At 67.0% G+C, this 114415-nt stretch carries 96 protein-coding genes and 1 riboswitch (2 of these 97 running past the window's edge); of the genes, 55 read left to right on the forward strand and 41 right to left on the reverse strand.

Going from position 1 to position 114415, the window contains the following annotated elements; translation table 11 throughout:
- A protein-coding gene (locus tag KXV01_RS15670; RefSeq protein WP_111097205.1) for a homoserine dehydrogenase crosses the window boundary here: on the forward strand, positions 1–963 show its 3' portion. 105 nt of this gene lie to the left of the window's left edge; 963 of the gene's 1068 nt are visible here — the last part of the coding sequence; its start codon lies beyond the left edge, outside the window; its stop codon occupies positions 961–963.
- A gap of 107 nt (positions 964–1070) precedes the next feature.
- Here the strand turns inward: KXV01_RS15670 and KXV01_RS15675 are convergent, their stop codons facing one another.
- Entirely contained in the window at positions 1071–2066 is a 996-nt protein-coding gene (locus tag KXV01_RS15675) for an alpha/beta hydrolase (protein WP_049438721.1), read from the reverse strand.
- Positions 2067–2193: 127 nt separating this feature from the next.
- Complete coding sequence (locus tag KXV01_RS15680) at positions 2194–3576, reverse strand: L-serine ammonia-lyase (RefSeq protein ID WP_049415888.1); 1383 nt, start codon at positions 3574–3576, stop codon at positions 2194–2196.
- A 100-nt stretch (positions 3577–3676) separates the two neighbouring features.
- Here KXV01_RS15680 and KXV01_RS15685 point away from each other — a divergent pair, with 100 nt between their 5' ends.
- The gene (locus KXV01_RS15685) at positions 3677–3907 is read left to right on the forward strand and encodes a glutaredoxin family protein (protein ID WP_032954410.1); all 231 of its coding nucleotides are present in this window, start codon (positions 3677–3679) and stop codon (positions 3905–3907) included.
- A gap of 71 nt (positions 3908–3978) precedes the next feature.
- Here the strand turns inward: KXV01_RS15685 and KXV01_RS15690 are convergent, their stop codons facing one another.
- From KXV01_RS15690 to KXV01_RS15700, 3 genes are read right to left on the reverse strand one after another with little or no spacing between them, the layout of a single operon-like run.
- On the reverse strand, positions 3979–4551 hold the full coding sequence (locus KXV01_RS15690) for a YceI family protein (RefSeq protein WP_111097204.1): 573 nt from the start codon (positions 4549–4551) through the stop codon (positions 3979–3981).
- 3 nt (positions 4552–4554) lie between these two features.
- Entirely contained in the window at positions 4555–5127 is a 573-nt protein-coding gene (locus tag KXV01_RS15695) for a cytochrome b (RefSeq protein ID WP_005410672.1), read from the reverse strand.
- A 10-nt stretch (positions 5128–5137) separates the two neighbouring features.
- Positions 5138–5770 (reverse strand): YceI family protein, encoded by a 633-nt coding sequence (locus tag KXV01_RS15700; RefSeq protein ID WP_049415878.1) that lies wholly within the window; start codon positions 5768–5770, stop codon positions 5138–5140.
- A gap of 164 nt (positions 5771–5934) precedes the next feature.
- Here KXV01_RS15700 and KXV01_RS15705 point away from each other — a divergent pair, with 164 nt between their 5' ends.
- Positions 5935–9477: an ATP-binding protein gene (locus KXV01_RS15705; protein ID WP_099494735.1), complete on the forward strand. Its 3543-nt coding sequence runs from the start codon at positions 5935–5937 to the stop codon at positions 9475–9477.
- Between the two features lie 96 nt (positions 9478–9573).
- On the forward strand, positions 9574–13101 hold the full coding sequence (locus tag KXV01_RS15710; RefSeq protein WP_049415875.1) for a hybrid sensor histidine kinase/response regulator: 3528 nt from the start codon (positions 9574–9576) through the stop codon (positions 13099–13101).
- Between the two features lie 516 nt (positions 13102–13617).
- Here KXV01_RS15710 and mdtD read toward each other — a convergent pair.
- The 5 genes from mdtD to KXV01_RS15735 form a co-directional block, all read right to left on the reverse strand.
- Positions 13618–15027: a multidrug transporter subunit MdtD gene (gene mdtD, locus KXV01_RS15715; RefSeq protein WP_005418383.1), complete on the reverse strand. Its 1410-nt coding sequence runs from the start codon at positions 15025–15027 to the stop codon at positions 13618–13620.
- Between the two features lie 92 nt (positions 15028–15119).
- On the reverse strand, positions 15120–16202 hold the full coding sequence (gene hemE / locus KXV01_RS15720; protein WP_049440605.1) for a uroporphyrinogen decarboxylase: 1083 nt from the start codon (positions 16200–16202) through the stop codon (positions 15120–15122).
- A 25-nt stretch (positions 16203–16227) separates the two neighbouring features.
- On the reverse strand, positions 16228–16467 hold the full coding sequence (locus tag KXV01_RS15725; protein WP_049413420.1) for a WGR domain-containing protein: 240 nt from the start codon (positions 16465–16467) through the stop codon (positions 16228–16230).
- 102 nt (positions 16468–16569) lie between these two features.
- Positions 16570–17682 (reverse strand): 3-dehydroquinate synthase, encoded by a 1113-nt coding sequence (gene aroB, locus KXV01_RS15730; protein WP_049413422.1) that lies wholly within the window; start codon positions 17680–17682, stop codon positions 16570–16572.
- Positions 17679–18221: a shikimate kinase gene (locus tag KXV01_RS15735; RefSeq protein WP_049440609.1), complete on the reverse strand. Its 543-nt coding sequence runs from the start codon at positions 18219–18221 to the stop codon at positions 17679–17681. Before KXV01_RS15735 ends, aroB begins: the two co-directional genes overlap by 4 nt.
- 98 nt (positions 18222–18319) lie before the next feature.
- Between KXV01_RS15735 and KXV01_RS15740 the strand changes: the two genes are divergently transcribed.
- The gene (locus KXV01_RS15740) at positions 18320–18523 is read left to right on the forward strand and encodes a dodecin family protein (RefSeq protein WP_005410663.1); all 204 of its coding nucleotides are present in this window, start codon (positions 18320–18322) and stop codon (positions 18521–18523) included.
- A 6-nt stretch (positions 18524–18529) separates the two neighbouring features.
- Here KXV01_RS15740 and KXV01_RS15745 read toward each other — a convergent pair whose 3' ends face one another.
- Positions 18530–19357 carry a kinase gene (locus KXV01_RS15745; RefSeq protein ID WP_164283594.1) on the reverse strand — a complete coding sequence of 276 codons (828 nt, stop codon included), beginning with the start codon at positions 19355–19357 and terminating at the stop codon, positions 18530–18532.
- Positions 19358–19397: 40 nt separating this feature from the next.
- Between KXV01_RS15745 and pdxH the strand changes: the two genes are divergently transcribed.
- The 5 genes from pdxH (at position 19398) to KXV01_RS15770 (ending at position 21901) form a co-directional block, all read left to right on the forward strand.
- A complete protein-coding gene (pdxH, locus tag KXV01_RS15750; RefSeq protein ID WP_100478596.1) occupies positions 19398–19997 on the forward strand; it encodes a pyridoxamine 5'-phosphate oxidase in 600 nt (199 codons plus the stop codon).
- Positions 19994–20455 (forward strand): aminoglycoside N-acetyltransferase AAC(6')-Iz, encoded by a 462-nt coding sequence (aac(6')-Iz, locus tag KXV01_RS15755; protein ID WP_049440615.1) that lies wholly within the window; start codon positions 19994–19996, stop codon positions 20453–20455. Before pdxH ends, aac(6')-Iz begins: the two co-directional genes overlap by 4 nt.
- Positions 20452–20811, forward strand: a complete 360-nt coding sequence (locus KXV01_RS15760) for a hypothetical protein (protein WP_049440617.1) — start codon at positions 20452–20454, stop codon at positions 20809–20811. The genes aac(6')-Iz and KXV01_RS15760 overlap by 4 nt, the downstream gene beginning before the upstream one ends.
- Positions 20812–20969: 158 nt before the next feature.
- Entirely contained in the window at positions 20970–21431 is a 462-nt protein-coding gene (locus KXV01_RS15765; protein WP_049440620.1) for a DoxX family protein, read from the forward strand.
- Positions 21432–21463: 32 nt separating this feature from the next.
- Complete coding sequence (locus tag KXV01_RS15770; RefSeq protein ID WP_263467911.1) at positions 21464–21901, forward strand: SMI1/KNR4 family protein; 438 nt, start codon at positions 21464–21466, stop codon at positions 21899–21901.
- A 26-nt stretch (positions 21902–21927) separates the two neighbouring features.
- On the opposite strand, the gene prpR is transcribed toward KXV01_RS15770, so the two are convergent.
- The gene (prpR, locus tag KXV01_RS15775) at positions 21928–23511 is read right to left on the reverse strand and encodes a propionate catabolism operon regulatory protein PrpR (protein WP_164283596.1); all 1584 of its coding nucleotides are present in this window, start codon (positions 23509–23511) and stop codon (positions 21928–21930) included.
- Between the two features lie 154 nt (positions 23512–23665).
- On the opposite strand from prpR, the gene prpB reads away from it, so the two are divergent.
- The 7 genes from prpB (at position 23666) to pbpC (ending at position 38761) form a co-directional block, all read left to right on the forward strand.
- The gene (gene prpB, locus KXV01_RS15780; RefSeq protein ID WP_049413434.1) at positions 23666–24559 is read left to right on the forward strand and encodes a methylisocitrate lyase; all 894 of its coding nucleotides are present in this window, start codon (positions 23666–23668) and stop codon (positions 24557–24559) included.
- 35 nt (positions 24560–24594) lie between these two features.
- Positions 24595–25752 carry a 2-methylcitrate synthase gene (prpC, locus tag KXV01_RS15785; RefSeq protein ID WP_005418357.1) on the forward strand — a complete coding sequence of 386 codons (1158 nt, stop codon included), beginning with the start codon at positions 24595–24597 and terminating at the stop codon, positions 25750–25752.
- Positions 25753–25849: 97 nt separating this feature from the next.
- On the forward strand, positions 25850–28468 hold the full coding sequence (gene acnD / locus KXV01_RS15790; RefSeq protein WP_180880579.1) for a Fe/S-dependent 2-methylisocitrate dehydratase AcnD: 2619 nt from the start codon (positions 25850–25852) through the stop codon (positions 28466–28468).
- Between the two features lie 51 nt (positions 28469–28519).
- On the forward strand, positions 28520–29698 hold the full coding sequence (prpF, locus tag KXV01_RS15795; protein ID WP_049413439.1) for a 2-methylaconitate cis-trans isomerase PrpF: 1179 nt from the start codon (positions 28520–28522) through the stop codon (positions 29696–29698).
- Positions 29699–29800: 102 nt separating this feature from the next.
- Positions 29801–31261 (forward strand): bifunctional 2-methylcitrate dehydratase/aconitate hydratase, encoded by a 1461-nt coding sequence (locus KXV01_RS15800; protein WP_164283600.1) that lies wholly within the window; start codon positions 29801–29803, stop codon positions 31259–31261.
- 161 nt (positions 31262–31422) lie between these two features.
- Entirely contained in the window at positions 31423–36330 is a 4908-nt protein-coding gene (locus tag KXV01_RS15805) for an alpha-2-macroglobulin (RefSeq protein ID WP_134709676.1), read from the forward strand.
- A gap of 49 nt (positions 36331–36379) precedes the next feature.
- Positions 36380–38761 (forward strand): penicillin-binding protein 1C, encoded by a 2382-nt coding sequence (gene pbpC, locus KXV01_RS15810; protein WP_263467912.1) that lies wholly within the window; start codon positions 36380–36382, stop codon positions 38759–38761.
- A gap of 120 nt (positions 38762–38881) precedes the next feature.
- On the opposite strand, the gene KXV01_RS15815 is transcribed toward pbpC, so the two are convergent.
- Positions 38882–39457, reverse strand: coding sequence for a ferritin-like domain-containing protein (locus KXV01_RS15815; protein WP_099494750.1), 576 nt, complete (start codon positions 39455–39457; stop codon positions 38882–38884).
- 29 nt (positions 39458–39486) lie between these two features.
- Positions 39487–39969, reverse strand: coding sequence for a peroxiredoxin (locus tag KXV01_RS15820; RefSeq protein WP_049413449.1), 483 nt, complete (start codon positions 39967–39969; stop codon positions 39487–39489).
- A gap of 262 nt (positions 39970–40231) precedes the next feature.
- Between KXV01_RS15820 and KXV01_RS15825 the strand changes: the two genes are divergently transcribed.
- Positions 40232–41119, forward strand: coding sequence for a DnaJ C-terminal domain-containing protein (locus KXV01_RS15825; RefSeq protein ID WP_005418339.1), 888 nt, complete (start codon positions 40232–40234; stop codon positions 41117–41119).
- Between the two features lie 80 nt (positions 41120–41199).
- On the opposite strand, the gene pilH is transcribed toward KXV01_RS15825, so the two are convergent.
- Together pilH and KXV01_RS15835 are read right to left on the reverse strand one after the other, a co-directional pair.
- Entirely contained in the window at positions 41200–41571 is a 372-nt protein-coding gene (pilH, locus tag KXV01_RS15830; RefSeq protein ID WP_005410644.1) for a twitching motility response regulator PilH, read from the reverse strand.
- An 88-nt stretch (positions 41572–41659) separates the two neighbouring features.
- Positions 41660–42655: a YhdH/YhfP family quinone oxidoreductase gene (locus tag KXV01_RS15835; RefSeq protein ID WP_049413450.1), complete on the reverse strand. Its 996-nt coding sequence runs from the start codon at positions 42653–42655 to the stop codon at positions 41660–41662.
- A gap of 153 nt (positions 42656–42808) precedes the next feature.
- Between KXV01_RS15835 and hflK the strand changes: the two genes are divergently transcribed.
- From hflK to KXV01_RS15860, 5 genes are all read left to right on the forward strand, one after another.
- Complete coding sequence (gene hflK / locus KXV01_RS15840) at positions 42809–43942, forward strand: FtsH protease activity modulator HflK (RefSeq protein ID WP_049413452.1); 1134 nt, start codon at positions 42809–42811, stop codon at positions 43940–43942.
- Positions 43939–44802, forward strand: a complete 864-nt coding sequence (locus tag KXV01_RS15845; RefSeq protein ID WP_019660037.1) for a protease modulator HflC — start codon at positions 43939–43941, stop codon at positions 44800–44802. Before hflK ends, KXV01_RS15845 begins: the two co-directional genes overlap by 4 nt.
- A 67-nt stretch (positions 44803–44869) precedes the next feature.
- The gene (locus KXV01_RS15850) at positions 44870–45055 is read left to right on the forward strand and encodes a DUF2065 family protein (RefSeq protein ID WP_049435338.1); all 186 of its coding nucleotides are present in this window, start codon (positions 44870–44872) and stop codon (positions 45053–45055) included.
- A 321-nt stretch (positions 45056–45376) separates the two neighbouring features.
- Entirely contained in the window at positions 45377–46669 is a 1293-nt protein-coding gene (locus KXV01_RS15855) for an adenylosuccinate synthase (protein ID WP_014648029.1), read from the forward strand.
- A gap of 126 nt (positions 46670–46795) precedes the next feature.
- Positions 46796–47206, forward strand: coding sequence for a hypothetical protein (locus KXV01_RS15860; protein WP_263467913.1), 411 nt, complete (start codon positions 46796–46798; stop codon positions 47204–47206).
- Here the strand turns inward: KXV01_RS15860 and KXV01_RS15865 are convergent.
- The 3 genes from KXV01_RS15865 to KXV01_RS15875 all read right to left on the reverse strand — a co-directional run bounded on the left by KXV01_RS15865 (position 47136) and on the right by KXV01_RS15875 (position 50956).
- The gene (locus KXV01_RS15865; protein WP_134709677.1) at positions 47136–47816 is read right to left on the reverse strand and encodes a M23 family metallopeptidase; all 681 of its coding nucleotides are present in this window, start codon (positions 47814–47816) and stop codon (positions 47136–47138) included. The two genes, KXV01_RS15860 and KXV01_RS15865, sit on opposite strands and share 71 nt — an antisense overlap.
- A 4-nt stretch (positions 47817–47820) precedes the next feature.
- Positions 47821–48783, reverse strand: coding sequence for a L,D-transpeptidase (locus KXV01_RS15870; RefSeq protein ID WP_263467921.1), 963 nt, complete (start codon positions 48781–48783; stop codon positions 47821–47823).
- Between the two features lie 169 nt (positions 48784–48952).
- Entirely contained in the window at positions 48953–50956 is a 2004-nt protein-coding gene (locus tag KXV01_RS15875; protein ID WP_263467914.1) for a CARDB domain-containing protein, read from the reverse strand.
- Between the two features lie 231 nt (positions 50957–51187).
- On the opposite strand from KXV01_RS15875, the gene KXV01_RS15880 reads away from it, so the two are divergent.
- A complete protein-coding gene (locus KXV01_RS15880; protein ID WP_049411785.1) occupies positions 51188–53314 on the forward strand; it encodes a methyl-accepting chemotaxis protein in 2127 nt (708 codons plus the stop codon).
- Between the two features lie 47 nt (positions 53315–53361).
- Here KXV01_RS15880 and KXV01_RS15885 read toward each other — a convergent pair whose 3' ends face one another.
- Positions 53362–53985 carry a hypothetical protein gene (locus tag KXV01_RS15885; RefSeq protein ID WP_049411787.1) on the reverse strand — a complete coding sequence of 208 codons (624 nt, stop codon included), beginning with the start codon at positions 53983–53985 and terminating at the stop codon, positions 53362–53364.
- 347 nt (positions 53986–54332) lie between these two features.
- On the opposite strand from KXV01_RS15885, the gene KXV01_RS15890 reads away from it, so the two are divergent.
- Entirely contained in the window at positions 54333–54614 is a 282-nt protein-coding gene (locus tag KXV01_RS15890) for a hypothetical protein (RefSeq protein ID WP_053090838.1), read from the forward strand.
- A 107-nt stretch (positions 54615–54721) separates the two neighbouring features.
- Here the strand turns inward: KXV01_RS15890 and KXV01_RS15895 are convergent, their stop codons facing one another.
- Complete coding sequence (locus KXV01_RS15895) at positions 54722–55210, reverse strand: hypothetical protein (RefSeq protein ID WP_049441362.1); 489 nt, start codon at positions 55208–55210, stop codon at positions 54722–54724.
- Positions 55211–55232: 22 nt separating this feature from the next.
- Positions 55233–57314: a catalase gene (locus KXV01_RS15900; RefSeq protein ID WP_263467915.1), complete on the reverse strand. Its 2082-nt coding sequence runs from the start codon at positions 57312–57314 to the stop codon at positions 55233–55235.
- 110 nt (positions 57315–57424) lie between these two features.
- Here KXV01_RS15900 and KXV01_RS15905 point away from each other — a divergent pair, with 110 nt between their 5' ends.
- The 3 genes from KXV01_RS15905 (at position 57425) to KXV01_RS15915 (ending at position 60194) form a co-directional block, all read left to right on the forward strand.
- Positions 57425–58147, forward strand: a complete 723-nt coding sequence (locus KXV01_RS15905) for an AraC family transcriptional regulator (protein ID WP_049411796.1) — start codon at positions 57425–57427, stop codon at positions 58145–58147.
- Positions 58148–58229: 82 nt separating this feature from the next.
- Positions 58230–59597 (forward strand): amino acid permease, encoded by a 1368-nt coding sequence (locus KXV01_RS15910; RefSeq protein ID WP_049441357.1) that lies wholly within the window; start codon positions 58230–58232, stop codon positions 59595–59597.
- 186 nt (positions 59598–59783) lie between these two features.
- Positions 59784–60194, forward strand: coding sequence for a VOC family protein (locus tag KXV01_RS15915; protein WP_005418291.1), 411 nt, complete (start codon positions 59784–59786; stop codon positions 60192–60194).
- Between the two features lie 92 nt (positions 60195–60286).
- On the opposite strand, the gene gcvP is transcribed toward KXV01_RS15915, so the two are convergent.
- Positions 60287–63154 (reverse strand): aminomethyl-transferring glycine dehydrogenase, encoded by a 2868-nt coding sequence (gene gcvP, locus KXV01_RS15920; RefSeq protein ID WP_049411804.1) that lies wholly within the window; start codon positions 63152–63154, stop codon positions 60287–60289.
- Between the two features lie 62 nt (positions 63155–63216).
- Positions 63217–63320: riboswitch (glycine riboswitch) on the reverse strand.
- A 299-nt stretch (positions 63321–63619) separates the two neighbouring features.
- On the opposite strand from gcvP, the gene KXV01_RS15925 reads away from it, so the two are divergent.
- The 3 genes from KXV01_RS15925 (at position 63620) to KXV01_RS15935 (ending at position 66347) form a co-directional block, all read left to right on the forward strand.
- Positions 63620–64846 carry a multidrug effflux MFS transporter gene (locus KXV01_RS15925; protein WP_049411817.1) on the forward strand — a complete coding sequence of 409 codons (1227 nt, stop codon included), beginning with the start codon at positions 63620–63622 and terminating at the stop codon, positions 64844–64846.
- 143 nt (positions 64847–64989) lie between these two features.
- Entirely contained in the window at positions 64990–65886 is an 897-nt protein-coding gene (locus KXV01_RS15930) for a siderophore-interacting protein (RefSeq protein WP_049441355.1), read from the forward strand.
- A 68-nt stretch (positions 65887–65954) separates the two neighbouring features.
- Positions 65955–66347, forward strand: coding sequence for a hypothetical protein (locus KXV01_RS15935; protein WP_049411811.1), 393 nt, complete (start codon positions 65955–65957; stop codon positions 66345–66347).
- Positions 66348–66980: 633 nt separating this feature from the next.
- On the opposite strand, the gene KXV01_RS15940 is transcribed toward KXV01_RS15935, so the two are convergent.
- The 4 genes from KXV01_RS15940 to KXV01_RS15955 all read right to left on the reverse strand — a co-directional run bounded on the left by KXV01_RS15940 (position 66981) and on the right by KXV01_RS15955 (position 73779).
- Entirely contained in the window at positions 66981–68945 is a 1965-nt protein-coding gene (locus KXV01_RS15940; protein WP_005418284.1) for a M2 family metallopeptidase, read from the reverse strand.
- 603 nt (positions 68946–69548) lie between these two features.
- The gene (locus tag KXV01_RS15945; RefSeq protein ID WP_111097309.1) at positions 69549–71198 is read right to left on the reverse strand and encodes a phosphoethanolamine--lipid A transferase; all 1650 of its coding nucleotides are present in this window, start codon (positions 71196–71198) and stop codon (positions 69549–69551) included.
- The gene (locus tag KXV01_RS15950) at positions 71195–71962 is read right to left on the reverse strand and encodes a phosphatase PAP2 family protein (protein WP_049414679.1); all 768 of its coding nucleotides are present in this window, start codon (positions 71960–71962) and stop codon (positions 71195–71197) included. Before KXV01_RS15950 ends, KXV01_RS15945 begins: the two co-directional genes overlap by 4 nt.
- 113 nt (positions 71963–72075) lie before the next feature.
- Positions 72076–73779: a glycosyltransferase family 39 protein gene (locus KXV01_RS15955; protein ID WP_049414680.1), complete on the reverse strand. Its 1704-nt coding sequence runs from the start codon at positions 73777–73779 to the stop codon at positions 72076–72078.
- A gap of 130 nt (positions 73780–73909) precedes the next feature.
- Here KXV01_RS15955 and KXV01_RS15960 point away from each other — a divergent pair, with 130 nt between their 5' ends.
- The 3 genes from KXV01_RS15960 to KXV01_RS15970 all read left to right on the forward strand — a co-directional run bounded on the left by KXV01_RS15960 (position 73910) and on the right by KXV01_RS15970 (position 77267).
- Positions 73910–74623 (forward strand): response regulator transcription factor, encoded by a 714-nt coding sequence (locus tag KXV01_RS15960; protein ID WP_049414681.1) that lies wholly within the window; start codon positions 73910–73912, stop codon positions 74621–74623.
- Positions 74610–75896, forward strand: a complete 1287-nt coding sequence (locus tag KXV01_RS15965; protein ID WP_005418277.1) for a HAMP domain-containing sensor histidine kinase — start codon at positions 74610–74612, stop codon at positions 75894–75896. Before KXV01_RS15960 ends, KXV01_RS15965 begins: the two co-directional genes overlap by 14 nt.
- A 120-nt stretch (positions 75897–76016) precedes the next feature.
- On the forward strand, positions 76017–77267 hold the full coding sequence (locus tag KXV01_RS15970; RefSeq protein ID WP_099494614.1) for a DUF819 family protein: 1251 nt from the start codon (positions 76017–76019) through the stop codon (positions 77265–77267).
- 427 nt (positions 77268–77694) lie between these two features.
- On the opposite strand, the gene KXV01_RS15975 is transcribed toward KXV01_RS15970, so the two are convergent.
- Both KXV01_RS15975 and KXV01_RS15980 read right to left on the reverse strand, forming a co-directional pair.
- A complete protein-coding gene (locus KXV01_RS15975; RefSeq protein WP_005410613.1) occupies positions 77695–77919 on the reverse strand; it encodes a CstA-like transporter-associated (seleno)protein in 225 nt (74 codons plus the stop codon).
- Positions 77919–80000, reverse strand: coding sequence for a carbon starvation CstA family protein (locus KXV01_RS15980; RefSeq protein ID WP_049414685.1), 2082 nt, complete (start codon positions 79998–80000; stop codon positions 77919–77921). Before KXV01_RS15980 ends, KXV01_RS15975 begins: the two co-directional genes overlap by 1 nt.
- Positions 80001–80215: 215 nt before the next feature.
- Between KXV01_RS15980 and KXV01_RS15985 the strand changes: the two genes are divergently transcribed.
- Complete coding sequence (locus tag KXV01_RS15985; protein ID WP_049414686.1) at positions 80216–81067, forward strand: pirin family protein; 852 nt, start codon at positions 80216–80218, stop codon at positions 81065–81067.
- A 128-nt stretch (positions 81068–81195) separates the two neighbouring features.
- Here the strand turns inward: KXV01_RS15985 and KXV01_RS15990 are convergent, their stop codons facing one another.
- From KXV01_RS15990 to KXV01_RS16005, 4 genes are all read right to left on the reverse strand, one after another.
- Positions 81196–81654, reverse strand: a complete 459-nt coding sequence (locus tag KXV01_RS15990) for a hypothetical protein (RefSeq protein WP_049414687.1) — start codon at positions 81652–81654, stop codon at positions 81196–81198.
- A gap of 196 nt (positions 81655–81850) precedes the next feature.
- Positions 81851–82570 carry an aquaporin Z gene (aqpZ, locus tag KXV01_RS15995; RefSeq protein ID WP_032954396.1) on the reverse strand — a complete coding sequence of 240 codons (720 nt, stop codon included), beginning with the start codon at positions 82568–82570 and terminating at the stop codon, positions 81851–81853.
- Between the two features lie 121 nt (positions 82571–82691).
- Positions 82692–83555 carry a pirin family protein gene (locus KXV01_RS16000; protein WP_005418267.1) on the reverse strand — a complete coding sequence of 288 codons (864 nt, stop codon included), beginning with the start codon at positions 83553–83555 and terminating at the stop codon, positions 82692–82694.
- A 647-nt stretch (positions 83556–84202) separates the two neighbouring features.
- Positions 84203–86266 (reverse strand): 3-hydroxyacyl-CoA dehydrogenase NAD-binding domain-containing protein, encoded by a 2064-nt coding sequence (locus KXV01_RS16005; RefSeq protein ID WP_049416256.1) that lies wholly within the window; start codon positions 86264–86266, stop codon positions 84203–84205.
- A 235-nt stretch (positions 86267–86501) separates the two neighbouring features.
- On the opposite strand from KXV01_RS16005, the gene rpoE reads away from it, so the two are divergent.
- The 9 genes from rpoE (at position 86502) to recO (ending at position 95154) form a co-directional block, all read left to right on the forward strand.
- The gene (rpoE, locus tag KXV01_RS16010; RefSeq protein ID WP_049416254.1) at positions 86502–87122 is read left to right on the forward strand and encodes an RNA polymerase sigma factor RpoE; all 621 of its coding nucleotides are present in this window, start codon (positions 86502–86504) and stop codon (positions 87120–87122) included.
- Positions 87119–88000: a sigma-E factor negative regulatory protein gene (locus KXV01_RS16015; protein ID WP_099494612.1), complete on the forward strand. Its 882-nt coding sequence runs from the start codon at positions 87119–87121 to the stop codon at positions 87998–88000. Before rpoE ends, KXV01_RS16015 begins: the two co-directional genes overlap by 4 nt.
- 74 nt (positions 88001–88074) lie before the next feature.
- Positions 88075–89607: a DegQ family serine endoprotease gene (locus KXV01_RS16020; protein WP_099487554.1), complete on the forward strand. Its 1533-nt coding sequence runs from the start codon at positions 88075–88077 to the stop codon at positions 89605–89607.
- A gap of 182 nt (positions 89608–89789) precedes the next feature.
- Entirely contained in the window at positions 89790–91583 is a 1794-nt protein-coding gene (gene lepA, locus KXV01_RS16025) for a translation elongation factor 4 (protein WP_049416245.1), read from the forward strand.
- Between the two features lie 54 nt (positions 91584–91637).
- Positions 91638–92432 carry a signal peptidase I gene (lepB, locus tag KXV01_RS16030; RefSeq protein WP_014038087.1) on the forward strand — a complete coding sequence of 265 codons (795 nt, stop codon included), beginning with the start codon at positions 91638–91640 and terminating at the stop codon, positions 92430–92432.
- Between the two features lie 37 nt (positions 92433–92469).
- Positions 92470–92853 carry a DUF4845 domain-containing protein gene (locus KXV01_RS16035; protein ID WP_014038086.1) on the forward strand — a complete coding sequence of 128 codons (384 nt, stop codon included), beginning with the start codon at positions 92470–92472 and terminating at the stop codon, positions 92851–92853.
- Positions 92843–93523 carry a ribonuclease III gene (gene rnc, locus KXV01_RS16040; RefSeq protein ID WP_014038085.1) on the forward strand — a complete coding sequence of 227 codons (681 nt, stop codon included), beginning with the start codon at positions 92843–92845 and terminating at the stop codon, positions 93521–93523. The genes KXV01_RS16035 and rnc overlap by 11 nt, the downstream gene beginning before the upstream one ends.
- Positions 93520–94416: a GTPase Era gene (gene era / locus KXV01_RS16045; RefSeq protein ID WP_005410599.1), complete on the forward strand. Its 897-nt coding sequence runs from the start codon at positions 93520–93522 to the stop codon at positions 94414–94416. Before rnc ends, era begins: the two co-directional genes overlap by 4 nt.
- 18 nt (positions 94417–94434) lie before the next feature.
- On the forward strand, positions 94435–95154 hold the full coding sequence (gene recO / locus KXV01_RS16050) for a DNA repair protein RecO (protein WP_049445198.1): 720 nt from the start codon (positions 94435–94437) through the stop codon (positions 95152–95154).
- Positions 95155–95863: 709 nt separating this feature from the next.
- Here recO and KXV01_RS16055 read toward each other — a convergent pair.
- Complete coding sequence (locus KXV01_RS16055) at positions 95864–96592, reverse strand: response regulator (protein ID WP_049438913.1); 729 nt, start codon at positions 96590–96592, stop codon at positions 95864–95866.
- Positions 96593–96719: 127 nt separating this feature from the next.
- Here KXV01_RS16055 and rlmD point away from each other — a divergent pair, with 127 nt between their 5' ends.
- From rlmD to KXV01_RS16100, 9 genes are all read left to right on the forward strand, one after another.
- Positions 96720–98054: a 23S rRNA (uracil(1939)-C(5))-methyltransferase RlmD gene (rlmD, locus tag KXV01_RS16060; RefSeq protein ID WP_049413033.1), complete on the forward strand. Its 1335-nt coding sequence runs from the start codon at positions 96720–96722 to the stop codon at positions 98052–98054.
- 34 nt (positions 98055–98088) lie between these two features.
- Positions 98089–98574, forward strand: coding sequence for a CYTH domain-containing protein (locus tag KXV01_RS16065; RefSeq protein ID WP_031270571.1), 486 nt, complete (start codon positions 98089–98091; stop codon positions 98572–98574).
- Between the two features lie 116 nt (positions 98575–98690).
- On the forward strand, positions 98691–99383 hold the full coding sequence (locus KXV01_RS16070) for a DsbA family oxidoreductase (RefSeq protein WP_263467916.1): 693 nt from the start codon (positions 98691–98693) through the stop codon (positions 99381–99383).
- A gap of 163 nt (positions 99384–99546) precedes the next feature.
- Positions 99547–100554, forward strand: coding sequence for a beta-N-acetylhexosaminidase (gene nagZ, locus KXV01_RS16075; RefSeq protein ID WP_049413037.1), 1008 nt, complete (start codon positions 99547–99549; stop codon positions 100552–100554).
- Entirely contained in the window at positions 100554–101108 is a 555-nt protein-coding gene (locus KXV01_RS16080; RefSeq protein WP_005418223.1) for a hypoxanthine-guanine phosphoribosyltransferase, read from the forward strand. Before nagZ ends, KXV01_RS16080 begins: the two co-directional genes overlap by 1 nt.
- A gap of 81 nt (positions 101109–101189) precedes the next feature.
- Complete coding sequence (locus KXV01_RS16085; RefSeq protein ID WP_005418222.1) at positions 101190–101936, forward strand: S-methyl-5'-thioinosine phosphorylase; 747 nt, start codon at positions 101190–101192, stop codon at positions 101934–101936.
- Between the two features lie 88 nt (positions 101937–102024).
- The gene (locus KXV01_RS16090; protein WP_005410590.1) at positions 102025–102231 is read left to right on the forward strand and encodes a cold-shock protein; all 207 of its coding nucleotides are present in this window, start codon (positions 102025–102027) and stop codon (positions 102229–102231) included.
- A 125-nt stretch (positions 102232–102356) separates the two neighbouring features.
- Complete coding sequence (locus tag KXV01_RS16095) at positions 102357–103625, forward strand: NAD(P)/FAD-dependent oxidoreductase (protein ID WP_099495838.1); 1269 nt, start codon at positions 102357–102359, stop codon at positions 103623–103625.
- Between the two features lie 178 nt (positions 103626–103803).
- Complete coding sequence (locus tag KXV01_RS16100) at positions 103804–104073, forward strand: hypothetical protein (RefSeq protein ID WP_049413041.1); 270 nt, start codon at positions 103804–103806, stop codon at positions 104071–104073.
- A 1-nt stretch (position 104074) separates the two neighbouring features.
- On the opposite strand, the gene pdeM is transcribed toward KXV01_RS16100, so the two are convergent.
- From pdeM to KXV01_RS16120, 4 genes are read right to left on the reverse strand one after another with little or no spacing between them, the layout of a single operon-like run.
- Positions 104075–104716 carry a ligase-associated DNA damage response endonuclease PdeM gene (gene pdeM / locus KXV01_RS16105; protein WP_049413042.1) on the reverse strand — a complete coding sequence of 214 codons (642 nt, stop codon included), beginning with the start codon at positions 104714–104716 and terminating at the stop codon, positions 104075–104077.
- A complete protein-coding gene (locus KXV01_RS16110; RefSeq protein ID WP_263467917.1) occupies positions 104706–107165 on the reverse strand; it encodes a ligase-associated DNA damage response DEXH box helicase in 2460 nt (819 codons plus the stop codon). The genes pdeM and KXV01_RS16110 overlap by 11 nt, the downstream gene beginning before the upstream one ends.
- The gene (locus KXV01_RS16115) at positions 107162–108769 is read right to left on the reverse strand and encodes an ATP-dependent DNA ligase (protein WP_049437994.1); all 1608 of its coding nucleotides are present in this window, start codon (positions 108767–108769) and stop codon (positions 107162–107164) included. The genes KXV01_RS16110 and KXV01_RS16115 overlap by 4 nt, the downstream gene beginning before the upstream one ends.
- Positions 108766–109764: a ligase-associated DNA damage response exonuclease gene (locus KXV01_RS16120; protein ID WP_049413051.1), complete on the reverse strand. Its 999-nt coding sequence runs from the start codon at positions 109762–109764 to the stop codon at positions 108766–108768. The genes KXV01_RS16115 and KXV01_RS16120 overlap by 4 nt, the downstream gene beginning before the upstream one ends.
- Before the next feature lie 113 nt (positions 109765–109877).
- Here KXV01_RS16120 and KXV01_RS16125 point away from each other — a divergent pair, with 113 nt between their 5' ends.
- Positions 109878–111515, forward strand: a complete 1638-nt coding sequence (locus tag KXV01_RS16125) for an acyl-CoA dehydrogenase family protein (RefSeq protein ID WP_049437998.1) — start codon at positions 109878–109880, stop codon at positions 111513–111515.
- A 188-nt stretch (positions 111516–111703) separates the two neighbouring features.
- Here the strand turns inward: KXV01_RS16125 and KXV01_RS16130 are convergent, their stop codons facing one another.
- From KXV01_RS16130 to KXV01_RS16140, 3 genes are all read right to left on the reverse strand, one after another.
- Positions 111704–112114, reverse strand: a complete 411-nt coding sequence (locus KXV01_RS16130) for a hypothetical protein (protein ID WP_049413055.1) — start codon at positions 112112–112114, stop codon at positions 111704–111706.
- 156 nt (positions 112115–112270) lie between these two features.
- A complete protein-coding gene (locus KXV01_RS16135) occupies positions 112271–112612 on the reverse strand; it encodes a hypothetical protein (RefSeq protein WP_049413058.1) in 342 nt (113 codons plus the stop codon).
- 124 nt (positions 112613–112736) lie between these two features.
- The gene (locus KXV01_RS16140; RefSeq protein ID WP_049438000.1) at positions 112737–113912 is read right to left on the reverse strand and encodes a thiolase family protein; all 1176 of its coding nucleotides are present in this window, start codon (positions 113910–113912) and stop codon (positions 112737–112739) included.
- A gap of 182 nt (positions 113913–114094) precedes the next feature.
- Between KXV01_RS16140 and KXV01_RS16145 the strand changes: the two genes are divergently transcribed.
- Positions 114095–114415, forward strand: partial view of an autotransporter serine protease gene (locus tag KXV01_RS16145; RefSeq protein ID WP_263467918.1) — the 5' end (the start) only. Its footprint extends 2523 nt past the window's final position; 321 of the gene's 2844 nt are visible here — the first part of the coding sequence; it begins with the start codon at positions 114095–114097; the stop codon falls past the right edge of the window.

Genomic DNA, 114415 nt, shown 5'->3' on the forward strand with positions numbered 1-114415 from the left:
CAGGCTCGTGGGCTGGAACTGCCGAGCGTGCAATGGCTGGCCAACTCGCGCACTGCGCTGGAGATCGATCGTGACCTGGCGTTGCCGCTGGAACTGGCGCGACGTGCGCCACGCGATGGCCAGAGTTCGCCGGCGTGGGCCAGCACCGAAGGGCTGGAGCGTGGCGATGTGGTGGTCGATGCCACCGCCAGCGAAGACGTGGCCGCGTGCCACGTGCAGTGGCTGGCGAGGGGCGTGCATGTGGTGACCGCCAACAAGCTGGGCCGTGGTGCGCAGCTGGCACGCGCGCAGGCCATTGCGGAGAGCTGTGCCGACAGTGGTGCGCGCTATGGCGACAGCGCAACCGTCGGCGCCGGGCTGCCGCTGCTGAGCAGCCTGCGCGCACTGGTGGCCGGTGGTGATCACATCCATGCCATCGAGGGCGTGCTGTCCGGTTCGCTGGCGTGGCTGTTCCATCGCTATGACGGCAAGTCGCCGTTCTCGGCGGCGGTGCGCGAGGCGCTGGCGGCCGGCTACACCGAGCCGGATCCGCGGCTTGACCTGTCCGGCGAGGACGTGCGCCGCAAGCTGCTGATCCTGGCCCGCAGCAGCGGGCTGGCGCTGGATGCTTCGCAGGTGCAGGTGGATTCACTGGTACCTGACACGCTGGCCGCGTTGCCGCTGGAGGGCGCAGTGGCTGCGCTGGAGCAGCTGGATGCGCCGCTGCAGGCGCGTTGGCAGCAGGCACGCGAAAACGACCGCGTGTTGCGTTTCGTTGGCCGTGTTGACGGTGACGGTGCGCAGGTGGGCCTGCGCGAGCTTCCGGCCGACCATCCCTTGGCGCAGGGCGCGGGCACCGACAACCGCGTCGCCATCCACAGTGATCGCTACCGTCGCCAGCCGCTGTTGATCCAGGGCCCGGGTGCGGGCGCGGAAGTCACCGCCGCCGCGTTGCTGGATGACGTGCTGCGGATCGTCGGCTGATCGCACTGCTTCTGTAGAGCCGAGCCCATGCTCGGCTGCTGCTGGCAAAATCCCCTCCTGCTGGATAAGCCGAGCATGGGCTCGGCTCTACAGGGGAGGGCTGCCGTTCAATGCGCCTTCAATGCCTTCAGCAACGCGGCGTTGAACTGCTTCGGGTCCTGCACCTGCGGCGAATGGCCCAGTTCGGCGAACTCGACCAGCGTCGCGCTGGGAATCGCTGCGGCCGCCGCCTTGCCGAGCGCTGGATAGTTGCCCAGCGTCGCCTTCACCGCAGGCGGCGCCAGGTCGCGGCCGATCGCGGTGCGGTCCTTCTGGCCGATGAACAGCGTGGTCGGCACCTGCAGGTTCTTCAGTTCGTAGACCACCGGCTGGTTGAACACCATGTCCGAGGCCAGCGCCTGGCTCCATGCAACGGCCTGCTTGCCGGGCCCTTCGTACATGCCTGACTGCATCCGCGCCCAGGGTTCGTAGGCCGGCTTCCATTTGCCGTCGTAGTACACATCCAGCTGGTAGCGGCGGATGCTGTCGTAGCTGATGTTCATTTCACCGGCATACCACGCATCGACGCTGCGCCAGGGGACGCCCAGCGCCTTCCAGTCTTCCAGACCGATCGGGTTGACCAGCGACAGGCTGCGCAGGTCCTGCGGGTACATCAGCGCGTAGCGCACTGCCAGCATGCCACCCATCGAATGACCGACCAGGTGCACCGGCACGTCGCCCAGTTGCAGCTGCTGCAGCAGGGCATGGGTGTTGGCTGCCAGCTGTGCGAACGTGTACTGGTAGCGCTCGGGCTTGCTGGATTTGCAGAAGCCGACCTGGTCCGGAGCGATCACCCGATAGCCGGCGGCAACCAGCGGCTTGATCGATTCCTTCCAGGTGGCCGCGCAGAAATTCTTGCCGTGCAGCAGCACCACCACGCCGATGGGGGCCTTCTTCGGCGCGATGTCCAGGTAGGCCATCTCCAGCGGCTGCCGCTGCGATTCAAGCGCGAAGGTCTTCACCGGATAGCCGTAGTCGAAACCTTCCAGCCGCGGCCCGTAGGTGGGGGCGGCCAGCGCGGTCAGCGGAAGGCAGGCAAGCAGGGCGGCAGCGATCACGCGCATGGGGCAATCCGGAGTGGGGGAGCCCCGAGCCTAACCGGAACGCGGTGATGGTGTCGTCCGATGTAGAGCCGGGGCCACGCCCGGCTGCTCCTGCCCCATCAGCCGGGCAGGTGCCCGGCTCTAGATCTCAGCACTCGATGACGTTCACCGCCAGGCCACCGCGGCTGGTTTCCTTGTACTTGTCCTGCATGTCGCGGCCGGTATCGCGCATGGTCTTGATCACCTTGTCCAGCGATACCTTGTGCTTGCCGTCACCGCGCATCGCCATGCGCGAGGCATTGATCGCCTTCACCGCACCCATCGCGTTGCGTTCGATGCAGGGGATCTGCACCAGGCCACCGATCGGGTCGCAGGTCAGGCCCAGGTTGTGTTCCATGCCGATTTCCGCGGCGTTCTCGATCTGGCTGGGGTTGCCACCCAGTGCCGCGACCAGGCCACCGGCCGCCATCGAGCAGGCCACGCCAACCTCGCCCTGGCAGCCCACTTCGGCGCCGGAAATCGAGGCGTTTTCCTTGTAGAGGATGCCGATCGCCGCCGAGGTCAGAAGGAAGTCGAACACGCGCTGTTCGTTCGCGCCCGGGCAGAAGCGATCGAAGTAGTGCAGCACCGCCGGCAGCACACCGGCCGCACCGTTGGTCGGCGCGGTCACCACGCGACCACCGGCCGCGTTTTCTTCGTTCACTGCCAGTGCGTACAGATTGACCCAGTCCAGCGTCGTCAGCGGGTCGCGCATCGCCGCTTCCGGCTTCGACGACAGCTCGCGGTACAACGCCGGCGCACGACGGCCCACCTTCAGGCCGCCCGGCAGCACGCCTTCCTCGCGGATGCCGCGCGCCACGCACGACTGCATCGCACTCCAGATCTCGCGCAGCTGCGCGCGGATCTCGTCTTCGCTGCGCCAGCACTTCTCGTTCTCGAACATCAGCTGGGCAATGCTCAGGCCGCTGCGCGCGGTCTGCGCCAGCAGCTCATCGCCGCTCTTGAACGGGTAGGGCAGCGGGGTCTCGTCGGGCACGATGCGATCATCGGCCGCGTCGTCCTGGTTGACCACGAAGCCACCGCCGACCGAGTAGTAGTCGCGGGTGGCGATCACTTCGTCGTCGGCGTTGTAGGCAGTGAAGCGCATGCCGTTGGTGTGGTAGGGCAGCTTCTGGCGCTTGTTCATGCCGAGGTCGCGCTTCTCGTCGAAGGCGATCTCGTGCTGGCCCATCAGCTGGATGCGCTTGCTGCTGCGGATGCGCTCCAGCGTGGCCGGAATGATGTCCGGGTCGATCAGGTTCGGCCGCTGGCCTTCCAGGCCCAGCAGGATCGCCTTGTCGGTGCCGTGGCCGCGGCCGGTCAGTGCCAGCGAGCCATAGACATCGGCGCGGATGCGCGCGACCTCGTGCAGGCGGCCCGGGTCGAGCAGCCAGCGATGGATGAATCGCTCGGCGGCCTTCATCGGCCCGACGGTGTGCGAGGAACTCGGGCCAATGCCGATCTTGAAAACGTCGAACGTGCTGACAGCCATGGTTGCCGTACTGCGGGTACCGGAAGAGATCGCTATTCTAGCGGTTCACGCCGCACTTCCATGGCTGCGGCGCAGCATTTCCGCCACGGGAGCCCGGCCGGTGTTGACCCTTATCCAACGTGACGATTGCCACCTGTGCGACATGGCCCTGGCCGAGCTGGCCAGGGCACGGGCGCCGGAGTTCGAATCGGTGTTCCTGGATGACCAGCCGGCGCTGGAAGCGCGCTACGGCACGCGGGTGCCGGTGCTGCGTGACGAGCGCGGCGACCGCGAGCTGGACTGGCCGTTCGACGCAGCCACGGTGCAGGCGTGGTTGGCCGTCGATCGGTAGTGCCGGCCGCTGGCCGGCACCCCCTCTGTTCCCGGTGATGCCGGCCAGCGGCCGGCACTACCAGATGCGGTTCATTTCGCGTCGAACTTCACGATCGTGCTGATCGCGGTTTCGTCCGGGATGGTCTTGGTGTCGGCCCAGTCACCGCCGCCGACGCCGAAGTCCAGTCGCTTGACCGTGGCCTTGCCGGTCAGTACCGGCTGGGTGCCTGGCTTCCAGGTGAAGGTCAGCGTGACCGGCTTGCTGACGCCGCGCAGTTCCAGCGTGCCATCGGCGGCGAACTGGTCGTTGCCCACCGCGCGGAAACCCTTGGCGGTGTAACGCGCGGTGGCGAACTTGCCGACATTGAAGAAGTCGGCACCCTGCAGGGTCGAATCGCGGTCGCTGTTGCCGCTCTTGGCAGCGGCGAGCGGGATCACCACATCCAGCGAGCCGGCGGCCGGGTTGGCCGGGTCGAAGCTGGCCTTGGTGGCGAAGCCCGGGAAGCTGCCGGTGAACACTTCACCGTCGTACTTGGTGGCGAACACCAGGATCGAGCCGGCACCCGGGGCCTGTGCATAGTCCGCGGCGAGTGCCGGGGCGGTGGCCAGCATGCCGGCCAGGGCGGCGGCCACGGCGGCCGGAGTGGTCAGTTTCAGGTTCATCGGTCAGTCCTTCTGAGGGGAGGCAAGCCAGCCGCGCGGCAACATGCGGGACAGCGTTGCATCGCGCTGGAACAGGTGGTGGTAGAAGGCAGCGCCGGCATGGGCCAGCACCACCGCGATCAACAGCCAGAAGCCGTATTCGTGGATGGCATGCGATACCGCGACAACCTGCGGGTCGGGGCCGCTCAGCTTGGGCACGTCGACCAGGCCGAACCAGCGGAACGGGCGCAGGCCGCTGGCCGAGTCGTACAGCCAGCCCGACAGCGGGATGGCGAACATCAGCACGTACAGCAGCACGTGGGTGGCGCTGGCGATGCGCTCCTGCCAGCTGGGCACGCCCGGCACCGGCTTCGGTGCACCGGCGTACAGGCGCCAGCCCAGGCGGAACAGCACCAGCGCCAGCACGGTGATGCCGATCGACTTGTGCGCGGTGTAGACCCAGAAGTACTTCGGGGTCTTGGGCAGTTCACCCATGGTCAGGCCGACCACGCCCAGGGCGAGGATCAGCAGTGCGATCAACCAATGCAGGATCTGGCTGACACTCCCCCAGGCGGCGGGGGTGTTCTTGGCGGTCATGAGGGGTCCTCTAGGGGGCCGTCTTGGGGTCGGAGTGCGGAACGGGAGCGGGAGTTCCCGGGGCGTCGCTGCGGTCGAGGGTGGCTTCAGCCTCGATCCTCAGCTGTACTGCATCACCGATGACGCCCGGCCAGGCGGTGATGCCGAACGCGCGCCGGCTCAGCGTGGTGCTGGCGGAAAAACCGGCGGTGCGTCGGAACGGCGGAAGCGGGTAGCGCTTGATGGCGTTGAGGGTGACATCCAGCGTGATTTCCTGGCTGACCCCGCGCAGGGTCAGCGTGCCGGTCACGTGCGCGCGCCTGGCATCGATCGGCTCGACCTTGGTGGAGACGAATCGCGCGGTCGGGAAACGCTCGCCGTCGAGCAGGCTGCGGGCCAACGTGGCCTGGTTCCACTTGGCATCACCAAGGTCCAGTCGCGACACCGGAATATCCACTTCCACGGTGGCGTCGCGCCAGTTGTCGGGATCGAACCGCACGCGCCCCTCGCTGCCCGATACCGTGCCCATGGCCTGCGAGTAGCCTGCGTGGTCGATCGAGAACAGCACCCGCGTGTGCACCGGATCGAGGCGATAGGTGTCAGCGGCCGCCCAGGCGGGGGCGGTGGCGAGCAGCATCGGCAACAGGGCCAGGCAGGGACGCATCGATGGCGGGCTCCGGAAGGGGACGCTGCGATCATACGCACAGCCCCCTGCCAACGTTGCGTGCATGGGTGCAACAGTTCGTGGTGGTGCCGCCGCTGGAAACAGGCTGTTGCAGCCATGAACCCGGCCCTGTGTGACAATCGGCGCAGGACAGGGGGTTCAGGATGACGAGCGGCTGGCGCCTGTGGTGCCGTGGCATCGCAGGTATGGGACTGCTGCTGATGGCGATGGCCACGGCGGCTGCGACCCTGGACATGGCAGAAACACCACGCCTGCGCCGCTTCGGTGCCGCCGAAGGCTTGCCGTCTCGCATGGTGGTGGCGCTGGCCGAGGATCGCCAGGGCCACGTGTGGGCTGCCACCGATGGTGGACTCGCCCGCTATGACGGCAACAGCCTGCGGGTCTGGGAGCACGACCCGGAACAGCCGGGCTCGTTGCCTGGCAACGAGATCGAGACCCTGCTGATCGACCCGCTGGACCGGGTCTGGGTGGGCATCAACGGCAAGGGCGTGGCACGCCTGGATGCCGACCGCGAGCGCTTCCAGACCTTCGATACGGTCAATTCCACCTGCCAGGGGCAGTTCTGGGCACTGGCCTATGTCGACGACGCCTTGTGGATCGGGACCAACAACCATGGCGTCTGCCGTTTCGGCGAAGACGGTAGCGTGCGCCTCTACACCCGTGATCCCGCGCACCCGGGTGGCCTGCCCAGCAACAGCATCTTCACCAGCCTGGTCGACGCGCGGGGCCGCCTGTGGGTCGGCACCGAAGCCGGTGTGGCGCGTTGGAACGGCAGCGGCTTCGAGCCGGTGGCCGCGCGGGAACTGGGTAGGCTGAGCGTGCTCCGGTTGAGCCGTGATGCAGACGGTTCGATCTGGGTAGGCAGCCAGAACGATGGCCTCTATCGCATCGATGGGCAGGACCGGGTCAGTCGCCCGCGATGGGCCGACAGTGCCCAGCTGCGGTCGGCCCTGGTCCTGGCCGATCGCCAGGGGGGCTACTGGGCGGGTACCTCCGATGGCCTGTTGCGAGGGGATGCGGCGGCGTTGCGCCGGCTGGAAGGGGACCGCGGCAGCGGCTTCCTGACCGCGCACAGCGGTGTGCTTGACCTGCTGCAGGACCACGAGGGCGGACTGTGGGTGGCGTTGCTGACCCAGGGCCTGGCCTATCTGCCACCGGACTGGCGGCGCTTCTCGATCTGGAACCAGCTCGACGGCAAGCCGCTGGACAGCCAGTACCTGTTGAGCGCGGCCAGCGACGGGAAGAACTACTACGTCGGCTCGGCGCGAGGGGTGTACCAGCTCGATGCGCAGGGCACCCTGCGTCTGCTGGCCAGCGACCGGCAGCTCGGCAACGGCGTGGTGTGGTCGGTGCTGCCGCGCCCGGATGGTCGCCTGTGGCTGGGACGCGGCGGCCGCATCACCGTCTACGATCCGGCCACCGGCGCATTGCGTGATCTGCGGATCGATGGCAGTGCCGACCTGCGCCAGCGCATCGACCTGATGCGGCAGGCCCCTGATGGCACGGTGTGGGTGTCGGTGATGGGCCTGGACCTGCAGCAGCGCGATGCAGAGGGCCGGCTGCTGCACAGCCATCCGCTGGAACATTTCCGCGGGACGGCCGATGCGCCGATCGAGCAGATCCGCTTCGACGCCCACGGCCGGCCCTGGGTGATGGGCGACATGGGCATCTGGCGTGAGCAGGCCGGACGCTTCGAGGCAGTGCCCGGTGTTTCGCGCGGTCCGATCTACGATCTGGTATGGATCGATCCGCAGCAGTTGTGGCTGGCGCGCCAAGGCGCCTTCGAGCGCTACCAGTGGGATGGCATGAGCCTGCGCCTGATCCAGCGCATCGACGGCAGTGCGGGCGTGCCGCCGGTGACCATGGGGGGGCTGGCGCTGGCCGACAATGGCCAGCTGTGGGCCACGACGCCGCGCGGCCTGCTGCGGTGGGACCCGAAGACGCGGCGCCTGCAACAGTTCAATGAACGCGATGGGCTGTCCGATGCCGAGTTCACCGGTCGGCCACCTGCGGTCAATGCCGATGGCCGCGTGTTGGCGGTTACCCAGACCGGCCTGGTCGCCTTTGATGTGAATGCCGACGACACGGTGCTGCCGCCTTCATCGCTGGTGATCGCCGAAGTACGGGTGCGCCGCGACGACGCACGCGGCTGGCAACCGCTGCCGCTCACCGGCACCCTGCTGCTGGGACCGGACGACCGCGATCTGCAGATCGATGCGCGGCTGCTGTCCTATGCCAGCCCGCAGGGCAACCGGTACCGTTTCCGCGTGCAGGGTTACGACCAGGACTGGGTGGAGCAGGGGGGCGATGGCCAGCGCACCCTGTCGCGGCTGCCGACCGGCCGCTATGTCATCGAGGTGCAGGCCGCGACCGCCCGGGGCGCGTGGACACCTTCGCAGCAGTTGCAGGTGAAGGTGCTGCCGCCGTGGTGGCGCAGCGGCATGGCGATATTCGGCTACATCCTGCTGGGGTCGTTGCTGCTGGTGGTTCTGGTCTGGTCGATCCGCGCGCGGCTGCGCCGCCGCCAGCAATGGCAGCTGACGGTGCACAAGCAGCAGCTGGCCGAGCAGGCCTCGCAGGCCAAGAGCCGTTTCCTGGCCACGCTGGGCCACGAAGTCCGCACGCCGATGACCGGCGTGCTGGGCATGAGCGAACTGCTGCTGGCGACCCCGCTGGATCCGGTGCAGCGCGGCTACGCCGGGTCCATCCAGCAGGCCGGCAGCCATCTGCTGCGGCTGGTCAACGATGCCCTGGACCTGGCCCGGATCGAAGCCGGGCGGCTGGAGCTGGACCTGCGCCCGTTCGATCTGGGGGACCTGCTGGACCAGGTGCAGGGCCTGATGCAGCCGATGGCGCAGCAACGCCAGCTGGTGTTCCAGCGCGGCGATGACCCGCCCGGGCCGATCAGTGTCAGTGGCGACGAGATGCGCGTGCGCCAGATCCTGCTGAACCTGCTCGGCAACGCGATCAAATTCACCGAGCGCGGCCACGTCGGCCTGGCCGTACGCCTGGAAGAAAAGGGCGGCCTGTGCTTCGAAGTCCATGACAGCGGCCCGGGCATCAACGCCGAGCAGCAGCAGCGCCTGTTCCATCGTTTCGAACAGGCCGACGGCCCGCGTACCGCGTCGCGCTACGGCGGCAGTGGGCTGGGGCTGGCGATCTGCCAGGAACTGGCGGTGGCGATGGGGGGGCGCATCGAAGTGGACAGCCAGCCTGGCAAGGGCGCGCGGTTCCGCGTGCGCCTGCCCCTGCCCTGGACGCGCCAGGCCGCCAACAGTGCGGGCGACGTGGCGGCCCTGCCGGAACTGCCGCCGCTGCGCATCCTGCTGGTCGAGGACGATGCCACGGTGGCCGAGGTCATCGCCGGTCTGCTGCGCGTGCGCGGGCATGAGGTGGTCCACGTGCTGCATGGCCTGGGCGCGCTGTCGGAGATCGCCACCGATGGTTTCGACGTCGGCCTGCTCGATCTCGATCTGCCCGCGCTGGACGGTACGGCCATCGCCCGCCAGCTGCGTACCATGGGCTATGAACTGCCGCTGGTGGCGGTGACCGCGCGTTCCGATGCCTATGCCGAAACCCAGGTGCTGGCCGCGGGCTTCGATGGCTTCCTGCGCAAGCCGGTGACCGGCGACCTGCTGGTGACGGCCATCGTCCAGGCGCGCGCGAAACGACAGGCGACTGCGTGACGACGCCGACGCCGGGCGTGAACGGCGCGACTTTCGGTTTACCATGCCGACGCCCGCAGCGCGGGAATCATCAGGACCAGCGTGAGGAGGCAATCGGTGGTGTATCTGCGGGCGGCGATGCTGCTGCTGGTCCTCCTGTGCTGCGCGTTGCCCGCTGCGGCACAGCCGGTGCCTCCGAGCCCGCGGCAGGTGACGGTGTTCGATGGCCTGCCATCCAATACCGTCAACCGCATGGCCGAGGACCGTTACGGCTACCTGTGGATCGCCACCAACGATGGCCTGGCCCGCTATGACGGCCGCACCTACCGCGTGTGGCGTTCCGAGGATGGACTGCGTGACAACCGCATCTGGACGGTGCTGGTCGATGCCCGCAACCAGTTGTGGATAGGCACCGAGAACGCCGGCCTGGTGCGCATGTCGGCCGACCGCCGCCAGCTGCACTTCTACGACCGCAGCAGCCAGCCGTTGATGGGTACCAACACGGTCTGGAGCCTGGCCAGTACACCTGATGGCTCGATCTGGTTCGGTACCCACGAAGGCGGCCTGTACCGCCTGGACAGCCAGGATCGCCTGCAGCGCTTCCTGCCCGAGCCGAACAATCCGCGCAGCCTGCCTTCGTCGTCGGTGCCCTACCTGGCCACGCTGGCCGATGGCAGCCTGTGGATCGGCACCAAGCATGGCGTGGCGCGCTGGACCGGGACCGACTTCGAGCGTGTCGGCACGGACATCATCCCCAGCCTGCTGATCAACGGGCTGACCGCCGAACCGGATGGCAGCCTTTGGATCAGCACGATGGCCGGCGCCACCGTGCGCCGCCCGGATGGCCGCTTCGAAGCCCCCCCGTGGAAGCTGCCGCCGGGCGAGCAGGTGCTGGGCATGATGCTGCGCGACGAGCAGGGCGGGCACTGGCTGGATACGCGCACCGGGCTGGGGCGTGCGGTCGATGGCCAGTACCAGACCGTGCCGCTGTACAGCGCGATCGCGCGCGGTCCGGTACGGCCGAACTGGACCGGGGCCTACGAGGACCGCGAAGGTGGCATCTGGTTGGCCAGCACCAATGCCGGGCTGTGGCACCTGCTGCCACGCTGGTGGCAGTTCTCGGTGCTGTCGCGCCTGGAGGACGACCCCAGCTCGCTGCGCAATGCGCTCGTGCTGGGTACCAGCCCCTCCAGCAACGGCGGCGTCTGGACGGTGGGCAGCCATGGCGCGCTGGACCGCTTCGATCCGAAGACCGGCAGGATCGAGCAGCATCGCACCTGGGTCAATGGCATGCACTGGTTGACCTCGGTGCGTGAGGACCGGCGCGGCCAGGTCTGGATTGGATCGACCGATGCGCTGGTGCGCTACGACCCGCAACGGCGCGAACTGCGTCGTTGGGGCCGTGATGCCGGTGCAGATGCGGCGATGGAAGGGGTCGTCGAAGCGATGATGACCTGCGACGGCGACAGCCTCTGGTTGATGCTGCCCGCAGGCCTGCAGCAGCGCGACCTCGACGGCCACGTTCGGCGCCAGCTGGACAATGGCCAGCGCGGCCTGCAGCAGGGCCAGCTCAACCTCGATGTGGAATGCGGTCCGCAGGACCACATCTGGCTGGCCAGCAGCCGTGGCCTGCTGCAGTGGCTGCCGGAAAGCGAGCGCTTCCAGCCGGTGCCGGGTGCGCCGGCAACGGCGATCCATGCGTTGCATGTGGGCCGTGACGGCCAGGTCTGGTTGTCCGAGGATGGTCGCCTGTCCCGTTACCGCTGGAGCCAGGGGCGGCTGGAACGGCAGGCGGTGGTCGGTGCCGAACAGGGCTATCCGGCGATCTCCGCCTCCGGCCTGGTGGTGGATGCGCAGGGCGTGGCCTGGGCGACCAGCGCACGCGGCCTGGTACGCGTCAGTGCCGATGGGCAGAGCGTGCGCCTGTACGGCGTGCACGACGGCCTGCCAAGCCAGGAATTCCGCGAGCACACCTTGATCGCAGCGGCCGATGGCCACCTGGTGGCCGGAACGGCGGCGGGCGCGGTGGTGTTCGACCCGGAGCAGGTACGGCCTTCGGTCCGTCGCGCCCCGCTGGTGATCGAGCGGGTGGAAGTGCGCCGCAACGAGCAGGTGCTGGACATGACCCACGATGCGCCGTTGCAGATCGCCGATGGCGACCGCGACCTGCGCATCGTCGCGCGATTGCTGTCCTTCGCCGACTCCGCGTCCAATACGTACCGCTACCGCCTGGCCGGCTACGACCCCGATTGGGTCGAAGTCGGCCCGGCCGGCGAGCGCCTGTTCTCGCGCCTGGCGCCGGGCAGCTACCGGCTGGAAGTACAGGCCCGGTCGGCCGACCATGTGTGGTCGCGGGTGCAGAGCCTGGAATTCCGCGTGCAGCCGCCGTGGTGGCGCAGCCTGTCCGGCCTGCTGGTGCTGGCGTCGGTGGGGTTGCTGCTGACCAGCTGGTTTGCCTGGTTGTACCGACGCCGCCTGCAGCGGCGCCACGCCTACCAGCTGGCGCTGCACAAGCAGGAACTGGCCGAGCAGGCGTCGGCGGCCAAGACCCGCTTCCTGGCCAACCTTGGCCATGAGATCCGTACGCCGATGACCGGCGTGCTGGGCATGAGCGAGCTGCTGCTGGCCTCGCCACTGGACCCGCAGCAGCGTGGCTACACGCAGTCGATCCGGCATGCTGGCGAGCACCTGCTGCACCTGGTCAACGATGCGCTGGACCTGGCGCGGATCGAGTCGGGGCGCCTGGAACTGCAGTCGCAGTCGTTTGCGTTGAATGGCCTGTTGCAGGATCTGGCGGCGCTGATGGGCCCGCTGGCTGCACAGAAGGGCCTGCGCTTCGTCCTCGACAACCAGCTGCCGCCGGGCCTGCAGGCGACCGGTGATGCCATGCGCGTGCGGCAGATCCTGCTCAACCTGCTGTCGAACGCAGTGAAATTCACCAGCCGCGGCACTATCACCCTGCACGCACGTTGCGATGGCGAGCTGCGTGCGCTGCACTTCGAGGTGCGCGATACCGGCCCGGGCATCAGCCAGGAACAACAGCAGCGCCTGTTCCGTCGCTTCGAGCAGGCCGATGGTGCACGTACCGCGGCGCAGTACGGTGGCAGTGGCCTCGGTCTGGCGATCTGCCGCGAGCTGGCGCATGCGATGCAGGGGCGGATCCAGGTGGAGAGCCAGCTGGGCCGGGGCACCTGTTTCGGCGTGACCTTGCCATTGCCGCTGGTGGTGAACAGCGATGCCGAGGCATCGGCCGAGGGGCATCGCGACGAAACGGCGAACATGCCTCCGCTGCGGGTGCTGCTGGTCGAGGACGATGCCACCGTGGCCGACGTGGTGCGTGGCCTGTTGAGCGCACGCGGCCACGAGGTGGTGCATGCCGGCCATGCGCTGGCGGCGCTGCGCGAGATCAGTGCCGGCGATTTCGACGTCGGCCTGCTGGATCTGGACCTGCCGGGCCTGAGCGGTTTCGAACTGGCCCAGCACCTGCGTAACCAGGGCTACATGCTGCCGTTGCTGGCGGTGACCGCACGCACCGATCCGGACCTGCAGCAGCAGGTGGAAGCAGCCGGCATTGGCGGGTTCCTGCGCAAGCCAGTAACCGGTGAGCTGCTGGTGGAGGCGATCGCCAGGGCGATGGGCAGGTAGGGTTTATTGCAGGGCTTGCAGCCCTGCACCTGCAGAATCAACGTCAACGTCAAAAGCCTGCATTCCTTGGGATGGCGGGGTGGATCCGGTTGCGGGAGACGCCGTAAACCCATCCATGGGGGCTTGGCCGCGGCATCCATGCCGCGGACACTCCCGCAACCGGACCCACCCCGCCTTCGATAGTTTTCCGCGATCTGTCGGAACGACGCTCGGAGTCAGATCCGTTTTCCGAAGGAAAACGGATCTGACCCCAGATGTATTTCGATATCTGACAGATGTGTCGACCAAGGTCGACACCCACCAACAGCAGCGACCATCTGTCAGAGGTGGGGGGTGTCGCAGTGCGGGGTGTCAGCCGCATGGATGCGGCTGCCAAGCCTACAGGGACGTACTTGCGGCGTCCCCGCACTGCGACACCGCCCCGCCAACCCACGGAATGCCGCTTTGGCTGTTGCTGTTGCCGGCCAACGGCCGGCACTACCGCGGGTGCAGGGCCGCAGGCCCTGCCGGACCCGCTTACTCCGCGACGTGCTCGACCTGCCGCGGTTCGGGCTTGGTGTCAGGCAGCTGCCAGAAGATCATCGTTGAGGTCAGGGTGATCGCGCCCACGCACAGGAATGTGGCATGCAGCGCGGCGGTCGCGCTGTTGCTGTCCAGGTGATTGCCGAATGCGGCCAGCAGGCTGCCGGCCGCCGCGGCGCCGAAACCGGCGGCCAGCATCATCACCATCGACAGCAGGCTGTTGCCGGAACTGGCGAATTCGCGATCAAGGTCGCGCAGCGTCACGGTGTTCATCACGGTGAACTGCAATGAATTGACCGCGCCGAAGAACGCAAGCTGCACCAGGCGCCAGGCCAGGTGCTGGCCAGGTGTCATCAGGATGAAGCTGGCCATTGCCAGCCCCACCAGCACGGTGTTGGTCATCAGCACGCGGCGATAGCCGTACCGTTCGACCAGCTTCACTGCCAGTTTCTTTGAGACCATGCCGGCGGCCGCCACCGGTACCATCATCAGGCCGGCGTTCATCGGGCCCAGACCGAGGCCGACCTGCAGCAGCAGCGGGATCAGCATCGGCATGGCGCTGCTGCCGATGCGCGAGAACAGGTTGCCGAGGATTCCGATGCGGTAGCTGGGTACGCGGAACAGGGCCAGCGAGAACAAGGGCGCGGTGGAATTGGCGGCATGCAGCCAGTAGCCCACCAGCGCAGCCAGGCCCGCGACCGTCATCAACATCACCAGCGCGTGCGGGGTGCCGAGTCCGGAGATGCCGTCCAATGCCAGCGACAGCACCACCATCGCAAAGGCCAGCATGATGTAGCCGCGCAGGTCGAAACGGGTGCGATGGCTGGCGTAGTGGTCGGGCATGATCTTCATCGCGGCGATGAAACCGATCACGCCGATCGGCAGGTTGATCAGGAACACCCAGTGCCATGAGGCGATCTCGACCAGCCAGCCGCCCAGCGTCGGCCCGATCAGCGGGCCGACCAGCGCGGGGATGGCGATGAAGCTCATCGCACGCAGGAAATCCTCGCGCGGCACCGAGCGCATCACCGCCAGCCGACCGACCGGCAGCAGCATCGCACCGCCGATGCCCTGCAGCACGCGCGCGCCGACCAGCTGGTGCAGGTGCTGGGCCAACGCGCAGGCCAGCGAGCCGAGGGTGAACAGGATGATCGCTACAAGGAAGGTGCGCCGGGTGCCATAGCGGTCGGCGATCCAGCCCGAGGCGGGAATGAAGGTGGCGACCGCCAGCGCATAGCTGAACACCACCGACTGCATCTGCAGCGGGCTCTCGCCCAGGCTGGCCGCCATCGCCGGCAACGCCGTGTTGACGATGGTCGAGTCCAGCATCTGCATGAAGATCGCCAGGGACACCAGCCATAGCAGGGGGCGCTGGCGGTTGTAGGTCGATGGCGATGTGGACATGGGGTGTGGCCGGTGCAGCGTGGGGGCCGCCATGATCGCGCACTGCGGGTCACGGCGCGATCAACATCGCGCCGTGATGGCATGCGGAATGCTCAGCGTTGGCTGTGCGCGTGCACCGCGTCGACCAGGACCTGCACGTGCGCCGGGTCCATGTCCGGCGACATGCCGTGGCCGAGATTGAACACATGGCCTTCGCGCGAGCCGCCGTTGCCGGCGGCATAGGTGTCGAGCACGCGCGCTGCCGCCGTGGCGATCGCATCCGGCGAGGCGTACAGCGTGGTCGGGTCGAGGTTGCCCTGCAGGGCGACGCGACCACCGGTGCGGCGCATTGCCTCGTCCAGGTCCAGCGTCCAGTCCAGGCCAAGTGCATCGGCGCCGGTCTGCGACAGTGCTTCCAGGTGCAGGCCGGTGCCCTTGCCGAACAGGATCAGCGGCGTGCGCTCGCTGCCTTCGCCGCGATCCAGGCCCTGTGCAATCCGCTGCAGGTAACGCAGCGAGAACTCGCGGTACATCGCCGGGGACAGCACGCCACCCCAGGTGTCGAACACCTGCAGCGCCTGCGCACCGGCCGCGCGTTGCGCACCGAGGTAGGCGATCACCGCGTCGGTGGTGACTTCCAGCAGGCGGTGCAGCGCCTGCGGATGGTTCAGCGCCATCGCCTTGATGCGTGCGAAATCCTTGCTGCCGCCGCCTTCCACCATGTAGCAGGCCAGCGTCCAGGGGCTGCCGGAGAAGCCGATCAGCGGCACCTGGCCGTCCAGCTCGCGGCGGATCAGGCGTACCGCATCCATCACGTAGCCCAGGTCCTGCTCCATGTCCGGCACCGCCAGCTTGGCGATGGCCGCTTCATCACGCACCGGATGGCGGAACTTCGGGCCTTCGCCTTCGACGAAGTACAGCTCCAGGCCCATCGCATCGGGAATGGTGAGGATGTCCGAGAACAGGATGGCTGCGTCCAGCGGGAACCGGCGCAGCGGCTGCAGGGTGACTTCGCAGGCGATCTCCGGGGTCTTGGCCATGGCCAGGAAGCTGCCGGCCTTGGCCCGGGTCGCGCGGTATTCCGGCAGATAGCGGCCGGCCTGGCGCATCAGCCAGACGGGGGTGCAGTCCACCGGTTCGCGGCGCAGGGCGCGCAGCAGGCGATCGTTGCGGAGAGGGCTGGTCACGATGGGCATTCCTTGGACGGGAGGAGCAGCGGCGTCAGTCGCCGTGCGAAAGGATCTGGAAGCCGCGATGCAGTTCGGCATCGCGGGCCTTCTCAAAGGCGTGGCGGGCGTCGTCGGCCTGCAGGAACAGCTCGCGCCGCAGCTGCGAGCGGCCACCGACGCGACCGCTCTCGCGCAGCAGCTCCCAGCCGCCGAACAGGTCCGGCAGCAGGCTCAGGCGCAGGAAGCGCGGTGCCTGTGCACCGGCGTCGGGATGTTGCAGGTAGACGTGCATGGCGCCGATTGTAGCGGGGCAGGGGTGACCCCTGCCGCAACGTGGTAGTGCCGGCTGCTGGCCGGCTTCCCCGTTGCTGACGTTGCCGGCCAGCGGCCGGCACTACCGGACCGCCAGCACCTTCAGTACCGCCGCCTCATCGACGTCCGGCACCACTTCGGCACGGCCCATCCCGCGCCACAACACCAGGCGCAGGCGGCCGGCCACGTTCTTCTTGTCCAGGCGCATGCGGCCGAGCAGGGCCTGCGGGTCGAGGCCGGCCGGGATTGCCACCGGCAGGCCGAGGCGTTCCAGCAGCGCCTGCAGGCGCGCGCGGTCGGCATCGTCGGCCAGGCCCAGGTCGGTGGACAGCTTTGCCGCCAGCACCATGCCCACCGCCACCGCCTCGCCATGGTTCAGCGCATCGCGGCCCGGAGCCGAGTAGCCCTGTTCGGTCTCGATGGCATGGCCGAAGGTATGCCCGAGGTTGAGCAGGGCACGTTCGCCCTTCTCGAACGGATCGCGCTCGACGATGGCGGCCTTGTGCCGGCAGCTGCGCGCGATGGCTTCGGCCAGCGCGGCATCCTCGCCGGCCAGCAGCGCATCGGCATGCTGCTGCAGCCATTCGAAGAACACCGCATCGCCCAGCGCGCCGTACTTCACCACTTCGGCCAGGCCCGCGCGCAGTTCGCGCGGCGGCAGGGTGGCCAGCACGCGGGTATCAGCGATCACCGCACGCGGTGGATGGAACGCGCCGACCAGGTTCTTGCCGGCAGGGATGTCGACCGCGGTCTTGCCGCCCACCGACGAATCGACCATCGCCAACAGGGTGGTCGGCAGCTGCACGCAGTCCACGCCGCGCATCCAGCAGGCGGCGGCAAAACCGGCAAGGTCACCGACCACGCCGCCGCCGAGGGCGAACACACAGGCGTCGCGGGTGGCGCCGAGCGCGGCCAGTGCTTCGATCGCGCGGCCGAATTCGGCCAGCGTCTTGGAGGCTTCGCCCGCGGCCAGCACGTGCTCGCCGATGATCAGGTCAGGGCGAGCGGCGAGCAGCGTCTGCTTGACCGACGCCAGATAGCGCGGAGCCACTTCGCTATCGCTGAGCAGCAGCACATGGCGGCCGCGCACGTGTGAAACCAGTGCAGCGCCATCGGCCAGGGCACCGGCGCCGATGGTGATGGAGTAGGGGCGATCGCCGCCAACGGCGACCTGCAGTAGGGCGGGGGAAGTCATGCGGTCATGTCCTGGCGCTGCCATTGCGTGGCCAGCCTGACTACCAGTTGGGCAGTCGCGTCGGCAGCGGTATACGGGTCGGTATCGAGGGTGAGGTCGGCCAGTTCGCGGTACAGCGGGTCGCGCTGTGCGGCCAGATCCTGCAGCACCTGCTCGCGGTCCGGGCGCTGCAGCAGCGGCCTGCCCTTGTCGCGGGCCAGGCGTTCCAGCTGCGCGGCCACGCTGACCCGCAGGTAGACCACGAAGCCGCGCCGGGCAATCAGTGCACGGTTGCCGGGGTCCAGCACCGCGCCGCCGCCGGTGGAGACCAGCTGGCCGCGGCCTTCCAGCACGCGGGCCAGGGCCTCGCGTTCATGGTTGCGGAAACCGGTTTCGCCAGCGTGCTCGAAGATGGTCGGGATACTGGCACCGGCGGCATCGACGATGGCCTGGTCGACATCGACGAAGTCCAGCGTGAAGCGCTCGGCCAGGCGGCGGCCGATGCAGGTTTTGCCGGCGCCCATCGGGCCGATCAGGATCAGGTTCGGAGCAGGATTCATGCCCTCTGATGCTAACACCTCCGTGCCCTGGCCTTTACGTTCTTCACGTCAGGGTAGGCGTTCCAGCGGGGTCTCCCGCGCCAGCCGGAGTACAGGCCATGACGGTCGCCAAGGTCATCGAAATCACCGCCTCCTCGCCGAAAAGCGTGGAGGACGCCGTGCGCAGCGGGCTGAAGAAGGTCTCCGAGACGGTCAAGGGCATCCAGGGCGCCTGGGTGAACGAGACCAAGGTGGTCACCAACGGCAGCGGCGAGATCACCGAATGGCGGGTCAACCTGCGGGTGACCTTCCTGGTGGAATAGCCGCGCTCAGCGCACGGCCTGCACCTGCCGCTGGCCGTCCAGGACCACGACGTGGTCGGCGAGCGTGGGAAGCGTGCGCAGTGCCTGCCGGCTGACCCGCTCGTAGTACTGCACGAAACGCTCCAGCTGCGGTCGGCTCATGCCGTGCCGGCCCGGCTGCGCGGCCTGCAGGTTCTGCTCCTGCTGCCAGCGCCAGCGCGGTACCACCGCGAAATCCGGCGGTTGCAGGAACCACAGGCGGTCGCAGCGCTGCCACAACGCCGGGTAGTCACGGGCCAGCGCCTGGTTGCACCAGCGCCGCCAGCGGCCATCGGCGTCGGCCTCGCGTTCCAGTGCGTTCAACGGGCTGTCCAGCGCAGCGTCATCCTGCGCGGGCGTGCCCAGGAACCAGCCTTCGAACACCAGCAGGTCCAGCGGTTGTTGCAGACGCGGCCATTGCGCTTCGGGAAGGCGTTCGTCGGCCAGCTTGTCGAAACGCGGCATCGCGAAGGGCTGGCGCGCGGCCACCGCATCCAGCACTGCATGGGCCAGCGGCAGGTCATGGGTGCCGGGTGGGCCGCGGGTGATCAGCAGTGGGTGCACCTGGCGGGCCAGCCGTTGGCGCTGTGCGCGGGTCAGGTAGACGTCGTCGATCGACAGCGTGGCTGCGTTCAGGCCGCGTGCCTGGGCGCGGGCCACGACCTGTGCGGCCAGCGTCGATTTGCCGCTCCCCTGCAGGCCGCTGATCGCCAATACTGGAACCGCTGCGCCACTGCCCAGTGCATCGTCCAGCGCCTGTTCGGCCAATGTTTCGGGGAATCCTTTCACCTGGGGCATATACGCAGCAGCGGCCATGCAGCCACAATAGCCCAATCCGTGTGAGAAGAACGCAATCATGAGCGACCTGTACGCCGAAGCCCTGTCCACGTTTACCGGCCTGTTCGAAGAAGCCAAACAGAGCCGCGAGGTCGAGCCGAACGCGATGACCGTGGCCACTGCCGATACGCACGGCCGTCCCTCGGCACGTACCGTGCTGCTGAAGGCGTTCGACGAGCGTGGTTTCGTGTTCTACACCCACCTGGACAGCCATAAGGGCCGGGAGCTGCAGGCCAATCCGCAGGCCGCGCTGTTGTTCCTGTGGCGCAGCCTGCGCGAGGCCGGTATCCAGGTGCGCATCGAGGGTCGCGTCGAGCAGGTCGCCGATGCCGAAGCCGATGCCTATTTCGCCAGCCGCCCGCGCATGAGCCAGATCGGCGCGTGGGCCTCGCAGCAGTCGAAGACGCTGGCCACGCGCGAGGAATTCGATGCGCGCGTGGCCGAGGTCGAAGCCCGCTTCGAGGGCAAGGACGTGCCGCGCCCGGACGGCTGGAGCGGCCTGCGCGTGGTGCCCGACCGCATCGAGTTCTGGTACGGCGCGCAGTTCCGCCTGCACGAGCGCTGGTGCTATGAATCCGGTGCTGAAGGGCGCTGGAGCAAGCGCCTGCTGTATCCGTGATCGACAGCGCGCCCACGATCCGCCAGGCCACGCCGGCCGATGCGGCCGCGTGGGCGCAGTTGCGTCTCGGCCTGTGGCCTGATGCCGATGATCCGCTGGAGGAACTGACGCAGTCGCTGGCAGATGCCGAAGGTGCTGTGTTCTTGGCCTGTGAGGCGGATGGCGAGGCGGTTGGTTTCGCTGAAGTGCGCCTGCGCCATGACTACGTGAACGGCACCGAGTCTTCGCCGGTGGGGTTCCTGGAGGGCTGGTACGTGCAGCCGCAGTGGCAAGGCCGCGGCGTCGGCCGCGCCCTGCTGGCGGCGGTGCAGGCGTGGACGCGCGATGCGGGCTGCCGCGAACTGGCTTCGGACAGTCGCGTGGAAGACGTGCAGGCTCACGCCGCGCATCGGGCCTGCGGCTTCGAAGAGACCGAACGGGTCGTCTATTTTCGCATGCAGCTGGAACCATCGGCGTGAATCGCGTGGCGCTGTACCGCGTGGTGGTGTTCGTGCCGTCGGCAGCACTGGGCGCGGTGAAGCAGGGCATCCTGGCGGTGGACGCGCTGGCGGCCGGCGACTACGAGCACGGGATGTGGTGGTCGGCGCCGGGGTTCGAACAGTTCCGCCCGCGCGTGGGTGCGTCGCCCGTACAGGGTGAGGCGGGGCGCACCGAAGTGGTCGACAGCGTACGCCTGGAATTCTGCCTGCCGCGCGATCCGCAGCGGCTGCAGCGCATCTTCGAACAGGGCATCGCGCCGCATCACCCGTGGCAGGTGCCGGTGGTGCAGGTGGAGGAAATTGAGCTTCTGCTGGCCGACGCACGGCGGTTGTAGAGCCGTGCCATGCTCGGCTGCTGCCCCGACGCATGAGGCAGTCGAGCAGGGCTCGACTCTACAAGAGCAGGCTGTCGCAAATGGACCGGCTTGCTTCATCTGCGGGCAGGCAACGAACCGGCACACTCCGACGGATGATCTCGACTTCCGGAGTTGCCATGCCTTCCTGGCGATGCCTGTTCGCCGTACCTCCCCCGCGTCGCGGCGTGGAAGCGCTCCTGCTGTTGCTCGCCCGCATCGTGGCCGGGGTGATGTTCTGCGTCTCCGGCTGGAACAAGGTGTTCACTGACGCCGGGCGCGAGCGCATGGTGCATACGCTGGTCGATGCGGGTATCCCGTTCCCGGTATTCAGTGCGCCGGTGCTCGGTGCGATTGAATGGATCGCCGGTGGCCTGCTTGTGCTGGGACTGGTGAGCCGCCCTTCGGCCCTGCTGCTGGCGGCGATCTGCGCAGTGGCGGCGCTGACCGATGGTATCGCGCGCATTCCTGCGGGACTGAGCGTGCCGGATTGGCTGAGCTGGTTCTTCTACCTGAGCGAAGTGCCGCTGGGCGTACTGCTGCTATGGATTGCCGCAGTGGGGAGTGGACGGTTCGCGCTCGAAGCGCGCTGGGCGCGTTGAACATTGAGTGATGCGGAGGCAATTGAATGCGGATGAATGATCTGATCCAGCGCGTGGTTCGCGCGTACCCGGATCGTCGGAATCCTGATTGCGCTTCGGCGGCCGACGTCATGCGTCGCTTGAGCGTTGCTCCTCACTGCGATATGTGGATTTTTTACATGGCGGTCAATGGCGCGCTGCCTGCTGTGAGCGGTAGGCTTGAATTGTTGGGTATCGTTGGTCCTGGAATTCCGAAGATTCCAGACCAGGCTGAGTACGTTTGGGATCGTTACGAGCTCCCAGCGGATTTTCTTCCGTTGTCATCTGACGAAGGTGAGGGGATGTATTTATACGATGTGCGAAAGGAAGTTGTGCATGACTATTGCCTGGCTCGGCATGATCAGTTTCTTTCAGGTGAAACTCCTGCCCGTTGGAAGAATTTCGTAGATTTCATTGTCTGGTACATCAACGATGATGATCGGGCGGCTTAGATGAAGCAGTCGAGCAAGCTCGACTTCTACAACCCCTCCGCACGCAGCCAGCGCCACAGCGTGGTGCGGGATACCCCCAACGCCTGTGCCATGCCCTCACGGTCATTGCGGTGTTCCTGCAACAGCGTTTCCAACTGCGCACGCGGCGGCCGCTTGCCGTTGCTTTCCACTGGTAGCGCAGCGGCGCCCTCATTCACCAGCTCGGGTGCCAGCTGCAGCAGTCGCGCGGCATCAATCAGCCCTTCACCGGGCTGCCAGTGGATGCGCAGGCGATCGACCAGATTGCGCAGCTCGCGCACGTTTCCCGGCCACTCGGCCGCGCACAGTAGCGCCAGCGCCGCCTCATCCAGTGGCGCGTCGATGCCGCGCAGCTGGCGGAAGAAGTGCTGTGCCAGCAGCGGGATGTCAGTGCGCCGCGCACGCAGCGGGGGCAGGGCGATGCGTAGTGCGGCCAGCCGGTAATACAGGTCGCGACGGAAGCTGCCGGTCGCCGCGCGCTGCTCCAGCGACTGCAGGGTGGCGGCCACCACGCGCAGGTCGACTGCGGTCGGTTCCGTAGCGCCGACACGCAGCACCTCGCGTTCTTCCAGCACGCGCAGCAGGCGGGTCTGCAACGGCAGCGGCAGTTCGCCGATCTCATCCAGGAACAACGTACCGCCATCGGCGGCCTCGACCAGGCCGACGCGACCACCGCGCCGTGCACCCGTGAAGGCGCCGTCGCTGTAGCCGAACAGTTCCGCTTCCAGCAGTGATTCGCTGATGGCGCCGCAGTTCAGTGCCACGAAGCGGCCACGACGGCCGCTGGCGGCGTGCAGTTGGCGCGCTACCAGTTCCTTGCCGGTGCCGGTTTCGCCGGTGACCAGCACGGTGCTGTCGTGCGGTGCGTAGAGCGCGATTTGAGCCCGTACCTGCGCCATCGCGTCGCTGTCGCCGAGCAGTTCGTGCGTATCGGCACGCGTTGCAGGGCGCCGGCGCGGGGTGGATCGGTTGCCACTGGAGCGGGCCAGGGTCTGGGTCAGTTCGAGGGCGTGTTCGAACGCTTGCCGTACCGAATCTGCCGAGTACAGCAGCACGCCGGGCAGGCCGGCCTGTTCGGCGTGGTCGATGGCCATACCGGTGCCGACGATCACCTCGATGCCATTGGCGCGCAGGTCAGCAATGCAGTCGCGCGCGTCCTCGCGGGTGACGAAGCGGCGATGCTCGATATCGAGGCCGAAACTCTGCTGGAAGTTGCTGAACACGGGTACGTCGCTGGCGTGGGTGACCAGGCCGATGCGGCTGGCGATGCGGCGGGCACGGGCCAGCGCTTCCATCAGGTCGAAGCCGTTGGCCTGGATCGGCACCAGTGGCAACTCCAGCCTGCCGCGCAGCCAGGCCGCATTGGAGCCGCCGGCGATCACTACGTCGCAGTGCTCGCGGCGCAGACGCTGGCCGATCACGTCCACCGCTTCCTCGAAGCCGAGGTTGATCTGCTCGATGCGCGCACGGCGGTCGAACTCGGGAATGACGTCGCCGAGCAGGCCGGTCAGGCGCGAGACGCTGACGGTCCAGATCACCGGGCGGCCGGGGTCGGCATCGGCGTGGCGCAGCGGGGAGCGGGGCAGGTACATGAGGGCAGCGATTGGTAGCAGTGTTTCATGATACATCTGTTTCAATGTTTCATATGTTTCACTGTTGCGGAGTGGTCATGCCTGTGAAATCAACGGCTTGCAGCTTGGCATGGGGCTTGCGCCCTCTGTCCCGTACTTCAACCTGGATCGCCGCATGACCGCTTCCGCCCCTTTCTCCGCCGGTGCCCGCTTCCGTGAGGCGCTGGCTGCCGAATCGCCGCTGCAGGTGATCGGCGCCATCAACGCCAACCACGCCCTGCTGGCCAAGCGCGCCGGCTTCCGCGCCATCTATCTGTCCGGCGGTGGTGTTGCCGCAGGCTCGCTGGGCCTGCCGGACCTGGGCATCAACACCCTGGAAGACGTGCTGGTGGACGTGCGCCGCATCACCGATGTCTGCGACCTGCCGTTGATGGTGGACATCGATACCGGCTTCGGCCCGAGCGCGTTCAACATCGCGCGCACCGTGAAGTCGCTGATCAAGGCCGGCGCGGCTGCCTGCCACATCGAAGACCAGGTTGGCGCCAAGCGCTGCGGTCACCGCCCGGGCAAGGAGATCGTCTCGCAGGGTGAAATGGTCGACCGCGTGAAGGCTGCCGCCGATGCCAAGACCGATCCGGGCTTCTTCCTGATCGCGCGTACCGACGCCATCCAGGTGGACGGCGTGGACAAGGCCATCGAGCGCGCCATCGCCTGTGTCGAGGCCGGTGCCGACGGCATCTTCGCCGAGGCGGCCTACGACCTGGACACCTACCGTCGCTTCGTCGACGCGGTGAAGGTGCCGGTGCTGGCCAACATCACCGAATTCGGCGCCACCCCGCTGTTCAGTCGCGATGAACTGGCCTCGGCCGGCGTTGCCATCCAGCTGTTCCCGCTGTCGGCGTTCCGCGCGGCCAACAAGGCGGCCGAGAACGTCTACCAGGCGGTGCGCCGTGATGGCCATCAGCGCAATGTGGTGGAGACCATGCAGACCCGCGAGGAACTCTACGACCGCATCGGCTATCACGCCTTCGAGCAGCAGCTCGATGCGCTGTTCGCCGCCAAGAAATAAGCAGTACCCTGCACCATCAAGTTTCGGAGGGAAACATGAACGATACGACCGCAACCCCGACCTTCAAGCCGAAGAAGTCCGTCGCCCTGTCCGGCACCGCGGCCGGCAACACCGCGCTGTGCAGCGTGGGCCGCAGCGGCAACGACCTGCACTACCGCGGGTACGACATCCTGGACCTGGCCAACACCAGCGAGTTCGAGGAAATCGCCTACCTGCTGGTGCACGGCAAGCTGCCGACCCGCGCCGAGCTGGTTTCGTACAAGGCCAAGCTGAAGTCGCTGCGTGGCATCCCGGCTGCGGTGAAGGCCGCGCTGGAAGAACTGCCGCCGTCGGCGCACCCGATGGACGTGATGCGCACCGGTGTGTCCGTGCTCGGCTGCGTGGCGCCGGAGAAGGATGACCACAACCATCCAGGCGCGCGCGACATTGCCGACAAGCTGATGGCCTGCCTCGGTTCGATGCTGCTGTACTGGTACCACTGGAGCCACAACGGCCGCGCCATCGACGTGGAAACCGACGATGATTCGATCGGCGGCCACTTCCTGCACCTGCTGCATGGCGAAAAGCCGCAGGATTCGTGGGTGAAGGCGATGCACACCTCGCTGATCCTGTACGCCGAGCACGAGTTCAACGCCTCGACGTTCACCTGCCGTGTCATCGCCGGTACCGGCAGCGACATGTACAGCGCGATCTGCGGTGGCATCGGTGCGCTGCGTGGCCCGAAGCATGGCGGCGCCAACGAAGTGGCGTTCGAAGTGCAGAAGCGCTACGACAACCCGGATGAAGCCGAGGAAGACATCAAGGCGCGCGTCGAGCGCAAGGAAGTGGTGATCGGTTTCGGCCACCCGGTCTATACCGTCTCCGATCCGCGCAACAAGGTGATCAAGGACGTGGCCCGCGAGCTGTCCGAAGAACAGTCGAGCATGAAGATGTACGACATCGCCGAGCGCCTGGAATCGGTGATGTGGGACATCAAGAAGATGTTCCCGAACCTGGACTGGTTCAGCGCCGTCAGCTACCACATGATGGGCGTGCCGACCGCGATGTTCACTCCGCTGTTCGTGATCGCCCGCACCGCCGGCTGGAGCGCGCACATCATCGAGCAGCGCATCGACGGCAAGATCATCCGCCCGAGCGCCAATTACATCGGTCCGGAAGACCGCGACTTCGTCGCCATCGACAAGCGCGTCTGATCCACCTGCTGTACTCATCCGGCCGGCCGCGTGCCGGCCGGATGCTTTCGCCGCCGCACCGCCGGCACCCGGCCCGCCCCAAGCATTCCGCCAGCCCATGAATACCGATTACCGCAAGAACCTCCCCGGCAGCGCGCTGGACTATTTCGACGCGCGCGCCGCCGTCGATGCGATCCAGCCCGGCGCCTATGCCACCCTGCCGTACACCTCGCGCGTGCTGGCCGAGAACCTGGTGCGCCGCTGCGATCCGGCCACGCTCGGCGACTCGCTGAAGCAGCTGATCGAGCGCCGCCGCGACCTCGATTTCCCATGGTTCCCCGCGCGCGTGGTCTGCCACGACATCCTCGGCCAGACTGCACTGGTCGACCTGGCCGGCCTGCGCGATGCGATTGCCGACAAGGGTGGTGACCCGGCCAAGGTCAATCCGGTGGTGCCGGTGCAGCTGATCGTCGACCACTCGCTGGCGGTGGAGTGCGGTGGTTTCGACCCGCAGGCGTTCGAGAAGAACCGTGCGATCGAGGATCGCCGCAACGAAGACCGTTTCCACTTCATCGACTGGACCAAGCAGGCGTTCCAGAACGTGGACGTGATTCCGCCGGGCAACGGCATCATGCACCAGATCAACCTGGAGAAGATGTCGCCGGTGGTCTACGTGCAGGACGGGGTGGCGTTCCCCGACACCTGCGTGGGCACCGACAGCCACACCCCGCACGTGGATGCGCTGGGCGTGATCGCGATCGGTGTGGGCGGCCTGGAAGCCGAGAACGTGATGCTCGGTCGTGCCTCGTGGATGCGGCTGCCGGACATCATCGGCGTCGAGCTGACCGGCAGGCCGCAGCCGGGCATCACCGCCACCGACGTGGTGCTGGCGCTGACCGAATTCCTGCGCAAGGAGCGCGTGGTCGGTGCGTACCTTGAGTTCTTCGGCGAGGGGGCTGCGGCACTGACCATCGGTGACCGCGCCACCATTTCCAACATGTGCCCCGAATACGGCGCGACCGCCGCGATGTTCTACATCGACGGGCAGACCATCGATTACCTGCGCCTGACCGGACGCGAGGAATCGCAGGTGGCACTGGTGGAAAACTATGCGCGCACCACCGGCCTGTGGGCCGACGACCTGGCCACCGCACAGTACGAGCGCGTGCTGCGCTTCGACCTGTCCAGCGTGGTGCGCAACATGGCCGGTCCATCCAACCCGCACAAGCGCGTGGCCACCGCCGAGCTGGCCGAGCGCGGCATCGCCGACGAGGCCAAGCTGGCAGCGGGCAAGGCCGAGCAGGCGCAGGGGCTGATGCCGGATGGCGCGGTGATCATCGCCGCCATCACCAGCTGCACCAACACCTCCAACCCGCGCAACGTGATCGCCGCGGCACTGCTGGCGCGCAAGGCCAACGAACGTGGCCTGCTGCGCAAGCCGTGGGTAAAGTCGTCGCTGGCGCCGGGCTCGAAGGCGGTGCAGCTGTACCTGGAAGAATCCGGCCTGCTGCCGGACCTGGAGAAGCTCGGCTTCGGCATCGTCGCCTTCGCCTGCACCACCTGCAACGGCATGAGCGGCGCGCTGGATCCGGCTATCCAGCAGGAGATCATCGATCGCGACCTGTACGCCACGGCCGTGCTGTCGGGCAACCGCAACTTCGATGGCCGCATCCACCCGTATGCGAAGCAGGCTTTCCTGGCGTCGCCGCCGCTGGTGATCGCCTATGCCATCGCCGGCACCGTCCGCTTCGATATCGAGAAGGACGTGCTGGGCGTGGACGCCGACGGCAACGAAGTGCGCCTGAAGGACATCTGGCCCAGCGATGCCGAGATCGACGCCGTGGTCAAGGCCTCGGTGAAGCCGGAGCAGTTCCGCCGCGTCTACAACCCGATGTTCAACGTGCGCGTGGAGCATGGCGCGGCGGTCAGCCCGCTGTACGACTGGCGCCCGCAGAGCACCTACATCCGTCGTCCGCCGTACTGGGAGGGCGCACTGGCCGGCGAGCGCACGCTGTCGGGCATGCGCGCGCTGGCGGTGCTGCCGGACAACATCACCACCGACCACCTGTCGCCGTCCAACGCGATCCTGGCCTCCAGTGCCGCCGGTGAGTACCTGGCGAAGATGGGCCTGCCGGAAGAAGACTTCAATTCCTACGCCACCCACCGCGGTGACCACCTGACCGCGCAGCGCGCCACCTTCGCCAACCCGAAGCTGTTCAACGAAATGGTGCGCAACGACGATGGCAGCGTGAAGCAGGGTTCGCTGGCGCGCGTGGAGCCGGAAGGCAAGGTGATGCGCATGTGGGAAGCGATCGAGACCTACATGGAGCGCAAGCAGCCGCTGATCATCATTGCCGGTGCCGACTACGGCCAGGGCAGCTCGCGTGACTGGGCCGCCAAGGGCGTGCGCCTGGCCGGTGTGGAAGCGATCGTGGCCGAAGGCTTCGAACGCATCCACCGCACCAACCTGATCGGCATGGGCGTGCTGCCGCTGGAGTTCAAGCCGGGCACCACTCGCCTGACCCTGGGCATCGATGGCACCGAGACCTTCGACGTGGTGGGCGAGCGCACCCCGCGCGCCGACCTGACCCTGGTCATCCACCGCCGCGACGGCCAGGACCTGATCGTGCCGGTCACCTGCCGCCTGGACAGCGACGAGGAAGTGGCGATCTACGAGGCGGGTGGCGTGCTGCAGCGCTTTGCCCAGGATTTCCTGGAAGGCGCCAAGGTGGCGTAAGACATCCGACGGCCCGGCAACGGGCCGTCTTTCTTTGCAAGGAACACATCCATGACCTTCCTCCCGCAACTCCGTATTCCCGCCACCTACATGCGCGGTGGCACCAGCAAGGGCGTGTTCTTCCGCCTGCAGGACCTGCCCGAAGCCGCGCGGGTGCCGGGCGCCGCACGCGATGCGCTGCTGATGCGCGTGATCGGCTCGCCCGATCCGTATGGCAAGCAGACTGACGGCATGGGGGGCGCCACCTCCAGCACCAGCAAGTGCGTGATCATCTCCACTGCTTCTGTGCCGGACCACGATGTGGACTACCTGTACGGCCAGGTCTCGATCGACACCGCCTTCGTCGACTGGAGCGGCAACTGCGGCAATCTCAGCACCGCGGTGGGTCCGTTCGCGATCGCCAATGGGCTGATCGATCCGGCCCGCGTACCGCGCGATGGCCTGTGCACCGTGCGCATCTGGCAGGCCAACATCGGCAAGACCATCATCGCCCACGTGCCGATGCGCGATGGCGAAGTGCAGGAGACCGGTGATTTCGAGCTGGATGGCGTGACCTTCCCGGCCGCCGAGATCCAGCTGGAGTTCATCGATCCGTCCGATGACGGCGATGCGGGCGCGATGTTCCCGACCGGCAACCTGGTCGATACCCTGGACGTGCCGGGCGTTGGCAGTTTCGAGGTGACCATGATCACCGCCGGCATTCCGACCATCTTCCTCAATGCGGCCGACCTGGGCTACACCGGCACCGAACTGCAGCCGGCGATCAACGAAGACAAGGCCGCGCTGCAGAAGTTCGAGACCATCCGCGCCTACGGCGCCTTGCGCATGGGTCTGATCAAGAACCTGGAAGATGCGGCCACCCGCCAGCACACGCCGAAGGTGGCCTTCGTGGCACCGGCGCAGGACTACGTGTCGTCCAGTGGCAAGGCCATTCCGGCGTCGGCGATCGACCTGCATGCGCGTGCGTTGTCGATGGGCAAGCTGCACCACGCGATGATGGGGACTGCCGCCGTGGCGATCGGCACCGCAGCAGCGATTCCGGGCACGCTGGTCAATCGCGCTGCTGGAGGCGGCGAACGCGAAGCGGTGACCTTCGGCCATCCCTCCGGCACCTTGCGCGTGGGTGCGCAGGCCGGTCTCGTTGACGGCCAATGGACGGTGACCAAGGCCATCATGAGCCGCAGTGCCCGCGTGCTGATGGAAGGCAAGGTGCGGGTGCCGGCCGAGTAGTGCTCTGGTAGATGCCAACCTTGGTTGGCATGCAAGCGCCAACCAAGGTTGGCGGCTACCGGGACGCGCGACCTGACCTGCTTTCCGGCGAGGAGACCGATAATGTCCGACAGCCACACCCCATCCAACGAGCGTGCAGCGTGGGATGCGCTGCTGGTGGACATCGTCGATTACGTGCGCGAGGCGCGCATCGACTCACCCCTGGCGTTCCAGACCGCACACCACTGCCTGCTCGACACGCTGGGCTGCGGCCTGGAAGCGCTGTCCTTCCCGGCCTGCAGCAAACTGCTTGGTCCACTGGTGCCGGGCATCAGCGTGGTCAACGGCGCGCGCGTTCCGGGTACGCACTACGTGCTGGACCCGGTGCAGGCCGCCTTCAACATCGGCGCGATGGTGCGCTGGTTGGATTTCAACGATACCTGGCTGGCGGCCGAATGGGGGCACCCTTCGGACAACCTGGGTGGCATCCTTGCCGTCTGCGATTGGTTGGGCCGCAACGCGCAGGCCCTGCGGCGCCCCCCGCCGACCGTGCGCGACGTGCTGCTGGCGATGATCAAGGCGCACGAGATCCAGGGCGTGCTGGCGCTGGAGAATTCCTTCAACCGGGTCGGGCTGGACCACGTGGTGCTGGTCAAAGTGGCCACCACCGCCGTGGTTGCGCATCTGCTCGGCCTGGATCGCGAACGCATGCTCAATGCGTTGTCGCTGGCCTGGGTCGATGGCCAGTCCCTGCGCACCTACCGGCACGCACCCAACACCGGCTCGCGCAAGAGCTGGGCAGCCGGCGACGCGACCAGCCGTGGCGTGCGGCTGGCGCTGATGGCGGCCAGTGGCGAGATGGGCTACCCCAGCGTGCTCAGCGCGCCGACCTGGGGCTTTGAAGCGGTGTCGATGCATGGCAAGGCACTGACGCTGGGGCGACCGCTGGGCAGCTACGTGGTGGAGAACGTGCTCTTCAAGATCAGCTACCCGGCCGAGTTCCATGGCCAGACCGCGGTGGAGGCGGCCATCACGCTGCACCAGCAGTTGCGTGCGATGGGGCGGCGGGTCGAGGACATCGCGCACATCGCGATCCGGACCCAGGAAGCCTGCATCCGCATCATCGACAAGCAGGGCCCGCTGCATAATCCGGCCGACCGCGACCACTGCGTGCAGTACATGGTCGCCATCGCGCTGCTGCACGGGCGGCTGGTGGCCGAGGATTACGAGGACGACGTTGCCACTGATCCGCGCATCGATGCCCTGCGCGCGAAGATGGCCTGCCATGAGGATCCGCAGCTCAGCGCCGACTACCTGGACCCGGACAAGCGCAGCATCGCCAACGGCCTGAGCGTGCGCTTCAGCGACGGCACTGAGCTGCCCGAGGTACTGGTGGAATACCCGCTGGGCCACGCGCGCCGACGCGAGGAGGGCATTCCGTTGCTGATGGACAAGTTCCGCCGGCACCTGGCCCATCGCTTCCCGACCACCCAGCAGCAGCGCATCCTGGCCGCATCGCTGGATCCGGTGGCGCTGGCGGCAATGCCGGTGACCGACTACGTGGACCTGTACCTGCCGGGGTAGGGCGATCGGTAGTGCCGGCCGCTGGCCGGCAATTCCATCCAACCTGCCATGCCGGTTGCCGGCCAGCACCGGCACTACCCGCACCGGGGCGATTGCCGGATTTGCGTCAACACCTTGACGCGGCCTGCCTATAATGGCCACCTCGATCAAGGAGTGACGACATGAGCGGTCCGGCACGGCGGAAGCGGTGGGGATGGGCGGCGGCGGTACTGGCAGGAGGCCTGTTGCTGGGCCTGGCCGGCTGCCGCAACGACAGCGGGCAGCTGCCCAAGGCCAGTGGCGAGGCGATCACCACCAAGGCCGAGCAGGTGAAGGAATTCACCCTGCTGCGCGCCTACCCGGACCAGAAGAATGACGGCCTGTCGCTGGCGCTGGAGTTCTCGCGCCCGCTGGTCGGCACCCAGGATTTCGACACGCTGGTGCGCTTCGAGGAGAAGGTCGGCACCGAGGACAGCAGCTGGACGCTGTCCGATGACGGCCTGACCCTGCGCTACCCGTTCGTCGAGGCCGGCAAGGAGTTCAGCCTGGTGGTCTCGCCGGACCTGCTGGCCGCCGATGGCAGCCGCCTGGGCAAGGAACTGAAGCAGAAGGTGTTCAGCGGCGAGCTGAAGCCGGTGGTTGGCTTCGCCTCGCAGGGCAGCGTGCTGCCGGCCAAGGACAGCCGTGGCCTGCCGGTGGTCTCGGTGAACGTGCCCGAGGTCGACGTCGAATTCCTGCGCGTGCGCGAGAAGGACCTGCCGACCTTCTTCAGCCAGTACCAGCGCGGCGGCCGCCGTGGCAGCTGGGAGCTGAGCAGCGACTACGAGCGCAGCCCGATCAACAAGCTGGCCGAGCCGGTGTACGTCAACCGTTTCATCCTGGGGGGCAAGCAGAACGAGCGGGTGCTGACCTACCTGCCGACCCAGGACATCAAGGAACTGCAGGAGCCGGGCCTGTACTTCGCCCTGCTCAAGCGCACCGGTGACTACGAAGGCGAGTTCGATACCGCGTTCTTCTCGGTCAGCGACATCGGCCTGCATACCCGCGCCTACAAGGACAAGCTGTTCGTCCATACCGCCGGCCTCAAGGATGGCGCGCCACTGAAGGGCATCGACCTGCGCGTGCTCGACGCCAAGGGTGAGGTGGTGCTGAAGGGCAGCACCGACGGCAACGGCAACGCGCTGCTGAACTACACCCTGGATGCCACCCACGTGCTGGTCGCCAGCAGTGGCAAGGACACCAGCTTCCTGCCGTTCAACCAGCCGGCGCTGGACCTGAGCGAGTTCGCTGTGGCCGGCCGCGACAACGCGTGGTTCGATGTCTATGCCTGGTCCGGGCGCGACCTGTACCGCCCGGGCGAGACCGTGCGCCTGTCCGCGTTGCTGCGCGACAACGACGGCAAGCCGGTCAAGGCGCAACCGGTGTTCCTGCGCCTGAAGCAGCCCGACGGCAAGACCTTCCGCGAGACCCGCCTGCAGCCGGGCGACCAGGGCTACATCAATTTCGAGCAGGTGATCCCCGCCGAGGCGCCGACCGGCCGCTGGCAGGTCGAGTTCCGCACCGACCCGGCCAGCAAGGAAGCGATCCAGGGCATGACCCTGCGCATCGAGGAGTTCCTGCCCGAACGCATGAAGCTGGACCTGGACAGCGCGCAGAAGACGCTGAAGCCGGGTGAGGACCTGCGCCTGCAGGCCAATGGTGCCTACCTGTATGGCGCACCGGCCGATGGCAACCGCTTCACCGCACGCATGGCGGTTGCCGCCGAACAGAAGCCCGTGGAAGGCCTGCCGGGCTATTTCTTCGGTGACCCGACCCTGCAGCTGCCGCGCGAGGCCAAGGACGTGATCGATACCACGCTGCCGGCCAGTGGCCAGCTGCGTGAGGATGTGGCGCTGCCGGAAGAGGCGGCCAAGGCCAAGGCGCCGATCGCCGTGGTGCTGTCCGGCAGCCTGTATGAAACCGGTGGCCGCACGGTCACCCGCACCCTGAAGCGGGTGATGTGGCCGGCCAACGCGCTGGTCGGCGTGCGCCCGCTGTTCAACCCGGACGATGGTGCCGATGCCAACGGCAACGCACGCTTCGAGCTGATGCGCGTGGATGCCGCCGGTACGCCGCAGCCGGCCAAGGGCCTGAAGATAACCCTGGTGCGCGAGCTGCGCGACTACCACTGGACCTTCAACGACAACCGCTGGGATTACGATTTCACCCGCCGTTTCGAGAACAAGGAAACCCGCACCGTCGATGCCGGCAGCAGTGCGGTTGCCTTCGATTTCCCGGTGGAGTGGGGCGAGTACCGGGTGGACGTGTTCGATCCGTCCACCGGCCTGACCAGCCGCTACCCGTTCCGTGCCGGCTGGAGCTGGGGCGATGACAACCGTGGCCTGGATGCACGCCCGGACAAGGTCAAGCTGGGCCTGGACAAGACCGGCTACAAGGCCGGTGACACCCTGGAAGTGACGGTGACCCCGCCGCACGCCGGCAAGGGCATCCTGATGGTCGAGACCGACCGCATGCTGTACGTGCAGGACATCGACGCCAAGCCGGGTTCGACCTTCAAGATCCCGGTCACCGCCGACTGGGAACGCCACGATGTCTACATCACCGCGCTGGTGTTCCGCGGCGGCAGTGCGCCGAGCAAGATCACCCCGGCCCGTGCCGTGGGCGTGGTGCATGTGCCGATGGACCGCAAGGGCCGCACCGTGGCCGTCGGCCTGGTCGCGCCCAAGCAGATGCGGCCGGAACAGGACCTGCCGGTAACCGTCAGTGCGCCGCAGCTGGCCGGCAAGACCGCGCACGTCACCGTTTCGGCGGTGGACGTGGGCATCCTCAACATCACCCGTTTCCCGGTGCCCGACGCCGGTGCACACTTCTTCGCCCAGCGTCGCCTCGGTATCGATGCCTACGACATCTACAGCCGGGTGATCGAGAGCTTCGATGGCGGCAGCGGCAAGCTGAAGTTCGGCGGCGACATGGCGCTGCAGGCATTGCCGCAGGCCAAGCGCCCGACCGCGCGCGTGCAGACCGTGGACCTGTTCTCCGGCCCGGTGCAGCTCGATGCCAAGGGCAATGCCCGCATCCGCCTGAAAGTGCCGGACTTCAACGGCACCCTGCGCGTGTCGGCGCTGGTCTACAGCGATGACCAGTACGGCAAGCGCGACGTGGAAACCATCGTGCGCGCACCGATCCTGGCCGAAGCCAGCATGCCCCGCGTGCTGGCCCCGGGCGACCGCAGTACCGTGACCCTGGACGTGCAGAACTTCACCGGCAAGCCGGGCCAGTTCAACGTGAAGGTGGAAACCGAGGGCCCGTTGAACCTGGGCGAGGGCAGCCGCAGCGTGCAGTTGAATGCCGACGCCAAGACCACGCTGAGCTTCCCGTTGTCGGCACGCGAAGGCCACAGCGTGGCCAAGGTGAGGGTGCGGGTGGACGGCAACGGCTTCAAGGCCGATCGCCGCTACGACCTGCCGGTGCGTGCGGCGTGGCCGCAGGTGCTGCGTTCGCAGGTGCGTACGCTCGATCCACTGGCGGCGGTCAGCCTCGACAACAGCCTGACCGATGGCCTGATGGCCGAGTCGGTCAATGCCCGCCTGCTGGTCAGCCCGCTGCCGCCGATTCCGTTCGCCAGTGCACTGCAGGGCGCGCTGAACTATCCATATGGCTGTGCCGAGCAGACCACCAGCAAGGGTTACGCGGCGCTGATCCTGGACCAGGCGACGTCGTCGATGCTCGGTGCCGACGGCCTGGATGCCAAGACCCGTCGCGAGCGCATGGAAGGTGCGTTCGGTCGCCTGGCGTCGATGCAGGTGGCCAACGGCAACTTCTCGATGTGGGGTGACGACGGCTACGTGAACCCGTGGCTGACCCCGTACATCACCGAGTTCCTGCTCGACGCCAAGGATGCCGGTTTTGCGGTGCCCGACAATGTGCTGCAGAAGGCGCTCAACCGGCTCAGCGAGGATCTGCTGTCCGGCGGCAACCAGTTCTACGGCCAGGACGACCGCGAGAAGCTGAAGTTCGCCAACCAGGCCTATTCGGGCTACGTGCTGGCCCGGGTCAACCGTGCACCGCTCGGTACCCTGCGCACGCTGTACGACAACGAGCGCAGCAAGGCGGTGGGCGGCCTGTCGCTGGTCCACCTGGGCGTGGCGCTGTCACTGCAGGGCGATGCCAAGCGTGGCCAGGCCGCGCTGGCGGCGGCCTTCGCCAAGTCCAGCAGCGAGCGCCCGTCGTACTTCGGCGACTACGGCAGCGCGATCCGCGATGACGCGCTGATGATCGCGCTGACCCACGAGAACAAGCTGGCCAAGCCGGCCTGGGACGCCCGCGCGGTCGACCTCGGTCGTGGCCTGGATGCGCGCCGCAATGCCGGCTGGATGTGGCTGAGCACGCAGGAACAGGTGGCGATTGCCCGCCTCGGCAAGGCGCTCGCCGCCAACCAGAAGGCGCTGGTGGCCGGTGAACTGGTGATCGGTGGCAACACCGAAGCCATCGGCGAGCGCAAGCTGTTCGGACGCAACTTCAGCGCCAGTGAACTGGCCAGCGGCGTGCGCTTCACCCCGCAGGGCCAGCCGCCGATGTTCGCCAGCATCGACGTGGCCGGCATCCCGCGCAGTGCACCGGCGCCGGACAACAGCGTGCTGGGTATTGAACGGAGCTACTTCGGTACCGATGGCAAACCGTGGTCGCCGCGCCCGCTGAAGGAAGGCGAAGCACTGATCGTGCGCGTCACCGTCACCGCCGACACCACGATGCCCGATGCACTGCTGACCGACCTGCTGCCGGCGGGCCTGGAGATCGAGAACTTCAACCTGGGCGATGCCAAGCAGTGGGCCGACGTGGTGGTCGATGGCATCACCATCAGCGACCGGGGCGAGGCCGCCGATACCAAGCACGAGGAGTTCCGCGACGACCGCTACGTGGCCGCGCTGAAGCTCTCGCGTGGCAGCAAGGCCAACGTGTTCTACCTGGTGCGCGCGGTGACCCCGGGCACCTACTCGGTGCCGCCGCCGCTGGTGGAGGACATGTACCGGCCGCAGCTGCGCGGTGTCGGCCGCAGCAGCCCGACCACGATCACGGTGGTACAGCCGTGACCGCGCGGACGGGCCGCGACGGCGCGGCCCGTCCTGCTGGCAACCTGCGATGAAGAACACGATGACGACCCGGCTGGCGGCCCTGCGCCGCCGGTGGCGGCCGCTGTGGCCGTGGCTGCGCTGGGGCATGGCCGCTACGCTGGCGCTGCTGCTGGTGCTGGATCTCGCCTTCCCGCCGCCGCTGCCGAAGCAGCGTGATACCAGCACCCTGGTGGTGGCTGCCGACGGTACGCCGTTGCGTGCGTTCGCCGATGCCGAAGGCGTGTGGCGGTATCCGGCCTCGATCGACAGCGTCTCGCCGCTGTACCTGCAGGCGTTGCTGACGTTTGAAGACCGCTGGTTCTGGCGCCACCCGGGCATCAACCCGCTGGCGATCCTGCGTGCCAGCGGCCAGCTGCTGCGCGGCGGCCGCATCGTGTCCGGTGGCTCGACCCTGACCATGCAGGTCGCGCGCATTCTCGATCCGCACTCACGCACCCCGTGGGGCAAGCTGAAACAGATGCTGCGTGCGGTGCAGCTTGAGGTGCACCTGAGCAAGCAGCAGATCCTGGCCCTGTACCTGGAGCGTGCACCCTACGGCGGCACCATCGAAGGCGTGGAAGCGGCCAGCTGGGCCTATCTGGGCAAGCCGGCGGCGCAGCTGTCGCATGCCGAGGCTGCGCTGCTGGCGGTGCTGCCACAGGCACCGAGCCGGCTGCGCCCGGACCGCCATCCGGAAGCTGCGCAGAAGGCGCGCGACAAGGTGCTGTCACGCATGGCCGAGCTGGGCGCGTGGACACCGGAGGAAGTGGAGGATGCGCGCATCGAGAACGTGGTGGCGCGCTCGCTGCGGCCGCCCCTTCATGCCGCGCTGCTGGCGCAGCGCCTGCACGCGGCGCATCCGGGCCAGGCACGCATCCAGAGCAGCATCGACATCGGCCTGCAGCGCACGCTGGAAGAGCGCGTGGCCAGCTATTTCTCGACGCTGCCCGAGCGTACCTCGGCGGCCCTGCTGGTGGTCGACAACCGGACCCTGCAGGCACGCGCCTATGTCGGCACATTGTCCTTCGGCGACCGCCGGCGGCTGGGTCACGTGGACATGGTGCAGGCCTGGCGTTCGCCAGGATCCACGCTCAAGCCGTTCCTGTATGCGATGGCGCTGGACGATGGCCTGATCCATTCGGAAAGCCTGCTGGTCGATGCACCGCAGAGTTTCGGCAGCTACCGCCCCGGCAACTTCGACATGGCCTTCAATGGGCCCATCGGTGCCTCCAGCGCATTGCGGCTGTCGCTCAACGTACCGTCGGTGGACCTGCTGCAGCGGGTCGGCGCCGCGCGCTTCGCTGCCCGGCTGTCGCACGCGGGCATCCAGCTGCGCTTCCCGCCGGGCAGTACGCCCAACCTGTCGCTGATCCTGGGCGGCACCGGCGCGCGCCTGGAAGACCTGGTCGGCGCCTTCGCCGCGCTCAACCGGAGCGGTATCGCCGGCCGCGTGCGTTACACCGACGACGAGCCCATGATCGAGCGGCGCCTGGCCTCGCCGGGCGCCAGCTGGATCGTGCGCGAGATGCTCGAATCAAACCCGCGACCGGGATACAGCGCCGGGACGTTCGATGTCGGTGGCCGCCCGCGCGTGGCGTGGAAGACCGGCACCAGTTACGGGTACCGCGATGCGTGGGCGATCGGCAGTACCCGCCACTACACGGTGGGCGTGTGGGTGGGCCGGCCGGACGGTACGCCGTTGCCGGGCCAGTACGGCGCGGTCACCGCGCTGCCGCTGATGTTCGAAGTGGTGGACAGCCTGCCGCGCCAGCGTGGTGATTCGGCGGCCGCGCCGATGCCGGCCAGTGTCAGCCAGGAAGACATCTGCTGGCCCACTGGCGAACGTGCCGAGGGGCTGCCGGCGGCACTGTGCCAGCGCAGGATGCCAGCCTACCTGCTCGATGGCGCAACACCGCCGACCTTCCCGGAGCGCGAGGCGCGGCGCTGGCAGCCGGGGCGTCAACGTTACCTGGCCGATGCCCGCAGCGGACTGCGCGTGTCTGCCGACTGCCGCCTGCCGCATGAGGAAGTCGCCCGCGAGATCGCGCGCTGGCCGGCGTTGCTGTCACCGTGGCTGCCCAAGGCCACGCGCGAGGCCTCGCAGTTGCCGGGGCTGTCGCCGGACTGCCGCGACGACGGGCGCGAGGCCAGCGTCGCGCTGCATGTGGATGGGCTCAATGACGGCGCCACGCTGGCGCGCGCGCCGAATTCGGAACACGGCGTGCGCCTGCAGCTGCGCGCGCTGGGCAGCGAGCAGGCGGTGGACTGGTTGCTGGACGGCCGCTGGATCGCGCAGACCCACGGCGCGCAGTTGATGCAGCGCGAGTTCGCTGATCCCGGGGCGCATACCCTGACCGCCTTGGCCGCGGACGGCGCGTGGACGCAGGTACGGTTCACTGTCCTCCGGTAGGTACCGGGCCATGCGCGGCGGGATGACATCGCTCCGCTTCGGCGGGTGCCAACCTTGGTTGGCACAGGCAGGAAGGATTGCCCACCAAGGTGGGCATCTACCAAGGCTTATGCGGGGCCGCTATTCCCCGATCCATCCATCCAGCAGATCGGCGAACTCGTCGGCGTGTTCCTCTTCCTGCGCCAGGATCTCTTCGAGGATGCGCTTGGTGGTGGTATCGCGGTCGCCGATGAAGTTGATCATCTCGCGGTAGCTGTCGATGGCGATGCGTTCGGCCACCAGGTTCTCGCGGACCATGTCGCGCAGATCGCTGCCTTCCTTGTATTCGGCATGCGAGCGCGCGGTCAGCGTATCCGGGTTGAAGTCGGGCTCGCCGCCGAGCTGCACGATGCGCTCGGCCAGCTTGCCGGCATGCGCCTGTTCCTGCTGTGCATGTTCAAGGAATTCGGCTTTCACCGCGTCGGCCAGCATGCCCTTGGCCATGAAGTAGTGCCGGTAGTAGCGCAGCACGCACACGTACTCGGTGGCCAGTGCGTCGTTGAGCAGCTTGATCACCACCTTGCGGTCGGCGCTGTAGCTGTCGGTGATCGCACCATCCTCGATGTTGCGCCGGGCGCGCTCGCGCAGGGCCGTGCGCTCGCTGATGCCGGGAATCTGCGCGGCGGGCTTGGGGGCATTGGCTGGCTTGCTGGACATGGCTGGCCGTTTCCTCTTGCGGTGGGAGATCAGGTGGGCAGGTGCTCCAGCACGTAGTCGGCCGAAGACACTTCGAATTGACCGGGCTGCTCAACCCAGGCGGCGCGGACCACGCCGTCGACCACGTACAGGGCGAAACGGCGCGAGCGGATGCCCATGCCCGAGGCACTGGCGTCGAGCTCCAGGCCGAGCGCGCGGGTCAGTTCGGCATTGCCGTCGGACAGCATCAGCAGGCCGTCGGGCACGTGCTGGTCGGCGGCCCAGGCCTTCATCACGAACGGGTCGTTGACGGCCATGCAGTAGACATCGATGCCGCGCTGGCGGAAGGCCTCGAATTTCTCGACGTAGCCGGGCAGGTGGCGCGCCGAGCACGTCGGCGTGAACGCGCCGGGCACGGCGAACAGCACCACCTTGCGCGCGTCGAACAGCGAATGCGTATCGAGCGTTTCAATGCCCTCGCGGATGCGCTTGAGGGTCACTTCCGGAATGCGGTCGCCGACATGGATGGTCATGGGGGAACTCCTTGCTGGGGCAGCGTAGTGGGCCGGATGGGACAGGGACGTCAAGACATTGGAAAACCGGCGTGCAGGCCCCATCTTCAGGCTTTGCGGAGCGGGCTTCCAGCCATAGCCTGGGGCAGGGCGATGGCAACCGCATTGCGCAGGATCAGTCGGCCTCACCGGGGCCGCACGAGGGGCGGCGTAGCATCGCCGGCGCGTAGAATGAACCCAGGGCGGCGCCACCGGCGCGGCCGAAGCAGATCGAGGTAGCTGGATGGAATTCAAGGATTACTACGCCACCCTGGGGGTGGAACCGAGCGCGGGCGAGGCGGAGATCAAGACCGCCTACCGCCGGCTGGCACGCAAGTACCACCCGGACGTCAGCAAGGAGGCCGGGGCGGAAGACAAGTTCAAGGCGGTCAACGAGGCCTACGAGGCGCTGCGCGACCCGGAAAAGCGCGCGGCCTACGACCAGCTGCGCGCGCAGGGCTATCGCCCGGGCGAGGAATTCAACGTGCCGCCGAACTACGGCGGCGCCGGTGGTTTCAATTTCGAGGAAGTGTTCGGCGGTGGTGGCGCCAACGGCGGCTTCAGCGACTTCTTCGAAAGCCTGTTCGCGCGCCAGCGCGGCGGTGCCGGCCCTGGCCCGGGGTTCAGCAGCCAGGGCCATGCCCCCAACCGCGACACCCGCGCCAAGCTGTCGGTCCCGCTGGAAGCGGCCTACAGCGGCGACAGCCTGCGCATCACCGTCAACGGCAAGCAGCTGGACGTGCGCGTGCCCAAGGGCATCCGTCCGGGCCAGGTGATCCGCCTGGCGGGGCAGGGCAACCATGGCGGCAACCTGCTGCTGGAAGTGGAGTACGCCGCACACCCGCAGTTCGAGGTCGATGGCCGCAACATCCTCTACACCTTGCCGGTCACGCCGTGGCAGGCCGCGCTGGGTACCAGCATCAGCGTGCCGACCCTGGGCGGCGCGGTGGAACTGAAGATCCCGGCCGACTCCGATGCCGGGCGCAAGCTGCGCCTGCGCGGCCGTGGCCTGCCGGGCAATCCGGATGGCGACCAGATCGTCGAGATCGAGATCGTGGCCCCGGCCGCGACCGACGAGGCGCAGAAGAAGGCCTATCGGAACCTGGCCAAGGCGTTTGGCGAGACGATCTGAGCACGCCTTCCGGTAGTGCCGGCCGCTGGCCGGCAATCACACATCATTGCCGGCCAGCGGCCGGCACTACCGCGTGCGTCTCAGCCCTGTCCGGCGAACACCCGCTCCAGCACTTCGGACAGCTCGTCTTCCGAGAACGGCTTGGTGATGTAGGCCTTGGCGCCCTGGCGCATGCCCCACATGCGGTCGGTGTCCTGGTCCTTGGTGGTCACCAGGATCACTGGAATATGCCGGGTTGCCTCGTCGCGGGCGAGGGTGCGGGTGGCCTGGAAGCCGTTGAGATTGGGCATCACCACGTCCATCAGGACCAGGTCGGGCAGCTCGGCCTTGGCGGTTTCGACCCCGGCCGCGCCATCGGTGGCGGTCAGGATCTGGTGCCCGAGCTTCTCGACGATGCGCTGTATCCCCAACAGCTGCGACGGTGAGTCGTCGACGATCAGAATGCGTGCCATGTTGTTCCCCATGTAATGCCCGCAGTGTAGTGCGGGCTCATTACCGGCGGGAGGGGCGCATCTGCCGTCCGTCGCCTGCCTGCGACGTTCAGTCGATCCGCACCACGGTGCGACCCAGCGATCCGCCCTCCAGCATCCGCTCGAACACGGCCGGCAGGCCATCAAGGCCGACCTCGGCGGTACAGATGCGGTCCAGGTGCTGTGGTTTCCATTCGTTGCCCAGCCGCGCCCAGACTTCCTCGCGCAGCCCGCGTGGCGCATTGGCCGAGGACACGCCCAGCAGCGACACACCACGCAGGATGAACGGCATCACCGTCATGTCCAGCGTCGGGCTGGCCGCCAGGCCGGCACTGACCACGCTGCCGTAGGGCGCGGTCTGCGCCAGCAGGCTGGCGAGCATGGCGCCGCCGGCATTGTCCAGGCCCCCACCGAAACGCGCCGATTGCAGTGGGCCGGTGTCGGCCAGGGCCTCACGCGGCAGCACCTCGGTGGCGCCGATGGCGTGCAGGAAACCGGTCTGGTCGGGTTTGCCGCTGATCGCATGCACCGTATAGCCGGCGCGGCTGAAGATCGACAGTGCCAGCGCGCCGACGCCGCCACTGGCGCCGGTGACCGCCAGCGGTCCAAGCTCCGGGCTCTGCCGGTTGTCCTGCATGCGCAGCAGCGCCAACGCCGCGGTGAATCCGGCGGTGCCCAGCACCATCGCCTCGCGTGGGCTCAGCCCGGCCGGCTGGGCGATCACCGCACGCGATTCCAGCCGCACGTACTGGCTGTAGCCGCCGTCGCGGGTCTCGCTGAGGCCGCAGCCGGTGGCCAGCACCGCGTCGCCTTCACGCCATTCCGGATCGGTGCTGGCGACCACGGTGCCGGCCACGTCGATGCCGCCGACCAGCGGGAAGCGGCGCAGGATCTTTCCCTTGCCGGTGCCGGCCAGGGCGTCCTTGTAGTTGACCGAGGACCAGTTGGCGCGGATCAGAACCTGGCCGGGGCTGAGGTCTTCGACCTTGAGCTGGGCCAGGCCGCTGCGGTAACCGGCGTCGTCGTTTTCGATGCGGAAGGCGGTGAACGGGGTGGTGGGGGCCATCGGCATTGCCTGACTTCGAGGAAAACGCCACCTTACCCCGTTGCCCCCCTTTCGATCCTGCCGATCCGCCCCATCTTGTATGATCGGTAATGGTTTCACGGCTGGCGCCGCGGGAAGGGCCCGCGCCGCAGCCCACATCTTGATGGAGCGTGCATGGCCTGGAATACACCCGGCGGCAACAAGGGCGGACAAGGCCCCGAGGACAATCGACGCGGGCCGTTCGGGTCGCGCGGCGGTGGCAATGGTGGTGGCTGGGGCGGATTGCCCGGGCCGCTGAAGGACCTGTTCGACGGCGGCATCGTGCGTTGGGTGGTGGCGGCCGTGGTGCTGCTGGTGCTGTTCTCCAGCTTCCAGCTGATCGGTGAACAGCAGCGTGGCGTGGTCCTGCGCTTCGGCCAGTTCTCGCGCATCCTGCAGCCCGGTCCGAACTTCAAGCTGCCGTGGCCGATTGAATCGGTCACCAAGGTCAACGCCACCGAGATCAAGACGTTCTCGATCCAGGTGCCGGTGCTGACCCGCGACGAGAACATCGTCAACGTCTCGCTGAACGTCCAGTACCGCATCGACGACCCGCAGCAGTACCTGTTCGGCACTGTCGATGCGGACCAGGTGCTGGAGCAGTCGGCGCAGAGCGCGGTGCGCGAGGAAGTCGGCCGTGCCGACCTCAACGCTGTACTGAACAATCGTGGCCCGCTGGCCGTGGCGGCCGAGGAGCGCCTGCAGGCGCTGCTGAAGGCGTTCAAGACCGGCCTGACCGTGACCGGCCTGACCCTGCAGGACGCCCGTCCGCCGGAAGAAGTGAAGCCGGCCTTCGACGAGGTCAACGGTGCCCAGCAGGTCAAGGAGCGCCTGATCAACGAAGCCCAGGCCTACGCTGCCAAGGTCGTGCCGGAAGCCCGAGGCCAGGCCTCGCGCGCCCGTACCACCGCCGAAGGCTACAAGCAGGCCGCGGTGTCCAAGGCCGAGGGTGACGCGCAGCGCTTCAGCCTGTTGCAGGCCCAGTACAAGGACGCCCCGGAAGTGACCCGCAAGCGCCTGTGGCTGGAAACCGTGCAGCAGGTGCTGAGCGAGAACCGCAAGGTGATCGGCGGCGATGGCCGCCAGCTGATCTACGTGCCGATGACCGGCGATACCCGTCCCACCACCTCGGCCCCGGCCGCAGTGGCGAACCCGGACGTGGTGATGCCATCGCTGCCGGGTGCAGCGGTGGAAGCTTCCCGTGATCCGGGCCGGCCGGTGGGCCGCCCGACCGGGCGACCGAGCGGCCGTGAGGAGGGCAGCCGATGAAGAGTCCTATCTGGATCGCCGTGATCGTGGCGGTGGTGCTGGGCCTGCTCGGCTCGGTGTACGTGGTCCGTGAGGACCAGACCGCCATGGTGCTGAATCTGGGCAAGGTGGTGCGTTCGGACATCAAGCCGGGCCTGCACTTCAAGGTGCCGGTGGTGGAAACGGTGAAGGTCTTCGACCGCCGCTTCCAGGTGCTCGACACCGCGCCTGCGCGCTACTTCACCGCCGAGCAGAAGGACGTCAGCGTCGACTTCTTCGCCATCGGCTACATCTCCAACGTAGGTGACTACTTCCGCGCCACCGGCGGCGACCCGCGTGTGGCCAACGCCCGCCTGGCGCCGATCATCACCGACTCGCTGCGCAACCAGATCAACTCGCGCACCCTGCAGCAGCTGGTGTCCGGCGACCGCAGCGAGCTGATCGCCGAGCAGCTGAAGGGGATCAACGAGGCGGTGGCCGGCCTCGGAATGCAGATGATCGACCTGCGCATCAAGCAGGTGGACCTGCCGACCGACAGCCAGGTGATCAACGATGTGTACGAGCGCATGCGCGCCCAGCGCAAGCAGGAAGCGGCCAAGCTGCGTGCAGAGGGCGAGGAGCAGTCGCTGACCATCCGTGCCCAGGCCGACCGCGACAGCACCGTGCTGATCGCCGAGGCCGAGCGTGATGCACAGCGCCTGCGCGGTGAAGGCGATGCCGAGGCGGCCCGCATCTACGGCAAGGCCGGCTCGGCTGATCCGTCGTTCTACGCCTTCTACCGCAGCCTGGAGGCCTACCGTGGCTCCATGACCGACGGCAATGGCGTGATCGTGCTCGACAAGAACGACCCGTTCCTGCAGTACCTGAAGAACGACCGCTGAGGTCGCAGGGCACTACCCCACGGGGCCCGGCCAGACGCCGGGCCCCGTGCTTTTTCCGGAGTGCCCCATGAAAGATCTGTTCGCCGCCGTCTGCCTGGTTGCGGTGCTGGAAGGCCTGTTCCTGTTCGTGGCGCCGTTCGCCTGGAAGCGCATGGCCGAGCGCCTGCTGGACCTGCCCAGCCCGGTCCTGCGCAGCTTCGGCGGGCTGGTGCTGCTGGCCGGCCTGAGCCTGCTGTGGTGGGCCCGCCACTAGCAGGGTAGTGCCGGCCGCTGGCCGGCATCCTGGGATTGCCGGCCAGCGGCCGGCACTACCGGGCGGGGCCTGACCGGCCGGCACGACCGGGCGGGGCGGCTGACCGGCCGGTGAAGCCGCCGGTCGAAAAGGTGGCACCGGACCCCGGAAACCCGGATAATGCACAAAAGCCGGACGGGCCTCCCCGTTCGGCTTTTTCCGTGTCTGGGCCTTCCATCGCCGGCCGCTCCCCGTTTGGAGCCGCCCTCCAGGTGCTGGCCAGCCCCGCCACGGTTTACCCGTCCGCGGCCCCGATGGCCGCAACAAATCGAGGAGCCCGTCATGGGTCAGTCTGTCGTAGTGTTGGGTGCCCAGTGGGGCGATGAAGGCAAGGGCAAGATCGTCGATCTGCTCACTGAGGAAATCGGCGCTGTCGTGCGCTTCCAGGGCGGCCACAACGCCGGCCACACCCTGGTCATCAACGGCAAGAAGACCGTCCTGCACCTGATCCCGTCGGGCATCCTGCGTGACGACGCGCTGTGCCTGATCGGCAACGGCGTGGTGATCTCGCCGGCCGCGCTGCAGAAGGAAATCGCCGAGCTGGAAGCCTCCGGCGTGGAAGTGCGTTCGCGCCTGAAGATCTCCCCGGCCGCGCCGCTGATCATGCCGTACCACATCGCCCTGGACCAGGCGCGCGAGCGCGCTGCCGGTGGCAAGGCGATCGGCACCACCGGTCGTGGCATCGGCCCGGCGTACGAAGACAAGGTGGCGCGTCGCGGCATCCGCATCGCCGACCTGCATTACCCGAAACAGCTGGAAGAACTGCTGCGCACCGCGCTGGATTACCACAACTTCGTACTGACCAAGTATCTGAACACCGATGCGGTCGACTTCCAGAAGACCTTCGACGAAGCGCTGGCGTTCGGCGAATACGTCCAGCCGATGAAGTCCGACGTGGCCGGCATCCTGCACGACCTGCGCAAGCAGGGTAAGCGCGTGCTGTTTGAAGGCGCGCAGGGTGCGCTGCTGGACATCGACCACGGCACCTATCCGTACGTCACCAGCTCCAACACCACCGTCGGTGGTGCGCTGGCCGGTTCCGGCGTCGGCGCCGATTCGATCGACTACGTGCTGGGCATCGCCAAGGCCTACGCCACCCGCGTCGGCGGCGGCCCGTTCCCGACCGAACTGGACGACGAAGTCGGCCAGGGCATCCGTGACCGCGGCGCCGAGTACGGTGCGTCGACCGGCCGTCCGCGTCGTTGCGGCTGGATGGACATCGTCGCGCTGAAGCGCGCCGTGGCCATCAACGGCATCAGCGGCCTGTGCATCACCAAGCTGGACGTGCTCGACGGCATGGAAAAGCTGAAGGTCTGCATCGCCTACGAATACAACGGCAAGCGCACCGAGTACGCGCCGCTGGACGCGCAGGGCTGGGAAGAATGCACCCCGGTGTACCTGGAGTTCCCGGGCTGGAGCGAGAACACCCACGGCATCACCCAGTGGGACGACCTGCCGCCGGCCGCACGCGCCTACCTGCGTTCGCTGGAAGAGCTGGCCGGCTGCCCGATCAGCATCGTCTCCACCGGCCCGGACCGCGACCACACCATGGTGCTGCAGGATCCGTTTGCCTGAGCGAGAAACCGGTAGCGCTGGGCCATGCCTAGCACCGCTGGAAGAAAAGCCCCGCGAAAGCGGGGCTTTTTCGTTGCCGTGTGGGCAGGGCCAGCGGGGGAGCGACGCGATGACCAGGATGTCAGCGTGAAAGGTGAGACGGTAATGCGGGTCCCCCTGTGGATGTCGTGGAGCCTGTGGTGCATCGCCTGCCTGGTACTTGTGCTGGCCCTGGCTCGCGGACGCAGAATGGCGTCCTGCTTCGGCTATGGCCGCAGCGACGCATTGCCACGCGGCCGCTCATGGTTGCGGGTAACCGTGCTCAAGGTGGGCCCGGCGCTGGCGGGGCATCCGGCAGACATCGAGCTGCAGCCACCGCTGGATCTGCTGAAGCTGACCGACCTGGATTACCTCTGGCTGTGGCCGTTCTTCTTCTGGAAGATGGCGGCCCTGTTCCTGCTGATTCCAGGGGCTGCGTTGGCTGTCATTACTTTGGCGTTGCGGCGCTGGCAGCGCCGGGCATCGGTGCCGCCGACTTCAGCAAGGGATAGGGATTGATCGACTGTCCCTTCCACCACTGCTTTTCCGGCCCCAGCACATGCACCTCGAAGTGCAGGTGTGGGGCCTCGGCGCTGGCATTGCCGGTGCTGCCGACGTAGCCGATCACATCCCCGCGCCTGATCACCTGCTTCTCGGCCAGGCCATCGGCGTAGCGTTGCAGGTGCGCGTAGTAGTAGCACCAGCGCCCGCTGGGCTCGAACTGGTAGATCGTCAGCCCGCCGCGCTCACTGTCGAACAGTTTCTCCACCGTGCCATCGGCCGCCGCCAGCACCGGCGTACCGGCATCGGCCATGATGTCGATGGCATCGTGTACGCGGCCCTCGCTGCGTGCATCGGTGAAGGTATCGCGCAGCTGCGAGGGCAGGATGCCCTGCACCGGCAGCAGTAACCCGGGCGGTGCATCCGGAGCCTGCGCGGCCGGCGGCGCGTTGGAAGCGGGTGGGGCTGTTGCGCCCGGCGCTACCGGTTCCGTCACCGGCGCGGCGGCCACCGTCGATGGCGCTTCCGGCAGCGAGGCGGCTACCGGCTCGCCTGCATCGCGGTGCAGCCACCAGCCGGCCCCCAGTCCCAGCAGAACACCCAGCACGATCAGCTGCGAAAGACGCATCGGCTCACTCCTGCATCAGCACGGGTACCGAGGTGTCTACTGCGTCGGCCACGCGCAGTGCATCCCAGTTGGTCATGCGCACGCAGCCATGTGACTCGGTCTTGCCGACATGCCCGGGCTCGGGCGTGCCATGCAGGCCGTAGTGTGGCTTGGACAGGTCGATCCAGACCCGGCCGACCGGATTGTTCGGGCCCGGCGGCAGCGTCGCCTTCTTTTCGCCCTTGCGTGCATCCCAGAACAGCTTGGGGTTGTAGTGGAACGGCGGGTCGCGGTAAACGCCCAGGATCTTCCATTCGCCGATCGGCAGTGGATCATGCTGGCTGCCGGATGAGACAGGCACCTGCGCGGTCACCTTGCCCTGCGCATCCAGCAACTGCAGGGTGGAATCGGACTTGTCGACGACCACCTTGGCCGCCTTCGGCAGCGGCGATGGTGCGATATTTGGCACCTGGATGCGATTGCCCGCCTTGCTCAGATCCACGCCGGGATTGAGCCGCTTCAACAGCTCAGGGGATGCGTGGAAGCGCTCTCCCAGAGCTTCCTCCACACTGCCGTAGCCCAGCGATTTCAGCTTGGCCTGGGCGGCGGGCCCTTTCGGTGTGACCTGGAACGGACCGGCAACATCCTCGGCAGTCAGCGTGTAGCTGGCCAGCGGCGTGATCGTATCGGCCTGTAGAGCCTTCCAGGTCGCGTCGTCCAGTTCACCGGTGACGGTCAGGCCGTGCGCCGTCTGGAAACCCGACACCGCGCGCCGCTGGTTGCTGCCCACTTCGCCGTCGATCTGTCCGGGCGAGAAATTTGCTCGATCCAGCAGCACCTGGGCGTGCAGGGCGGAGCGTGCTGCGGTGTCCGGCCCGGCCTTCTCGGCAATGGGGGCGGGCAGCGCGGGCGCAGGGGACTGCGCGAAGGCGGGCGATATCAGTAGCGACAGGACGAACAGTACAAGATGGGGTACACGCATGGGCATCTCCGGCATTTACGGAACTACCATGCCTGTGCGCAATGCAGGACTGATGTGAAAAGAATCTGACGCCGGGATGAGTGGTGCCAACGTGACCATCCCTTGTGGGGCTGCGTCTGCACATGGAAGCAACGAGGGCAGGCGACCACGGTTCCGTCGTCGCCTGCCCTGATGTTCAATCCACAGTAACCATGATGTCGATGCTGTTATTGTCCTCCCGCGACTCGCTCACGGTGTTCTGATCGTCAACCAGCAGCTGGATGGAGTGCACCCCTCGGGTCGAGCGCCAGACGTCGTTGTAAGTCCTGACATTGACGCTGGCGCCGGGTGCCAGGGTGTAGTTCTGGAGCCCGCCCCATACGCAACCTTCAATGAAACACTGCCCGTTCTTCATGGCCATCAGCCCAATCCAGGGCGCGCTGGCGGCGACCGAGCCGACATTCTCGATGGTGGCGGTGAACGAGGTTGCATCGCCGGATTTCGGACGCAGCGGCTGCGAACGGGCGCTGGTGATCCGAAGGTCGGGCTTGTCCGAGACCTGGATGATTCGAGCCAGCTGGTTGTTGCCCTCATTCGATTCCTGGATCAGCCCTTGGTCGTCAACAATGGAGGTGATCTGTTGCTGACCACCCGCGGCTGGCCAAACGGGGCCTGCGGGACTCAACCATACGGATTCACCCGGCGCCAAGGCCGTTGTCAGGCCACTCCAGGGGCAGCCACTGGCTGGGCACGCGCCGTTTACCAGATAGACCGCTCCGAGCCAACCCGCAGATGCGGGCATTGATCCGCGGTTGGTTACCGCCGTGCGGAATGTCACTGCATCGCCTGGCTTGAAACTGGCTGGAATCGTCTCGATCAGGTATGGCTGCAGATCGGGCAGATCCCCCACCATGATTTCCCGGGTCAACTCGTTGTTGTGTTCGTCGAGTTCCTTGATGCGGTCCGCGTCATCAGCGAACACGGTCATCGCATGCAGCCCTGCCGAAGGTGTCCAGCTGGGTCCCTGGTTCAGATCTATGGTGGCCTGCTGACCCGGGGCCAGACTGGTGGTCAGAATTCCCCATTGGCATCCTCCGTCGAAACACCGCCCCTCCTCATGGACAAGGACACTGTGGTGATTCATGGGTGATGGAGCATTGCCGGCATTCCGAATGGTCGCGCGGAAACGGACCGGCTCCCCGGCCTTGAACTGGCTCGGAATCGTTTCGATCCGCGTGATCTGCAGGTCTGGCTGATGCGTGAGGTCATCAATCATGGAATTGAGGATCACAGGGCAGTTCTGCCCGTCGAACTGAAAATCAGGGCGTGCACCCGGCCAGAATGCAAAGTAGGCGCTGCCCAGATTGCGGGGGCGATCCGCTCCATATACGGTCTGCAATGCAGCTTCGAGTTTCGCTCGGAAGCTGGATCGCAGTCCGGGGTCATTGCAACTGGTGTAGTTGAAAGCAGGAAGGACGGGAACCATTCCGCCTCCCAGCAATCCGTGCCCCTTCCATTTCTGGTATTGAGCGACCTGTTCGCTGACGGTGTTCTGATACTGGTCAACGAAGACGACATCCTGCGCCTTTGGGCTCATCGCGTACTGGATCTGGGCATCGCTCAACGTGCCCATCAGATTGGCGACAATCACCGGGCGCGCGGATGCATCGGGATCCGCGCGCCGGAGTCTTTCGTAGACCAGTTCCTGAAAGCGCTTGCAGATGCCGAGGTTCTGCGGTGTCTGTGGAAGAGCTGGCTCATCAAAGGTGTAGTAACCGACTACGATATCTGTGTTCTGCATGGCAAGTGCAGCAAGAGCGTCAAGCTCCTGTTGAAGCCAGTCTGGTAGTCGCTCGTTGCCAGGAGAACAGGCACTGCCGGGATCTGCGTACCAAGCGTCGTGACTGGGCCCGTTGAACTGGAGTAGCACTTTGAATCTGGACAACAGCGGGTCCCGCCGCAGCGCTTGTAAACGGGAGCTGAGTTCACCCGTATTCCATCCAGCTACGGGAATCACGTTCGCGCCGGCCTTGTGTAGCTCGGTCAGCTGGGAGCGAATGGTAGGGTCATCATTGCCGATGATGTTGTAGGCATAGAGGAATTTGAAGTTGCTTCCGGTGTATGTGTCCTGGGCGTGCACGACATGTGGACTTGTCATACCCGCAAGCAGGAGCGGAAGTGCGCTGAGATAATGCCTCATGGTCGTCCTTGTACGATGGCAGGAGTGGCCGTGGTCTGGCATGGTGCAGATCAGCGGCGGCCTAGCATAACGACAACAACTGAGTGATCAGACCGCCAGCGGGAATGTTGCGCATTCGTCGGTGGCAATGACCATTCAAACGTGAACCAGGCCCGAAGCATTCAGAATTTGCGGATCAAGACCCATCACGGGCCGCCGATAAGGCCACATCCCCCCGTTTTGGATACCCCCATGAACTACTTGAGGAACGTCAGGGTTGCCTGGCGTCTTGGGCTGGGCTTTGGCCTGTTGCTGCTGCTGGTTGCCGCCGTGGTGGCCACCGGCGCCACCGCCAGTGTCGTGCAGAAGCGCGCGATGCAGCAGGTGGTCGACGTCAGCGTGGCCAAGGTGCGCCTGTTGTCGCAGATGCTCGACGCCAACAACCAGATGATGGTGGTACGGCGCGAGATGCTGATCCGCCAGGGCGAAGACCGCGGCAGCGATGAGAAGCGCATTGCCGATCTGGTCAAGCGCTATGAGGCCAGCTGGACCGCCTACCAGGCACTGCCAGGCGATGCGGAGGGCAAGGCCATCGCGGAAACCATCGCGGCCAAGCGTGCCATCGCGCGCCCGCTCAACAAGCAGACCAGCGAGCTGATGGAGCAGGGCGATTATCCGGGTGCCGTGGCGCTGACCCTGGGCCCGGTGCAGGACGCGGCCAACGGCTGGAACAAGGCGCTGTCGGACGGCGTGGACTTCGAGGAGAAGGAAAGCCGTGAGGCTGCCGCCGAGGCCATCCGCCTGGGCGAGCGCAGCCTGCTGCAGCTGCTGGTGCTGGGCGGCGTTGCACTGCTGGTCGGCATCGGTGCCTCGGTGATGATCGGCCGCAGCCTGACCGGTCCGCTGGCGCGCGCGGTGAACCTGGCCGAGCGCCTGTCCAAGGGACAGCTGGACCAGGAGTTCCGCCTCGGTGGCCGCGACGAGCTGACCCAGCTGGGTGAGGCGATGGCCAGTGTCCGCCAGAGTGTGCAGGCGGCGATCGGCGCGCAGCTGCAGATGGCCGAGCAGCACGAGGCCGGTGCGATCCGCTATCGCATGGACGCCAGCGCGTTCCCCGGTGATTTCGGTCGCATGGTGCAGGCCACCAACAGCCTGGTCGAATCGCACGTGCAGGTGGAACTGCTGATGGCCGAGGTGATGCAGCGCTACGCCATGGGTGACCTCAGCCGCGACCTGCCGGACTACCCGGGCGAGAAGGGCACGCTGACCCGCACCCTGGCGGCGGTGAAGCAGAGCCTGATGGCAATCAACGCGCAGATCGATGAACTGGCCCGCGCCGCACGCGCCGGCGATTTCAGCAAGCGTGGCGATGCCGCTGCGTTCCAGTACCAGTTCAAGACGATGGTCGAGCACCTCAACGGCATGATGGCCAGTTCGCAGGCCAGCATCGCCGATGTTTCCGACGTGCTGCGCGCGATCTCGCATGGCGACCTGACCGCACGCATGGATGGCGAGTACGAAGGCGTGTTTGCGCGCATGCGCGACGATGCCAACACCACCACCGCGCAGCTGACCGGCATTGTCCGCGGCATCCAGGTGGCTGCCGACAGCATCAACAACGCGGCCCAGGAACTGGCCGCCGGCAACAATGACCTGTCGCGCCGCACCGAGCAGCAGGCCGCGAATCTGGAAGAAGCGGCCGCGTCGATGGAGGAGCTGACCTCCACCGTACGCCAGAACGCCGAACTGGCGCGTCAGGCTGACAGCGAAGCGCATGCCGCCGGTGCCGCCGTACGCGAGACCGAGCAGGCGATGGCGCAGATGGCCTCGGTGATGGGCGAGATCGATCAGTCCTCGGCACGCATCTCGGAAATCTCCACGGTGATCGACGGCATCGCGTTCCAGACCAACATCCTGGCGCTGAATGCTGCAGTGGAAGCCGCGCGTGCAGGCGAACAGGGTCGTGGCTTCGCCGTGGTCGCCAGCGAAGTGCGCACGCTCGCGCAGCGTGCCGGTGTCGCCGCCAAGGAGATCAAGGAACTGATCGAAGACGCTGCTGCCAAGGTGAAGAGTGGCCTGGCGGTGACTGTTGAATCCGAAGCCGCGATCGCACGCGTGGCCCAGGCGAGTTCGCGTACCACCCAGCTGATGAGCGACATCGCAGCGGCCAGCAAGGAGCAGGCCGCCGGCATCGAGCAGGTCAACCAGGTGGTGGTGCAGATGGACCAGGTGACCCAGCAGAACGCCGCGCTTGTGGAAGAAGCCACTGCGGCGAGCCGCGCGCTGGAAGAACAGGCGCATGCGCTGACCACGTCGGTGGCGGTGTTCCAGATCGAGCAGGACGGTGCAGCCCGCGCCGTGGTGGCGCGCGCGGCCTGACCGTCACCGCGTCGGCACGGCAAAGTGCCGTGCCGACCGAGAAGCCCTCAGCGCTTGAACAAGCGCTCGTGCATCCAGCCGTCGTTGGTCAGCACGAGCGTCGCTTTGCCATCGATTTCGTCCTTGGCTTGATCCGCTAGGTTACGGTAGCTGGCCTGGACCTCTTTCGATCTGGCCCAGCTGTCCGCATCTTCGACCTTGTAGCGGAAGTTCACCTGAGACAATTTCACGCCCATCATCTCGCTGGGCTCGGTAAAGGTGTCCACCTCTGTCACCCTGAACTTGCCGGTGCAGAACGCTGCTTGACCTGCAATTGTTTCTGCGCCGCCTTCTACGAGGAACTTCTTTCCTTTGGAAGTAAGCGCGTACTCGCCAGCCGGTACGGTCGATGTGCCAAACATCGATTTCATTTCAGATGCTTGGCGGCTCAGCAACCCGGCCTCGACCAAGGCGTTGGCCTGCAGGCGCGCGCGCTCTCCCAAGCTGCCATCGTTGGCCAGTCTGAAGGGGAGTTCCCGCGCGGGCAAAGCAGCGCAGAGTCCGTTCTTGGTATCAAGATATTTCTGAATAGCCTTGCCGAAATTGCCCTTGTCGGCGGTCTGGGAACTGCTGCATGCCGCCAGTACAAGCATCAGCGCGCTGGCCGCCAGAACTCGGTTCACATTCTTCATCTCAACTATCCCTGTCAGTGGGTCAATCAACGTAGCCGCTACCACCGAGCGAAGCTACAGGGTGGTGGATGTCGATGATCTGTCCTTGAGGGAGCCCAGCGAGGAGGCCCTGACGGCGATCAGCAGTGCCAGGTGACTTCCGGATTGCTCTGCACGGGATATAGCCGTTTACGACAAACTGCGCGACATGCACTGCCTTCATCGGTGTGCCTGAGCCACGAGTGTCTCTGGATGGCAGAGCAGGTGAGTCGCGCTGTCACCGATGCCGTACGGCCGTTATCGCTCGGTCTTCACTCCTCCATATGAGAGGACGTAGGCCGGCGCCCGCTGATCACGATGACCCTGGCGTGGCCGCCTTCATGGCGCTGGGCGCGGCGAACTACGTGACGGTGCGCGGGGGGCAGATCCACAACGCTGGCAGCGGCGAAGTGATCCGCCTGCAGTTGAACGGCGACCGCGCGCCTTTGCCGGGCACTGCGCGCCTGCTCGGTTCCAGCAGCGCGTTCCTGTTCGTCTGGTGGCCGCAGCAGCGGCGTACCGAGGCCATTCCGATCGCGGCGTTGCGCACGCTGCAGGCGGCTGCCGTGCCGGTGCCCTCAGCCGCAGTGACGGCGGGGCCGTCCCGCTGAGGTAAGGTGCGCGGGTCGCTTGGGACCGACCCAGCGAGAGTAGGCGCTGCGCCACACATCCCGCGCCTGCGATGCGGGCGCGGGCTGTTCCCCGTTTTCGGGGATGATCAATCTCTGCTCCGCGTTCGGGCAGCCTTTTTCGCTGCGGTCTTGCGTGTCGCTGCCTTTCGGGCACGGGTAGCCGCCGCCTTCTTTGCGGCGGCGCTCCGCGAGGCGGCCGTACCCGCCTTCTTGGCCGCAGCCTTCTTCGCCGTCTTCTTTGTGGCGTTCTTTGTCGCGGTCTTGCGAGCCGGTGCCTTCTTCGCCACCGCCTTCTTCGCAGGTGCCTTCTTCGCGGTCGTCGCCTTGGTCGTGGCCTTCTTTGTGGCCGACTTCCTGGCAGGCGCCTTCCTGGCAGCCTTCTTGCTGGTCGCCTTCTTCGCGCCCTTGCGGGCACTGCCGGCGCGCTTGCCGCCGCCGTCCTGCTTGTTCACGGTGGCCCAGGCAATGCGCTCGGCGGTGCCTTCACTCGCGCCGCGATCACGTTCGCTTTCCTCGATGTGCTCGGCCTGGCGCTTCTGCTTCTCGGTATATGCGGATTTGTCACCACGGGGCATGACGGTTCTCCTGTCGTTGTGTTCAGGCCAGCAGGCGCAGCTTGGGCTCACGCGCCCACTGGCGGGTGGCGGCCGCCGCCAGGAATGCCTTGGCGTCTTCTGCTTCGACGATGCCGGGGTCGTTGCCGACCCGCGCCGCCTTCAGCAGCGCCTGGCCGCCCGCGTCGCTGGCAATGGCCTTCAGGTGTGCCCACGCCTGGCTGACGAACTCAAGGGCGGCGCTCTCTTTCGACAACGCCTTTGATGCCTCTACGCTCAGCACCACGGCCACCGCATCGAACACGGCCGATGGCGTGCCGGCCAGTTGCCCATCGGCGGCCTGTACGCTGCCGTCACTGAGCGTGGCGCCTCCCACTTTTGGTGCGACCAGCTTCACATCTGCACCTGCCTTCCGGGCGGCCTTGCTCAGGTTGGCAATCACGCGCGCGTCGGAGCCCTCATCAAACAGGATGCCGATGCTGCGTCCCTGCAGGGTGGGCTTGTTGCGCCCGATCACGCGCACCTCGGGAGCGGCAGGCATGTCCCGCACCGGCGTGGCGGTCGGCGCGGGGTCGGGCAGTGCCGGCAGCGCGAGCCCATCGGCTACGCGCTGCGCCAGTGACTCGTCGATATTGCGCAGGTGGCTGACCGTGCGCACCCGCACCTTCAGCGTTTCCACCTTGGACAACTCGAAGACCAGCGCCGATACCAGGTGCGCCTGCTCCGGCTTTTCCAGGCTGCGGAAGAACATGCGCGCCTGGCTGTAGTGATCGGCGAAGCTCTCGGCGCGGGTGCGGCCCTTGCGGCCATCGTCCGCGCTGGCGTGGCTGCGGAAACCCGCAGGCGTCTCGCGCGGGGAGTCCTCCTGCAGCGAGCTGGGATCATAGGCGACGCGACCCTTGGGCACCTGCATCTGCATGTGGCCGTCGCGGTGGTGATTGGCGAACGGGCACTTCGGCGCATTCACCGGGATCTGGTGGAAGTTCGGGCCGCCAAGCCGCAGCAGCTGGGTGTCCAGATAGGAGAACAGCCGGCCCTGCAGCAGCGGATCGTTGCTGAAGTCGATGCCCGGCGGCACGTTGGCCGGGCAGAACGCCACCTGCTCGGTCTCGGCGAAGAAGTTGTCGGGCCAGCGGTCCAGTACCATGCGCCCGATCACCTGCAGCGGTACCAGCGATTCAGGGATGATCTTGGTCGGATCCAGATGATCGAACGGAAATGCGTCCGCTTCTTCTTCGGTGAACAGCTGCACCGCCAGCTCCCATTCGGGAAAGTCGCCGCGCTGGATGGCCTCGAACAGGTCGCGGCGATGGAAGTCATTGTCAGCCGATTGCAGTTTCAACGCTTCGTCCCAGACCGTTGACTGGATGCCCAGCTTCGGTCGCCAGTGGAATTTGACGAAGGTCGACTCGCCCGCCTCGTTCAGCAGGCGGAAGCTGTGCACACCGAAGCCTTCGATCATCCGCAGCGACCGCGGGATGGCGCGGTCGCTCATCGCCCACATGATCATGTGCATCGACTCGGGCATCAGCGAAATGAAGTCCCAGAAGGTGTCATGGGCCGAAGCGGCCTGCGGGAAGGCGCGGTCCGGCTCCATCTTCACTGCGTGCACCAGGTCCGGGAACTTCATCGCGTCCTGGATGAAGAACACCGGGATGTTGTTGCCGACCAGATCCCAGTTGCCCTCCTTGGTATAGAACTTGACCGCAAAGCCGCGCACGTCGCGTGGGGTATCCACCGAGCCTGCGCCACCGGCCACGGTCGAGAAGCGGGTGAACACGGGCGTCTTCACGCCTACCTCGGTCAGGATGCGCGCCCGGGTATGGGCGGCCAGAGACCGGGTCAACTCGAAGTAGCCATGTGCCGCGCTGCCACGTGCGTGCACGATGCGCTCGGGAATGCGTTCGTGATCGAAGTGGGTGATCTTCTCGCGGAGGATGAAGTCTTCCAGCAGCGTGGGTCCTCGAGGTCCCTGCCGCAGGGAGTTCTGGTTGTCTGCCACCGGGATGCCCTGATCGGTGGTCATCGCCGGGTGGCTGCCGTCGGCGCGCTGGTGCAGTTCATCGCCATTGCCGCGGTGGTGGTTTTCGGTTGCGCGCTTGCCGGTCGGCTTGCTGGCGGCCATGAGGGGCTCCGGATCATCAAGGGAACCACGACACTGGAACCGAACCCGTTAAACCCAGGTCCGGCAAAGGTGAACGCACGGGCAAAAGCAGGCTCGGGTATGCTTGCCCCATGCGAGTCGAGCCCGCCGACATCGAAGCCCTGTTCGACGCCATCCCGGACGTGCTGTTCTTCATCAAGGACCGCCAGGGGCGGTACACCCACGTCAACCAGACCATGCTGCGACGGCTGGGCCTGCGCGCGCGCAAGGACGTGATCGGGCGCACGGCGGCCGAGATCTACCCGACCGGCCTCAGCGCGGACTATGTCGACCAGGACGCCCGCGTGCTGTCCGGCGAGGTGATCGAGAACCTGATGGAGCTGCACCTGTTCGCCAACCGCGAACCGGGCTGGTGCCTGACCTGCAAGCGCCCGCTGCTGGTCGATGGCGCCATCGAGGGCCTGATCGGCATTTCCCGCGACCTGGGCCAGAAGGACAGCCTGGGCGCCCAGTACGAGCAGCTGCGGCTGGCCCTGGCCCACCTCAACGCGCACTACGCCGAGAACGTGCGCATGCAGACCCTGCTGGACATCACCGGCTTTTCGCTGTCCAAGCTGGAGCGCAGTTTCCGCAAGGTGTTCCAGATGACCCCGCAGCAGGTGCTGACCCGGCTGCGGATCCAGATGGCCATGCACCTGTTGCATGGCGACGACAGCATTGCCTGCATCGGCCAGGCCTGCGGTTTCAGCGACCAGAGTGCCTTCACCCGCAAGTTCAAGGCTGAAACCGGTTTTTCGCCGCGCGCCTACCGTGCCCGCATTGGTGGCAGTGTCGGCGAGCCGGCGCTGGCCTGAGCCGCCTGCTGCGCTGTGCCTATCCCCGCGGGCATGGGACAGGGTAAGGTGTCGCCCCTGTAGCCCGCCGCCAGCCCCGCCGATGCCCAATTCGATTCCGACCGCTTCGCCGTCCCGCCTCGGACATTCGCTCAAGCCCCGCCAGCTGATCATGATGGGCCTGGGCAGTGCCATCGGCGCCGGCCTGTTCCTCGGTTCGGGCGTGGGCGTGCAGGCGGCCGGCCCGGCGGTTCTGGTCTCGTATCTGGTCGCTGGCGCGCTGGTGATCATCGTGATGAACGCACTGGGCGAGATGGCGGCGGCCAAACCGACCAGCGGCGCGTTCTCGGTGTACGCCGCCGATGCCATGGGCGCCACCGCTGGCGCCACGGTCGGCTGGTTGTGGTGGGTGCAGCTGGTGATCGTGATCGCCGCCGAAGCGGTGGGTGCGGCCGGGCTGCTGGCGACGGTCTGGCCGGCGGTGCCGGTGCCGATGGCTGCATTGGCCTTCATGCTGTTCTTCACTGCGATCAACCTGCTCGGGGTGAAGAACTTCGGCGAGTTCGAATTCTGGTTCGCCATCCTGAAAGTGGCGGCGATCCTGGCCTTCATTGCCATCGGCGTGGCACTGTTGATGGGATGGCTGCCGCAGGTGACCTCACCTGGCCTGAGCAACTTCACCGGACACGGTGGTTTCGCACCGAAGGGCCTGGCCGGGATCGGTGCGGCGCTGCTGGTTGTCGTTTTTGCCTTCGGTGGCACCGAAATCGTCGCCGTTGCGGCGGCCGAAACCGAAGATCCCGAACGCAGCATCGCCCGTGCCATCCGTACCGTGGCCTGGCGCATCCTGGTGTTCTACATCGGCTCGCTGAGCGTGATCATCGCCGTGGTGCCGTGGACCAGCGAAGCACTGAAGTCGCCGTTCGCCGCCGTGCTGGACATCGCGCGCATTCCGGGCGCCGGCACCGCCATCACCCTGATCGCGGTGATCGCGCTGCTGTCGGCGCTCAATGCCAACCTCTACGGCGCCTCGCGCATGATGTACTCGCTGGCGCAGCGCCGCGAAGCACCGGCCGTGCTGGGCTGGACCGATCCACGGCAGGTGCCGGTCATCGCCGTGCTGGCCAGCGTGCTGTTCGGCTTTGCGGCCACGGTGATGGAACTGCTGTTCCCGGACCAGGTGCTGCCGGTGCTGCTGAACATCGTCGGTTCCACCTGCCTGCTGGTGTGGACGCTGTCGCTGGTGTCGCAGCTGGTACTGCGCCGCCGCGCCGATCGCCTGGGTACCCGGCTGCCGTTCCGCATGGCCGGTTTCCCGTGGCTGACCTGCTGCGCACTGGCGATCCTCGCGTTGATCTTCGGCCTGCTGCTGAGTGAATCGCATACCCGCCTGCAGTTCCTGTCGATGGTGGCGCTGACCGCCACGATCGCCGCCGGCAGCGCCATCGCCCGGCGCATGCGCGAGGCCTGATTGCTGTTGTAGAGCCGACCCCACGGTCGGCTGTGGTCGCCGAATGTTCTGTAGAGCCGACCCGACGGTCGGCTGCTGTTCGCGTGGCCGCCAGCCGAGCGCGGGCTCGGCTCTACAGCAGGCATACATCCGCCGTGCCATCCTGATCGTGTGGGCCGCCAGCGGCCCGTCGACCAGGAGTACCGCATGCTGCGCAGCCGTCCCTTCCTGATGTTCACCGGCCAGGCCGAGGCCGCGCTGGCCCTGTACGCCGAAGCCTTCGCCGATTTCCGCCTGCTGGCCCTGCAACGCCACCCCGAGGGGGCCGGCGCCGGCGTGCCCGGCCAGGTCCGCCAGGCGATCTTCCTGCTCGGTGGCACCCATTACCTGTGCTTCGACAGCCTGGATGTGCACGACTTCACCTTCAGCCCGTCGATCTCGCTGTTCGTCGAGTGTTCCGGTGCCGAGCAGTTCGAGCGTGCGGCACGCGTGCTGGGCGAGGGGGGCCATTGGTTGATGCCGGTGGGCGACTACGACTTCAGCAACCGCTATGGCTGGGTGCAGGACCGCTTCGGGGTGTCGTGGCAGCTGAGCCTGGGGCAGATGCCGGACCCATGATCGGATTGTCGTGGGTGTGGACCCTGGTCCACGCGCCCTTGAAAAAACGGCCCGCTTGCGCGGGCCGTTCTCACTTTCGATGGATCGAAGGCTTACGCCTCGACTTCATCATCCTTGTAGGCATCGACCGGGATGCAGGCGCACATCACGTTCTTGTCGCCGTACACGTTGTCCACGCGCGCCACCGGCGGCCAGTACTTGCTCTGCTTCAGGCTGGCCAGCGGGAAGGCGGCCAGTTCACGCGGGTAGGCGTGGGTCCACTCGCTGGCGGTCACCGCGGTGGCGGTGTGCGGCGCGTTCTTCAGCGGGTTGTCCTCGCGGTCCAGGCGGCCGTCTTCGATCGCGCTGATTTCCTCGCGGATCTGGATCATCGCGTTGATGAAGCGGTCCAGCTCGTGCAGCGACTCGCTCTCGGTCGGCTCGACCATCAGCGTGCCGGCCACCGGGAAGCTCAGGGTCGGGGCGTGGAAGCCGAAGTCGATCAGGCGCTTGGCGACGTCCTCGGCGCCGATGCCGCTGGTCTTCTCCAGCGGGCGCACGTCGAGGATGCACTCGTGCGCCACCAGGCCGTTGCGGCCGGTGTACAGGGTCTTGAAGTGCGGGGCCAGGCGCTTGGCGATGTAGTTGGCGTTGAGCTGCGCGACCTGGGTGGCCTTGCGCAGGCCTTCGCGGCCCATCATCGCGATGTACATCCAGCTGATCGGCAGGATCGAGGCGCTGCCGAAGCTGGCCGCGCTGACCATGCCGACCGGGCCGTTGTCACCCAGCTTGCCCGGCAGGAACGGGGCCAGGTGCTCCTTGACCGCGCACGGGCCGACGCCCGGGCCGCCACCGCCGTGCGGGATGCAGAAGGTCTTGTGCAGGTTCAGGTGCGATACGTCCGAACCCCACTTGCCCGGCTTGGCCACGCCGACCAGCGCGTTCATGTTGGCGCCGTCGGTGTACACCTGGCCGCCGTGCTTGTGGATGATCTCGCAGATCTCGACCACCTCTTCCTCGAACACGCCGTGCGTGGACGGGTAGGTCATCATGATCGCGGCCAGGCGGTCGCTGTACTTCTCGGCGTTGAGGCGGATGTCCTCGACGTCGACGTTGCCGTTGGCATCGGTCTTGGTCACCACGACCTTCATGCCGCACATCTGCGCCGAGGCCGGGTTGGTGCCGTGCGCCGAATCCGGGATCAGGCAGATGTCGCGATGGCCCTCGCCGCGCGAGCGGTGGTAGGCACGGATCGCCAGCAGGCCGGCGTACTCGCCCTGCGCGCCGGAGTTCGGCTGCAGGCTGACCGCGTCGTAGCCGGTGCATTCGACCAGCATCGCTTCCAGCGTGTCGATCAGTTCCTTGTAGCCCAGCGCCTGGTCGGCCGGCACCAGCGGGTGGATCTGCGAGAACTCCGGCCAGGTCACCGGGATCATCTCGGCGGTGGCGTTGAGCTTCATGGTGCACGAGCCCAGCGGGATCATCGTGCGGTCCATCGCCAGATCCTTGTCGGCCAGCGAACGCAGGTAGCGCAGCAGTTCGTGCTCGCTGTGGTGGGTGTTGAACACCGGATGGGTCAGGAACGCGGACTGGCGCAGCAGGCCGGCCGGCAGTGCGTCGGCGGTGCTGGCATCCAGTGCGTCGACGTCGGCCTGCGCGCCGAACACGGCGGCCAGTGCGACCACGTCGGCGCGGGTGGCGGTCTCGTCCAGGCTGATGCCGACCGAGTCGCTGTCGATCGCGCGCAGGTTGTAACCGGCGGCGCGTGCCTTGGCGTGGATCTCATCGGCATGCACGCCGGTGATGTGCAGGGTGTCGAAGAAGTCGCCACCGACCTGCACGCCGGCGTTGCGCAGTGCCGCAGCCAGGATCGAGGCCAGACGGTGGGTGCGCCGGGCGATGCGGGTCAGGCCTTCCGGACCGTGGTAGACCGCATACATCGAGGCCATCACCGCCAGCAGCACCTGTGCGGTACAGATGTTCGAAGTCGCCTTCTCGCGGCGGATGTGCTGCTCGCGGGTCTGCAGGGTCAGGCGATAGGCCGGGTTGCCCTGGGCATCGATGGAGACACCGATCAGGCGGCCCGGCATCGAGCGCTTGTAGGCGTCACGGCAGGCCATGAACGCGGCGTGCGGGCCACCGAAACCGAACGGCACGCCGAAACGCTGGCTGTTGCCGACCACGATGTCCGCGCCCCATTCGCCCGGGGCGGCCAGCAGGGTCAGTGCCAGCAGGTCGGTGGCCACGGCCACCAGGCCGCCGCGCGCGTGCACGGCATCAACCAGCGCCTTGTAGTCGCCGACCTGGCCGAAGGTGTCCGGGTACTGCAGCAGCAGGCCGAAGGCTTCCGCTTCCAGTGCTTCGGCCGGGGTGCCGACGCGCAGCACGATGCCCATCGGTTCTGCGCGCGTGCGCAGCAGTTCCAGGGTCTGCGGGTGCACGGCGTCATGCACGAAGAAGGTGTCCGACTTCGACTTGGCCGAACGCTTGGCCAGCGTCATCGCTTCGGCGGCGGCAGTGGCTTCGTCCAGCAGCGAGGCGTTGGCGATTTCCATGCCGGTGAGGTCGGCGCACAGGGTCTGGAAGTTGATCAGCGCTTCCATGCGGCCCTGCGAGATCTCGGCCTGGTACGGGGTGTAGGCGGTGTACCAGGCCGGGTTTTCCAGGATGTTGCGCAGGATCACGTTCGGGGTATGGGTACCGTAGTAGCCCTGGCCGATGAAGCTGCGCAGCACGGTGTTCTTGTCGGCGATCGCGCGGATCTTCGCCAGTGCCTGCACTTCGGTCATCGACTCCGGCAGCGCCAGCGGTGCCGGCGACTTGATCTTGGCCGGCACGATGGCATCGGTCATCGCATCCAGCGACGCGTGGCCGACGACGTCGAGCATCTGCGCGATCTCGGCATCGTTGGGGCCGATGTGGCGCTCGACGAACGCATTGTGGTGCTCGAGCTCACGCAGGGAAGGGGTGTTCTGGGACATGGCGAAGGATCCGTCAGGAAAGGGCACACGCACGGGCACAAGCCGCCGGTCGGCGGTCTGCGGGGCGCCCCTCTGTCCTTTTGCCTGAGAGTTTGGAAGCGCGGAAAAACCGCGGCTTCGTGCCCCTTCGGCGCCGGATCGAACCGGTCTCTCCAGAGTTCTGTTACGGGTGGTATCGGGCCTGAGCGATTACGGGCGTTGCGCCTTCGGCAGCGGTGTTCCGCTTCTCCCACCGTGTTGCCCGCCGATTATAGCCCGTTGCGGGCCCGCCGGCCGCCCCCGGCGCCGGCCGCCGCGCCTGAATGGCCGATGGCCCGGCCATGCGTTTTGTGCACCGCTGCATGGCATCGGGCGCAATCCCCACCTATGATGGCCGGATACCCGAATTCATCTGGCGCCCTCCCTGCAGACGGGGACCGGCGCCCGCCGTGCGTGCCACGCATGGCCCTGCCGGACGCCTTTCCCATGACCGCCGCTGTTGCTCCCTCCACCCGCCGCATGGCCCTGCTGCTTGCCGGCCTGGCCATGTTCGGCCCGTTCTCGATCGACACCATCTTCCCGGCCTTCCCGCAGCTGGCCCGGCGCCTGGCGGTGGACGAGGTGGCGGTGCAGCAGACCATCAGCGTCTACCTGCTGTTCTACGGCCTGATGAGCCTGGCGCACGGTCCGCTGTCCGACGCCTGGGGCCGCAAGCGGGTGATCCTCGGTGGCCTGGTGGTGTTCGTCGGCGCCTCTGTGGGCTGCGCACTGTCCACCGACCTGACCACGCTGCTGGCGTTCCGTGCGCTGCAGGGCCTGTCGGCGGGTGTCGGCATGATCGTCGGCCGCGCGGTGATCCGCGACCTGTACCACGGCCATGACGCGCAGCGGCTGATGAGCCAGGTGTCGATGCTGTTCGGCATCGCCCCGGCCATCGCGCCGATCATCGGTGGCTGGATCCTGCTCAGTGGCGCGGGGTGGCCGCTGATCTTCTGGTTCCTGGTGGTGTTCGCGCTGGTCCTGCTGGCGGCCACTGCACGCTACCTGCCCGAGACCCATCCGGTTGAAGCGCGCGTGCCGTTGTCGCCGCGCGTGCTGATGCGTGATTACGTGCGCATCGGCTTCAACCCGCGCTTCCTGCGCCTGGCGCTGGCCGGCAGCATCGGCTTTGGTGGAATCTTCCTGTACATCTCCTCGGCGCCGGTGTTCGTGATGCAGCACCTGCACCTGGGCGAGGGCGGCTTTGCGTGGCTGTTCATCCCCACCATCGGCGGCATGACCACCGGCTCGTTCCTGTCCGGGCGCATGGCCGGGCACACCACGCCCACCCGCCAGGTCTCCATTGGTTTCGGCCTGTGCGCGCTGTCGGTGCTGCTGAACGTCGGCTACGTGGTGCTGTCGCCACAGTTCGTGCTGCCATGGGCGGTACTGCCGATCTTCCTGGGTGGCATGGGCATGGCACTGATCTTCCCGATCCTGGCGCTGGCGGTGCTGGACATGTACCCGCATCAGCGCGGCCTGGCCTCGTCGCTGCAGGCCTTCGTGCAGCTGATGATCAGCACCGTGGTGGCCGGCGTGGTGTCGCCGCTGCTGAGCGGCAGCCCGCTACACCTGGCGCTGGGCCAGGCCGCGTTCTTCGGCGCAGGCTTCGTGTTCTGGTACTGGGAACACCAGCGCGAGCGTGCGGCGCAGGCAGCCTGCACGGGTCACTGAGCAGCGCGCAGGGGTAGGGCGGGCCGCGATGCCCGCAATGCTTGCGACGGGGAACAACCGGACTAGGCTGGGCACTCCAGCCAGCCGGTGCGTGGATGCACGACAGCCAGCCGATCCGATGTCGTTGCATGAGGTTTCCCCCAATGGCTGCGCAGCAGACCTACCGCCTGTTCGAGGTGGCGCTGAAGGAGCGCCGCGTTCTTTCCCCCTCTCTTGACCGCATGGTGTTCACCGGTGCCGACGTGGCGCGGATGAAGACCGAGGGCCCAGACCAGCGCATCAAGGTGTTCTTCCCCTTGCCTGGCCAGGACCTGCCGCGGGTGCCCTGCGGCGAGGACTGGTATCCGCGCTACCGGGCGCTGCCGGACGATCAGCGCCCGCCGATGCGCACCTACACCATCCGCCAGCTGCGTGCAGAGCTGGGCGAGGTCGATGTTGATTTCGTGCTGCATGGCAAGACCGGGCCGGCCTCGCGCTGGGCCATCCATGCACGCCCCGGCGACCGCGTGGTGTTGCTGGCTCCCGATGCCGACTGTGCCGACAGCAGCGAAGGTTGGGAATGGAGGCCGCCGGCCGGCGTCGGCCAGGTGCTGCTGGTGGCCGATGAAACCGCGCTACCGGCGGTGGCTGGCATTCTTGAGGAACTGGCGGCCATGGTGGATCCGCCGCGTACGCTGGCCCTGCTGGAAGTGGCGCAGGTCGGCGACGCGGTGCCGCTGAAGGCACCGGCTACCGCCGAGCTGGTCTGGCTGCCGCGCGGGCGCGCGGCGTACGGGGCGCCTCTGTTGCAGGCGGTGCAGGCGCGGCTGGCAGCCGCCTCGGGCGTGGCTGCCGGCGATGCGCCGGAGGAGATCGACGTCGATACGCAGATCCTCTGGGAACAGGCCGATGCCAGCGTGGCCGGGCCGCTGTATGCCTGGGTGGCAGGCGAGGCGGGGGCGGTGATGGCGATCCGTCGCCATCTGGTCCGCGACTGCGGGCTGGACCGCCGCGCGATCACCTTCATGGGCTATTGGCGGCACGGCAAAGTGCTGGATTGAGCGGGTGTGAAGCGGCGTGGCGGGTGGGGTGCGTTATCCTTGCGCCCCCCTCGCAGCGGTATTGCACCATGTCCACCAGCTCCAAGACCCGCCGCGACCAGCGCCGTCGCCAGGAAAAGCAGGCCGCCAACAAGGCCGCTGCCCAGGCCTCGCCGGTGGAGCCGCATGCCGAACTGCGCGACGCGCAGCGCACCCTGCTGGCCGGTGTCGTGCGCCGCGACGGCGAATGGGTGCTGGGCATGGACGGCCGTATCGCCGGCCACAGTGACTCCGCCGCACAGGTACTGGCGCTGATCATGCAGGCCGGTGAACTGCACGAGCGCAACGGTACGCCGGTGCGCCTGATGTACTCCGATGCGCTGCGCGACGCCGCGCGCGCCGAAGCGAAAGAGAAGGGCCAGACCTTCGAGGAATTCAAGGCGGAACTGGCCGCGGCGATGGCGGCGAAAAAGGACAGCTGACAGGCATTCCGGTAGAGCCGGCCGTTGGCCGGCTGCGCGCTGGGTCTTCATCGCGTGGTTGCCGGCCAGCGGCCGGCACTACCAGGAAGGGGCGGATCCTTGCGGACCCGCCCCTTTTTTCATTTCGCCGCCGGGGCGGCGTTGGCCTGCCAGCCCCACATCTGGCCTGATTGCTGTTCCGGTAGAGCCGGCCGCTGGCCGGCTGCCTGCGGGGTCTTCATCGCGTAGTTGCCGGCCAGCGGCCGGCACTACCAGGAAGGGGCGGATCCTTGCGGACCCGCCCCTATTTTCATTTTGCCGCCGGGGCGGCGTTGGCCTGCCAGCCACACATCTGGCCTTTGCTTGATTGCTGTTCCGGTAGAGCCGGCCGCTGGCCGGCTGCCTGCGGGGTCTTCATCGCGTATTGCCGGCCAGCGGCCGGCACTACCAGGAAGGGGCGGATCCTTGCGGACCCGCCCCTTTTTTATTTCGCCGCCGGGGCGGCGTTGGCCTGCCAGCCCCACATCTGGCCTGATTGCTTTTCCGGTAGAGCCGGCCGCTGGCCGGCTGCCTGCGGGGTCTTCATCGCGTAGTTGCCGGCCAGCGGCCGGCACTACCAGGAAGGGGCGGATCCTTGCGGACCCGCCCCTTTTTTCATTTCGCTGCCGGGGCGGCGTTGGCCTGCCAGCCACACATCTGGCCTTCGTTCTGCTGCTTCAGCCACTCGTTGACCGGAGTGAAGTATTCGATCATCGGGCCGGCATCGAGCTTGTCGGTGCCGGTCAGCTCCTTCAGCGTGGCCTGCCACGGCTGGCTGGCACCCTTGCTCAGCATCGCCCAGTACTTCTGGCCGGCTTCCTTGTTGCCGTAGAAGGTGCACTCATGCAGCGGGCCCTTGTAGCCGGCCGCATCGCACAGGCCCTTGTAGAACTGGAACTGCAGGATGCGCGCCAGGAAGTAGCGGGTGTACGGGGTGTTGCCCGGCACGTGGTACTTCGCGCCCGGATCGAAGAACTCTTCGCCACGGGTGCTGGCCGGAGCCACGCCCTGGTACTTGGCCTTCAGGTCCCACCACGCCTTGTTGTAGTTGTCGGCGGTGATCGAACCGTCGAACACGCCCCAGCGCCAGCGGTCGATCATCAGACCGAACGGCAGGAACGACACGCCCGACAGCGCCATGCGCATCTGGTTGTTGATGACCGCTTCGCGGCTTTCGGTCGGTGCATCGACCAGGCCGATCGAACTGAGGTACTTGGGCGTCATCGCCAGCACGATGGTGTCGCCGATCGCTTCATGGAAGCCATCGTTGGCACCGCCCTGGAACAGCGGCGGCAGCGGGTTGTAGGCCAGGTCGTAATAGATGTGGCCCAGCTCGTGGTAGATGGTGGTGAAGTTCTCTTCGTTCGGCTTGATGCACATCTTGGTGCGCACATCGCCTTCCATGTTCATGTCCCAGGCGCTGGCGTGGCAGACCACATCGCGGTCGTCGGGCTTGATGAACTGGGTGCGTTCCCAGTAAGACTGCGGCAGCGACGGCATGCCCAGCGACACATAGAAGTCCTGCGCGCGTTCGGTCATCTGCTTGGCGGTACGCAGTTCGGCCTCGCGCTGCGCCTTGTACTGGGCCGCCACGTTGGCGTCCTTGCCGGCCTTGGCCAGCGCCGCGCTCAGGTTGGTCTGGTACTGTTTTTCCAGCGCAGCGGTGATGTCCAGGCTGCCGGCACCCGGGTACGGTTCCAGCTGATCCCACAGGTTCGACCAGTCCTGCTGCCACATGTTGCCCAGCAGGTGCGCGGCGATCAGGCCGTTGCCCACTTCGGCCTTGTCCTTGCCGTAGGTCTTGTCCAGCTTGCCGCGTGCGTAGCAGTGCAGCTGCTCGTACATCGGCTTGACCTGTTCCCAGAGGCGGTCGGTCTCCGGGCCGATCTGTTCGGGCGGCATGTCATAACCGCTGCGCCACATCTGGCCGGCATCGGTGAAGCCCATGCCCTTGGCACCTTCGTTCACCAGGCCGACGAACTTCTGGTAGTCGCCGCGCATGCTCTTGGTGGTGCTGTGCCAGCCCTGCCAGGCGTCGAGCTGCTTGTCGTAGTCACGGCTGCGCGCCAGCACCTGCTCCAGCTCGCCCAGCTGGCGGCAGGAGTTCGGATCGTTGGCGTCGGTGCAGTACTTGCCGGCACCGTAGCTGCCTTCCATGCGGGTGGCGATCTGGGTCAGCTCGGCCAGCTTGGCCGGGTCGCGCGGTGCAGGCATCGACGACATCAGCTTCAGCAGGTGGATCGCGCGCTTGCTGTCCTCGCTCATCGGCTTGCCGTCGAACTTGGCGGCCTGTTCGATCCAGCTGTTGAGCTGGGTCAGCGAACGCTCGTTGGCCTTGGCCGCGATGCGTTCCGAATCACCGTTGATGTAGGTGGAGGACAGCCACTGCGCCGAGGTCATCTCCGGGTAGGCGGCCTTGAATTCGGCATTGATGCGGGCCACGAACTGGTCGGCGGTTTCACCGGCCGGAGCGCTGCTGCTGGCGGTATCGGTGCCTGGGGCAGCTTCCTTCTTGCAGGCGGCCAGGGCCAGCGTGGCGGCGGCGATTGCCGAGGCCAGCAGGAGATGACGGTGTTTCACGGGCGGTCCTTGGGTGGTGAACGACGGCCGAAGGCTAGTGGGCAGTTGCCGCCACCGCAAGTGGCGGAAGTCGGCCGGGCGGCGCCCGGCACCCGCAGAGGCCTTCAAGCAAGGGCAAAGGCAGAAGCAACAGCAACAGCAACAGCGGACTATCCGTGGTTTGGCGGGGCGGTGTCGGAGTGCGGGGACGCCGCAAGTACGTCCGTGTAGGCTTGGCAGCCGCATCCATGCGGCTGACACCCCGCACTCCGACACCGCCCCACCTCTGACAGATTCCGTGTGCTGTCGGTAGGTGTCGACGTTGGTCGACACATCTGTCAGATATCGACAATCAAAATGGGGTCAGATCCGTTTTCCTCCGGAAAACGGATCTGACCCCAAGATCGTTCCAACAGATCGCGGAAAACTGTCGAAGGCGGGGTGGGTCCGGTTGCGGGGGCGTGAGCCGCATGGATGCGGCGACCGAGCTTACATGGACGTACTTGCAGCGTCCCCCGCAACCGGATCCACCCCGCCACCCCTCAGGAAACCCGCTTCTGCTGTTGCTTCGGCCGTTGCCGTTGCCCCTGCAGGTGCAGGGCTGCAAGCCCTGCCGAACAACCCTCAACTCTCGCAGTTGGCGAACACGTCGCGATCGCGCTCGTACAGCGAGGTCCTCACCTGCATCAGGCCCAGCACCGACGGGAACAGGTTGTCGTGGTCGGTATACGCCGCTGAACGCTTGCGCACGCACTGCAGGTCCAGCCCACGGCTGCCGGCAAAGCCGGGCGAGAACCACATCGTCATCGGCACCCGGGTCTGCTCGGCCGGTGCGATCGCATACGGCACGCCATGCAGGAACAGGCCCTTCTCGCCCAGCGATTCACCATGGTCGGACAGGTAGATCATCGCCGTGTCGTAGTCCTGCATGCCCTGCAGCGTGCCGATGGTCTTGGTCAGGAAGTGATCGGTGTACAGCACGGCGTTGTCGTAACTATTGGTGATCTCTTCGCGCGAGCAGCGGCCGATGTCACGGGTGTCGCAGGTCGGGGTGAAGCGGCGGAACGCGGGCGGATAGCGCTCGAAATAGGCCGGGCCGTGGTTGCCCAGCTGGTGCAGCACCACCACCCGGTCGCCGGGCCTGGCCCGCACCTGGGTGGCCAGGTCCTGCAGCAGGATCTCGTCCATGCAGCGGCCATCGGCGCACAGGCCCGGTGTAGTGGCGTCGGACAATGACTGGAAGTCCAGGCCCTCGCACACGCCCTTGCAGCCGGACTGGTTGTCACGCCACGACGGCGCGATGCCGGCGCGGTTCAATACGTGCAGCAGCGACTGGTGGGCGCGGATTCTCTTCTCGTCGTAGTCGTGGCGGCCCCATGGCGAGAACAGGCACGGCAGCGAAACCTCGGTGCTGGTGCCGCACGAATGCATGTCCGGGAAATTGATCACGCTGGCCTGCGCCAGTTCCGGGGTGGTGTTGCGGCCACCGTTGAGGCCCCAGTTCTGCGCACGCACGGTCTCGCCCATGACGATCACCAGCAGGCGCGGCTTGCTGGCCGGCGCTCGCGGAGTGGCCTTGGCGTCGGTGCCGATCGGCAGCTTCGGTGCGCGCTGCACCGGGTTGTCGCCACGCAGCGCACGCGGCATGCCCAGCAGCACGTTGGCCGGGGTGGCGAGGTAACGCACCTCGCGCTGGTTGCGCATCAGTGCTGAAACATCCTGGAACGAGATCAACGCGCCGCCGACGGCGGTCACTGCCGCCACCGCCAGGAAGCCCAGCCGCCACAGCAGGCTGCGGCCCCAGCTGCGGCGACGCAGCTGCACGCGCCACAACACCGCCATCGGCAACACGGCCAGCAACAGTACCGGCCACAGCAGCGACACGGTCATCAGCTCGCGGCTTTCCTTGGGGTCCGTCGCCAGCACGTTGCGCAGCATGTCCGCATCCAGGTAGATGTGGTAGCGGCTCATGTAGTGCGCGGCGAATGCGGTCACCAGCAGCAACAGGCTGATCACCACCTTGGCGTTCCAGCGCCAGACCAGGATGCCCAGCAGCACGCCGTGAGCACCCAGCAGCAACAGCAGCAGCGAAAGCGCGTAGCGCAGGCTGCCCGGATGGCTGGCCATCGCGCTGTGCCAGAACAGGCCATTGCCGGCTACCGCGAAGAACAGGCTGGTCAGTGCGATCAGCGCTTCGGTGGACAGCTGCGGCCGCCAGTTGCGGAGACCTGCGAGAGCGGGGAGGCGGGCGGTGCGATGGACCGATGCGCTCATGCGTTTGCCTCTTGGCGGTTGGCATGGTTCAGTTGACGGTGTGTCAGGACGCGCTTGACGATCAGATAGAGGCCGAGCGAAAGCAGCCAGCAGATCAATGCAGTGGCGACGTCATGCGAAAGGAAATGCGCACCGCGCAGCTGCTGGCTGATGCCGAACACCAAACCGGCGCCGAGGCCGATCCACAACCCGGCCCAGCGCCACGACGGGCGCCATAGCAGGGCGAAATAGTAAAGGCACAGCCAGGCGTAGCCGGCACTGGCGTGCCCGGCCGGGAAGCAGGCCTGCGCGGCCATGCCAGCGGGGCGTGCGGTGAAAAGCCCGATAAATGGCTGGTGGCCGCCGTAGCGCAGCAAGTCCCAGGGGCATTCCATCGGCACCAGTGACTTCAGCAGGGAGATCACGCCGGTGCCCAGCGCCAAGGCAATTACGACATAAAGCAGCGCCCACCGCAGGGTGTGATCGCGTCCTTTACGCCAGTGGTGGAAGCACAGCAGGATCGCGACCAAGGCCGCTGACGTGCTCAGCCATTTGCCGGCCTTGTGCACCACCGTGCGGGTGATCCAGGCGTCCTGTAGCACCCAGCGGCTGCCCTCAAGGCGGAACAGGTGATCGGCCACCCACTGGTCGCCGCCGAACCCCATCAGCAATGTAAACAGAGGCAGACCGATTGCGACAGGCAGCCAAAAGTGAGTTACGGCGAATCTTGACGCCAGTGGCGATGTCGCAAGCGGCGCGATCGAATCAAGGGGACGAACGGGCATGCTGAGGGAAGGCGGGTTCGGGAATCCGCAGTCATGCTCGTCACCTGCATGTCGGAGAAGGGTCGGACGCTCGTTCGCGCCGGGTTAATGATTTCCCCGGCACGAGTCAACGTTCAGTCTTCTTCGGCGGTCGAGCCGGCCCGTTCGGCGTGGCATTGCGGGTCCCAGGCCGTACCGGGAAGCAGTTGCCAACGATTCCTGTTGGCAACACCGATATCGATCACCTTGGCCGGATCCACGCAGGGACTCATCGCCTCGTCCAGCACCAGCAGCCAGCGCTTGTCCGGCGCCTCGCCCACCCATGGGCCGGCGTCGTGCCACTGCTCGGCCCAGGGGCGCTTGAAGCCGAACTCGCGTACCGGGCGGTCAGCCTGCAGCAGGTTCTGCTCGCGCCAGGCGACCAGCGCCAGTTCGGCGTCCGGACCGATCCGCGCGCCGACGCGGCGCATCAGCGCCGATGCCGATGCGTAGGGATCCAGTGCCGGGATCAGCACCAGGCCGTAGAGCATCCACAGCATGCCGTGCGTCAACAGCACCAGTGTCGTGGCGCGGCGCACCCGCAACCAGACGACCAACGTGGCCAGCGCGATGGCGAAGGTCAGCAGGCCATCACCCAGCACCGGCAGCAGCGTATCGGGCATGGCCCGGCGTTCCAGTTGCGCCAAGGCCCACGGGTGCTCGGTCAGCAGCATCACGCCGAGCACGCCGGTGGCCAGCATCAGCACCACGCTGTAGCCGAACAGATAGCGGCGCACGCACAGCCGGCGCAGCAGGCCCGGCAACAACGGCGCAACCGCCAGTGCCATCGCAGGCAGCATCGGCAGCACATAGACCTCGCGCTTGCCCGGGCTGGCACTGAAGAACACCAGCACCAGCAGCGCCCAGCCCAGCAGCAGCCACTGCCGGCGGTCGCCCCGGCGGATGCGGCGCCACCACGGCTTGAACAGCAGCGGCAGCAGCAGGCTGCCCGGCAGCCACAGGGTCAGGATCACCTGCAGGTAGTACCAGGCCGGTTGGCGATGGTGCCAGGCGTTGGCATAGCGGGTACCGGTCTGCTTGAACAACAGTTCATGCGCGTAGGCCTGCAGTTCGGCGCTGGGCGTGTGCAGCAGGGCCCAGCCCAGCGGGGCAAGCCACACCGACACGCCCAGCAGGAAGGCCGGGATCAGCCACAGCAGTGTTGCCGGGTGGGGGCCGTCCACGCTGCGCCCGCGGCGACGCTGGTACAGCCACCAGCCGAACCACGGCAGGACCATCAGCAGCGGTAGGAAACCCACGCCTTTGGTCACCGTGCCGAGGCCAGCGGCGAAACCCGCCAGCCACAAGGCAGCCAGGTTGCGGCGTTCGCACAGGTGGCGCATCAAGCCCCACAAGGCCACCGTGGTCATGCCGACCAGCACCATGTCGATCTGCGCGCGCTTGGCCATCAGGCCAAACTGAAGGGTGCAGAACAGCGCCGCCAGGGCGTACAGGGAATGCCGCGGTGACCACAGTCGGCGTGCCAGATCCGACACCAACCACAGGCTGAGCAGGGCGCCCAGCAGCGACGGCAGCAGGAACGACCACTGCCAGCTGCCGACGATCTCATAGGCCGCCGCCTGCAGCCACATGAAGACCGGCGGCTTCTCCGCATACAGCTCCACGCCCCGGTGCGGCAGCAGCCATTGCCCACTCTCGACCATGGTGCGGGCCGCCAGCACGAAGCGCGGCTCGTCCGGTGGCTGCGGCTGCCGAAGGCCGATCCCCGCTGCCAGCGCAGCAACGATCAACAGCCACAACAGGGGCAGGCGCCAACGGCGGGGCAGGGCTACGGGCACGGCAGGCTCCGGGAGCAAAACGGCCATTCTGAGGTGGCGGGGGTTGGAAAAGCGTCAGAGGAGGCCGCGACGACCGCATTCCGACATGGGCAGCGCTACCATGGTACGAACTTCCGTGGATGTTTCGTGCATGCGTCTGTTGGTGATCGAGGACAACCGCCAGCTGGTGGCCAACCTGTTCGACTACTTCGAGTCGCGCGGGCACGTGCTCGACGTGGCGCCGGACGGCATCACCGGCCTGCACCTGGCCGGCAGCCATCCCTACGACGCGGTGATCCTGGACTGGATGTTGCCGCGCATGGAGGGGCCGGAGGTGCTGCGTCGCCTGCGCGCCGAGCACGCTTCGGAAGTGCCGGTGATCATGCTGACCGCGCGCGACGAACTGCCGGACAAGATCACCGGATTCCGCGCGGGTGCCGACGATTACCTGACCAAGCCGTTCGCCCTGCCCGAGCTGGAAGTTCGGCTGGAGGCGCTGCTGCTGCGTGCGCAGGGCCGGAACCCGCGCAAGCGCCTGCAGGTGGGCGACCTGGTGCTGGACCTGGCGACCCTCGAAGCCCAGCGGGGTGGCCAGGTGCTCCACCTCTACCCGGCCTGCCGCAAGCTGCTGGAGGTGCTGATGCGCGCCAGCCCCGGTGCGGTCACCCGCCAACAGCTGGAGTTCGCCCTGTGGGGCGACGAGCCACCGGATGGTGACCTGCTGCGCTCGCATGTCTACGAGCTGCGCCGCAGCGTCGACGGTCCGTTTGCCGACAAGCTGATCCACACCCTGCCGCGGGTTGGTTACCGCCTTGCGGTGACCGCGGCCGCCGATGCAGGCAAGGATGATGATGAAGGCGCGTAGGCCGGGCCCGCTGTACCGGCGCGTGGTGTGGTGGTTGCTGGGCTACCTGGCCCTGCTGTCGATCGCTGTGTTCAGCGTCGGCAACTACGTGCACGAACACGCCGAACATGCCGCCTGGCGCGCGCTGCTCAACTCCGAACTGGACAGCATCGTCGAGCACGTCGAGCATGAACCGCACTATCGCTGGCAGGATTCGGACACGCTCAGCCTGTACCGCTTCGATGCAGTCAACCTGCCTGACAGCCTGCGTACGCTGCATCCCGGCCTTCACGACGGAGTGATGATCAAAGGCCGGGAGACGGCGGTGATGGTGCGCGAGACCCGGTCCATGGGGCGTGTCGCGCTGGCGCTGGACATTTCCGACTTCCATGACCTGGAGCAGTTCGCCACGCGCTGGGTGATGCTGGCCGGGGTGATCATGATCTTCGTCACCGTGCTGATGGCGTCCTTCGGTATGGAACGCATGGTGCGCCCGTTGAGCCTGCTGGCCCAGCACATCGGCGCATTGCGGCCGGGCGTTCAGGGCCAGCGCATCGAGGTCGACCCGCGCGGCAGTTCCGAGCTGCACACCATCGCCGATGCGCTGAACGACTACCTGGACCGCAACGAGCAGTTCGTCGAGCGTGAGCGGGTCTTCATCAGTACCGCCAGCCACGAACTGCGCACGCCGATCGCAGTGATGACCGGTGCAGCCGAGCTGGCGCTGGAGCAACCGGGCCTGCCCGAACGTGCCCGCCAGCAGATGCAGCGGGTCCTGCGCACGGCACAGAGCGTGGAGCAGCTGATCGAGCTGCTGCTGGTGCTGGCGCGTGATCCTGCGCGCCTGGCCGCGCGTGCCGAGCGCATCGCGCTGGACCAGCTGCTGCCGGAGATCGTCGACGACCATCGACACCTGCTCGGCGACAAGGACCTGAGCATCGGTATCCAGGCCGCGCCGGTGGATATCGTCGCGCCGCTGGCGGTGGTGCAGGCGGCGATCGGCAACCTGCTGCGCAATGCCATCGAAAACAGCGGCCGCGGCCATATCGAGCTGCAGCTGAGTTCGTCGGCGGTACTGACCCTGCAGGACCCCGGGCACGGGATGAGCCCGGAGGAGATCGCGGCGATCCACGCGCGCATGGCCCGCGGCGAGCGTGCCGATCGTGGCAGTGGCATCGGCCTGGACCTGATCGCGCGGCTGTGCGAGCACCTGGGCTGGACGCTGCAGCTGCAGCCCTGCCAACCGCGCGGGACGCGTGTCACCCTGGACTTCGGCGCTTCGCGCCCCGCCTGATCGGATGGCCGACCTGCTCCGCGCTGCGGCATGACCCGGCGTGAAGACAATGTTAATCTCGACCTGCGCCGCTTTATGCGGCGCTTTTTTTTCCCGCTCCTTCGATCGACAGAGGATCCCATGCCGACCGAACCCGCTACTGCCCTGATCAGCAACGATATCGTTGGACTGGGCCTGATTGCCGCCACCCTGGCCCTGATCTTCTGGGCCGCCAGTGGTCCGACCCCGCTGTTGAAGAAGATCTTCGCCTGGGTGCCGGCACTGCTGCTGTGCTACTTCATCCCCGCCATCTACAACACCGCCGGTGTCATCGATGGCCACAACACCTCGCTGTACAACCCGGTCGCGCGTGACGTGCTGCTGCCGGCCGCGCTGGTACTGCTGACCCTGTCGATCGACCTCAAGGGCGTCATCAAGCTGGGGCCGAAGCTGTTGCTCGTGTTCTGTGCCGGTACCGCCGGCATCATGCTCGGCGCCATCGTCTCGTTCCAGCTGATGAAGCTGATCCATCCGGAAACGGTGGCCGGTGATACCTGGGCCGGCATGGCCGCGCTGGCCGGCAGCTGGATCGGTGGCGGCGCCAACATGGTCGCCATGCGCGAAGTGTTCGGCACCGACGCCACCACCTTCGGCCAGTTCGCCGTGGTCGACGTGGCCTGCGCCAGCCTGTGGATGGCGATCCTGCTGTTCCTGGCCAACCGCGCGCAGCAGATCGATACCCGCAACGGGGCCGACACCCGCGCCATCGACGAGATGAAGGCACGCATCAGCGCCTACGAGGCACAGAACGCGCGCATTCCCAGCATGACCGACCTGATGGTGATCGTCGGCGTGGCACTGGGTGGCGTCGGCCTGGCCCACGCCATCGCCGCACCGCTGTCGGGCTGGTTCAAGACCAACGTCAGCTGGGCCAGCCAGTTCAGCCTGGACAGCCAGTTCGTGTGGGTGATCCTGCTGTCCACGGCGATGGGCCTGGGCCTCAGCTTCACCCGTGCGCGCCGGCTGGAAGCCGCAGGCGCTTCGCGGTTGGGCACCGTGTTCCTGTACTTCCTGATCGCCTGCATCGGCATGCAGATGAACCTGTTGTCGCTGCTGGATCGGCCGTGGCTGTTCCTGCTCGGCGCGATCTGGATGGCCACGCACGTGCTGGTGCTGTGGGGGGTGGCCAAGCTGCTGCGCGCGCCGCTGTTCTTCTTCGCGATCGGTTCGCAGGGCAACATCGGCGCAGCCGCTTCGGCCCCCGTGGTGGCTGCGGCGTTCCATCCGACGCTGGCTCCGGTGGGCGTGCTGCTGGGCACGGTGGGCTATGCCACCGGCACCGGGCTGGCCTATGTCACTGGCCTGATCCTGAAGTGGATGGCCGGCGCCTGAGTCCTGAGCTGACGATCATGTTGCGTGTTCACGGCAATTGCCGTGGACACGCTTTCCCCGTGCAGAGCCGAGCCCACGCTCGGCTTTCTTTTTGCCTGCCACCGGATAGATCCACGTCATGCGTGGATGCACTTCATGGGTATCCATGAACAAAGAAAGGACAGATCCGTTTCCCCGCGGAAGCGGATCTGCCCCCTGATGCTTCTTGCCGTCAACGGAAATCTGTCGAAGGTGGGGTGGTGTCGGATGGCGGGGTGTCCGCGGCATGGATGCCGCGGCCAAGCCCCCAAGGACGGGTTTACGGCGTCCCCGCCATCCGACACCACCCCGCCAAATTCACGGAAAACCAGAGCCGACGCTTTCGCCGTTGCAGTTGCAGTTGCCTCTGCGGGCGCCGGGCTGCAAGCCCGGCATCCACACTCAACCCTCAACAGCAGCGACCACCGTTGCGTCCGCCGTAGCGCGCTTCCTGGCGCTCGCGGAAGAACGTCTTGTAGTCCATCGGCTCCTGGTCCGGATGCTTTTCCAGCATATGCCGGACGTAGTTGTCGTAATCAGGAATGCCACAGCACAGGCGTGCGGTCTGCACCAGGCGCCGCCAGATGCGGCGGTGCGCCTGGTACTGGCCGGCGGGAACCAGTTGCGTACTCATCACAGATCCACCATTTCATGCGGCTTCAGCGCCACGTAGGGGGTCTCGCGGTCGCTGCGCTGCGGATTGCGGCGTGCCGCGAGAATGGTCTTGATCGAATACACCAGCACTGCGCCCACGACCAGCAGGAACAGCGCGGTCAGGCCGGTGTTGACGTAGGCATTGACCACGATCTGCTTCATCTGCGCCACCGACTTGGCCGGTGCGGTGATCGTGTCGCTGGCGAGCGCGGCCTGGAACTTGTGTGCCTGTGCCAAGAAACCCTGCGCCGGGTTGCTGTCGAAGATCTTGATGAAGCCGGCATAGGTGGTGCAGATCAGCAGCCACACCGCCGGTACCGCAGTGACCCACGCATAGCGGTCGCGCTTCATCTTGAACAGCACCACCGTGCCCAGCATCAGCGCGATACCGGCCAGCATCTGGTTGGAGATGCCGAACAGCGGCCACAGGGTCTGGATGCCGCCGAACGGATCGACCACACCGGTGTAGAGCAGGTAGCCCCACAGCGCCACGCAGCCGGCGGTACCGATGATGTTGGCGGTCCACGACTCGGTCTTCTTCAGCGCCGGGACGAAGTTGCCCAGCAGGTCCTGCAGCATGAAGCGTCCGGCACGGGTTCCGGCGTCCACTGCGGTCAGGATGAACAATGCTTCGAACAGGATCGCGAAGTGGTACCAGAACGCCATCATCGCGTCGCTGCCACTGGGGATCGCTTCGTGCAGGATCTGAGCGATGCCGACCGCCAGGGTCGGTGCACCGCCTGCACGATGCAGGATGGTCGGCTCGCCGATTGCCGCCGCGGTCGCGGTCAGCTGTTCGGGCGTGATGGTGAAGCCCCAGGTGTTGGTGATGTAGTGCGCCGCCGACGCAGCATCGGCGCCGATCACCGCCGCCGGGCTGTTCATCGCGAAGTAGATGCCCGGATCGATGATCGAGGCCGCGACCAGCGCCATCACCGCCACGAACGATTCCATCAGCATGCCGCCGTAGCCGATGTAGCGCATGTGCGCCTCATTGGCCAGCAGCTTCGGCGTGGTGCCGGAGGAAATCAGCGCATGGAAACCAGAGACCGCACCGCAGGCGATGGTGATGAACAGGAACGGGAACATGCCGCCCTTCCACACCGGGCCGTCGCCACTGGCGGCGAACTGGGTCAGCGCCGGCATCTTCAGTTCCGGCATCACGATCAGGATGCCGACGGCCAGCGCGATGATCGTGCCGATCTTGAGGAAGGTCGACAGGTAGTCGCGCGGGGCCAGCAACAGCCACACCGGCAGCACCGATGCGACGAAGCCGTAGCCGATCAGCATCCAAGTGATCTGGGTGCCGGTGAAAGTGAACGCCGGGCCCCACACCGGGTCGGCGGCGACCTTGCCGCCGTACCAGATCGCGGCCAGCAGCAGGATCAGGCCGACCACCGAGATCTCGCCGATCTTGCCGGGGCGGATATAGCGCATGTACACGCCCATCAGGATGGCGATAGGCATCGTCGCGATCACCGTGAACATGCCCCACGGGCTTTCGGCCAGCGCCTTGACCACCACCATCGCCAGCACCGCCAGGATGATGATCATGATCAGGAACGCACCGAACAGCGCGATGGTGCCCGGTACCTGGCCCATCTCTTCTCTTACCAGGTCGCCCAGCGAACGGCCGTTGCGACGGCTGGACAGGAACAGCACCATGAAGTCCTGCACCGCACCGGCCAGCACTACGCCCACCACCAGCCACAGCAGCCCAGGCAGGTAGCCCATCTGCGCGGCCAGGACCGGGCCGACCAGCGGGCCGGCGCCGGCGATGGCGGCGAAGTGGTGGCCGAACAATACGTGCTTGTTGGTCGGCACGTAGTCCAGGCCATCGTTGTTGATCACCGCCGGCGTGGCCCGGGTCGGATCCAGCTGCATCACCTTGTTGGCGATGAACAGGCTGTAGAAGCGGTAGGCCACCAGGTACAGCGAAACCGCGGCGACGACGATCCACAGCGCATTGATGTGTTCGCCGCGGCGCAGGGCCACGGTGCCCAGACAGAAGGCGCCGAGCAGGGCGAGGGCCGCCCAGCCTATTTTGGAAAACCCTTTCATGAGGTGCTCTCTCCCGGAAAGACAGTCAAAGAGTCCCGCGTGCCCTCGACAGGGTCAATTGGCACAGGACGAATCGGCGGTAGTACTTTGGTCGTACGCTTGTTGTGCTGACGTGCAGCGAACATCAGGGATGGAACAATCGGTTGCGGCGCCGTCCATTGGCGTGTGGCCGTGCGGCGTCCATCTTCAGTGGCATCCATCCAACAGGAGTCGCCATGAGCTTTCCCGAACCGGTCCGCGTGCTGCGGACCATCCGCGGCATGCCCACCTCCGACGGTGCCGGCGTGCGCCTGACCCGCGTCATCGGTGGCCCGACGCTGCCCGACCTCGATCCGTTCCTGCTGCTCGATGAATTCGGCACCGACCGCGCCGAGGACTACATCGCCGGTTTCCCGGAGCATCCGCACCGCGGTTTCGAGACCGTCACCTACATGCTCGACGGACGCATGCGGCATCGCGACAACCATGGCAACGAAGGCCTGCTGACCCCGGGCAGCGTGCAGTGGATGACCGCTGGCCGCGGCCTGGTGCACTCGGAGATGCCCGAGCAGGAAAGCGGGCAGATGCGTGGCTTCCAACTGTGGGTGAACCTGCCGGCGAAGGAGAAGATGACCGAGCCGAAGTACCAGGAGTTCGCGCCTGAGCGGATTCCCGTGGTGCACCCGGAAGCGGGCGTGGAGGTGAAGGTGATTGCCGGCAGCGTGGACGGTACCGATGGCCCGATCGTGCAACCGGCCACCGACCCGCTCTACCTTGACATCACGCTGGCGCCCGACCGTGCCTGGACCTATGCGCTGCCGGAAGGGCACAACGCCTTTGCGTACGTGTTCGAAGGTGGCGTGACCGTGGGTGAGCAGGACGCCGCGCGCGACGTCGCTCGCCAGGAACTGGCGGTGCTGGGCGGCGGCGAGCAGTTGCACGTCTCGGCCGGCAATGAAGGCGCGCGCCTGATCCTGGTGGCCGGCCGTCCGCTGCGCGAACCGGTGATGCGCCACGGGCCGTTCGTGATGAACACGCGACAGGAACTGATGCAGGCCTTCGTCGATTTCCAGGAAGGCAGGTTCTGACGTAATGCCGGCCGCTGGCCGGCAACTGCCTCGCGTAGAGGCGGATCGGGGTGCCGGCCAGCGGCCGGCACTACCGTCGGATCGGGTCGCGCTGCGGGGATGCTGCCAGGCAGTCATCCCCGCCATCCTCAGCGGCCGGCGGCCACGGCCGACGGGGTCAGGCTCATGCCCTGCGCCAGCTGTTGCAGTGACCCCAGCTCCTGCGCGCTGTCCGGATACAGCGAAATCTGCGCGTATCGCCCTTTGTCGAGCTTGACCACGCTGATGCGCCGTTCGGCATACCCCGGCGGTTGCTGGCCGCCCAGGTCGGGCTGGTACCAGTACAGCGATTCGCCGCCGAAGCTGCCTTTTTCCTGGCGCAGCGAGCGGTTCAGCGGAATGGACGGATCACGCGCGCTGAGCATCAGGCTCAGCACTTCGCGGCCATCAGGGGTGCTGGCGCGGCAGACCAGGAAATCGGCCTGCACCTGCTGCTGCCACTGCAGACCGCTGCTGGCCGGCAGCGAAGGACATTCGGACGGCGCCTGCGCGGCGGCCTGGGCCGCAGCGAAAAGCAGGCTCGACAACATGACAGGCACGAACTTCATGCATCCCCCAAGGTGATGAATTGGTTGGCTTCGCCAGCAGAGCCGGCGACCATGGCATCCCATCCCCGGACGCCACCCCGCCCGCATGTGCACGGACGGTCAACTCAACCTTAACGGAACGTGAGCAATCGCACAATTCGCGGTTGCAAGCGCAACCATTGCGGCCGAGGGTCGGCCGCAATGGTTGCTGCGGGGATCAGCGGTCGTTGCCGATCCACTTGTAGATCAGGCCGCCGATCGCGCCGCCCAGCAACGGGGCGACCCAGAACAGCCACAACTGGCTGACCGCACCGCTGCCGGCGAAAAAGGCCACGGCCGTGGAGCGGGCCGGGTTCACCGAGGTGTTGGTGACCGGGATGCTGATCAGGTGGATCAGGGTCAGCGACAGGCCGATCGCCAGCGGGGCGAACCCGGCCGGTGCCTTGCCGTGGGTGGAACCCATGATCACGATCAGGAACACCGCCGTCAGCACCACTTCGCACAGGAAGGCCGCCGCCACGCTGTAGCCGCCGGGCGACAGCGCGCCATAGCCATTGCTGGCGAACGCTCCGGCCTGGCTGCCGTCGATGGCGAAGCCACTGGCGCCGGAGGCGATCTGCAGCAGGATGAAGCCGGCCAGCAGGCCGCCCGCAACCTGGGCGATGATGTACGGCACCAGGTCCTTGGTCGGGAAGCGGCCGCCAGCCCACAGACCGACGCTGACCGCCGGATTGAAGTGCGCACCGGAGATATGGCCGAACGCATAGGCGCCGGTCACCACGGTCAGGCCGAAGGCGAGCGCCACGCCGAGGAAGCCGATACCCAGCGGATTGCCGTCACCACCGAACTTGGCGGCCAGCACTGCACTGCCACAGCCCCCCAGAACCAGCCAGAACGTGCCGAGGAACTCGGCGGACAAGCGTTTACCCATGCTCATGTGTTGCACTCCTTTGACGGTCGAAAGTGTGATTTATGTCACATTTCAATGATCAGCGGGTGACTGTAGCGTCAACGCCGGGTGCAGGAATACACCCTCGGATGTGTGCAGCACGCGATGCTCAGTACTGCGGCAGCGGGATGAACTCCTTGTCGTCGCCGGGAATGGTGCCGAAGCGGCCGGCCTCCCAGTCGTGCTTGGCCTGCTCGATGCGCTCCTTCGAACTGGACACGAAGTTCCACCAGAGGTGGCGCGGGCCATCCAGCGGCTCGCCACCGAACAGCATCGCCTTCACCGGTGTCTTCGCGCGCAGGCGGCCGCGTGCGCCGGCTTCGGGGATGACCAGGTGCTGCGCGGGGATGTCCACGCCATCCAACTGCGCGTCGCCTTCAAGGATGTACAACGCGCGCTCGCGGTGGCCGTCGTCGATGTCGATTTCCGCGTCCGGGTCCAGATCGATCGCCACATTGAGCGTATCGGCGAACACTTTCACCGGCGATTCCTCGCCATAGGCGCGGCCAGCGATCACCCGCAGCCAGGCACCCTTGCGGCGCTGCTCGGGCAGGGTGGCAGCGGCATGGTGATAGAACGCCGGCTCGATTTCCTCGTGCGACTTCGGCAACGCGACCCAGGTCTGCATGCCGTGGATCGGGTTGTCATGGTCGCGGTCCGATTGTGGCGTGCGTTCGGAATGGGCAATGCCGCGGCCGGCGGTCATCCAGTTGACGTCACCGGGGCGAATCACCTGATCGGAGCCCAGCGTGTCGCGGTGGCCGATGGCGCCCGACCACAGATAGGTGACCGTGGCCAGGCCGATATGCGGATGCGGGCGCACGTCGATGGCGGTACCGGGGTGCATCAGTGCCGGGCCCATCTGGTCGACGAACACGAATGAGCCGATGCTGCGGGCCTGCAGGGTGGGGACGGCGCGGCGGACTTCGAGGCCGCCGATGTCGTGCACGCGCGGGGCGATGATGGTGGTCATGCGGGCGTTCTCGCTGGCAGGGATCAGGCGGTCAGCATCGCATGCAGCTGTGACGGGGGCATTCCCCGTATGGGTAACAGGTTGTTCCAGCCAACGGCGCAGCCCCTCGTGGCTGTGGGGGTGGTCGCTGAAGGCGGAAGCAAGATCAAAAGCCGCGCTTGGCCGGGCGGGTGGGTTGCGCAGGACACGCCGTAAACCCGTCCATGGGGGCTCGATGGCGCCATCCATGGCGCCAACGGTCCTGCGCAACCCACCCGCCCGACCTCTGACAGTTTCCGTGTGCGTCCAGCCACGGAGAAGAAAAAAGAAAATCAAAATCAAACGCGGGTCGCTTCGCTCCTGGTGTCGACCAAGGTCGACACCCACCAGTTCGTAATGATCCGTGCCGAACAAGGTCGACACCTACAGCCATCGCAGTTCACCCACCGTCACCGGGAAACTGTCAGGGGTGGGGCGGTGTCGGGTTGCGGGGTGTCCGCGGCATGGATGCCGCGGCCAAGCCCCCAAGGACGGGTTTACGGCGTCCCCGCAACCCGACACCGCCCCGCCCAACAAACAGAAAAGCCAGAGCCGCTTTGGCTCTGGCTTCTGCTGTGGAACTTGACGTTGCCTCTGCGGGTGCCGGGCCGCAGGCCCGGCCGATGAACTCAGACCACCGGTTCGCGCAGGACGGGGTTGTCCCAGCCCGGGCGCGGGGCGAAACGGTCGCCGTGGCGCTGCTGCAGCGCCTTCAGTCGCTCGACGATCGCATCGGCACCGACTGCACGGATGTGCTGGATCGGACCGCCGCGGAACGGGGCGAAACCGGTGCCGAAGATCACGCCGGCATCCAGCAGGTCCGCATCGGCCACCACGCCTTCGTGCAGGCACGCCACTGCCTCGTTCAACAGCGGCAGGATCAGGCGGTCTTCCAGGTCGGCAGGGGCCTGGTAGTCGCTGACCACGTCCGGCTTCTTCGGCTTGCCGTTTTCCCAGGTGTAGATGCCTTGGCCATCCTTCTTGCCACGCTTGTCCGGTTCCACCGTCTGCAGCGCGGCCGGAATCTGCAGGCCCAGGAAGGGCGCCAGTTCGCGGCCGACACCGGCGGCCACGTCCAGGCCGACGGTATCGATCAGTTCGATCGGGCCCATCGGCATGCCGAACTTCACTGCGGCCTTGTCGATCACCGGGCCCGGGATGCCTTCGGCGTAGGCGGTGGCGGCTTCCAGCATGTACGGGAACAGCACGCGGTTGACCAGGAAACCCGGGCTGCCGGCCACCGGCACCGGGAACTTGCCCAGCGCCTTGCAGAACGCGGCCAGGCGGCGCTCGGTCTCCGGCGCCATGCCATCGTGGTGGATGATTTCCACCAGCGGCATCTGCGCTACCGGATTGAAGTAGTGCAGGCCGGCGAACTGCGCCGGGCGCTGGATGTGATCGCGCAGTTCCACCAGTGGGATCGACGAGGTATTGGTGGTCAGCAGAGCATCCTGCTTCATCTTCGGTTCCAGCGTCTGGTACAGCGCACGCTTGGCTTCCGGGTTCTCGATGATCGCCTCGATCACCAGATCCGCTTCGGCAACCCCATTGCCTTCCAGGTCGGCACGCAGGCGTGCGGCCACGGCGGGGCGCTTGCTCTCGTCGCGCACCTTCTTGGCGAACAGCGCCTGCGCGCGTTCCATGGCCGGGTCGATGAAGCGCTCCTCGCGGTCCTGCAGGGTCACCTCGAAGCCCTTGTAAGCGGCCCACGCGGCGATGTCGCCGCCCATCACGCCTGCGCCGACCACGTGCACGTGACGGATGCCGGAATCACCACCGCCCAGGCCCTTCAGTCGCTCGGTGAGGAAGAAGATACGGATCAGGTTGCGCGCGGTCGGTGTACTGGCCAGCTTCACCACGGCGCGCCGCTCGGCGTCCAGACGCGCCTGGATCGGCTTGCCGCCACTGCGTTGCCAGGTGCTGATCAGCGCGTACGGCGCCGGGTACTGGTCCTTCTTCGCCTTGCGTGCGACCTGCTTGACCATCTGCGGCGCCAGCAGCCGGCGTGCCAGCCAGGTGTTGGTGGCCCATGCCGTCGCGCGCTGCTTGAACGGGCGGGTGGTGCCGGACAGGGCCAGCGCCACGGCGGTGTCGAGCACCACCGCCGGCGCCACCACCTTGTCGACCAGGCCGATGCCACGCGCGGCCGAGGCCGACAGGGTACGGCCGGTCAACATCATGTCCATCGCTGCGGGAGCGCCCACCAACTGCGGCAGGCGGGCGCTGCCGCCCCAGCCCGGGAAGATGCCCAGCTGGGTTTCCGGCAGGCCGATGCGGGTGCTGCTGTCGTTGGAGGCCACGCGGTAGCGGCAGGCCAGCGCCAGTTCGGTGCCGCCTCCCAGGCAGTGGCCGTGGATCGCCGCCACGGTGGGGCAGGGCAGCTCGGCCAGCTTCTGATAGGTGGCCTGGCCACGACGGATCGCGTCGTTGACGGTGCCGCGACGGTCGAATTCCTGGAACTCCTTCAGGTCGGCGCCGGCAATGAAGCCGGCCTTCTTCAGCGACTGGACCACCACGCCCCTGGGTGGGTCCAGCGCGATGCGCTCAAGCAGGTCGCCCAGCTCCAGCAGCACGTCCTGCGACATCGCGTTGACGCTGCTGTCCTGACGATCCAGGGAGAGAACCACCACGCCGTCGTCGCGGATCTCGGGGTGCCAGTGGCTGAAGCGGAGACCATCGAAGCCTGAAAGCATGGACGTTCCATCCGGTTGTGTATGGAGAAGCGGCTATGATCCAGAGGTTGTTTCCCTCGCGTCAAATCCCAATAGCAGGGGAGTGGCGCCCCCGGATCCATGGCCATGGACCGGGACGCTAACGGAACGGTGGTTAAAAGCTGGTGCGGCGCCAGGTGATCGGCGACTGAACTTTTCCCGGGATTGGCAGTCTCATTGCCCGACGTCGGTTGGGCTGACAGGAGTGCGGCCCCTCATGGCCGAGGTTGATACACCACAGGAGCTGGATCTGGAACTGGTCCGGCGCGTGCAGCACGGCGAGAGTGCCGCTTTCGATGTCCTGGTGCGCAAGTACCAGCATCGGGTGGTGGCCCTGGTCGGTCGCTACATCGCCGACTGGAGCGAATGTCAGGACGTCGCCCAGGACACTTTCATCCGTGCCTACCGCGCGATCGGGAGTTTCCGTGGCGATGCCCAGTTCTCAACCTGGTTGCATCGAATCGCCGTGAATACCGCCAAAAACTACCTGGCTTCACACAATCGACGGCCGCCGACCGATGACATCGACATCGGCGATGCCGAACAGTTCGACAGTGGTACGCGCCTGCGTGACACCGACACGCCCGAACGCGAGTTGATGCGCCAGGAGCTGGAACAGACGGTGATGAGGGCCGTCAACGCGCTGCCGGAAGAACTCCGGTCAGCGATCACCCTGCGCGAGGTGGAAGGCCTGAGCTACGAGGATATCGCGCAGAAGATGGGGTGCCCGATCGGCACGGTGCGTTCACGGATCTTCCGGGCGCGCGAGGCGATCGACACCGAACTCCGGCCGCTGCTGGACATCGGCAGCGCCACCCGTGAGAAGAGCCGCGTATGACCAGTAACCCGTTCAACGAATCGCAGAACCATCAATCGCCCGCCGGGCAGCGCCTGGACCAGCGCCATCGCGAGCAGCTGTCGGCCCTGGTCGATGGCGAGCTGGGCGCCGATGAAGCGCGTTTCCTGCTGCGCCGGATGGAGCACGACCCCGAGCTGGCCGGTTGCCAGGAGCGCTGGCAGCTGCTGGGCGACGTGATGCGCGGGCAGGCGTCGGCACTGGCTCCGGCCGGGTTCAGCGCCGCCGTGGCTGCCGCCATCGCGGCCGAGCCGACGCCGCAGGCCGAGCCGCGTCGCCAGGTGCGTCGCAGTGGCTGGCGGGCCTGGGGCGGCGGCGCGGCTCTGGCCGCATCGGTTGCTGCGGTCGCCCTGTTCATGGGGGGCGAGAAGCTGAAGGAGGCCACTCCCGGCGAGCCATTGGCCCCCCAGGTGATCGCCAGCCAGGCGGAACTGCCGCCGGCGCCGACCTCGCCGGCCCCGGTGACCGAAGCATCGGTGGATACCGCCGCGATGGCCGTGGCGGCGGCGCCGGCTGTGGCGATGGCCGCTTCCAGCCGTCGCCAGGACGCCCGCCGCGCCAGTGCAACCCGCAGCCAGCAGGCCGCGCGTGCCGCCCAGCGCGATGACGCTCCGCAGCGCGCCATCGCCGCCGTGCAGGCACCGTTGGCCCCGACCGTACCGGTCAACGCGAACCGCAACCTGCCATTCGGTGAGGTCAGCGGGCTGCAGGCCCGGCCGTGGCCGCGCTCCAGCCTGGCGCCGACCGCAGGCGGCGCGCTAAATGCCAGTTTCCCGGCCCGCGTCGGCGGTGCCGCGTTCTACCCGTTCGAGCCGCGCCTGCAGGACGACCTGCCGGTGCCGCCGCGCCCGCGCGACTGAGCCGGGCGCCTTCACGCCCCGCCGTCGGCGGGGCCCGTATTCCTCTTTCCATCCGACCCGGAGGTTGCCGTCCGATGACTCCCCGACTTCGCACGCAGGCCCTTGGCCTGCTGGCCCTGACCCTTCCCCTGGTGGCCTGCGCGCAGGCGCCTGCGCCTGCCGCCCCGGCCCAGCCTGCGCCGGCCGCGGCGCCGCGGGCGCCTGCACAACCGCTGGTCAGTGGCTTGCCCGACTTCACCAACCTGGTCGAACAGGTCGGCCCGGGCGTGGTCAACGTCGACACCACCATCGTCCGCAACAACCGCCAGGCCTCGCGCGGCCCGATGGGCGACGATGACATGCCGGAGTTCTTCCGCCGCTTCTTCGGCCCTGACTTCCCGATGCCAGGGCAGGGGCCGGGTGGGCAGGATGGCGGTCCCAGCATCAAGGGGCGTGGCATGGGATCGGGCTTCATCATCTCGCCCGATGGCTACGTACTGACCAACTACCACGTGGTGGCCGACGCCAGCGAGGTGAAGGTCAAGCTGGGCGACAGCCGCGAGTTCACCGCCAAGGTGGTGGGCAGCGACCAGCAGTACGACGTGGCCCTGCTCAAGATCGATGGCAAGAACCTGCCCACCGTGCGCGTGGGTGATTCCAACACCCTCAAGCCGGGCCAATGGGTTGTCGCGATCGGCTCGCCGTTCGGCCTCGACCATTCCGTTACCGCCGGCGTGGTCAGCGCCGTCGGCCGCAGTACGGGGGGGCCCGACCAGCGCTACGTGCCGTTCATCCAGACCGACGTGGCGATCAACCAGGGCAATTCCGGTGGTCCGCTGCTGAACACCCGCGGCGAAGTGGTCGGCATCAACTCGCAGATCTTCTCGGCCTCCGGCGGCTACATGGGCATCAGCTTCGCGATCCCGATCGACCTGGCGATGAGCGCGGTCGAGCAGATCAAGAAGAGCGGCAAGGTCACCCGCGGCCAGCTCGGCGCGGTGGTCGAACCGATCGATTCGCTGAAGGCGCAGGGACTGGGCCTGCCGGACAGCCGCGGCGCGCTGGTCAACCAGATCGTGGCCGGCAGTGCGGCCGCCAAGGCCGGCGTGCAGGTGGGCGACGTCATCCGCTCGGTCAACGGCAGCGCGGTCAACAGCTGGTCCGACCTGCCGCCGCTGATCGGTGCGATGGCGCCGGGCAGCAAGGTGAACCTGGTGGTTTACCGCGACGGCAAGCCGCATGAGCTCAGTGCCACGCTGACCGCACTGAGCGAGGACGGGCAGGCCAATGCCCGCGGGCCGTCGGCTGGCGGTGGCGAGGCGGCTCCGCAGACCGGTGCCAACGCCCTGCTGGGGCTGGACGTCAGCGACCTGAACGCGGCCCAGCGCAAGCAGTTGGGGCTCAACGGCAATGAAGGCGTGCGCATCACCGGGGTCAAGGGCCAGGCGGCACGCGATGCCGGCCTGTCGCCGGGCATGGTGATCCTGCAGGTCGGCCGCACTGCGGTCGGCAGCGTGGATGCCCTGAACCGGGCGTTGTCCAGCTTCAAGAAGGACGACGTGGTGATGCTGCTGGTCCGCACGGCCAACGGCAACAGCGCCTTCGTGGCGGTCAAGGCCGGCCAGTAAGGCCCTGCCGGGCCGCCTTCGGCGGTGCCTGCCCCGCCCCCCGAAGCCCCGCCCCGGCGGGGCTTCGTCCGTTCTGGACCCGGTCCGATGAGGCAGTTTTCGCGGCCGGGCGCCGGGCATGCGATAATCGACCGTTACCCTGACGACGCCGCGCGCCGCCGCCACCTATGTCTTCTGATTCGATGCGGAACATCCGCAACTTCTCCATCATCGCCCATGTCGACCACGGCAAGTCCACGCTGGCCGACCGCATCATCCAGCTCTGTGGTGGCCTGCAGGCCCGCGAGATGGAAGCGCAGGTGCTCGACTCCAATCCCATCGAGCGCGAGCGTGGCATCACGATCAAGGCGCAATCGGTGTCACTGCCGTACCTGGCCAAGGACGGGCAGACCTATCACCTGAACTTCATCGACACCCCCGGCCACGTCGACTTCTCCTATGAAGTCAGCCGCTCGCTGGCCGCCTGCGAAGGCGCGCTGCTGGTGGTCGATGCGGCGCAGGGCGTGGAAGCGCAGTCGGTGGCCAACTGCTATACCGCAGTGGAGCAGGGCCTGGAAGTGGTGCCGGTGATCAACAAGATCGACCTGCCCACCGCCGACATCGAGCGCGCCAAAGCCGAGATCGAGGCCGTGATCGGCATCGACGCCTCCGACGCCGTGCCGGTCAGTGCCAAGACCGGCCTCAACGTGCAGGACGTGCTGGAGGCGATCGTCCATCGCATCCCGCCGCCGGTGCCGCGCGACACCGACAAGCTGCAGGCGCTGATCATCGACTCGTGGTTCGACAACTACCTGGGCGTGGTCTCGCTGGTGCGCGTGATGCAGGGCGAGATCAAGGCCGGTGACAAGCTGCAGGTGATGTCGACCGGCCGCAACCACCAGGTCGACAACGTCGGCGTGTTCACTCCCAAGCGCAAGGTGCTGCCGGCGCTGCGTGCCGGTGAAGTGGGCTGGGTCACCGCCAGCATCAAGGACGTGCATGGTGCGCCGGTCGGCGACACCCTCACCCTGGCCGGCGATCCGGCGCCGAAGCCGCTGCCGGGCTTCCAGGAAATGCAGCCGCGCGTGTTCGCCGGCCTGTTCCCGGTCGATGCCGAGGACTACCCGGACCTGCGCGAAGCGCTGGACAAGCTGCGCCTGAACGATGCCGCGCTGCGTTTCGAGCCTGAAAGCTCCGAAGCGATGGGCTTCGGCTTCCGCTGTGGCTTCCTGGGCATGCTGCACATGGAGATCGTGCAGGAGCGCCTGGAACGCGAATACAACCTGGACCTGATCAGCACCGCGCCGACGGTGGTGTATGAGGTCCTGAAGACCGACGGCTCGATCATCAACATGGACAACCCGGCCAAGCTGCCGCCGGTGAACCAGGTCGAGGAGATCCGCGAGCCGATCATCCGCGCCAACGTGCTCACGCCCGAGGAGTACATCGGCAACATCATCAAGCTGTGCGAAGAAAAGCGCGGCAGCCAGATCGGCATCAACTACCTGGGCAGCCAGGTGCAGATCAGCTACGAGCTGCCGATGGCCGAGGTGGTGCTGGACTTCTTCGACAAGCTCAAGTCGGTCAGCCGTGGCTATGCCTCGCTGGATTACCACTTCGTGCGCTTCGACGCTGGCCCGTTCGTGCGCGTTGACGTGCTGATCAACGGTGACAAGGTCGACGCACTGTCGCTGATCGTGCACCGCAGCCACGCCGACCGCCGCGGCCGCGAGCTGTGCGAGAAGATGAAGGACCTGATCCCCCGGCAGATGTTCGACGTGGCCATCCAGGCCGCCGTCGGCTCGCAGATCATCGCCCGCACCACGGTCAAGGCGATGCGCAAGAACGTGCTGGCCAAGTGCTATGGTGGCGACGTCTCGCGCAAGAAGAAGCTTCTGGAAAAGCAGAAGGAAGGCAAGAAGCGCATGAAGCAGGTCGGCCGCGTGGAGATCCCGCAGGAAGCGTTCCTGGCCGTACTGCAGATGGACAACAAGTAAGCCCGCACCGGCCTCGCGGGGCCGGTCGTCTGGTGACGTTGCAAAGGACCCTGAATGAAACTGTTTGAGATCCTCCTGGTCGTGCTGACCCTGGCCTCGGGCCTGATCCTGCTCGCCGACAAGCTGTACCTCGCCAAGCGTCGCGCCCAGCGTGCGGGCCTGCTCGATTCCGAGCCGGTGCTGGTGGACTACTCGCGAGCGTTCTTCCCGGTGCTGGCGATCGTGCTGATCGTGCGCAGTTTCATCGCCGAGCCGTACAAGATCCCGTCCAGCTCGATGATGCCGAACCTTCTGATCGGCGATTTCATCCTGGTCAACAAGTTCTCCTACGGCCTGCGCCTGCCGATCAGCAACACCAAGATCGTCCCCTTCGGCGAGCCGTCGCGCGGCGACGTGGTGGTGTTCCACTTCCCCGGCCACAGCGACAACGACCCGGCCAAGGGCGAGAACTTCATCAAGCGCGTGATCGGCGTGCCGGGTGACACCGTGGTCTTCGAGGGCGACGGCGTGATCCTCAATGGCGAACCGCTGAAGTACGACAACAAGGGCATCTACGCCGGCCACAAGGGCCAGGGCGAGGGCGCCAACCTGCTGGTCGAGCACCTGCCGGGCCGTACCCATACCGTGCTGGAGACCGACTATCCACGCGGCCAGGGCCAGTGGACCGTACCGGCCGGCAAGTACCTGGTGATGGGCGACAATCGTGACAACAGCGACGATGGCCGCTTCTGGGGCCTGCTGCCTGAAGAGAACCTGCGCGGCAAGGCCTTCCTGATCTGGCTGAACTGCCAGGGCTGGTTCTGCAAGGATGGCTTCGAGCCGTCGCGGATCGGCTCGAGCATCAACTGAGTACCTTCACATCCAACGCGTATCTGGGGAGAACGCAATGAAGACGATGAACACGCAGCGTGGCATGACCCTGACCTCGTTCCTGGCGGTCCTGATCGTGGTCGGTTTCTTCCTTTACATCGGCATGAAGCTGTTCCCGATGTACCAGGAGTATTACGCGGTGCGCTCGGCGATGAAGAGCCTGGCCAAGGAGCCGGGCGTGGGCAGCATGGAGCCGGCCCGGATCCAGGATCTGTTCTTCAAGCGCCTGTACATCAATTACTCGGAGAACGTGAAGCCGGCCAACGTGAAGTTCGACCGTCGCGACAATGGCTGGACCCTCAAGGTCAACTACGAAGTGCGCCGTCCGCTGGTCGGCAACCTGGATGTGGTTGGCAAATTCGATTCATCCCAGGACCTGACCCGAAGCGGTGCCGAATAAACCTTTCCAACGTGGTGACCTGATCGGTCATCCCTTCCGCGACCCGGCGCTGCTGAAGCAGGCGCTGACGCATCGCAGCGCCGGTGCGCCACACAACGAGCGCCTGGAATTCCTGGGCGACAGCATCGTCAACATGATGGCGGCCGAGGCGTTGTACCGACGCTGGCCCAAGGCTGACGAGGGCGCGATGACCCGTGCCCGCGCCGAACTGGTGCGTGAGGGCGCGCTGGCGGTGATTGGACGTACCCTGGAACTGGGCGAGCGGCTGATCCTGGGCCCGGGCGAAATGAAGTCCGGTGGCCACCGTCGTGATTCGATCCTGGCCGACGCGGTGGAAGCCGTGGTGGCTGCGATCTACCTGGATGCCGGTTTCGAGGCCTGCCGGGCGGTGGTACTGCCCTGGTTCAGCGCTTCGATCGAGGCACTGCCGGCCTCCGGCCGGCCCGAGAAGGACCCCAAGACCCGCCTGCAGGAATGGCTGCAGGCCCGACAGAAGGCGTTGCCGCAGTATGAACTGGTGTCAGAATCCGGTGACGACCACGCCAAGCACTTCCGGGTACGCTGCAACGTAGCCGACCCGGCCGCCAGCACCGAGGGCGAAGGCGCCTCGCGGCGGCTTGCCGAACAACAGGCGGCTGCGGCCGTCCTAGAACAACTGGATTCCAAGTGAGCGAACAAACTCCCCATCATTGCGGCAGCGTGGCCGTCATCGGCCGCCCGAACGTGGGCAAGTCGACCCTGACCAATGCCCTGGTCGGCGCCAAGGTCAGCATCGTCTCCAACCGTCCGCAGACCACGCGCCATCGCCTGCTGGGCATCGCCACCTATCCGGAAGGCCAGCTGGTGCTGGTCGACACCCCCGGCCTGCACAAGGTGCAGAAGCGGGCGATGAACCGGGTGATGAATCGCGCCGCGCGTGGCTCGCTGGAAGGCGTCGATGCCGGCCTGCTGGTGATCGAAGCCGGTCGCTGGGATGAAGAGGACAGCCTGGCGTTCAACGTGCTGCGCGACGCCGGCATCCCGGTGGTGCTGGTGGTCAACAAGATCGATCGCCTGAAGGAAAAGGGCGCGTTGCTGCCGTTCCTGCAGCAGGTGACCGAGGGTCGCGACTTCGCCGCCGTGCATCCGATCTCCGCGCAGAAGCGCAACGGCCTGGAAGCGCTGGTGCGCGACGTGCTGAAGCTGCTGCCGGAAGCCCCGCCGATGTTCGGCGAGGACGAGATCACCGACCGCAGCCAGCGTTTCCTGGCCGGTGAACTGGTGCGTGAGCAGCTGATGCGCCAGCTCGGCGAGGAACTGCCGTACGCCACCACTGTCGAGATCGAGCGCTTCACCGAGGACGGCAACCTGCTGCGCATCGGTGCGGTGATCTGGGTCGAGCGTGAAGGCCAGAAGGCCATCGTGATCGGCAAGGGCGGCGCCCGCCTGAAGGAGATCGGCGCCAAGTCCCGCCTGCAGATGGAGCGTCTGTTCGGGGCCAAGGTGTTCCTGGAGACCTGGGTGCGCGTGCGTGAAGGCTGGTCTGACGATGAGGCCGCGCTGAAGGCCTTCGGTTACGAATAAGCCGCGACGGTCGCTTCGATGATGATCGAGGACGACACCGGCTTCGTGCTGCATGCACGGGCCTACCGCGAGACCAGCCTGCTGGTCGAAGTGTTGAGCGCGCAGCATGGCCGTATCGGCCTGCTTGCGCGTGGCGTGTCCACTGCCAAGGGCCAGGTGCTGCGCGCCGCCCTGCAGCCGTTGCAGTGGATCCGCTTCAGTGCCCAGCAGCGGGGGGAACTGGCCCAGCTGCGCGGCGCTGAAGCATTGGATGCCGCGCCACGCCTGGTCGGCCAGGCGATGCTGGCCGGCTTCTACCTGAGTGAACTGACCCTGCGCCTGGCCCCGCGCCAGGACCCGCTGCCGGAGCTGTACCTCGCCTACGGCGAGGCGCGTGCGCGGCTGGCGGTGGGCGCAGGCCTGGCCTGGACCCTGCGCCGTTTCGAACGCGAGCTGCTGTCTGCGCTGGGCCTGGGTTTCGCGCTGGACAGCGCCAGCGATGGCCAGCCGATCGACCCGGCGGCGCGGTACGAACTGGACCCGCAGGAGGGTGCGCAGCGCCTGCTGAGCGAGCGCGGCGGGGAGCGCCGGGCGGCGGCCACTGGCTCGGCGCTGCTGGCCCTGGCGGCCGACGAAGAGCCGGATGCCGCCGATTTGGCCAGCCTGCGCCTGCCGATGCGGCGGGTGCTGGCCCATCACCTGGGGCCGCGCGGCCTGAAGTCCTGGGAAATGCTCGAGCAGCTCGCGCCGCGCAGGTAGGGGGGGCTTTGGCAGGGCTTGCAGCCCTGCACCTGCCGAGGCCGAAGCCGAATCAACGTCAACGTCAACGGCAAAAGCTGGCTAACCGTGGGTAGGCGGGGTGGGTCCGGTTGCGGGAGACGCCGTAAACCCGTCCCTGGGGGCTTGGCCGCGGCATCCATGCCGCGGACACTCTCGCAACCGGACCCACCCCGCCTTCGACAGATTCTTGCGAGCTGTCGGAACGGCGTGGGGTCGGATCCGTTTTCCGCAGGAAAACGGATCCGACCCCGGATTGATTTCGACACCTGACAGAAATTCATCCACGCATGGCGTGGATGGTCCAACCGTCACCAGAAATCTGTCGGGGGTGGGGCGATGTGGGTGGGCAGGACCGTTGGCGCCATGGGCCCGAGGCATGCCTCGGGCGGGTTGGGCAGGACGCCCAACCCCGGTCTTGCCGTGTGCGCAGGACAGCGCACACGAGCAAGGCGCCATCGAGCCCCCATGGGTGAGGGCGGTTTGTTTGCGAAGCACTGCTTCGCAAGCGCCCGAACGCACAGCCGCCAGCGGCTGGGCCGGACCCCGGAGGGGGGTTTACGGCGTGTCCTGCCCACCCACACCGGCCCGCCCAACAAGCAGAAGGCCAGAGCCGCTCTGGCCCTGGCCTTTGGTGTTGCTCTGGCTTGAAGCATCTGCGGGTGCAGGGCGCAGCCCTGCCGAACAGTCCTCAATGCAGCAGGGCCGCCACCGCCGCGCGGAACCCATCCTGGGCTGGCCTGGATTCCGGTGCATGATGCAGCTGACGCACCGCCCGGCCCAACCGGGCCGCCCCCACGAAGCCACAGCTCGCCTGCAGCCGATGCAACTGGCTGCGCAGCTGGCGCTCGTCGTGCTGGTCCACCGCCTGCTCGACCGCGTCGCGCACACCGGGCAACTCGGCCAGGAACAGCTCGCGCAGGGCGATCAGATGGTTGCGCTGGCCATTGAGCGCGGCCAGGGCTGCGGTCTCGTCCCAGTCCTGTACGGCCAGTTCGACCGCGGCCGGGGCCTGTGCCACGAAGATCCCCGCCGGGCTGTTGACCAGCGCTCGGCGCACGGCCTTCAGCAGCTGGTCGCGGCCCAGTGGCTTGACCAGCGTGTCACTGAAGCCGGCTTCGCGCAGGCGGGCGTGGATGTTGGCATCGCCGTCGGCGGTATGCGCCAGCGCCGGCGTGTCCGGATGTGATCGGCGCAGCTCGCGCAGCAGCTGCGCGCCATTGCCGTCCGGCAGGTTGACGTCGATCAGCCACAGGTCATGCGAGCCGGGCTCGGCACTGGCCAGGGCACTGGCCAGCGAATCTGCGGTGTCCACATCCGCCGGTAACGTTTCCAACGCCGCCTTGAAAAAACCGCGGCTGATGATGTCGTCCTCGACAAGCAGGAAGCGGGGCCGTGCGGCCCGCGGGGTCATCTGCATCAGGGCTGCCTCCATGTCAGCTGTCCCAATCATCAAGCACGGCGGCCACGGGCGCAAGCGGGTCCGGGCCCCATCGGTCAGGATCTGCGACAATACGCCCCCATTTTTGCCCGCAGCCTGTTGCCACGTGGCCCGATCCCGCTCCCGCACCGACCGTACCCCGTTCCAGACCGAGATCCTCGACCTCAGCCATGATGGTCGCGGTGTCGCCCGCCGTGAAGGCGAGGGCGGCAAGGTCACCTTCGTCAGCGGCGCCCTGCCCGGTGAGGTGGTGATGGCTGAACAGACTGCCCGCAGCCGCCATTTCGACGAGGCGCGCACGCTGGAGGTGCTGCAGGCCTCGCCGCAGCGGGTGACCCCCAAGTGCCCCCATTTCGGTACCTGCGCCGGCTGCGTGCTGCAGCACCTGGACGAAGACCAGCAGATCGTCGCCAAGCAGCGCGTGCTGATGGATAACCTGGAGCGGATCGGCCATGTGAAGCCGGGCACCGTGCTTGCGCCGCTGGTCGGCGAGAGCTGGGGCTACCGCCGCAAGGGCCGCTTCTCGGTGCGCCGGGTCGAGAAGAAGGACAAGACCCTGGTCGGCTTCCGTGAACAGGATCCGCGTTTCGTCGCCGACCTCAGCCAGTGCCTGACCGTGATTCCGGAGATCGGCACCAAGGTCGAGGCGTTGTCCACCTTCATCGAAACGCTCGATGGCAAGCGTGACATCCCGCAGATCGAATTCATCGCCGGTGACCAGGCGGTGGTGCTGACCGTGCGCCACCTGCGGCCGCTCAGCGATGCCGACCGCGCGGCCTGGGCCGCCTTCGGCCAGCAGCACGGGTTCGTGATCTACCTGCAGTCCGGCGGCGTGGACACCGTGCAGCCGTTGGACGGGCAGGGCGTGGCGCTGTCGTTCCGGCTGGCGCCGTGGGATGTCGAGCTGGCGTTCCGCCCGTTGGATTTCATCCAGGTCAACGCCAAGCTCAACGAGAAGATGATCGCCCACGCCCTGGACCTGCTGCAGCCGGGTGAGGACGAGCGCGTGCTGGACCTGTTCTGCGGCCTGGGCAACTTCACCCTGCCGTTGGCCCGCCGTGTGCGTGAAGTGGTGGGTGTGGAAGGTGATGCCGGCCTCGTCGCGCGTGCGCGTGAGAACGCCGAGCGCAACGGCCTGGCGAACGCGCAGTTCTTCAGCGCCGACCTGACCCAGGACCAGCGCAGCACGGCGTGGATGCGCCAGGGCTTCGACAAGCTGCTGCTGGATCCGCCGCGCTCGGGCGCGATCGAAGTGCTGCAGCAGCTGCCGCTGAAGCAGTTCAAGCGCATCGTCTACGTCAGCTGCCACCCGGGCTCGCTGGCGCGCGATGCCGGCTATCTGGTCAACGAGCAGGGCTTCACCCTGGTCAGCGCCGGTGCCATGGACATGTTCCCGCACACCGCGCACGTGGAAAGCATCGCGGTATTCGAAAAGCGCTGAGCCGCTGTCATCACCCGTGGCGCATAATTGCGCCATGGGCATCGAGATCGAACGCAAATTCCTGGTCAGCAGCGATGGCTGGCGCACCGCCGCGCATCGGGTGATCCCGATGGCGCAGGGCTACATCAACGACATGGGCGCGCTCGATCGCGGCACCCAGAACGCCTCGGTGCGCGTGCGCATCGAAGGCGACCACGCCGCGCTGAACCTGAAGTCGCGCACCCTCGGCCATACCCGGCAGGAGTTCGACTACCCGATCCCGGTGGAGGACGCGCGCGCACTGCTGGCGCTGTGCGTCGGCGGCCTGATCGACAAGCGCCGCCATCTGGTCGAACACGCCGGCCTGACCTGGGAAGTGGACGAGTTCCTCGGCGACAACGCCGGCCTGGTGGTGGCCGAAGTCGAGCTGGAAAGCGCCGACCAGGCCATCGACCTGCCGGACTGGGTCGGCGCCGAAGTGACCGATGACGCCCGCTACTACAACGTCGCGCTTGCCAGCCGCCCGTATTCAGAGTGGTGAAAACCCCAAGAAAAGGGGACGGAGGGGATTAAGTCGTCTTTACCCCGCCTGTGCGGAAAGCGACTTAATCCCCTCCGTCCCCTTTTATCGGGGGAGGCGGTCCCCATGTCGTGGACATGAGAATCGACATCTACTCCGACGTGGTCTGCCCCTGGTGCTGGATCGGCAAGCATCGTTTCCAGCAGGGGGTGCAGTTGCTGGGCCCGAACGCGCCTGACCTCGATATCCACTGGCAGCCGTTCCAGCTGGACCCGGATGCGGACGCCACCCCGGTGCCGCTGCGCGAGGCCTATGCGCGCAAGTTCGGGGGCGTCGAGCGCACCGAGCAGATCCTCGGCCAGACCCAGACCACCGCGCGCGCGGAGGGGTTGCCGATGGATTTCAACCAGGGCCAGGTGCGGGTGACCACGCTGCCGGCGCACCGGGTGCTGTGGCTGGCCGGCGAGCAAGGCGTGCAGGATGCGGTGGGTGAAGCGCTGTTCCGCGTCCACTTCGAACATGGGCAGAACCTGGCGGACCCTTCGGTGCTGATCAAGGCCGGCGTGGCAGGCGGCCTGGACGGTGGCGAAATCGCGCAGATGCTGGCCTCCGACCGCGGCCTGGCCGAGGTCGACGCCAAGCTGGCGCAGGCCCATGCACTGGGCATCTCTTCGGTGCCGACCTTCGTGATCGATGGCAAGTGGGCGATTTCCGGGGCGCAGCCACCCGAAGCCTTCGCCAACGCCCTGCGCCAGATTGCTGCCGAGCAGGGGGCGTCGGCTGCCGCAGCCGGTGACGAGGCCTGCGGCCCGGACGGCTGCAAGGTCTGAGCAGGTCGGCGTCAGACCCCCTGCGGGGATCTGACGCCGGGGTCGGATCTCCGCAGGGGCTCTGACCCCCACGTTTCCCTTTTGCCTTGACCACTGCGCCTGTCGGCCGGTTCTGCGACAATGCGGCACTGCGCCATGCGGGCGCGCGTTGTGGAGATCGACCATGCTGCTGATCGGCGTTGCCGGCACCGAACTGACCGCCCAGGAACGTGACTGGCTGCAGCACGACGCCGTGGCCGGGGTGGTGCTGTTCAAGCGCAACTTTGCGTCGCGCCAGCAGGTGACCGATCTGAGCGCGGCCATCCGTGCCGCTGCCCCGCGCCCGCAGCTGATCTGCGTGGACCAGGAGGGCGGCCGCGTACAGCGCTTCCGCGAGGGTTACAGCGATCTTCCGCCGCTGCAGGACATTGGTGCCCTGTACGCCACCGACCCGCAGCAGGCCCTGGCGCTGGCCGAGCAGCACGCGTGGCTGATGGCCAGTGAAGTCCGCGCCAGCGGCCTGGATCTCAGCTTCGCCCCGGTGGTCGACCTTGGCCGCGGCAACCGCGCCATCGGCAACCGTGCCTTCAGTGAAGACCCGCAGGTCGTGGCCGCGTTCACCGCAGCCTATGTGCGCGGCATGCACGCGGTCGGCATGGCCGCCACGCTCAAGCATTTCCCCGGCCACGGCACCGTGCTGGAGGACACCCACGTGGATACCGCGATCGATCCACGCGCGCTGGACGAACTGCGCGCGCAGGACCTGGTGCCGTTCCAGGCCGGCATCGCCGCGGGTGCCGATGCGGTGATGATGGCGCACGTGATCTATCCGCAGGTGGCACCGGAGCCCGCCGGCTATTCCCCACGCTGGATCCAGGACGTCCTGCGCGGCGAACTCGGCTTCCGCGGCGTGGTGTTCTCCGATGACATCGGCATGGCCGCCTCGCACAGCGCCGGCGGCGTGCCGGCACGCGTGCACGCGCACCTGGACGCCGGCTGCGACGTGGTGCTGGTCTGCCATCCGGAACTGGTCGATGAAGCCCTGCATGCGGTGCAGGGACGCTCCCTCAATACTGCTGCGCTGCTGGGCCTGCTCGGCCGCGGCGCGCTCGGCTGGGACGGCCTGCTGGCCGATGCCCGCCATGGCGACACCCAATCCCGTCTGCTTGAAACCCTTGGAAGAACCGTCTGATGCCCAACCTCACCATTTCCCAGGCCCTGGCCCAGGCTGACCTGCTGGTCGACCGCCCCACCATCGACAAGGCCATCGCTGCTATCGCCGACGCCATCGCGCGCGATTACAAGGGCGAGGTGCCGTTGTTCCTGTCGATCATGCATGGTGCGCTGCCGTTCGCCGGCCAGCTGGCGCTGGAACTGGGCGCGCGCGGCCAGGACGTGCAGTTCGATTACCTGCACGCCACCCGCTACCGCGGTGAAACCACCGGCGGTGACCTGGTCTGGAAGCACAAGCCGGCCACCTCGCTGTTCGGCCGCCGCGTGCTGCTGGTCGACGACATCCTCGACGAGGGCTACACCCTGCAGGGCGTTCGCACCTGGTGCCTGGAACAGGGCGCGACCGATGTGCGCATCGCTGCGATGACCGTGAAGAAGCACGACCGTGCGCTGCCTGATGTGACCGCTGATTACGCGGGCATCGAGCTGCCGGACCGCTACGTGTTCGGCTTCGGCATGGACGTCAACGAGACCCTGCGCTGCGTGCCGGCCATCTACGCAATGAAGGAATAACAGCGCGACCGCCCGCGGCGCGTCTTTTCCATCGCCGGCATCCTCGGGTGCCGGCGTTCGTCTTTTCATGGAGTGCTTCGAATGCAACAGATCGCCCTGGCCGTGATCGGCGGTACCGGTGTCTACAACCTGGCCAAGCTTGACGACGTGCAGACCCACGAGGTCGACACCCGCTTCGGCCGCCCGTCCGGTCCGGTGCGCGTGGGCACGCTGCTCGGCCATCGCGTGGCGTTCCTGGCGCGGCATGGCGAGGGGCATTCGCTGCCGCCGCACAAGATCAACTACCGCGCCAACCTGGCTGCGCTGCAGCAGCTGGGCGCGCAGCGGGTGCTGGCATTGAACACGGTGGGTGGCATCACCGAGAACTTCGGTCCGCGCGTGCTCGCCTGCCCGGACCAGATCATCGACTACACCTGGGGCCGCATCAGCACGATCTGTGAAGAAGAAGGCTCCGACGTGGTCCACGTCGATTTCGGCCATCCGTACACGCCGATGCTGCGCAGCAAGATCCTGGCGGCAGCCAAAGTGACCGGTGTCACGGTCCATGACGGTGGCTGCTATGGCGCAACGCAGGGCCCGCGCCTGGAAACCATCGCCGAAATCGCCCGCATGCGCCGCGACGGTTGCGATCTGGTGGGCATGACCGGCATGCCGGAAGCCGCACTGGCACGGGAGCTGGGGCTGGATTATGCCTGCCTGGCGATCATCGCCAACTGGGCCGCCGGCTGCGGTGATGGCGAGGAGATTACGATGGCCGAAGTGCTGGCCAATGTGCAGGCGGCCAGCAACGGACTTCCGGAACTGGTGGGCGAATTGGCGCGGGGGTGATTGTCTTCCCCGAGCAAGCTTTGCATACTCAGCTTGTGCGCGGGTTCAGCGTACACCACCCATTCATTGCATAAGGTCTCGCATCACCATGCCGAACGGTACCGTCAAGTGGTTCAACGACGCCAAGGGATTTGGCTTCATCTCGCCGGAGGATGGCAGCGCCGACGTGTTCGCGCACTTCTCCGCCATCAACTCCAAGGGCTTCCGCAGCCTGCAGGAAGGCCAGCGTGTCACCTATGACGTGACCCAGGGCCCGAAGGGCGCCCAGGCTTCGAACATCACGCCGGCCGAGTGATCCACTCGACAGTGCGTTGAAAACCCCGCTTCGGCGGGGTTTTTTTTGCGCTGCGACAGGAATTGCGCTGCCGTGGGCGGAGGCCCCGCTGGGCATCCGGATTTGCGCTCGGGCACAATGCGCCCATGAAGGAACGACTGCGCATCGCCGTGATCGGCTACGGCACCGCTGGACAAGCATTGTCCATCCTGCTCTCCCGTGATGGCCACGAGGTGGAGATCTTCGAACGTGTGCCCACGCCGGGACCGGTTGGCGCCGGTTTCCTGCTGCAGCCCAGCGGCCTGCAGGTGCTGTGGCAGATGGGCCTGCTTGACGCCGTGCGCGCGCATGCCGCGCCGGTGCATCGCCTGTACGGCGATACGCCGTGCGAACGCACAGTGATGGACATGCGCTACGCCGGCCTGGACGCACGCCTGCACGGCCTTGGCATGCAGCGCGGGGCCCTGTTCTCGTTGCTGGATGATGCGCGCGCGGGTGCGGGCCAGCTGCATGCCGGCGTCAGCATCGCTGCAGTGGACGCCGAGCACGGCCTCCTGCGTGACAGCGAAGGGCGCCTGCACGGTGCGTTCGACCTGGTGGTGGCCGCCGATGGTGCGGCCTCGACGCTGCGCGGCACGATCAAAGACGGTAACGGACTGGATCGCGTGTATCCGTGGGGTGCGCTGTGGTGCCTGTTGCCGGCGGAAGACTGGCCACACCTGCAGGAGCTGCGGCAACGCTACGTGGCCGCGCGCAAGATGATCGGGCTGTTGCCGGTCGGTACGCGGCCTGGTGATGACACGCCGCGCCTGAGCTTTTTCTGGAGTCTGCCACGCGCCGATTTCGAACGTTGGCAGGCCGACGGCATGACGCCCTGGCTGGACGAACTGCATGCGCTGTGGCCGCAGGCCAGTGCACGCTTCTCGCATCTGCGTGACGCCGGCCAGCTGGCACGGGCCGTCTACCGCGACGCGGTGATGACGCGCTGGCATCACGGCCGCATGGTGCTGGCCGGCGACGCCGCGCATGCGATGAGCCCACAGCTGGGCCAGGGCGTGAACATGGCGCTGCTCGATGCGCTGGCGCTGCGCGATGCCTTGCGCGCGCATGGTGGTGGTGCCGCGGCATTGCAGGCCTACCAGGCGCAGCGCAGGGCACACGTTGCGGTCTACCAGCGCTGGAGCCGTTGGCTGACGCCGCTGTTCCAGTCCGATCACGATGCCTGGGCGAAGGCGCGCGACGTGCTGCTCGGCCCGATGGGGCGCCTGCCGGGTGGGCGTGGCCACATGCTGCGTGTGCTCAGCGGTACCCAGCATGGCTGGTTCGGTTCGCTCGCGCTGGATCCGGCTTTCGTCGACGCGTTGGCCACTGCGGTGCAGGTGCCTCGCATCAACGCGATCACGGCCACTGCGTGAAACGCGTCGTCACGTGAATTAACGGTTGCATCACTGCGCATATGCGAGAAGTAGGTTGCACGCGATTGCGCGTCGCCCGTTTTCCTTTCCGTGATCAACATCGCGCGTGGCCCGGGAGGCGCTGCCGTCGCAGCCTGTTGCGGCCCGGATGTGCCGCCTGTTGTCGAAGGAGGATGCCATGTTGTTCGCGGTCGAGGAGCTGGAATCGGAAATCTGCAAGCTGCGCGGTCTGCTGCAGATGCTGCACGAGGACCAGCCCGACGTGCTGGAGGACGTGTTCGAGTTCCATGTCGGCAGCCTGATCAGTCATGCGTCGCCGGAGCACCACACGCGCATCCGCACCTGCGCGCAGGAGATGCTGGCGGCGATCCAGGCCTTGCCGCGGCGACGTGAAGGGGACACGCCTGAGTTCCAGCTGATGCCGCAGCTGGATATCCGTCCGGCCTGATTCAAGCCAGGGGCAGTGCCACCAGGCCGTTGTCCACGCAGGCGACCATCTGTTCGCCGGCAGCGGGAACAGGAACGATTCCGGCGGTGAACGCGGAGAAGGCCGGCAGGAGAGTCATCCTGTCACGCAGCCAGAATGCGGGGAAGCGCCGCCGCAACGGAGGCAAAGCGATCTGTGGATGCAGATGCCCGGCGATCACATGCAGCTCCGCATCGGGCACCGGCTCATGCCGAAGCAGGAACGGTGGCAGCCGTACTTCGTCGTGGATCTGCACCTGCAGCCCGGCATGCGGCAGCTGCCGGTCATGATTTCCGCGCAGGACATGCACGTCCAGTGCGGCATTGCGTTCGCGCCATGCCAGCCATTGCTGGTACCACGCAGCGCGATGCGCCGGGCCATGCAGGATGTCGCCCAGGATCCACACCTCGCGGCAGGCATGCCCGTCCAGCAGCCCCTGCAGGCGTTGCAGGTCCTTGCCGGTACCGCCGCTGGGCAGCGCGATGCCTGCGCGGCGGAATACATCGGCCTTGCCCAGGTGCAGGTCGGCGAGCAGCAGTGCCTGCCGCGCGGGCCAGTACAGTGCACGCGCGCCAAGCAGCACCAGCGACTCGCCTGCGCGCAGCAGCGGCAGTTCATCGGCCATGCCGACGCTCCAGCTGCTGGGCCACGCGTTGCACCCGGGTACGCCAGTCTTCGTTGCTGAACTGCCCGCGCAGGCGTTCGGCCCACAGCGGGAAACCCAACGGCGTGAGTGACGCCGGGCGCTGCACCGAGAGGGTCTGCATCCGAATCCTGGCCAGTACCTGTTGCAGCCCCGGCATGTCGAGGCTGTCATTCAGCACTTCCTGTTCCGCCAGCGCCAGCAGCAGGTGATCCGGGTCGTGCTCGCGCAGTACGTCGTAGAGCAGTCCCGCGGACGCCTGCAGCTGGCGCAGTGCCCTTGGCATGCCACCGGGCAGGCTGGGGACCAGCAGGCCGGCGACGCGTGCAATGCCGCGGAACTGGCGACGCGCCAGCTCGCCCAGGTTCACCGCAGCACGCAGATCATCCAGCAGCTGATCGGTGGCGAACAGCGCCCGCCATTGCGCCGCATCCAGATCGATGGGCTGTGCCGGTGCCAGCACCAGGCCGTGATCGTTCACCGCATAGCCGATGCTGTTGCGCTGCCGGCGGGTACAGCGCAGCGCCAGCAGGGCGGCCAGCGCCTCATGCACGTGGCGGCCAGCAAAGGGATAGACGAACAGGAACTGGCCTTCGCGACGCCGCACATCTTCCACCAGCAGATGGGCTGGGCCGGGAAGCGCCGACAACCGCTGCTGCAGTGCCAGCAAGGGTGCCAGCCAGCGTGATTCGGCGCTGTCGTCAGCACCGGACAGTACCCACTCCAGCTCGCGGCCCAGCGGCATCGACAGCGGCAACTGGCCGCCCTGCCAGCGCGGCACGACCCCCTCACCGCGTCCTCGTGCCAACCGGACGAAGGCGGTCATGTCGCGCAGCTGCACCAGCTCCAGCAGGCGCCCGGCGAACTGGAAGCGGTCGCCACGGCGCAGGCGGCTGGCGAATTGTTCCTCCACGGCGCCCAGGCTGCCGCCGCGCAGGAACTGCACGCGCACGCTGCCATCGCTGCTGATGGTGCCGATCGACAACCGATGGCGCAGTGCCTGGCGACGGTCGTGCATGCGGTACCACCCATCGGCATCACGCACGACCTTGTGGAAATCGGGGTACTGGGCCAGCGCTTGGCCACCCTGCACGATGAATGTGAGCACGGCCTGCCACTGGTCGTCGCCGAGCGACGCGAAGGCATGGGTACGCCGCACCTGCGCCAGCAGGTCGGCGCTGTCGAAGCCGCCCGCCAGGGCGCGGCTGACCGCATGCTGGGCCAGCACATCCAGCGGCAGCGTCGGCGGCCTGCGCGCTTCGACCACGTTCCCGGCCAACGCACGGCGCACCGCAGCGTACTCGGCCAGTTCCAGCGCATGACTGGGCACGCACAGGATGGAACCGCTGGCACCCGGGCGGTGGCGTGCGCGTCCGGCGCGCTGGCGCAGGCGCGCCACGCCCTTCGGGCTGCCCAGCTGCAGCACCTGTTCAACCTCGGGGAAGTCGACGCCGAGGTCGAGGCTGGAGGTGGCAACCACGCAGCGCAGCGCACCCGCGCGCAGGCCATCCTCCACCTGCTGGCGCAGCGCCGGATCCAGCGAGCCGTGGTGCAGCGCAAGCGTGTCCGGTTCTTCCGGCCAGACTGCGGCCAGCGCCTGATGCCACAATTCAGCTTGCGCGCGCGTATTGGTGAACAGCAGGCTGCTGCGTGCCTGCATCAGTGCCTCCAGCACCCGTGGCAGCTGGGCCAGGCCGAGATGCCCGGCCCAGGGGAAATGTTCGCCAGGGTCCGGCAGCACGCTGCGCACGCTCACTGCTCGAGGGCGTACGCCCTGTACGATCGGTGCATCCGGTTGCCCGGGCAGCAGTACATCGCGCGCCTCATCCAGATTGCCCAGGGTGGCCGACAGTCCCCACAGCTGCGATGCAGGCGCGGCCTGGCGCAACACTGCCAGGTTCAACTGCAGCAGCACACCGCGCTTGTTGCCCAGCAGTTCGTGCCATTCGTCCACCACCACACAGCGCAGCCGCCGCATGCGCGGCAGGGTATCCGGATAGCTCAACAACAGCGCCAGCGATTCGGGCGTGGTCACCAGTACGTCGATGCGGCCTTCGCGCGCCTGGCGTCGTTCGCGGTTGCTGGCGTCACCACTGCGCAGGCCGACACGCCAACCCAGCCCCAGCCCATCGACCACGGTCTGCAGCGCGCGCGCGGTGTCGCTGGCCAAGGCGCGCAAGGGGGTCACCCACAGCACCTGCAGCGGGCGTACCGCGCTGGGGCGGCGGGGGGAGGGCGGCGGGTCGATCATGGCCTGCAGCAGCGGCCCCCCGAACATCGCCAGTGTCTTGCCGCTGCCTGTGGGTGTGTGCAGCAGCCCGGATTCGCCAGCGAGATAGTGACGCCACATCGCGCGCTGGAACGGCAGTGAGCGCCAGCCTCTGGACGCGAACCAGTCTTCCAGCCGGCGCAGTGCCTGGCTGCGGTTCATCGTGCCAACGCCTGCAGCGTGGCCAACTGATCGGCTTCGCTGGCTGGCTTGTCGTGGCGCCAGCGCAGGATGCGCGGAAAGCGCACGGCAATGCCCGACTTGTGCCGGCTGCTGCGGTTGACCGCCTCGAAGCCCAGCTCGAAGACGTGTTCGGCGCGAACGCTGCGCACCGGGCCGAAGCGCTCGCGGGTGTTGGCGCGGATCCAGCGATCGAGCGCGAGGATTTCCTTGTCATCCAGGCCCGAATAGGCCTTGGCGACCGGTACCAGCGTGTCGCCGTCCCAGACGCCGAAGGTGTAGTCGGTGTACAGCGTGCTGCGCCGCCCATGGCCGGCCTGCGCGTACAGGAGCACCGCATCGATGGTGAGCGGATCGACCTTCCATTTCCACCAGTCACCGCGGCGGCGTCCGGCCTGGTAGGGCGAGGCATGCCGCTTCAGCATCAGTCCTTCCACACCGCGTTCGCGTGCCACGTCGCGCATTGCCGCCGCCTGAAGCCAGTCGTCGGCGTCAACGCCGGGCGAGAGCTGGATCCGTGCATCGTTCAGTGCACCGACGACCTCGGCGAGACGCGCGCGCCGCTGCTGCAGCGGACGTTCGCGCAGGTCCACGCCATCGAGTTCAAGCAGGTCATAGGCGAGCACCCGCACCGGCGTGTTGCGCAGGGTGGCCGCACCGGGTTTTCGGCGCTGGATGCGCGTCTGCAGCGCGGTGAAGGCACGCGGCAGGTCTGCGGCTTCGTCCCAGGCCAGCAGCTCGCCGTCCAGCACGCAGCCATCGGGAAGCGCCATCGCCGCCTGTTCGATCTCGGGGAAGCGGCCATCCAGCCGCTCTTCGCCGCGTGACCACAAGGCGACCTCGCCGCGCCGGCGCAGCAGCTGCAGGCGGATGCCATCCCACTTCCATTCCAGCAGCCAGTCATCGATCGCACCGAGTCGTTCGGCAGGGTTGCCCTCCAGTGGCGAGGCGAGGAAGAACGGGTAGGGCTGCTGCCGGTCCAGCGGCAGCTCATCCGGCGACAGCAGCTGGGCCAGCAGCCCGGGCGAGGGCACCCAATCGCCCAGCATGCGCTGGGCGATGCGGGCAATATCCAGGCCGGACCACTCGGCCAGCGCCTGCTGCACCAGTCGTTGCGAGACGCCAACGCGCAGGGCGCCGGTCAGCAGCTTGTTGAACACCAGCCGTTCGCTGCTGCACAGCTGCTGCCAGCCGGCCACGACCGCCGCACGGCGCACCGCCTCGGGTTGGTTGGCCACCGCCAGCAGGTGCTGTTCGATCCATTCGGCCAGCGGGCGGTCAGGCGAGGCATGCGGTGGGTCATCCAGCAGCAGGGTCAGCGTTTCGGCCAGGTCACCCACCTGCGCATAGCTGTCCTCCACCAGCCACGGTGGCAACCCTGATTCCTCGGCGATCCACGCGCGCAGTTCGCCACTGGCGGCGATCTTCCTGCGCGCGCCGCCCACCTTGCCACCACTGAGCAGGTACAGCGCCCACGCCGCATCGTGCGCGCCTGCCTGGCCGAAGTAATCGACCAGTGCCGCTCGCTTGTCCAGCGTGGCAGTGCTGCGGTCCAGGCGTTGGTAGAGCGCGGCGAAGGTCTTCATTCCTCGCTCCCGAAATCGGTACGGAAGGCTTCTGCAGCCACGCCGCGTTCGCGCAGGAACGGAATCAACGCATCGGTATTGCCATGGGTGGCGATCACCCGCTGCGCGCCGGTCTGTTCGATCGTCTGCAGCAGTGCTGGCCAATCGGCGTGGTCGGAAATGACGAAGCCACGATCGACGTTGCGGCGGCGACGGTTGCCGCGCAGTTGCATCCAGCCCGAGGCGAAGCCCAGCTGGTGACGGCCGAAGCGGCGCATCCAGGGCGTGCCCGCAGCCGAGGGCGGGGCGAGGATCAACTGTCCGGCGGCATCAGGCTGGCGGCCCTGCTCGGCCACGGTGAGCGTCTCCAGCATCGGTACGCCGGCCTGCCGGTACACCGCCACGCCATTGGCGATGGCGCCATGCAGCCAGGCCGGGCGATCGTCCAGCGGCCGCAGCTCGGCCAGCACCCGTTGTGCCTTGCCCAGTGCATAGCACAGCAGGATCGCAGCCTCGCCGCGTTGTTCGCATTCGCGGCGCCACGCCACGATTTCGGCGGCGACGGCCGAAGTGTCCGGCCAGCGGTAGATCGGCAGGGCGAAGGTGGCTTCGGTGATGAAGGTATCGCAGGGCACCACTTCGAACGGCGCACAGGTTGGGTCAGGCTGCCGCTTGTAGTCGCCGGAAGCGACCCAGACCTGCCGCCCGTCGTCGATGCGCACCTGCGAAGATCCCAGGACGTGACCGGCTGGATGCAGCGATACCTGTACCCGGCCCAGGCGGAACGGCACGCCCTCGACGTGCGCCTGCACCGGCACATCGCCCAGGCGCCAGCGCAGGATCGGCAGGCTGCCTTCGCTGCAGTGGTACTCGCCCATGCCCGGGCGGGCGTGATCGCCGTGGCCATGCGTGATGACCGCGCGCGCTACCGGTCGCCAGGGATCAATGTGGAAATCGCCGGCGGTGCAGTACAGCCCTTCCGGGCGCAGCACCACCAGATCGTCGTTGGCTGCCATGCGATCACTGTGGCCTGCCGCTCGTGCAGACGGTGAGAACCGGCCTGAACACGGGCTTGGCAAGTCATGCGGCACAATCGGACCGCATACCTCTTGCCGCCAGGATGGACCGGATGAGTGGACCGAGCTTCAGCAGCGACGCGCCCTACGAAACCCATGTGGTGTTGAACCAGCCGCCACCGTTCGCGGGGCGCCAGTTGTGGACCGACGACGTGGCGCTGATGGAAGCCGTGCAACGCGAAGGCGCAGGCAGCTTCGCGCCACGGCTGGCGGTCTATGGCGCGCTGGCCGGCGACGAGCTGTACCGGCTCGGCTTCGATGCCAACCGCGATCGCCCACGCCTGCGCACGCATGATGCGCAGGGTCATCGCATCGATACGGTGGAGTTCCACCCGGCCTATCACCAGTTGATGGAAACGGCGAAATCGCACGGTGTCGCTGGCTTGTCCTGGCACGAACCGCAACCCGGCGCGCATGTCGCGCGTGCGGTGTTGAGCTACCTGCACCACCAGGCCGAAGCCGGCACCAGTTGCCCGTTGACGATGACCCATGCAGCAGTAGCGGTGCTGCACACGCAGCCGCACCTGGCCGAGTGGGCACGCAAGGCCGCAGCGCCGGTCTATGACCCGCGCGACGTGCCGGTGGCTGACAAGGCCGGCATCACCCTGGGCATGGGCATGACCGAGAAGCAGGGCGGCTCGGATGTGCGCTCCAACAGCACGCGCGCCGAACCGATCGATGGTGAGCGCTATCGCCTGGTCGGCCACAAGTGGTTCTTTTCTGCACCGATGTGCGATGGCTTCCTGGTGCTGGCGCAGGCGCCGGGGGGACTGACCTGCCTGCTGATGCCGCGTCGGCTGGCCGACGGTGACCGCAATGCGTTCCGCCTGATGCGGTTGAAGGACAAGCTCGGCGATTGGGCCAATGCCTCCAGCGAAGTCGAGTTCTGCGGCGCGCAGGCATGGCGGGTGGGCGAGGAGGGGCGTGGCGTGGCCACCATCATCGGCATGGTGATGATGACCCGCCTGGATTGCATGCTGGGCGCAGCGGCGGAAATGCGCATGGCGTTGGCGCAGGCGTTGCACCACGCACGCCATCGCCGCACCTTCGGCAAGCTGCTGGTCGAGCACCCGTTGATGACCAATGTGCTGGCCGACCTGGCACTGGAATCGGAAGCGGCCACGGTACTTTCGATGCGCATCGCACGCGCAGTGGATCGCGCAGGCGTGGATGCCAACGAAGCTGCGCTGGCACGGGTGGGAACGGCGCTGGGCAAGTACTGGCTGTGCAAGCGCGCGCCGGCCTTCGTCAACGAAGCGCAGGAATGCCTCGGCGGCGCAGGCTATGTGGAGGAATCGATGCTGCCGCGGCTGTACCGGCAGGCGCCGTTGAATTCGATCTGGGAAGGCAGTGGCAACATCCAGTGCCTGGACGTACTGCGCGCGCTGGCACGTGAACCGGAGGCGCTGGCGGCGCTGCGCGCCGAGCTGGCAGCAGTGGCCGATCGTGATGCGCGCTACGCAGCGGCTTTGCAGCGTTGGGCAGCGGCACCGGCACCGGATGAGTCGCAGGCGAGGCTGTTCTGCGAGCGCACTGCGCTGCTGTTGCAGGCCGCGTTGATGTTGCGGGCGGGCAGTCCAATGGCTGAAGCGTTCGTGTGCAGCCGGCTGGAAGGGCAGCATGGGCTGGTGTTCGGGACGCTGCCGGCGGGTGTGGATCTGTCGGCAATGCTGGCGCGCGCGCTGCCGTAGGGCGGCCAACGGCGGAGCCCCCTTGTGGTGGGCGGCGCGGAGTCTGCGTCGTGAGTGGGCTGCGGACGATTTCCGTGGGCGCACACCACGAAATCAACAGAAAATGCGAATTGCAGGAAGCAGAAAAGCCGCGGCAGTGCCGCGGCTTTTCCAGTAGCGCCGAGCCGATGCCCGGCTGCCGGTACGCCTTAGTGCTTGGCTTCTTCCTTGGCGGCGTTGGCCTTTGCGTCATTGGCGACATCACGGGCCTTGTCAGCAACCTTCTGTGCGGCGTCCGCAGTGGCGTCGCTGGCATGTGCAGCGGCGTCGGTGGCGGCATCCTTGGCCTTGTCTGCGGCGTTCGCGGTGGCGTCTGCGGCCTTGTCCAGTGCCTGCTGGGTATCGGCGGCGGCCTGCTCGGAAGCGGCAGCGGTCTTGTCGGCAGCGTTGCGGGTGGCTTCGGCGGCCTTGTCCACGGCGTCACGGGCGGCAGCGCCGGCGCTGTCGGCGGCCTGCTGCGCGTCCTGCTTGGCCTGTTCGGCTTCCGGACCCTTGCAGGCGGCCAGGGCCAGCAGCAGGGAGGCGGCCAGCAGCGTGGTGGTGATCGGGCGAATCTTCATGGCGGTCTCCGCTACTGCAATGGATGGGGACGCCAGCCTATTCATGCCGTTGTGAAGACGGGGTCGCGATCCGAGGTGCGCGCGCAGGCAGCAGGCCAAAGAAAAAGCCGCTGGCGAACCAGCGGCTTTTCCGGAACAGCCTGAAGAAAGAAGTTATTACTTCTTGGCTTCTTCAGCAGCGTCCTTGGCCTGCTCAGCGGTAGCTTCGGCAGCCTTGGCAGCGTCCTTGGCTTCGCCAGCAGCAGCGTCGGTCGCGGCAGCAGCGGTGCTGGCAGCAGCGTCGGTCGCAGCGTCAGCAGCGGTGGCGGCGGTGTTGGCAGCCTGCTGGGCAGCGTCGGCGGTCTGGGCGCCGGCAGCGGCGGCCTGGTCGGCAGCAGCCTGGGCTTCGGTGGCGGCTTCGTTGGCCGAAGCAGCGGCGTCCTGGGCAGCTTCCTGCTTCGAGCAGGCGGCCAGGGCCAGAGCCAGGGACATCGCGACCAGCAGCTTGTTGATGCTCATTGTGTAAATCCTCGTCGTTAGAATTAGGCAACGCGCATGCTGCGCGCCGACAACATGATGACAAGCCAAGATTGGGTGTCAAGCGATCCCGCATTCATTTTTGCGAAATCGTCGTTAAATCTTTTTAAATCAATTCGATGGCGATGGCTGTTGCTTCACCGCCACCGATGCACAGGGTGGCAATGCCGCGCTTGCCACCGCGCGTGCGCAGGGCATTGACCAGGGTCACCACCAGGCGTGCACCGGAGGCACCGATGGGATGACCCAGTGCGCAGGCCCCGCCATTCACGTTGAGCTTGTCGTGCGGGATGCCCAGTTCCCGCATCGGTGCCATCGCCACCACGGCGAAGGCCTCATTGATTTCGAACAGGTCGATCTGGTCCAGCGACCATCCGGTCTTGGCCAGCAGCGTGCGGATCGCGCCGATCGGGGCGGTGGTGAACCACTCCGGTTCCTGCGAATGGGTGGCGTGGCCGACGATGCGCGCCAGCGGGGTAATGCCACGTGCGTTGGCGTCTTCCTCGGTCAGCAGGACCACCGCAGCGGCGCCGTCGGAGATGCTGGAGGAGCTGGCGGCGGTGACGCTGCCGTCCTTCTTGAAGGCCGGGCGCAGGGTCGGGATCTTGGCGATGTCGGAGCGGCCGGGTTGCTCGTCGGTGGCGACCTCGACCTCACCCTTGCGGGTGGCCACCTTCACCGCGACGATCTCGTCGGCGAATGCCCCATTGGCCTGTGCGGCCTGTGCGCGCTTGACCGATTCGATCGCGTAGGCGTCCTGTTCCTCGCGGCTGAACTGGTACTTGTCCACGGCGCATTCGGCGAATTCACCCATGGCCTTGCCGTCGTAGGCGTTGACCAGACCGTCGTGGGCCATGTGGTCGATCGCCTGGAAGTTGCCGAAGCGGTTGCCCGTACGCGAGTGGGGCAGCAGGTGCGGGGCGTTGGACATCGATTCCATGCCACCGGCGACCACGATGCTGGCCGAACCGGCCTTGATCAGGTCATGGCCGAGCATGATGGTCTTCATGCCGGAGCCGCACACCTTGTTGAGGGTGGTGGCACCGGTCGACAGTGGAATGCCGGCGGCGATCGCCGCCTGGCGGGCGGGCGCCTGGCCGAGGTTGGCCGGCAGCACGCAGCCCATGAGGACTTCAGAGACGTCGCTGGCCGGCACGCCCGACTGTTCCAGGGCGGCCGCGATGGCGGCCGCGCCGAGGGTCGGGGTCGGCACGCCGTTGAACTGGCCGAGGAAGGAGCCGATGGCGGTGCGCTTGGCGGCGGCGATGACGATGTTGGACATGGCAATCTCGTTGATGCGTAAGCAATGTTCGGAAAGGAGACCGAGGACGTTGGAAGCGCCGCGATTTCCCGGCAGACTGCGTGGGGGTCGACCCAAGTATAGAGGGTCGGGGAGGGCCGCCGCTGGGCGGCACCGCACGCCTGCCGGGATGTAGGCAGGCCAACGTTCATGGGAAGGAATCGATGGAACGCACGATGATGGTGAGGTCGGCGCTGGCGTCGGCGCTGGCGATGGCATTGACGGCATGTGGCGGCGGCGGAGGCGGCGGCAATGTCCGCATCGATCCACCCCCGACCACCCCGACGCCCCCGACCACGCCCCCGCCGACCACACCGCCTCCGGCCAAGCCGCAGGAGCCGGCCTTCGACGCGCACCTGTCCGTGACCAATGCGCGTGCCGCACAGGCCGCCGGCCTGACCGGGCAGGGGGTGCGCATCGGCATCGTCGATTCGGGCGTGCAGCGCAACGCAGTGGCGCTGAACGGGCGCGTGGTCGCCAACCTC

It is taken from the genome of Stenotrophomonas sp. Ps181 (genome assembly GCF_025697425.1).
GTDB lineage: Bacteria > Pseudomonadota > Gammaproteobacteria > Xanthomonadales > Xanthomonadaceae > Stenotrophomonas > Stenotrophomonas sepilia.

What these genes read in the sequence shown, in the direction of transcription:
- KXV01_RS16130 (WP_049413055.1), bottom strand. Translation starts at nt 112,114, where the DNA reads ATGAAGATTCGCCCGATCACCACCACGCTGCTGGCCGCCTCCCTGCTG.
- KXV01_RS16135 (WP_049413058.1), bottom strand. Translation starts at nt 112,612, where the DNA reads ATGAGCATCAACAAGCTGCTGGTCGCGATGTCCCTGGCTCTGGCCCTG.
- KXV01_RS15820 (WP_049413449.1), bottom strand. Translation starts at nt 39,969, where the DNA reads ATGACCATCCATGTCGGCGACCGCATTCCGGAAGTGACCCTCAAGCGC.
- KXV01_RS16095 (WP_099495838.1), top strand. Translation starts at nt 102,357, where the DNA reads ATGAAGGAACGACTGCGCATCGCCGTGATCGGCTACGGCACCGCTGGA.
- KXV01_RS15850 (WP_049435338.1), top strand. Translation starts at nt 44,870, where the DNA reads ATGAAAGATCTGTTCGCCGCCGTCTGCCTGGTTGCGGTGCTGGAAGGC.
- KXV01_RS15845 (WP_019660037.1), top strand. Translation starts at nt 43,939, where the DNA reads ATGAAGAGTCCTATCTGGATCGCCGTGATCGTGGCGGTGGTGCTGGGC.
- KXV01_RS15990 (WP_049414687.1), bottom strand. Translation starts at nt 81,654, where the DNA reads ATGAAGTTCGTGCCTGTCATGTTGTCGAGCCTGCTTTTCGCTGCGGCC.
- prpB (WP_049413434.1), top strand. Translation starts at nt 23,666, where the DNA reads ATGACCGCTTCCGCCCCTTTCTCCGCCGGTGCCCGCTTCCGTGAGGCG.
- KXV01_RS15815 (WP_099494750.1), bottom strand. Translation starts at nt 39,457, where the DNA reads ATGTCCAGCAAGCCAGCCAATGCCCCCAAGCCCGCCGCGCAGATTCCC.
- rpoE (WP_049416254.1), top strand. Translation starts at nt 86,502, where the DNA reads ATGGCCGAGGTTGATACACCACAGGAGCTGGATCTGGAACTGGTCCGG.
- KXV01_RS15745 (WP_164283594.1), bottom strand. Translation starts at nt 19,357, where the DNA reads ATGGCCGCTGCTGCGTATATGCCCCAGGTGAAAGGATTCCCCGAAACA.
- prpC (WP_005418357.1), top strand. Translation starts at nt 24,595, where the DNA reads ATGAACGATACGACCGCAACCCCGACCTTCAAGCCGAAGAAGTCCGTC.
- KXV01_RS15675 (WP_049438721.1), bottom strand. Translation starts at nt 2,066, where the DNA reads ATGCGCGTGATCGCTGCCGCCCTGCTTGCCTGCCTTCCGCTGACCGCG.
- KXV01_RS15805 (WP_134709676.1), top strand. Translation starts at nt 31,423, where the DNA reads ATGAGCGGTCCGGCACGGCGGAAGCGGTGGGGATGGGCGGCGGCGGTA.
- KXV01_RS15895 (WP_049441362.1), bottom strand. Translation starts at nt 55,210, where the DNA reads ATGCCCCGTGGTGACAAATCCGCATATACCGAGAAGCAGAAGCGCCAG.
- KXV01_RS15985 (WP_049414686.1), top strand. Translation starts at nt 80,216, where the DNA reads ATGAGCTTTCCCGAACCGGTCCGCGTGCTGCGGACCATCCGCGGCATG.
- KXV01_RS15950 (WP_049414679.1), bottom strand. Translation starts at nt 71,962, where the DNA reads ATGCCCGTTCGTCCCCTTGATTCGATCGCGCCGCTTGCGACATCGCCA.
- KXV01_RS15925 (WP_049411817.1), top strand. Translation starts at nt 63,620, where the DNA reads ATGACCGCCGCTGTTGCTCCCTCCACCCGCCGCATGGCCCTGCTGCTT.
- KXV01_RS15680 (WP_049415888.1), bottom strand. Translation starts at nt 3,576, where the DNA reads ATGGCTGTCAGCACGTTCGACGTTTTCAAGATCGGCATTGGCCCGAGT.
- KXV01_RS15910 (WP_049441357.1), top strand. Translation starts at nt 58,230, where the DNA reads ATGCCCAATTCGATTCCGACCGCTTCGCCGTCCCGCCTCGGACATTCG.
- KXV01_RS15700 (WP_049415878.1), bottom strand. Translation starts at nt 5,770, where the DNA reads ATGCGTCCCTGCCTGGCCCTGTTGCCGATGCTGCTCGCCACCGCCCCC.
- KXV01_RS16005 (WP_049416256.1), bottom strand. Translation starts at nt 86,266, where the DNA reads ATGCTTTCAGGCTTCGATGGTCTCCGCTTCAGCCACTGGCACCCCGAG.
- KXV01_RS16065 (WP_031270571.1), top strand. Translation starts at nt 98,089, where the DNA reads ATGGGCATCGAGATCGAACGCAAATTCCTGGTCAGCAGCGATGGCTGG.
- KXV01_RS15705 (WP_099494735.1), top strand. Translation starts at nt 5,935, where the DNA reads ATGACGAGCGGCTGGCGCCTGTGGTGCCGTGGCATCGCAGGTATGGGA.
- KXV01_RS16100 (WP_049413041.1), top strand. Translation starts at nt 103,804, where the DNA reads ATGTTGTTCGCGGTCGAGGAGCTGGAATCGGAAATCTGCAAGCTGCGC.
- pdxH (WP_100478596.1), top strand. Translation starts at nt 19,398, where the DNA reads ATGAGCGACCTGTACGCCGAAGCCCTGTCCACGTTTACCGGCCTGTTC.
- KXV01_RS15980 (WP_049414685.1), bottom strand. Translation starts at nt 80,000, where the DNA reads ATGAAAGGGTTTTCCAAAATAGGCTGGGCGGCCCTCGCCCTGCTCGGC.
- KXV01_RS16035 (WP_014038086.1), top strand. Translation starts at nt 92,470, where the DNA reads ATGAAGACGATGAACACGCAGCGTGGCATGACCCTGACCTCGTTCCTG.
- KXV01_RS15945 (WP_111097309.1), bottom strand. Translation starts at nt 71,198, where the DNA reads ATGAGCGCATCGGTCCATCGCACCGCCCGCCTCCCCGCTCTCGCAGGT.
- KXV01_RS15965 (WP_005418277.1), top strand. Translation starts at nt 74,610, where the DNA reads ATGAAGGCGCGTAGGCCGGGCCCGCTGTACCGGCGCGTGGTGTGGTGG.
- hemE (WP_049440605.1), bottom strand. Translation starts at nt 16,202, where the DNA reads ATGCCCATCGTGACCAGCCCTCTCCGCAACGATCGCCTGCTGCGCGCC.
- KXV01_RS16055 (WP_049438913.1), bottom strand. Translation starts at nt 96,592, where the DNA reads ATGCAGATGACCCCGCGGGCCGCACGGCCCCGCTTCCTGCTTGTCGAG.
- KXV01_RS15855 (WP_014648029.1), top strand. Translation starts at nt 45,377, where the DNA reads ATGGGTCAGTCTGTCGTAGTGTTGGGTGCCCAGTGGGGCGATGAAGGC.
- KXV01_RS16080 (WP_005418223.1), top strand. Translation starts at nt 100,554, where the DNA reads ATGCCCAACCTCACCATTTCCCAGGCCCTGGCCCAGGCTGACCTGCTG.
- KXV01_RS16070 (WP_263467916.1), top strand. Translation starts at nt 98,691, where the DNA reads ATGAGAATCGACATCTACTCCGACGTGGTCTGCCCCTGGTGCTGGATC.
- KXV01_RS15725 (WP_049413420.1), bottom strand. Translation starts at nt 16,467, where the DNA reads ATGCACGTCTACCTGCAACATCCCGACGCCGGTGCACAGGCACCGCGC.
- prpF (WP_049413439.1), top strand. Translation starts at nt 28,520, where the DNA reads ATGACCTTCCTCCCGCAACTCCGTATTCCCGCCACCTACATGCGCGGT.
- KXV01_RS16125 (WP_049437998.1), top strand. Translation starts at nt 109,878, where the DNA reads ATGAGTGGACCGAGCTTCAGCAGCGACGCGCCCTACGAAACCCATGTG.
- pbpC (WP_263467912.1), top strand. Translation starts at nt 36,380, where the DNA reads ATGAAGAACACGATGACGACCCGGCTGGCGGCCCTGCGCCGCCGGTGG.
- KXV01_RS15740 (WP_005410663.1), top strand. Translation starts at nt 18,320, where the DNA reads ATGACGGTCGCCAAGGTCATCGAAATCACCGCCTCCTCGCCGAAAAGC.
- KXV01_RS15905 (WP_049411796.1), top strand. Translation starts at nt 57,425, where the DNA reads ATGCGAGTCGAGCCCGCCGACATCGAAGCCCTGTTCGACGCCATCCCG.
- KXV01_RS16020 (WP_099487554.1), top strand. Translation starts at nt 88,075, where the DNA reads ATGACTCCCCGACTTCGCACGCAGGCCCTTGGCCTGCTGGCCCTGACC.
- mdtD (WP_005418383.1), bottom strand. Translation starts at nt 15,027, where the DNA reads ATGTCCACATCGCCATCGACCTACAACCGCCAGCGCCCCCTGCTATGG.
- aroB (WP_049413422.1), bottom strand. Translation starts at nt 17,682, where the DNA reads ATGACTTCCCCCGCCCTACTGCAGGTCGCCGTTGGCGGCGATCGCCCC.
- KXV01_RS16120 (WP_049413051.1), bottom strand. Translation starts at nt 109,764, where the DNA reads ATGGCAGCCAACGACGATCTGGTGGTGCTGCGCCCGGAAGGGCTGTAC.
- KXV01_RS15865 (WP_134709677.1), bottom strand. Translation starts at nt 47,816, where the DNA reads ATGCGTCTTTCGCAGCTGATCGTGCTGGGTGTTCTGCTGGGACTGGGG.
- KXV01_RS15900 (WP_263467915.1), bottom strand. Translation starts at nt 57,314, where the DNA reads ATGGCCGCCAGCAAGCCGACCGGCAAGCGCGCAACCGAAAACCACCAC.
- lepA (WP_049416245.1), top strand. Translation starts at nt 89,790, where the DNA reads ATGCGGAACATCCGCAACTTCTCCATCATCGCCCATGTCGACCACGGC.
- acnD (WP_180880579.1), top strand. Translation starts at nt 25,850, where the DNA reads ATGAATACCGATTACCGCAAGAACCTCCCCGGCAGCGCGCTGGACTAT.
- lepB (WP_014038087.1), top strand. Translation starts at nt 91,638, where the DNA reads ATGAAACTGTTTGAGATCCTCCTGGTCGTGCTGACCCTGGCCTCGGGC.
- pilH (WP_005410644.1), bottom strand. Translation starts at nt 41,571, where the DNA reads ATGGCACGCATTCTGATCGTCGACGACTCACCGTCGCAGCTGTTGGGG.
- KXV01_RS15835 (WP_049413450.1), bottom strand. Translation starts at nt 42,655, where the DNA reads ATGGCCCCCACCACCCCGTTCACCGCCTTCCGCATCGAAAACGACGAC.
- recO (WP_049445198.1), top strand. Translation starts at nt 94,435, where the DNA reads ATGATGATCGAGGACGACACCGGCTTCGTGCTGCATGCACGGGCCTAC.
- KXV01_RS16140 (WP_049438000.1), bottom strand. Translation starts at nt 113,912, where the DNA reads ATGTCCAACATCGTCATCGCCGCCGCCAAGCGCACCGCCATCGGCTCC.
- KXV01_RS15765 (WP_049440620.1), top strand. Translation starts at nt 20,970, where the DNA reads ATGCCTTCCTGGCGATGCCTGTTCGCCGTACCTCCCCCGCGTCGCGGC.
- KXV01_RS15970 (WP_099494614.1), top strand. Translation starts at nt 76,017, where the DNA reads ATGCCGACCGAACCCGCTACTGCCCTGATCAGCAACGATATCGTTGGA.
- KXV01_RS15870 (WP_263467921.1), bottom strand. Translation starts at nt 48,783, where the DNA reads ATGCCCATGCGTGTACCCCATCTTGTACTGTTCGTCCTGTCGCTACTG.
- KXV01_RS15880 (WP_049411785.1), top strand. Translation starts at nt 51,188, where the DNA reads ATGAACTACTTGAGGAACGTCAGGGTTGCCTGGCGTCTTGGGCTGGGC.
- hflK (WP_049413452.1), top strand. Translation starts at nt 42,809, where the DNA reads ATGGCCTGGAATACACCCGGCGGCAACAAGGGCGGACAAGGCCCCGAG.
- KXV01_RS15935 (WP_049411811.1), top strand. Translation starts at nt 65,955, where the DNA reads ATGTCCACCAGCTCCAAGACCCGCCGCGACCAGCGCCGTCGCCAGGAA.
- KXV01_RS16000 (WP_005418267.1), bottom strand. Translation starts at nt 83,555, where the DNA reads ATGACCACCATCATCGCCCCGCGCGTGCACGACATCGGCGGCCTCGAA.
- KXV01_RS16115 (WP_049437994.1), bottom strand. Translation starts at nt 108,769, where the DNA reads ATGAAGACCTTCGCCGCGCTCTACCAACGCCTGGACCGCAGCACTGCC.
- prpR (WP_164283596.1), bottom strand. Translation starts at nt 23,511, where the DNA reads ATGTACCTGCCCCGCTCCCCGCTGCGCCACGCCGATGCCGACCCCGGC.
- KXV01_RS15875 (WP_263467914.1), bottom strand. Translation starts at nt 50,956, where the DNA reads ATGAGGCATTATCTCAGCGCACTTCCGCTCCTGCTTGCGGGTATGACA.
- KXV01_RS15735 (WP_049440609.1), bottom strand. Translation starts at nt 18,221, where the DNA reads ATGAATCCTGCTCCGAACCTGATCCTGATCGGCCCGATGGGCGCCGGC.
- KXV01_RS16110 (WP_263467917.1), bottom strand. Translation starts at nt 107,165, where the DNA reads ATGAACCGCAGCCAGGCACTGCGCCGGCTGGAAGACTGGTTCGCGTCC.
- KXV01_RS15770 (WP_263467911.1), top strand. Translation starts at nt 21,464, where the DNA reads ATGAATGATCTGATCCAGCGCGTGGTTCGCGCGTACCCGGATCGTCGG.
- KXV01_RS16090 (WP_005410590.1), top strand. Translation starts at nt 102,025, where the DNA reads ATGCCGAACGGTACCGTCAAGTGGTTCAACGACGCCAAGGGATTTGGC.
- KXV01_RS15825 (WP_005418339.1), top strand. Translation starts at nt 40,232, where the DNA reads ATGGAATTCAAGGATTACTACGCCACCCTGGGGGTGGAACCGAGCGCG.
- gcvP (WP_049411804.1), bottom strand. Translation starts at nt 63,154, where the DNA reads ATGTCCCAGAACACCCCTTCCCTGCGTGAGCTCGAGCACCACAATGCG.
- KXV01_RS15915 (WP_005418291.1), top strand. Translation starts at nt 59,784, where the DNA reads ATGCTGCGCAGCCGTCCCTTCCTGATGTTCACCGGCCAGGCCGAGGCC.
- KXV01_RS15800 (WP_164283600.1), top strand. Translation starts at nt 29,801, where the DNA reads ATGTCCGACAGCCACACCCCATCCAACGAGCGTGCAGCGTGGGATGCG.
- KXV01_RS15885 (WP_049411787.1), bottom strand. Translation starts at nt 53,985, where the DNA reads ATGAAGAATGTGAACCGAGTTCTGGCGGCCAGCGCGCTGATGCTTGTA.
- nagZ (WP_049413037.1), top strand. Translation starts at nt 99,547, where the DNA reads ATGCTGCTGATCGGCGTTGCCGGCACCGAACTGACCGCCCAGGAACGT.
- KXV01_RS15930 (WP_049441355.1), top strand. Translation starts at nt 64,990, where the DNA reads ATGGCTGCGCAGCAGACCTACCGCCTGTTCGAGGTGGCGCTGAAGGAG.
- aqpZ (WP_032954396.1), bottom strand. Translation starts at nt 82,570, where the DNA reads ATGAGCATGGGTAAACGCTTGTCCGCCGAGTTCCTCGGCACGTTCTGG.
- KXV01_RS15960 (WP_049414681.1), top strand. Translation starts at nt 73,910, where the DNA reads ATGCGTCTGTTGGTGATCGAGGACAACCGCCAGCTGGTGGCCAACCTG.
- KXV01_RS16085 (WP_005418222.1), top strand. Translation starts at nt 101,190, where the DNA reads ATGCAACAGATCGCCCTGGCCGTGATCGGCGGTACCGGTGTCTACAAC.
- KXV01_RS16015 (WP_099494612.1), top strand. Translation starts at nt 87,119, where the DNA reads ATGACCAGTAACCCGTTCAACGAATCGCAGAACCATCAATCGCCCGCC.
- pdeM (WP_049413042.1), bottom strand. Translation starts at nt 104,716, where the DNA reads ATGGCCGATGAACTGCCGCTGCTGCGCGCAGGCGAGTCGCTGGTGCTG.
- KXV01_RS15975 (WP_005410613.1), bottom strand. Translation starts at nt 77,919, where the DNA reads ATGAGTACGCAACTGGTTCCCGCCGGCCAGTACCAGGCGCACCGCCGC.
- KXV01_RS15695 (WP_005410672.1), bottom strand. Translation starts at nt 5,127, where the DNA reads ATGACCGCCAAGAACACCCCCGCCGCCTGGGGGAGTGTCAGCCAGATC.
- KXV01_RS15690 (WP_111097204.1), bottom strand. Translation starts at nt 4,551, where the DNA reads ATGAACCTGAAACTGACCACTCCGGCCGCCGTGGCCGCCGCCCTGGCC.